The sequence below is a fragment of the Acidimicrobiia bacterium genome (genome assembly GCA_009694375.1).
Classification (GTDB): Bacteria; Actinomycetota; Acidimicrobiia; order Acidimicrobiales; family VFJN01; genus VFJN01.
The window spans coordinates 1-114921 of the sequence record SHVB01000008.1 but is presented as its reverse complement, the minus strand read 5'-3'; the positions used below and the strand labels follow the sequence as shown (position 1 = coordinate 114921).

General features: G+C 66.2%; 111 protein-coding genes, 3 rRNA genes, 1 pseudogene and 1 riboswitch. Of the genes and pseudogenes, 18 read left to right on the top strand and 97 right to left on the bottom strand.

Translation table 11 applies throughout. From position 1 onward, the window contains the following. Together EXQ71_07295 and EXQ71_07290 are read right to left on the bottom strand one after the other, a co-directional pair. Window positions 1-107, bottom strand: a pseudogene (locus EXQ71_07295) (transglycosylase). 392 nt (window positions 108-499) lie between these two features. Continuing rightward, window positions 500-1240, bottom strand: a complete 741-nt coding sequence (locus tag EXQ71_07290; GenBank protein ID MSO87310.1) for an HAD-IIA family hydrolase — start codon at window positions 1238-1240, stop codon at window positions 500-502. On the opposite strand from EXQ71_07290, the gene EXQ71_07285 reads away from it, so the two are divergent. Next, window positions 1228-2457, top strand: coding sequence for a DUF1015 domain-containing protein (locus EXQ71_07285; protein MSO87309.1), 1230 nt, complete (start codon window positions 1228-1230; stop codon window positions 2455-2457). The genes EXQ71_07290 and EXQ71_07285 overlap by 13 nt on opposite strands. A gap of 31 nt (window positions 2458-2488) precedes the next feature. Here EXQ71_07285 and EXQ71_07280 read toward each other — a convergent pair whose 3' ends face one another. The 8 genes from EXQ71_07280 to EXQ71_07245 all read right to left on the bottom strand — a co-directional run bounded on the left by EXQ71_07280 (window position 2489) and on the right by EXQ71_07245 (window position 14309). Beyond that, on the bottom strand, window positions 2489-3508 hold the full coding sequence (locus tag EXQ71_07280; protein ID MSO87308.1) for a 2-oxoacid:ferredoxin oxidoreductase subunit beta: 1020 nt from the start codon (window positions 3506-3508) through the stop codon (window positions 2489-2491). After that, window positions 3505-5418 carry a 2-oxoacid:acceptor oxidoreductase subunit alpha gene (locus EXQ71_07275; protein ID MSO87307.1) on the bottom strand — a complete coding sequence of 638 codons (1914 nt, stop codon included), beginning with the start codon at window positions 5416-5418 and terminating at the stop codon, window positions 3505-3507. Before EXQ71_07275 ends, EXQ71_07280 begins: the two co-directional genes overlap by 4 nt. A 108-nt stretch (window positions 5419-5526) precedes the next feature. Further along, window positions 5527-6414: a fructose bisphosphate aldolase gene (locus EXQ71_07270; protein MSO87306.1), complete on the bottom strand. Its 888-nt coding sequence runs from the start codon at window positions 6412-6414 to the stop codon at window positions 5527-5529. Between the two features lie 74 nt (window positions 6415-6488). Next, the gene (locus EXQ71_07265) at window positions 6489-7511 is read right to left on the bottom strand and encodes a tetratricopeptide repeat protein (GenBank protein MSO87305.1); all 1023 of its coding nucleotides are present in this window, start codon (window positions 7509-7511) and stop codon (window positions 6489-6491) included. A 71-nt stretch (window positions 7512-7582) separates the two neighbouring features. Continuing rightward, window positions 7583-7699 (bottom strand): 5S ribosomal RNA (gene rrf, locus EXQ71_07260). 78 nt (window positions 7700-7777) lie between these two features. Further along, window positions 7778-10853, bottom strand: a 23S ribosomal RNA gene (locus EXQ71_07255). Between the two features lie 240 nt (window positions 10854-11093). Next, a 16S ribosomal RNA gene (locus tag EXQ71_07250) occupies window positions 11094-12627 on the bottom strand. The 16S, 23S and 5S rRNA genes sit together here, the layout of an rRNA operon. Window positions 12628-13040: 413 nt before the next feature. Continuing rightward, window positions 13041-14309 carry a tyrosine--tRNA ligase gene (locus tag EXQ71_07245; protein ID MSO87304.1) on the bottom strand — a complete coding sequence of 423 codons (1269 nt, stop codon included), beginning with the start codon at window positions 14307-14309 and terminating at the stop codon, window positions 13041-13043. 367 nt (window positions 14310-14676) lie between these two features. Between EXQ71_07245 and EXQ71_07240 the strand changes: the two genes are divergently transcribed. Then, window positions 14677-15186 (top strand): hypothetical protein, encoded by a 510-nt coding sequence (locus tag EXQ71_07240; protein ID MSO87303.1) that lies wholly within the window; start codon window positions 14677-14679, stop codon window positions 15184-15186. On the opposite strand, the gene EXQ71_07235 is transcribed toward EXQ71_07240, so the two are convergent. The 10 genes from EXQ71_07235 to EXQ71_07190 all read right to left on the bottom strand — a co-directional run bounded on the left by EXQ71_07235 (window position 15164) and on the right by EXQ71_07190 (window position 24564). After that, complete coding sequence (locus tag EXQ71_07235; protein MSO87302.1) at window positions 15164-15814, bottom strand: NUDIX domain-containing protein; 651 nt, start codon at window positions 15812-15814, stop codon at window positions 15164-15166. The two genes, EXQ71_07240 and EXQ71_07235, sit on opposite strands and share 23 nt — an antisense overlap. Next, the gene (locus EXQ71_07230) at window positions 15815-16195 is read right to left on the bottom strand and encodes a hypothetical protein (GenBank protein ID MSO87301.1); all 381 of its coding nucleotides are present in this window, start codon (window positions 16193-16195) and stop codon (window positions 15815-15817) included. 43 nt (window positions 16196-16238) lie between these two features. Further along, on the bottom strand, window positions 16239-17621 hold the full coding sequence (gene argH / locus EXQ71_07225) for an argininosuccinate lyase (GenBank protein MSO87300.1): 1383 nt from the start codon (window positions 17619-17621) through the stop codon (window positions 16239-16241). Further along, window positions 17618-18817 (bottom strand): argininosuccinate synthase, encoded by a 1200-nt coding sequence (locus EXQ71_07220; protein MSO87299.1) that lies wholly within the window; start codon window positions 18815-18817, stop codon window positions 17618-17620. Before EXQ71_07220 ends, argH begins: the two co-directional genes overlap by 4 nt. Before the next feature lie 23 nt (window positions 18818-18840). Continuing rightward, window positions 18841-19305 (bottom strand): arginine repressor, encoded by a 465-nt coding sequence (gene argR / locus EXQ71_07215; GenBank protein ID MSO87298.1) that lies wholly within the window; start codon window positions 19303-19305, stop codon window positions 18841-18843. Beyond that, window positions 19305-20207 (bottom strand): ornithine carbamoyltransferase, encoded by a 903-nt coding sequence (locus EXQ71_07210; GenBank protein MSO87297.1) that lies wholly within the window; start codon window positions 20205-20207, stop codon window positions 19305-19307. The genes argR and EXQ71_07210 overlap by 1 nt, the downstream gene beginning before the upstream one ends. Next, window positions 20204-21361: an acetylornithine transaminase gene (locus EXQ71_07205; protein MSO87296.1), complete on the bottom strand. Its 1158-nt coding sequence runs from the start codon at window positions 21359-21361 to the stop codon at window positions 20204-20206. The genes EXQ71_07210 and EXQ71_07205 overlap by 4 nt, the downstream gene beginning before the upstream one ends. Before the next feature lie 50 nt (window positions 21362-21411). Further along, entirely contained in the window at window positions 21412-22296 is an 885-nt protein-coding gene (gene argB / locus EXQ71_07200; GenBank protein MSO87295.1) for an acetylglutamate kinase, read from the bottom strand. Next, window positions 22296-23468, bottom strand: coding sequence for a bifunctional glutamate N-acetyltransferase/amino-acid acetyltransferase ArgJ (gene argJ / locus EXQ71_07195; GenBank protein ID MSO87294.1), 1173 nt, complete (start codon window positions 23466-23468; stop codon window positions 22296-22298). Before argJ ends, argB begins: the two co-directional genes overlap by 1 nt. Window positions 23469-23532: 64 nt before the next feature. Beyond that, window positions 23533-24564 carry an N-acetyl-gamma-glutamyl-phosphate reductase gene (locus tag EXQ71_07190; protein ID MSO87293.1) on the bottom strand — a complete coding sequence of 344 codons (1032 nt, stop codon included), beginning with the start codon at window positions 24562-24564 and terminating at the stop codon, window positions 23533-23535. Here EXQ71_07190 and EXQ71_07185 point away from each other — a divergent pair. Continuing rightward, window positions 24512-24970 carry a DUF3039 domain-containing protein gene (locus tag EXQ71_07185; GenBank protein MSO87292.1) on the top strand — a complete coding sequence of 153 codons (459 nt, stop codon included), beginning with the start codon at window positions 24512-24514 and terminating at the stop codon, window positions 24968-24970. The two genes, EXQ71_07190 and EXQ71_07185, sit on opposite strands and share 53 nt — an antisense overlap. A gap of 14 nt (window positions 24971-24984) precedes the next feature. Here the strand turns inward: EXQ71_07185 and EXQ71_07180 are convergent, their stop codons facing one another. Genes EXQ71_07180 through EXQ71_07155 form a run of 6 tightly spaced genes read right to left on the bottom strand, consistent with a single transcriptional unit; the run spans window position 24985 to window position 30484 of the window. Continuing rightward, on the bottom strand, window positions 24985-27333 hold the full coding sequence (locus EXQ71_07180) for a phenylalanine--tRNA ligase subunit beta (protein ID MSO87291.1): 2349 nt from the start codon (window positions 27331-27333) through the stop codon (window positions 24985-24987). Between the two features lie 10 nt (window positions 27334-27343). Further along, entirely contained in the window at window positions 27344-28342 is a 999-nt protein-coding gene (locus EXQ71_07175) for a phenylalanine--tRNA ligase subunit alpha (GenBank protein MSO87290.1), read from the bottom strand. Between the two features lie 19 nt (window positions 28343-28361). Continuing rightward, entirely contained in the window at window positions 28362-29381 is a 1020-nt protein-coding gene (locus EXQ71_07170) for an RNA methyltransferase (GenBank protein MSO87289.1), read from the bottom strand. Continuing rightward, window positions 29192-29560: a 50S ribosomal protein L20 gene (locus EXQ71_07165; GenBank protein MSO87288.1), complete on the bottom strand. Its 369-nt coding sequence runs from the start codon at window positions 29558-29560 to the stop codon at window positions 29192-29194. Before EXQ71_07165 ends, EXQ71_07170 begins: the two co-directional genes overlap by 190 nt. 23 nt (window positions 29561-29583) lie before the next feature. Then, window positions 29584-29778: a 50S ribosomal protein L35 gene (locus EXQ71_07160; protein ID MSO87287.1), complete on the bottom strand. Its 195-nt coding sequence runs from the start codon at window positions 29776-29778 to the stop codon at window positions 29584-29586. Between the two features lie 34 nt (window positions 29779-29812). Further along, the gene (locus EXQ71_07155) at window positions 29813-30484 is read right to left on the bottom strand and encodes a translation initiation factor IF-3 (protein MSO87286.1); all 672 of its coding nucleotides are present in this window, start codon (window positions 30482-30484) and stop codon (window positions 29813-29815) included. A gap of 338 nt (window positions 30485-30822) precedes the next feature. Between EXQ71_07155 and EXQ71_07150 the strand changes: the two genes are divergently transcribed. After that, on the top strand, window positions 30823-31221 hold the full coding sequence (locus tag EXQ71_07150; GenBank protein MSO87285.1) for a hypothetical protein: 399 nt from the start codon (window positions 30823-30825) through the stop codon (window positions 31219-31221). Window positions 31222-31231: 10 nt separating this feature from the next. On the opposite strand, the gene EXQ71_07145 is transcribed toward EXQ71_07150, so the two are convergent. From EXQ71_07145 to def, 11 genes are all read right to left on the bottom strand, one after another. Then, window positions 31232-31426 (bottom strand): hypothetical protein, encoded by a 195-nt coding sequence (locus EXQ71_07145; GenBank protein ID MSO87284.1) that lies wholly within the window; start codon window positions 31424-31426, stop codon window positions 31232-31234. Beyond that, complete coding sequence (locus tag EXQ71_07140) at window positions 31426-32301, bottom strand: ATP phosphoribosyltransferase (protein ID MSO87283.1); 876 nt, start codon at window positions 32299-32301, stop codon at window positions 31426-31428. Before EXQ71_07140 ends, EXQ71_07145 begins: the two co-directional genes overlap by 1 nt. Window positions 32302-32359: 58 nt before the next feature. After that, the gene (locus EXQ71_07135; protein MSO87282.1) at window positions 32360-33169 is read right to left on the bottom strand and encodes a survival protein SurE; all 810 of its coding nucleotides are present in this window, start codon (window positions 33167-33169) and stop codon (window positions 32360-32362) included. 48 nt (window positions 33170-33217) lie between these two features. After that, the gene (locus EXQ71_07130; GenBank protein MSO87281.1) at window positions 33218-33712 is read right to left on the bottom strand and encodes a 6,7-dimethyl-8-ribityllumazine synthase; all 495 of its coding nucleotides are present in this window, start codon (window positions 33710-33712) and stop codon (window positions 33218-33220) included. Next, a complete protein-coding gene (locus EXQ71_07125; protein MSO87280.1) occupies window positions 33709-34929 on the bottom strand; it encodes a bifunctional 3,4-dihydroxy-2-butanone-4-phosphate synthase/GTP cyclohydrolase II in 1221 nt (406 codons plus the stop codon). The genes EXQ71_07130 and EXQ71_07125 overlap by 4 nt, the downstream gene beginning before the upstream one ends. Before the next feature lies 1 nt (window position 34930). Continuing rightward, window positions 34931-35506 (bottom strand): riboflavin synthase, encoded by a 576-nt coding sequence (locus EXQ71_07120; GenBank protein ID MSO87279.1) that lies wholly within the window; start codon window positions 35504-35506, stop codon window positions 34931-34933. After that, window positions 35506-36489, bottom strand: a complete 984-nt coding sequence (ribD, locus tag EXQ71_07115) for a bifunctional diaminohydroxyphosphoribosylaminopyrimidine deaminase/5-amino-6-(5-phosphoribosylamino)uracil reductase RibD (protein MSO87278.1) — start codon at window positions 36487-36489, stop codon at window positions 35506-35508. The genes EXQ71_07120 and ribD overlap by 1 nt, the downstream gene beginning before the upstream one ends. A 94-nt stretch (window positions 36490-36583) precedes the next feature. Further along, window positions 36584-36713: riboswitch (FMN riboswitch) on the bottom strand. Between the two features lie 68 nt (window positions 36714-36781). Next, window positions 36782-37249 carry a MogA/MoaB family molybdenum cofactor biosynthesis protein gene (locus EXQ71_07110; GenBank protein ID MSO87277.1) on the bottom strand — a complete coding sequence of 156 codons (468 nt, stop codon included), beginning with the start codon at window positions 37247-37249 and terminating at the stop codon, window positions 36782-36784. A gap of 27 nt (window positions 37250-37276) precedes the next feature. Continuing rightward, entirely contained in the window at window positions 37277-38383 is a 1107-nt protein-coding gene (locus tag EXQ71_07105) for a hypothetical protein (GenBank protein ID MSO87276.1), read from the bottom strand. After that, a complete protein-coding gene (locus EXQ71_07100) occupies window positions 38380-39252 on the bottom strand; it encodes a methionyl-tRNA formyltransferase (protein MSO87275.1) in 873 nt (290 codons plus the stop codon). The genes EXQ71_07105 and EXQ71_07100 overlap by 4 nt, the downstream gene beginning before the upstream one ends. A 10-nt stretch (window positions 39253-39262) precedes the next feature. After that, the gene (gene def / locus EXQ71_07095; protein MSO87274.1) at window positions 39263-39820 is read right to left on the bottom strand and encodes a peptide deformylase; all 558 of its coding nucleotides are present in this window, start codon (window positions 39818-39820) and stop codon (window positions 39263-39265) included. 28 nt (window positions 39821-39848) lie between these two features. Between def and EXQ71_07090 the strand changes: the two genes are divergently transcribed. From EXQ71_07090 to EXQ71_07070, 5 genes are all read left to right on the top strand, one after another. Further along, window positions 39849-40454, top strand: a complete 606-nt coding sequence (locus EXQ71_07090) for a methyltransferase domain-containing protein (GenBank protein MSO87273.1) — start codon at window positions 39849-39851, stop codon at window positions 40452-40454. Continuing rightward, on the top strand, window positions 40451-40981 hold the full coding sequence (locus EXQ71_07085) for a TrmH family RNA methyltransferase (protein ID MSO87272.1): 531 nt from the start codon (window positions 40451-40453) through the stop codon (window positions 40979-40981). Before EXQ71_07090 ends, EXQ71_07085 begins: the two co-directional genes overlap by 4 nt. A 61-nt stretch (window positions 40982-41042) precedes the next feature. Next, on the top strand, window positions 41043-41720 hold the full coding sequence (locus EXQ71_07080) for a TetR/AcrR family transcriptional regulator (GenBank protein MSO87271.1): 678 nt from the start codon (window positions 41043-41045) through the stop codon (window positions 41718-41720). Then, complete coding sequence (locus tag EXQ71_07075; GenBank protein MSO87270.1) at window positions 41713-42942, top strand: GNAT family N-acetyltransferase; 1230 nt, start codon at window positions 41713-41715, stop codon at window positions 42940-42942. Before EXQ71_07080 ends, EXQ71_07075 begins: the two co-directional genes overlap by 8 nt. Continuing rightward, on the top strand, window positions 42939-43268 hold the full coding sequence (locus EXQ71_07070) for a VOC family protein (GenBank protein ID MSO87269.1): 330 nt from the start codon (window positions 42939-42941) through the stop codon (window positions 43266-43268). The genes EXQ71_07075 and EXQ71_07070 overlap by 4 nt, the downstream gene beginning before the upstream one ends. A gap of 7 nt (window positions 43269-43275) precedes the next feature. Here EXQ71_07070 and EXQ71_07065 read toward each other — a convergent pair whose 3' ends face one another. The 20 genes from EXQ71_07065 to EXQ71_06970 form a co-directional block, all read right to left on the bottom strand. Beyond that, a complete protein-coding gene (locus EXQ71_07065) occupies window positions 43276-44973 on the bottom strand; it encodes a hypothetical protein (protein MSO87268.1) in 1698 nt (565 codons plus the stop codon). Between the two features lie 35 nt (window positions 44974-45008). Further along, on the bottom strand, window positions 45009-46205 hold the full coding sequence (locus tag EXQ71_07060) for a methionine adenosyltransferase (protein ID MSO87267.1): 1197 nt from the start codon (window positions 46203-46205) through the stop codon (window positions 45009-45011). Beyond that, window positions 46202-47401: a bifunctional phosphopantothenoylcysteine decarboxylase/phosphopantothenate--cysteine ligase CoaBC gene (gene coaBC / locus EXQ71_07055; protein MSO87266.1), complete on the bottom strand. Its 1200-nt coding sequence runs from the start codon at window positions 47399-47401 to the stop codon at window positions 46202-46204. The genes EXQ71_07060 and coaBC overlap by 4 nt, the downstream gene beginning before the upstream one ends. A gap of 19 nt (window positions 47402-47420) precedes the next feature. Further along, entirely contained in the window at window positions 47421-47702 is a 282-nt protein-coding gene (gene rpoZ, locus EXQ71_07050; GenBank protein MSO87265.1) for a DNA-directed RNA polymerase subunit omega, read from the bottom strand. A 102-nt stretch (window positions 47703-47804) separates the two neighbouring features. Then, window positions 47805-48416 (bottom strand): cytidylate kinase, encoded by a 612-nt coding sequence (locus EXQ71_07045; protein ID MSO87264.1) that lies wholly within the window; start codon window positions 48414-48416, stop codon window positions 47805-47807. After that, window positions 48352-48666, bottom strand: a complete 315-nt coding sequence (locus EXQ71_07040; protein MSO87263.1) for an integration host factor — start codon at window positions 48664-48666, stop codon at window positions 48352-48354. The genes EXQ71_07045 and EXQ71_07040 overlap by 65 nt, the downstream gene beginning before the upstream one ends. Window positions 48667-48687: 21 nt before the next feature. Next, on the bottom strand, window positions 48688-49401 hold the full coding sequence (gene pyrF, locus EXQ71_07035) for an orotidine-5'-phosphate decarboxylase (GenBank protein MSO87262.1): 714 nt from the start codon (window positions 49399-49401) through the stop codon (window positions 48688-48690). After that, the gene (locus EXQ71_07030) at window positions 49398-50351 is read right to left on the bottom strand and encodes a dihydroorotate dehydrogenase (protein MSO87261.1); all 954 of its coding nucleotides are present in this window, start codon (window positions 50349-50351) and stop codon (window positions 49398-49400) included. The genes pyrF and EXQ71_07030 overlap by 4 nt, the downstream gene beginning before the upstream one ends. Further along, the gene (carB, locus tag EXQ71_07025; protein ID MSO87260.1) at window positions 50348-53662 is read right to left on the bottom strand and encodes a carbamoyl-phosphate synthase large subunit; all 3315 of its coding nucleotides are present in this window, start codon (window positions 53660-53662) and stop codon (window positions 50348-50350) included. Before carB ends, EXQ71_07030 begins: the two co-directional genes overlap by 4 nt. Continuing rightward, complete coding sequence (carA, locus tag EXQ71_07020) at window positions 53662-54789, bottom strand: carbamoyl-phosphate synthase small subunit (protein MSO87259.1); 1128 nt, start codon at window positions 54787-54789, stop codon at window positions 53662-53664. The genes carB and carA overlap by 1 nt, the downstream gene beginning before the upstream one ends. Before the next feature lie 2 nt (window positions 54790-54791). Continuing rightward, window positions 54792-56075: a dihydroorotase gene (locus tag EXQ71_07015; GenBank protein MSO87258.1), complete on the bottom strand. Its 1284-nt coding sequence runs from the start codon at window positions 56073-56075 to the stop codon at window positions 54792-54794. Further along, the gene (locus tag EXQ71_07010) at window positions 56075-57091 is read right to left on the bottom strand and encodes an aspartate carbamoyltransferase catalytic subunit (protein MSO87257.1); all 1017 of its coding nucleotides are present in this window, start codon (window positions 57089-57091) and stop codon (window positions 56075-56077) included. The genes EXQ71_07015 and EXQ71_07010 overlap by 1 nt, the downstream gene beginning before the upstream one ends. Then, entirely contained in the window at window positions 57088-57657 is a 570-nt protein-coding gene (pyrR, locus tag EXQ71_07005) for a bifunctional pyr operon transcriptional regulator/uracil phosphoribosyltransferase PyrR (protein ID MSO87256.1), read from the bottom strand. The genes EXQ71_07010 and pyrR overlap by 4 nt, the downstream gene beginning before the upstream one ends. A gap of 132 nt (window positions 57658-57789) precedes the next feature. Then, window positions 57790-58191 carry a transcription antitermination factor NusB gene (gene nusB / locus EXQ71_07000; protein MSO87255.1) on the bottom strand — a complete coding sequence of 134 codons (402 nt, stop codon included), beginning with the start codon at window positions 58189-58191 and terminating at the stop codon, window positions 57790-57792. After that, a complete protein-coding gene (gene efp, locus EXQ71_06995; protein MSO87254.1) occupies window positions 58191-58754 on the bottom strand; it encodes an elongation factor P in 564 nt (187 codons plus the stop codon). The genes nusB and efp overlap by 1 nt, the downstream gene beginning before the upstream one ends. An 18-nt stretch (window positions 58755-58772) precedes the next feature. After that, window positions 58773-59858 carry an aminopeptidase P family protein gene (locus EXQ71_06990; protein ID MSO87253.1) on the bottom strand — a complete coding sequence of 362 codons (1086 nt, stop codon included), beginning with the start codon at window positions 59856-59858 and terminating at the stop codon, window positions 58773-58775. Between the two features lie 11 nt (window positions 59859-59869). Further along, window positions 59870-60307 (bottom strand): 3-dehydroquinate dehydratase, encoded by a 438-nt coding sequence (locus EXQ71_06985; GenBank protein MSO87252.1) that lies wholly within the window; start codon window positions 60305-60307, stop codon window positions 59870-59872. Beyond that, on the bottom strand, window positions 60307-61317 hold the full coding sequence (locus EXQ71_06980; protein ID MSO87251.1) for a 3-dehydroquinate synthase: 1011 nt from the start codon (window positions 61315-61317) through the stop codon (window positions 60307-60309). Before EXQ71_06980 ends, EXQ71_06985 begins: the two co-directional genes overlap by 1 nt. After that, window positions 61314-61901, bottom strand: a complete 588-nt coding sequence (locus EXQ71_06975; GenBank protein MSO87250.1) for a shikimate kinase — start codon at window positions 61899-61901, stop codon at window positions 61314-61316. Before EXQ71_06975 ends, EXQ71_06980 begins: the two co-directional genes overlap by 4 nt. Next, window positions 61876-63048, bottom strand: coding sequence for a chorismate synthase (locus EXQ71_06970; GenBank protein ID MSO87249.1), 1173 nt, complete (start codon window positions 63046-63048; stop codon window positions 61876-61878). The genes EXQ71_06975 and EXQ71_06970 overlap by 26 nt, the downstream gene beginning before the upstream one ends. Before the next feature lie 65 nt (window positions 63049-63113). On the opposite strand from EXQ71_06970, the gene EXQ71_06965 reads away from it, so the two are divergent. Further along, window positions 63114-64172, top strand: a complete 1059-nt coding sequence (locus tag EXQ71_06965; protein ID MSO87248.1) for a hypothetical protein — start codon at window positions 63114-63116, stop codon at window positions 64170-64172. A gap of 22 nt (window positions 64173-64194) precedes the next feature. Here EXQ71_06965 and EXQ71_06960 read toward each other — a convergent pair whose 3' ends face one another. Genes EXQ71_06960 through EXQ71_06905 form a run of 12 tightly spaced genes read right to left on the bottom strand, consistent with a single transcriptional unit; the run spans window position 64195 to window position 76861 of the window. Then, window positions 64195-65250, bottom strand: coding sequence for a hypothetical protein (locus EXQ71_06960; protein ID MSO87247.1), 1056 nt, complete (start codon window positions 65248-65250; stop codon window positions 64195-64197). Window positions 65251-65293: 43 nt separating this feature from the next. Then, the gene (locus EXQ71_06955) at window positions 65294-66343 is read right to left on the bottom strand and encodes a phosphotransferase family protein (GenBank protein MSO87246.1); all 1050 of its coding nucleotides are present in this window, start codon (window positions 66341-66343) and stop codon (window positions 65294-65296) included. A gap of 55 nt (window positions 66344-66398) precedes the next feature. After that, window positions 66399-67175, bottom strand: a complete 777-nt coding sequence (locus EXQ71_06950; GenBank protein ID MSO87245.1) for a prepilin peptidase — start codon at window positions 67173-67175, stop codon at window positions 66399-66401. Between the two features lie 24 nt (window positions 67176-67199). Next, window positions 67200-68789 carry a PilT/PilU family type 4a pilus ATPase gene (locus tag EXQ71_06945; GenBank protein ID MSO87244.1) on the bottom strand — a complete coding sequence of 530 codons (1590 nt, stop codon included), beginning with the start codon at window positions 68787-68789 and terminating at the stop codon, window positions 67200-67202. 26 nt (window positions 68790-68815) lie between these two features. Continuing rightward, window positions 68816-70042, bottom strand: a complete 1227-nt coding sequence (locus tag EXQ71_06940) for a DUF4388 domain-containing protein (protein MSO87243.1) — start codon at window positions 70040-70042, stop codon at window positions 68816-68818. Further along, the gene (gene aroE / locus EXQ71_06935; GenBank protein MSO87242.1) at window positions 69918-70799 is read right to left on the bottom strand and encodes a shikimate dehydrogenase; all 882 of its coding nucleotides are present in this window, start codon (window positions 70797-70799) and stop codon (window positions 69918-69920) included. The genes EXQ71_06940 and aroE overlap by 125 nt, the downstream gene beginning before the upstream one ends. Then, entirely contained in the window at window positions 70786-71916 is a 1131-nt protein-coding gene (mltG, locus tag EXQ71_06930) for an endolytic transglycosylase MltG (protein MSO87241.1), read from the bottom strand. The genes aroE and mltG overlap by 14 nt, the downstream gene beginning before the upstream one ends. Then, window positions 71913-72356 (bottom strand): Holliday junction resolvase RuvX, encoded by a 444-nt coding sequence (gene ruvX, locus EXQ71_06925; GenBank protein MSO87240.1) that lies wholly within the window; start codon window positions 72354-72356, stop codon window positions 71913-71915. The genes mltG and ruvX overlap by 4 nt, the downstream gene beginning before the upstream one ends. Continuing rightward, the gene (alaS, locus tag EXQ71_06920; GenBank protein ID MSO87239.1) at window positions 72353-74935 is read right to left on the bottom strand and encodes an alanine--tRNA ligase; all 2583 of its coding nucleotides are present in this window, start codon (window positions 74933-74935) and stop codon (window positions 72353-72355) included. Before alaS ends, ruvX begins: the two co-directional genes overlap by 4 nt. Before the next feature lie 23 nt (window positions 74936-74958). After that, window positions 74959-75204 (bottom strand): hypothetical protein, encoded by a 246-nt coding sequence (locus EXQ71_06915; protein ID MSO87238.1) that lies wholly within the window; start codon window positions 75202-75204, stop codon window positions 74959-74961. A 2-nt stretch (window positions 75205-75206) separates the two neighbouring features. Beyond that, on the bottom strand, window positions 75207-75569 hold the full coding sequence (locus EXQ71_06910) for a DUF948 domain-containing protein (protein ID MSO87237.1): 363 nt from the start codon (window positions 75567-75569) through the stop codon (window positions 75207-75209). Continuing rightward, window positions 75566-76861 carry a replication-associated recombination protein A gene (locus EXQ71_06905; protein ID MSO87236.1) on the bottom strand — a complete coding sequence of 432 codons (1296 nt, stop codon included), beginning with the start codon at window positions 76859-76861 and terminating at the stop codon, window positions 75566-75568. The genes EXQ71_06910 and EXQ71_06905 overlap by 4 nt, the downstream gene beginning before the upstream one ends. A 155-nt stretch (window positions 76862-77016) precedes the next feature. Between EXQ71_06905 and EXQ71_06900 the strand changes: the two genes are divergently transcribed. After that, entirely contained in the window at window positions 77017-77640 is a 624-nt protein-coding gene (locus tag EXQ71_06900; protein MSO87235.1) for a hypothetical protein, read from the top strand. Here the strand turns inward: EXQ71_06900 and aspS are convergent. From aspS to EXQ71_06885, 3 genes are read right to left on the bottom strand one after another with little or no spacing between them, the layout of a single operon-like run. After that, on the bottom strand, window positions 77576-79303 hold the full coding sequence (gene aspS / locus EXQ71_06895) for an aspartate--tRNA ligase (protein ID MSO87234.1): 1728 nt from the start codon (window positions 79301-79303) through the stop codon (window positions 77576-77578). The genes EXQ71_06900 and aspS overlap by 65 nt on opposite strands. 8 nt (window positions 79304-79311) lie before the next feature. Next, entirely contained in the window at window positions 79312-80574 is a 1263-nt protein-coding gene (locus EXQ71_06890) for a histidine--tRNA ligase (GenBank protein ID MSO87233.1), read from the bottom strand. A gap of 56 nt (window positions 80575-80630) precedes the next feature. Beyond that, on the bottom strand, window positions 80631-81008 hold the full coding sequence (locus tag EXQ71_06885) for an FKBP-type peptidyl-prolyl cis-trans isomerase (GenBank protein MSO87232.1): 378 nt from the start codon (window positions 81006-81008) through the stop codon (window positions 80631-80633). A 41-nt stretch (window positions 81009-81049) separates the two neighbouring features. On the opposite strand from EXQ71_06885, the gene EXQ71_06880 reads away from it, so the two are divergent. Continuing rightward, window positions 81050-83152, top strand: coding sequence for a S9 family peptidase (locus tag EXQ71_06880; GenBank protein ID MSO87231.1), 2103 nt, complete (start codon window positions 81050-81052; stop codon window positions 83150-83152). Between the two features lie 21 nt (window positions 83153-83173). Here EXQ71_06880 and EXQ71_06875 read toward each other — a convergent pair whose 3' ends face one another. From EXQ71_06875 to EXQ71_06865, 3 genes are all read right to left on the bottom strand, one after another. Beyond that, window positions 83174-84658, bottom strand: a complete 1485-nt coding sequence (locus EXQ71_06875) for an NAD(P)/FAD-dependent oxidoreductase (GenBank protein ID MSO87230.1) — start codon at window positions 84656-84658, stop codon at window positions 83174-83176. 3 nt (window positions 84659-84661) lie between these two features. After that, a complete protein-coding gene (locus tag EXQ71_06870; protein MSO87229.1) occupies window positions 84662-84937 on the bottom strand; it encodes an SHOCT domain-containing protein in 276 nt (91 codons plus the stop codon). Window positions 84938-85000: 63 nt separating this feature from the next. Then, the gene (locus tag EXQ71_06865; protein MSO87228.1) at window positions 85001-85411 is read right to left on the bottom strand and encodes a DUF1269 domain-containing protein; all 411 of its coding nucleotides are present in this window, start codon (window positions 85409-85411) and stop codon (window positions 85001-85003) included. Between the two features lie 107 nt (window positions 85412-85518). Between EXQ71_06865 and EXQ71_06860 the strand changes: the two genes are divergently transcribed. Then, complete coding sequence (locus tag EXQ71_06860) at window positions 85519-86241, top strand: class I SAM-dependent methyltransferase (protein MSO87227.1); 723 nt, start codon at window positions 85519-85521, stop codon at window positions 86239-86241. Between the two features lie 68 nt (window positions 86242-86309). Here EXQ71_06860 and EXQ71_06855 read toward each other — a convergent pair whose 3' ends face one another. After that, on the bottom strand, window positions 86310-88439 hold the full coding sequence (locus tag EXQ71_06855; GenBank protein MSO87226.1) for an acyltransferase: 2130 nt from the start codon (window positions 88437-88439) through the stop codon (window positions 86310-86312). 446 nt (window positions 88440-88885) lie between these two features. Between EXQ71_06855 and EXQ71_06850 the strand changes: the two genes are divergently transcribed. Further along, window positions 88886-90673, top strand: a complete 1788-nt coding sequence (locus tag EXQ71_06850) for a hypothetical protein (protein ID MSO87225.1) — start codon at window positions 88886-88888, stop codon at window positions 90671-90673. A 210-nt stretch (window positions 90674-90883) separates the two neighbouring features. Here the strand turns inward: EXQ71_06850 and EXQ71_06845 are convergent, their stop codons facing one another. Genes EXQ71_06845 through ruvC form a run of 9 tightly spaced genes read right to left on the bottom strand, consistent with a single transcriptional unit; the run spans window position 90884 to window position 100816 of the window. After that, window positions 90884-93124 carry a bifunctional (p)ppGpp synthetase/guanosine-3',5'-bis(diphosphate) 3'-pyrophosphohydrolase gene (locus tag EXQ71_06845; GenBank protein MSO87224.1) on the bottom strand — a complete coding sequence of 747 codons (2241 nt, stop codon included), beginning with the start codon at window positions 93122-93124 and terminating at the stop codon, window positions 90884-90886. Window positions 93125-93135: 11 nt separating this feature from the next. Continuing rightward, on the bottom strand, window positions 93136-93666 hold the full coding sequence (locus EXQ71_06840; GenBank protein ID MSO87223.1) for an adenine phosphoribosyltransferase: 531 nt from the start codon (window positions 93664-93666) through the stop codon (window positions 93136-93138). A gap of 23 nt (window positions 93667-93689) precedes the next feature. Then, entirely contained in the window at window positions 93690-94823 is a 1134-nt protein-coding gene (gene secF, locus EXQ71_06835) for a protein translocase subunit SecF (protein MSO87222.1), read from the bottom strand. After that, window positions 94820-96436: a protein translocase subunit SecD gene (secD, locus tag EXQ71_06830; protein ID MSO87221.1), complete on the bottom strand. Its 1617-nt coding sequence runs from the start codon at window positions 96434-96436 to the stop codon at window positions 94820-94822. Before secD ends, secF begins: the two co-directional genes overlap by 4 nt. A gap of 59 nt (window positions 96437-96495) precedes the next feature. Then, a complete protein-coding gene (locus tag EXQ71_06825; protein ID MSO87220.1) occupies window positions 96496-97611 on the bottom strand; it encodes a tRNA guanosine(34) transglycosylase Tgt in 1116 nt (371 codons plus the stop codon). Further along, a complete protein-coding gene (gene queA, locus EXQ71_06820; protein MSO87219.1) occupies window positions 97608-98624 on the bottom strand; it encodes a tRNA preQ1(34) S-adenosylmethionine ribosyltransferase-isomerase QueA in 1017 nt (338 codons plus the stop codon). The genes EXQ71_06825 and queA overlap by 4 nt, the downstream gene beginning before the upstream one ends. Window positions 98625-98663: 39 nt before the next feature. Beyond that, entirely contained in the window at window positions 98664-99707 is a 1044-nt protein-coding gene (ruvB, locus tag EXQ71_06815; protein ID MSO87218.1) for a Holliday junction branch migration DNA helicase RuvB, read from the bottom strand. Between the two features lie 9 nt (window positions 99708-99716). Continuing rightward, window positions 99717-100331 (bottom strand): Holliday junction branch migration protein RuvA, encoded by a 615-nt coding sequence (gene ruvA / locus EXQ71_06810; GenBank protein MSO87217.1) that lies wholly within the window; start codon window positions 100329-100331, stop codon window positions 99717-99719. After that, window positions 100328-100816: a crossover junction endodeoxyribonuclease RuvC gene (gene ruvC, locus EXQ71_06805; protein ID MSO87216.1), complete on the bottom strand. Its 489-nt coding sequence runs from the start codon at window positions 100814-100816 to the stop codon at window positions 100328-100330. The genes ruvA and ruvC overlap by 4 nt, the downstream gene beginning before the upstream one ends. 22 nt (window positions 100817-100838) lie before the next feature. Here ruvC and EXQ71_06800 point away from each other — a divergent pair, with 22 nt between their 5' ends. Continuing rightward, on the top strand, window positions 100839-101921 hold the full coding sequence (locus EXQ71_06800) for an ABC transporter ATP-binding protein (GenBank protein MSO87215.1): 1083 nt from the start codon (window positions 100839-100841) through the stop codon (window positions 101919-101921). Next, window positions 101921-102781 carry a hypothetical protein gene (locus EXQ71_06795; protein MSO87214.1) on the top strand — a complete coding sequence of 287 codons (861 nt, stop codon included), beginning with the start codon at window positions 101921-101923 and terminating at the stop codon, window positions 102779-102781. The genes EXQ71_06800 and EXQ71_06795 overlap by 1 nt, the downstream gene beginning before the upstream one ends. 4 nt (window positions 102782-102785) lie before the next feature. On the opposite strand, the gene EXQ71_06790 is transcribed toward EXQ71_06795, so the two are convergent. Next, on the bottom strand, window positions 102786-103202 hold the full coding sequence (locus tag EXQ71_06790) for an N-acetyltransferase (protein ID MSO87213.1): 417 nt from the start codon (window positions 103200-103202) through the stop codon (window positions 102786-102788). 59 nt (window positions 103203-103261) lie between these two features. Between EXQ71_06790 and EXQ71_06785 the strand changes: the two genes are divergently transcribed. Next, window positions 103262-104983, top strand: a complete 1722-nt coding sequence (locus tag EXQ71_06785) for a D-aminoacylase (GenBank protein MSO87212.1) — start codon at window positions 103262-103264, stop codon at window positions 104981-104983. On the opposite strand, the gene EXQ71_06780 is transcribed toward EXQ71_06785, so the two are convergent. From EXQ71_06780 to EXQ71_06730, 11 genes are all read right to left on the bottom strand, one after another. Further along, window positions 104980-105450: a peroxiredoxin gene (locus tag EXQ71_06780; GenBank protein ID MSO87211.1), complete on the bottom strand. Its 471-nt coding sequence runs from the start codon at window positions 105448-105450 to the stop codon at window positions 104980-104982. The two genes, EXQ71_06785 and EXQ71_06780, sit on opposite strands and share 4 nt — an antisense overlap. A 220-nt stretch (window positions 105451-105670) precedes the next feature. Next, window positions 105671-106426, bottom strand: a complete 756-nt coding sequence (locus EXQ71_06775; protein ID MSO87210.1) for a YebC/PmpR family DNA-binding transcriptional regulator — start codon at window positions 106424-106426, stop codon at window positions 105671-105673. Then, entirely contained in the window at window positions 106426-106959 is a 534-nt protein-coding gene (gene pdxT, locus EXQ71_06770) for a pyridoxal 5'-phosphate synthase glutaminase subunit PdxT (protein ID MSO87209.1), read from the bottom strand. The genes EXQ71_06775 and pdxT overlap by 1 nt, the downstream gene beginning before the upstream one ends. An 89-nt stretch (window positions 106960-107048) precedes the next feature. Further along, on the bottom strand, window positions 107049-107954 hold the full coding sequence (gene pdxS, locus EXQ71_06765) for a pyridoxal 5'-phosphate synthase lyase subunit PdxS (protein ID MSO87208.1): 906 nt from the start codon (window positions 107952-107954) through the stop codon (window positions 107049-107051). A gap of 53 nt (window positions 107955-108007) precedes the next feature. Beyond that, a complete protein-coding gene (locus tag EXQ71_06760) occupies window positions 108008-109090 on the bottom strand; it encodes a DUF3048 domain-containing protein (protein MSO87207.1) in 1083 nt (360 codons plus the stop codon). Between the two features lie 3 nt (window positions 109091-109093). Further along, window positions 109094-109999, bottom strand: coding sequence for a zinc metalloprotease HtpX (locus EXQ71_06755; GenBank protein ID MSO87206.1), 906 nt, complete (start codon window positions 109997-109999; stop codon window positions 109094-109096). Between the two features lie 18 nt (window positions 110000-110017). Continuing rightward, a complete protein-coding gene (locus tag EXQ71_06750) occupies window positions 110018-110623 on the bottom strand; it encodes a LemA family protein (GenBank protein ID MSO87205.1) in 606 nt (201 codons plus the stop codon). A 64-nt stretch (window positions 110624-110687) separates the two neighbouring features. Next, a complete protein-coding gene (locus tag EXQ71_06745; GenBank protein ID MSO87204.1) occupies window positions 110688-111761 on the bottom strand; it encodes a glycosyltransferase family 1 protein in 1074 nt (357 codons plus the stop codon). 9 nt (window positions 111762-111770) lie between these two features. Continuing rightward, the gene (locus EXQ71_06740) at window positions 111771-112652 is read right to left on the bottom strand and encodes a phosphatidylinositol mannoside acyltransferase (protein ID MSO87203.1); all 882 of its coding nucleotides are present in this window, start codon (window positions 112650-112652) and stop codon (window positions 111771-111773) included. An 18-nt stretch (window positions 112653-112670) separates the two neighbouring features. After that, entirely contained in the window at window positions 112671-113348 is a 678-nt protein-coding gene (locus tag EXQ71_06735; GenBank protein MSO87202.1) for a CDP-alcohol phosphatidyltransferase family protein, read from the bottom strand. A 56-nt stretch (window positions 113349-113404) separates the two neighbouring features. Continuing rightward, window positions 113405-114337, bottom strand: a complete 933-nt coding sequence (locus EXQ71_06730) for an alpha/beta hydrolase (protein MSO87201.1) — start codon at window positions 114335-114337, stop codon at window positions 113405-113407. A gap of 5 nt (window positions 114338-114342) precedes the next feature. On the opposite strand from EXQ71_06730, the gene EXQ71_06725 reads away from it, so the two are divergent. Then, the gene (locus tag EXQ71_06725; protein MSO87200.1) at window positions 114343-114912 is read left to right on the top strand and encodes a hypothetical protein; all 570 of its coding nucleotides are present in this window, start codon (window positions 114343-114345) and stop codon (window positions 114910-114912) included. The last annotated feature ends 9 nt before the right edge of the window (window positions 114913-114921 follow it).

Here is a 114921-nt window from a genome sequence, read left to right as displayed (position 1 = left end):
GCGGGCTTGTTGGCGGCGGGCTTGTTGGCGGCGGGCTTGTTGGCGGCGGGCTTGTTGGCGGCGGGCTTGTTGGCGGCGGGCTTGTTGGCGGCGGGCTTGTTGGCGGCGGTCGTCTGAGCGGGCGGCGCGTGGGGGGCAGGAGCCGCCGGACCACCGAAAAGAGACGACAGGCGTTGCTCCACGCGCTCGATATCGGACTGGCTGGCCAGGCCCATGGCCGTGATCTGGTGCTTCACCTCGGCTCGAACGGTCTCGATCAGCTTTTCGCCGTTCAGTCGACCTCGCTCGATGACAACCGCGACGATCTCGCGAGCCTGATCGCTCTGGACCTCTCCCGCCTTCACCAGTTCCTTCACGAGCGCCTCGGCGCGAGCTTGGGTAGGGGCGGCCAGGGCCATGCCGAGGTCGAGATACCGCTTGAGAAAGTCGTTCGAAGCCATGCCCCAATCTACGAATCCTGGCCCGCGCTTGCAAAAGTTCGCAGGCGAGCGCGGGGGAGTTAGCTCAGGAGTTGGTCCACCACGCCAGCGAGGTTGGCGGCGACGAACTCAGGGGGCGGATCCATGCCTGCCGAGGCATCCGATACGCCGGTGAGGACGAGGGCGAAGCGATACCCCAAGGCCTGCGCGAACCGGCCGTCGGTGTCAAAGCGGTCCCCCACCATCGTGCCGGTCACTCCTAACCGCTCCCGCACGAGGCCCACCATGGGTGCGTAGGGTTTGCCGGCCACGACGGCCGGAACCCGTGCCGCGGCTTCCACGGCGGCGAGGATGGCGCCCCCGCCGGGGACCAACCCATCCGGCGTGGGGTAGGTGAGGTCGTCGTTGGTGGCCAGCAAGCGAGCGCCGCGCTTCAAGGCGTGCACGGCTATGCGGAGGCGATCGGCATCGAAGTTGGTGTGGAACCCCACCATCACTGCGTCCGCCTCACCGTCGTATACCACGATCGCCCTGCGTTGCTCTAGGGCCTCTACCACCCCTTCGCCCGCACATACCAGCACCCGCTCGCCGGGCTCCACCAGGGTGACCGCCGCCATAGCCGAGGTGAGAACATCACCGCGAGCGGGGATGCCATGGCGCGCCAACTTCGCTTCCACCTCGCCCACCGGCAGGCTGGAGTTGTTCGTGCAAAACACGACCGACTCCCCCGCCGCTCGCAAACGAGCCACCGCATCAGCCGATCCAGGGATCGGGTTATCGGCCAACCAGATGACCCCGTCTAGGTCGAGTGCAAAGCCCACCGGCCCAGCCTGTCAGACTCCACGATGTGGCCCGATTCGAACCTTTCGCCGGTATCCGTTACAACCCGCAACACACTCGCCTCGGGGGGGTGATCGCTCCTCCCTACGATGTGATCGATGCCGCCCAACGAGACGCGTTGGCGGCCAAGGATCCTCACAACGCCGTACTCATCGATGTCCCCTCCGAAGCCGACGGCGACCAGCGCTACCTCTTGGCGGGCCAGCGCCTGGAGGCGTGGTTGGCGGAGGGAACCCTCGTGGTTGACCAGCACCCGAGTTTCACGGCCTACCGCATGACCGCCACCGACGAGGCCGGGGTGGAGCGCCACACCACCGGGGTGATCGGCGCTCTCGAACTGAGCCCCCCCGGCACCGACATTCTCCCGCACGAGCACACCACCCCGAAGGCCAAGAGCGACCGGCTCGAATTGCTGCGGTCCTGCCGGGCGAACCTCTCTGCTATCTGGGGGCTGTCCCTCGCCCGCGGCCTCACCGACCTACTTCCACTCGAGGATCCCCCCCTCGCCGAGATCGTCGACGACGACGGTGTGCGTCACACGATCTGGCGCATCGACGATCCCGAGGTCTGTGAGGCCATTTCCACGGCGGTGGCTAGCCACCCGGTGGTGGTGGCCGACGGGCATCACCGGTACGAAACCTCCCTCGCCTACAAGGGTGAGCGGGAGGCCCTCGACGGCCGTGCCGGGGCCGCCGGCGCCACCATGACCTACATCGTGGAGTTGGTGGAGGATGAACTCACCGTCCACGCCATTCACCGCCTTATCAGCGGCCTCCCCGACAACACCGACCTCGAGATGTGCCTCGCACCGTGGTTTGAGGCCGTGGGGCGCCCGGCGGCGGGCGAAGCGGTCACCGCCACCATGGCCGAAGCGGGCTGTCTCGTGCTCATCCTCCCCGATCGCGACGTACTGCTGCGCCCGCGCCCTGATGGCTTTTCGTCCATCCCCGACCTCGACTCGAGCCGGCTCGACGTAGCCCTCGCCGCCCTACCGGCCCACACCCTGTCCTACCAGCATGGGGTGGAGCAGGTGCGGGCGGCGGTGGCCTCCGGAGCGGCACAAGCGGGGGTGCTGTTGCGTCCCGCCACGGTGGCGCAGATCGAAGCCACCGCCCACGGGAGCGACCGGATGCCCCCCAAGACCACGTTCTTTCATCCCAAGCCCAAGACGGGGCTGGTGTTTCGCAGCCTGGCGTAGGGCACCCCGGCGGGCGCGGAAGAACCGGCGGCTAGTCGACCGTCCAGGTCGTGCCGCTGTGCAGGAGGTCCTCGAGCCGCCCGGGGCCAGCGGGCGCTTGGGCCTCGGCGATCTGTCGGGACACCTCGGCGCTGTACTCGAGTCGGTCGACGGCCCGAAATACGCCGATGGGTGTGGGCTCGTAGGGGCCCCGCGCCAGGCGGGAGAGCATGAACGACACGCTGGGATCGGTGCGGGCTTCGTCGTGGACCAGCAGGGCATCGAGACCAACGGCATCCACATCCACGATGTGGGCACCGCGTTGAGCGTCGATCATCACCCCCTTGCCTCCATCGGTCCCGAAGCGCACCGGCTCACCGTGTCGCAACGGAATCAACATCTCCTCTCGCACGGCCTTGGCGGTCACTCCTTCGAAGGCATGGTCGTTGAAGACGTTGCAGTTCTGAAAGACCTCGACGAAGGACGCGCCTTGGTGCTCGTAGGCCCGTCGGAACGTCTCGAGCATGTGGGCACGATCCATGTCGTGGGTGCGGGCGACGAAACTGGCCTCGGCCCCGATGGCGAGGGAAAGCGGATTGAACGGATGGTCCAGGCTCCCGAAGGGGGTGGACTTCGTCACCTTGCCGAGTTCTGAGGTGGGTGAGTACTGCCCTTTGGTGAGTCCATAGATCTGGTTGTTGAACATCAGGATCGTGATGTTGATGTTCCGGCGCAGGGCATGGATCAGGTGGTTGCCGCCGATGGACAGGGCGTCGCCGTCGCCGGTCACCACGAACACATGAAGATCCGGGCGGCTCATGGCCAGACCGGTGGCGATGGCCGGCGCGCGGCCATGGATGGAATGAAGGCCGTAGGTGTTGATGTAATAGGGGAAGCGGGCGGCGCAGCCGATCCCGGACACGAACACCGTGTCCTCCCGGGCTATGCCGAGGTCCGGCATGAGGAGCTGTACGGCCGCCAGGATCGAATAATCCCCGCAGCCCGGGCACCATCGCACCTCCTGATCGCTCATCCAGTCCTTGCGAGAGGTCACCGGAATCAACTCAGTCATCGGATTCCTTCGCTTCCGTGGCTGTGGCTCGACAGGTAGTCGAGAATGGCCCGCTCGAGTTCACCAGCGGTGAAGGGCACTCCCCGCATGTTGGTGACCGAGGCGGCATCCACCAGGAACTCCGCCCGCAGCAGCCTCGACAGTTGGCCGAGGTTCATCTCGGGCACCAGAACCTTCGGGTACCGGCGCAACACCTCGCCCAGGTTGCGGGGGAACGGATTGAGATGGGTCAGGTGGGCACTGGCCACTCGTCGCCCCTGATTGCGTACCCGGTTCACCGCGCCATCGATCGCTCCCCAGGTGGAGCCCCATCCCACGATGAGCACCTCGGCATCCTCCGCATCTCCACTCACCATGACCTCGGGGATGTCGGCGGCGATCCCGGCGATCTTGGCGGCTCGTAGGTGCACCATCCGGGCGTGATTGTCGGCGTCGTAACTGATGTTGCCCGAGCCGTCTTCCTTCTCGAGGCCTCCGATTCGATGCATCAGGCCGGGTGTCCCGGGCAGCGCCCAGGCGCGGGCCAGGGTGTCGGGATCACGCAGGTACGGCCAGAACACCTCCTCCCCCGACTCGGTGGTGTGGTTGGGGGCCGTGGCAAAAGTGGTGGAGAGGTCGGGTAGGTCCTTCACGGCGGGCAGGAGCCAGGGTTCGGACCCGTTGGCGAGATAGCCATCGGACAGAAGGATCACCGGCGTTCGATATTTGATGGCGATGCGGGCCGCTTCCAGCGCCGCCCAGAAGCAATCGCTCGGGCTGTAGGCCGCCACGATCGGGAGGGGCGATTCGCCGTGACGCCCGTAATAGGCGGTCAACAGATCGGCCGCCTCGGTCTTGGTGGGTAGCCCGGTGGAGGGGCCGCCCCGCTGGATGTCCACGATCAACAGGGGTAGTTCCAGGCTGACCGCCAGACCCATGGCTTCGGCCTTGAGGGCCATCCCGGGGCCACTGGTGGTGGTGACACCGAGACTCCCGCCGTAGGCCGCCCCGATGGCGGCGCCGATGCCGGCGATTTCATCTTCGGCCTGGAGGGTGCGCACCCCAAACCGCTTGTGTTTGGACAACTCGTGCAGGATGTCCGAGGCGGGCGTAATGGGGTAGGAGCCGAGAAACAACGGGAGATGGGAACGCTGACTGGCGGCCAGTAGACCCCAGGTCAGGGCCGTGTTGCCGGTGATGTTCGTGTAGGTGCCCGGCGGTCGTGGGGCCGGGTCTACGGCGTAGGGATGATCGAACAACTCGGCTGTCTCACCGAAGGCATGGCCCGCTTTGAAAGCCGCCAGGTTGGCGTCGCGCACCTGCGGCTTTTGGCTGAACTTGGCTTCGATCCAGCGCAAGGTCTCCTCGACCGGACGCGTGTACATCCAGGAGACCAGGCCCAACGCAAACAGGTTTTTAGAACGCTCGGCATCGCGCGGTTTCACTCCGAGTTCCTCAACGGCGCGCAGCGTCAGGCTCGACATCGGCACCCGGTAGAGGGTGTACCCGTCGAGGCTGCCGTCATCGAGGGGGTTGGCGGTGTAGCCCGCCTTGGTGAGGTTGCGCTCGCCGAAGGCGTCCTCGTTGACGATGAGGGTGCCCCCACCCTCCAGGCGGGACACTTCGTTGCGCAGCGCGGCCGGGTTCATGGCTACGAGGACATTGGGCGCATCACCCGGAGTGGTGATGTCGTGGTCTGAGATATGCACCTGGAAGGCAGAAACGCCCGCCAGTGTGCCAGCGGGTGCCCGAATCTCCGCGGGAAAGTCCGGCAGTGTGGCGAGGTCGTTCCCAAACAGGGCGCTGGCGTCGGTGAATCGGTCGCCGGTGAGCTGCATCCCATCGCCAGAGTCCCCGGCGAAGCGAATGACCACCCGATCGAGTCGTTCGGTGGCCGCTTTCGGCGCCGTGTGTTCTGCGATGTCAGACATCGGCCCACCCCCGGGTCACCTGAGACGCGCCATTGCGCCTAAGGCCGTGGAAGGAGCCTACCGCTCTCGATCGGGTCAGTCCGACCATGGACACCCGGCCCGGATGGATCAGGTGATGGAGGCGTCGTAGATGCTCTGAATCGACGCCCCCAGGGCGGCGTTGAACTCGGCGTCGGTCTGGTGGGCCGTCAAACCCTCGGTGAGGGCCCGGGAGAAACTCGCGATCACCCCCGGGTTACGGCTGAGGCGGCCGTTGGCCTCGTCGCGGCTGTAGCCACCGGAGAGCGCCACCACCCGCAGCACATTGGGGTGGTTGGTCAGTTCGCCATAGAACCCGTCGGTCTCGGGCAAGGTGAGTTTCAACATCACCAGTTCATCCGCCGCCAGCGCATCGAGGTGGGCGAGCAGCGCCGTCTTGAGGAGCGCTTCGGTCTCGGCTTTTTGGGGGCTGTGAATGTCCACCTCGGGCTCGATGATGGGCACGAGACCATAGCCCAGAATCTGCGCGCTGATGGCGAACTGCTGGTCCACCACGGCCTGCACCCCGGCGGGGTTGGCCCGGTTGATGACCGACCGCATCTTCGTACCGAACACACCCTTGCTAACGGCGCGAGCAAGGAGGTCGTCGAGGCCGGGAATGGGCTTCATGAGTTGAGCATCCTCAGCCGCATCGGCGAGGCCCTTGTCCACCTTCAGGAAGGGCACCACGCCCTTGATCGACCAGAGATACTCGGCGGTGTCGGTGGCATTGATCTCACGGTCCATGGTGTCCTCGAAGAGGATGGCCCCGAGCACGCGGTCTCCGGTGAAACTGGGGCTCGACACGATGCGGGTGCGCATTTCGTGAACGCGGGTGAACATCTCGTCGTCGTTGGCGAAGGCGTCCGCCCCCACCCCGTAGAGCGCCAGTGCCTTCGGCGTGCTGCCCCCACTCTGATCCAGGGCGGCGATAAAACCATTCCCCGTCCGCACCTTCGCTACCTGTTCATGGTTCATGACGTCCCGGTTCCCCTTCTCGGCTCTCGTGCGCCCATCATGGCGGACCGGCGGGGAGGCGGCACAACGCCGGGCTAGCGCAGGGCCCGCAGGCGGGCCGTGACGTCTCCTAGGTCAGGGTCGACAGCCGCCACGATGCCGAAGAGATGGCGGGCTTTGGGCACGTCGCCGGCCCGCTCGTAGAGATCGGCGAGGGCATAGGTGACGCGTAGGTGGTGCTCTTGGGGTTTCTTCGCCGGCGGTTTTGACTGCTCGAGGACGGCGATGGCTTCGGTCAGTCGGCCCTGGTCGGCGAGCGACCCGGCGTAGACGATGCGACCTTCGGCCACCAGTGAGGCGCTCGGCGAAACCGCTCTCAACTCCTCCCACAACTCCACCACCTTGCGATGACGCCCCACCGCCCGGTAGCAGTCGGCCAACACGGGGTTCTGCTCGGTGCTCCCGCTCATGCCCCGAAAGGCTTCGAGCTCGGTGACCGCCAACTTCCAGCGCCCCAAGCGGTAGTAGCACAGGCCCAGCAACTCCCGCACCGATTGCACCGTGGGGGCTTGTTCCGCCAACGGCCGCAGGATCGCCCGGGCCTCCTCGAACCGTTCGCGCCGGAACGCCTTACTGGCCTCTTTCACCTTCGTCTCGAGGCGTTCGGCCGCCTTGGTGGCTACGGCCCTGCGCAGCGAAGGATCCGAGGCCAGTTCGCCGTCGCCGTCGTCGACGGTGGCGTTGCGTCGGACGGAGCGCCCTCGGCTCACCGCCTGGGTGGCCTCTCCCTGCACCTCACCTTCATCGATCCATATCTCCGGCTCCCACTGGCCTCGTCCTTCCGGAGAGGCCTCCCGGAATGCTTTGGAGGCATCGCCGGGGCCGGTGTCGCGCACGCGCCCGGCCCCTTTGCGGGCCACTGACCCCCAGCCCGCCTTCTTGAGCTTGGCGGCATCATCGGCCCTCCGCTGCCAGGGCGTGCCCTCGCTCTCGCGCGGCGCCGATGATCGGCTCGGGCGCGGCTTCGAGGATGTTCTCGGGGAACCGGGCTTGCCGGTGGAGCGCGGTGGACGGCCGCGGTCGGAGGAGGACGAGGAGGACGGGGGAGGTTTTGGCATGAAGGTCACAGCCTATCGGGGCCCGGAAACGACGAAGGACCCCCATCGCTGGGGGTCCTTCGCATTGCAAAAATCGGCGGCGTCCTACTCTCCCAGGGCCTCTCGACCCAAGTACCATCGGCGCTGGAGGGCTTAACTTCCGTGTTCGGAATGGGAACGGGTGTGACCCCTCCGCTATGGCCACCGAAACCTGTTGTCAAGGCAGCGCAGCCGAAAGACGGCGCGGCTCCTTGAGGAACTCCATAGCGAGCACGAACATTATTGTCGATCCAAGCCCTCGGCCGATTAGTACCGGTCGGCTGAACACATTGCTGTGCTTACACCTCCGGCCTATCAACGTGATGGTCTGTCACGGGCCTTACCTGGTTGACCCAGTGGGAAACCTCATCTTGGAACAGGCTTCGTACTTAGATGCCTTCAGCACTTATCCCTTCCGCAGGTCGCTAACCAGCGGTGCCCTTGGCAGGACAACTGGCACACGAGAGCTGCGTCCGTCCCGGTCCTCTCGTACTAGGGACAGCCTTCCTCAAGTTTCCTCCGGCTGCAGCGGATAGGGACCGAACTGTCTCACGACGTTCTAAACCCAGCTCGCGTACCGCTTTAATGGGCGAACAGCCCAACCCTTGGGACCTGCTTCAGCCCCAGGATGCGATGAGCCGACATCGAGGTGCCAAACCTTCCCGTCGATATGGACTCTTGGGGAAGATGAGCCTGTTATCCCCGGCGTACCTTTTATCCGTTGAGCGACGGCCCTTCCACAAGGAGCCGCCGGATCACTATCGCCTACTTTCGTACCTGCTCGACTTGTAGGTCTCGCAGTCAAGCTCCCTTGTGCGATTGCACTCAGCGCCTGATTGCCAACCAGGCTGAGGGAACCTTTGCGCGCCTCCGTTACAATTTAGGAGGCGACCGCCCCAGTCAAACTACCCGCCTGGCACTGTCCCCCATCCGGATCACGGACGAAGGTTAGAGTCCCGGCATACGCAGGGTGGTATTTCAAGGGTGACTCCACACTGGCTGGCGCCAATGCTTCCAAGTCTCCCACCTATCCTACACAGCGCATGCCAAAACCCAATACCAAGTTGTAGTAAAGGTGCACGGGGTCTTTCCGTCCTGCTGCAGCTAACGAGCATCTTTACTCGTACTTCAATTTCGCCGGGTCTGTGGTTGAGACAGTAGGAAAGTCGTTACGCCATTCGTGCAGGTCGGAACTTACCCGACAAGGAATTTCGCTACCTTAGGACGGTTATAGTTACCGCCGCCGTTTACTGGGGCTTAGGTTCAGAGCTTCGCCTTACGGCTAACCCTTCCCCGTAACCTTCCAGCACCGGGCAGGCGTCACAGCGTATACATCGCCTTACGGCTTGGCACGCTGCTGTGTTTTTAGTAAACAGTCGCTTTCCCCTGGTCTCTGCGGCCCCCTCAAGCTCAGGACGCGAAGTCCTTCACCCTAGTGGGGCCCTCCTTCTCCCGAAGTTACGGAGGTATTTTGCCGAGTTCCTTAACCACAGTTCTCCCGATCGCCTTGGTATTCTCTACCTGCCCACCTGTGTCGGTTTGGGGTACGGGCGCTGTGCCAACTAACTAGCGGCTTTTCTAGGCAGCATAGGATCAATCACTTCACCTGTAACGGCTCGGTATCACGTCTCAGACTTTATGGGGCCCGGATTTACCTAGTCCCCGTCCTACACGCTTACCCCAGGACTACCATCGCCTGGGATGATCTACCTTCCTGCGTCCCCGCGTTGCTTGCGTCCTTCAAGTGGGTCGGTTCGTCCGAAGACAGCCCCTTAGCAACTCAAGATCAGCATTGGCGCGGGCACAGCGGTACCGGAATATCAACCGGTTGTGCATCGACTACGCCTCTCGGCCTCGTCTTAGCTCCCGACTCACCCTGGGCGGATTAGCCTTCCCCAGGAACCCTTGGGCTTTCGGCGGAGGGGTTTCTCACCCCTCTTTCGCTACTCATGCCTGCATTCTCACTCGACCACGCTCCACGACGGTTCACACCACCGCTTCGCTGCGAGGTCGACGCTCCCCTACCACTCCTGTCTTGCGACAGAAATCCGCGGCTTCGGCTCTGGACTTGAGCCCCGTTACATTGTCCGCGCAGGATCACTCGACCAGTGAGCTGTTACGCACTCTTTCAAGGGTGGCTGCTTCTAAGCCAACCTCCTGGCTGTCTGTGCAATCCCACATCGTTTACCACTTAGTCCAGAATTTGGGGCCTTAGCCGGCGGTCTGGGCTGTTTCCCTTTCGACCAACGAAGCTCATCCCCCGTGGTCTCACTGCAGAGCTCTGGAGTCATGGCATTCGGAGTTTGGCTGGGGTTGGTAAGCTTGTTGGCCCCCGTACCCATCCAGTGCTCTACCTCCATGACTGAACACTCCACGCTGCACCTAAATGCATTTCGGGGAGAACCAGCTATCACCGAGTTTGATTGGCCTTTCACCCCTACCCACAGGTCATCCCCCATGTTTTCAACCATGGTGGGTTCGGTCCTCCACGGGGTCTTACCCCCGCTTCAACCTGCCCATGGGTAGATCACTCGGCTTCGGGTCTACAACATGCGACTGAACGCCCTATTCAGACTCGCTTTCGCTCCGGCTCCCCATCACTGGTTAACCTTGCCACACATCGTAACTCGCAGGCTCATTCTTCAAAAGGCACGCCATCGCGGCTTCGGACAAGTCCGAAACGACGCTTTGACTGATTGTAAACCAACGGTTTCAGGTACTATTTCACTCCCCTCCCGGGGTACTTTTCACCATTCCCTCACGGTACTATTCGCTATCGGTCGCCTAGACATACTTAGCCTTACGAGGTGGTCCTCGCTGATTCACGCCGACTTTCACGGTTCCGGCGTTACTCGGGAGACTTGACCTGAGGCTGAGTGCGTTTCGTGTACAGGACTCTTACCTTCTGCGGTGGGCCGTTCCTGAACCCTTCCACTACGCATCAACTTGGTAACTCAGTGCCGGTTCTGGTGCACCGACTGTCAGTTCCCACAACACCGAAATGGCAACGCCACCAGGCTTGACACCATTTCGGTTTAGGCTGTTCCCTCTTCGCTCGCCGCTACTAAGGGAGTCGCGGTTGCTTTCTTTTCCTCAGGGTACTGAGATGTTTCAATTCCCCTGGTTCCCTCTACCCGCCCTATGTGTTCAGGCGGGAGTGACACCCCATGACGGGTGCCGGGTTTCCCCATTCGGATATCCACGGATCAAAGCTTGGTAGGCAGCTCCCCGTGGCCTTTCGTGGCCACCCACGTCCTTCATCGGTGCTAGGCGCCAAGGCATCCACCGTTGGCTTTTTGTAACTTGGAAGAACAAAGATGCTCGTGCTCGCTATGCAATTCTCAAGGAGCTTCCGGACCAACGGGTCGTAGACGCCAGGACACCGACCCGAAGGGCCGGCGGTGCCTGGCAGAGCTCGAGGGAGAAACTCCCTCAAAACAGAAGAGAAGACGTAGGGACCTGCCACCGGTGTGCGAAAGAGCCGAAACTCAATTTCGTCGCCTGACATGGAGGACCGAATAGCGAGTGATCAACTCGGGAGTACCCCTCGTGATGAGGGGATGTCTCCTTAGAAAGGAGGTGATCCAGCCGCACCTTCCGGTACGGCTACCTTGTTACGACTTCACCCCAATCGCCGATCCCACCTTCGACAGCTCCTTCCCCGAGGGGTTAGGCCACTGGCTTCGGGTGTTACCGACTTTCGTGGTGTGACGGGCGGTGTGTACAAGGCCCGGGAACGTATTCACCCCGGCGTTGCTGATCCGGGATTACTAGCAACTCCAGCTTCACGGAGTCGAGTTGCAGACTCCGATCCGAACTGAGACTGGCTTTGTGGGATTCGCTCAACCTCGCGGTTTCGCAGCCCTTTGTACCAGCCATTGTAGCATGTTTGCAGCCCTGGACATAAGGGGCATGATGACTTGACGTCGTCCCCACCTTCCTCCGAGTTGACCCCGGCAGTCTCCTACGAGTCCCCACCATTACGTGCTGGCAACATAGGACAAGGGTTGCGCTCGTTGCGGGACTTAACCCAACATCTCACGACACGAGCTGACGACAGCCATGCACCACCTGTGATAGGCCCAAAAGGACACCATATCTCTATGGCTTTTCCTACCATGTCAAACCCAGGTAAGGTTCTTCGCGTTGCCTCGAATTAAGCAACATGCTCCGCTGCTTGTGCGGGCCCCCGTCAATTCCTTTGAGTTTTAGCCTTGCGGCCGTACTCCCCAGGCGGGGTACTTAATGCGTTAGCTTCGGCACGGAATCCGTTGATAAGACCCCACACCTAGTACCCAACGTTTACGGCGTGGACTACCAGGGTATCTAATCCTGTTCGCTCCCCACGCTTTCGCTCCTCAGCGTCAGTGCCAGCCCAGAGCGCCGCCTTCGCTGCTGGTGTTCCTCCTGATATCTGCGCATTTCACCGCTACACCAGGAATTCCACGCTCCTCTACTGGACTCTAGTCACAACAGTATCGGGTGGCGTCTCCAGGTTGAGCCTGGAGGTTTCACACCCGACTTATCGAACCGCCTACGAGCTCTTTACGCCCAATGAATCCGGACAACGCTTGCCCCCTACGTGTTACCGCGGCTGCTGGCACGTAGTTGGCCGGGGCTTCTTCTGTGGGTACCGTCTTGTTTCGTCCCCACTGAAAGCGGTTTACAACCCGAAGGCCTTCATCCCGCACGCGGCGTTGCTGCGTCAGGCTTTCGCCCATTGCGCAAGATTCCCCACTGCTGCCTCCCGTAGGAGTCTGGGCCGTGTCTCAGTCCCAGTGTGGCTGATCGTCCTCTCAGACCAGCTACCCGTCGATGCCTTGGTGGGCCGTTACCCCACCAACTAGCTGATAGGCCGCGAGGCTCTCCCGGAGCGGAATCCATTTCCTCACCAAGCCATGCGACTCGGTGAGGACATCCGGTATTAGCTTTCCTTTCGAAAAGTTATCCCGGTCTCCGGGGCAAGTTCCTCACGTGTTACTCACCCGTTCGCCACTAGGCCTTCCACAGTGTTGCCACTGTATGGACCTCGTTCGACTTGCATGTGTTAGGCACGCCGCCAGCGTTCGTCCTGAGCCAGGATCAAACTCTCCATCGAGATCTCGAACCCTCCACCAAGGCGGGGGGCCCTTCGATCGGTTTTGAAGAGCCGGCGATCCCGGGATCGGTTGAATGATCCCGTTCTTTGCCGACTGGCACCAGAACAGCCAGCATTTACTGCTGTCCGTATCAAGTGCATTTCATTCTTTGAACGGCTGCGCGACCCTCCGAGGAGAGTCGGGCAGACGCCCGCACTCGCTTTTTCGTCCTCTCTTCTGTTTTCAAGGAGCCTCGTCCGCTCCGAAGAGCAGCGCTCAACCGGCAGTCGTCACCCAGTGGGCAACGGTGGTGCCGAGACACCCTTCCGGTGGCTACCCGACAGTGTCAGGGCCTCCGTGGGGCGAAGGGACAACCTAGCGGGCCGCCGTGAAGAGTGTCAACTCGGGGCAAGCGGGGAGGGAGAAGCGGTGATCAGGCCCCTGCGTCGAGGACCGCCCAGCCCTTCTTCCCTTTCCGAATGAGCACCCAGCGGTCCTGGACGAGATCAGCGGTGGTGAGAGGGCGGCCGACGTCCACCTTCTGGCCGTTCACCGAAATCCCGTGCTGGTCGATCTGGCGGCGGGCATCGCCCCCCGAGCTGGCCAAGCCGGTGCGCACGAGCACCAGAGCAAGGTCGACCCCGACGGCCAGCGACTCTCCCGGAGCCAGGGTGGCACCCGGCACCTCGCGGGCCACGGCGGCAAGGGCCTCGGCGGAGGCCTCTCGCGGATCAGCGCCAAAGAGCACGGCGGCGGCCTGCTCGGCCGCCGCCAGTGCCTCGGGTCCATGCACCACCTCGGTGACCTCCGCCGCCAGGGTCTTCTGACCCAACCGTTGGTCGGGAGCGGCCTGATGGGCGGCCACGAGGGCATCGACGTCGTCCATCGACAGGAGGGTGAACTGGGCCAGCAGTCGAGGCACGTCTACGTCCTCGGTCTGTAAAAAGTGCTGGTAGAAGGCATAAGGCGAGGTCATCTCCGGGTCGAGCCACACCTGTGCCCCGGTGGACTTTCCCAGTTTCGCCCCGGCCGCGTTGGTGAGCAACGGCCAACACAGGCCGTGGGCCACCGCACCCTGACGGCGGCGGATCAAATCCACCCCGGAGAGGATGTTGCCCCACTGATCGGACCCGCCGATCTGCAGGACACACCCCTCGCGCTCGTGCAACCACGCGTAGTCGTTGGCCTGGAGAAGCATGTAGGAGAACTCTGTGAAGGAGATGCCGTTCTCCCCCGCCATGCGCGCCTTCACGCTCTCGCGAGCCACCATCTGGTTCACCGTCACGTGCTTGCCCACGTCGCGCAGGAAGTCCAACAAGCGCAGTTCCCCTGTCCAGGAAAGGTTGTCTACCAGCGTCCAGGGACCTTCCGGGCCGAGGAGGCGCGCGATCTGGCTTTTGATGGCGGCCACATTTACCGCCAGGGTGTCCCGATCGAGCAGATTGCGCTCCGAGGAGCGACCCCCCGGATCGCCCACCATTCCCGTGGCGCCCCCCGCCAAGGCCAACGGTCGGTGACCGGCGTCTTGGAAACGGCGCAGGGTCAACAGGCCGATCAGGTTGCCGTGATGCAAGCTCGCGGCGGTGGGGTCACAGCCGTAGTAGAGGGTGATCGGGCCCTGCTCCATGAGCGCGTGGAGCGCCGAGCGGTCGGTGGTGTCCTGCACCAAACCACGACGATCCAGGTCAGCGAGTATGTCCATCACTCCCCATCGTCCCCGCCGGAGGGCCTCCCGGTCCAGCCGAATCGCTCGGCGTCCGTAAGGGGGCGGGGTCAATGCGTCAAGATGATCCCAGCCCAGCCGCGGATTCGCTCTTCCTTCCGCAGCTTTGCAGTCCTGGCCCTTCCTGCTGATGCTTGCCGTTACCAAGGTCGCGAGACGTTGACCAAGACACCGCAGAAGATCGAGTCCTCTACGATCTACCGCCCCGCGCAAGCGCTTCGGTATACCTTCCATGCCATCCGGAGACGACCGTGCATCGGCGTTCCGGCCGGGAGCCACCGTGATCCTTGACGTGGATGACTAGCCGAGTGGACACGGCCCCACCCCGATGGGGAGGCTGCGCACTGTGGCTACCCCCTCCGCTGGTCGGATCACCGTGATCGTGCTCGTGGCGGCCATGGTGGCCATGTGGGTCTATGTCGTGTACCTCGCCGTCGGCCCCGGCCGACAACCGCCACCGGATCGCTTGGCAGACCCGTCCTTCGCGGTGGCCGCCCAGCGACGCTGCGCTTCTGCCCAGGCCGTCGTGGGTCAGTTGCCCACCGCTAATCAGTCGGAGAACGCCAGCGAGCAGGCCGCCGTAGTGGAGCGCGCCAACGACGAGTTTGCCGCCATGCTTGAGGACCTCGACGCTCTGGTGCCCCCCACCGGCGAGGGCCGTTTGGTGGAGGCTTGGCTCGCCGACTGGCGGATCTACCTGGGCGACCGAGAGCGCTACGCCGACGCCTTGCGTTCCGATCCCGATGTCCGCCTGCTCGTGTCCGCCAAAGATCGGGAACAGATCACGGAGTTCATTGATGCCTTTGCCGCTGACAACCGCATGCCGGCCTGCGCTACCCCTCTTGACGTGGGCTGAGACCGTTCAGCACGGCAAAACCCGCCCGCGCCATCCGCCGCGTCCCTAGATCGGCCCCCAGCGCCACCAGATCGTCGAGGCCCACCCACCGGTTCCCCTCCGATTCATGGTTAGTGACCGCCACCGAACCGGCGGGCGCCAAGACCAGATGCCGAACGTCGAGGTGGAGGTGATCTCCTTCGGCGCCCCCGGCGTGATGGAACCAGTGGATATCGAGGTCAATGGCGGGGGTGACCACCGACATTCCTTCGATGCCCGTCTCCTCCTCCGCTTCGCGCAGAGCAACCGCCGCCAGGTTGGCATCGCCGTCGGCATGACCCCCGGGCTGTAGCCATCGCCGCATCTTGGTATGGAACAGCAGCAAGGTGCGACGAGTCGCCACATCGATCACCAACGCAGAGCCGGTGAGGTGGCCGGGGGTGCAGGAGCGGTGCAGAGCATCGGGGTGGTTGGCGAGGAAGGCCAGGATGCGGCACCGGTTCTCCTCGACGGCACGATCCCCCGGGGGAACGGCTCGCACGGCGTCCTGGGCCACGGCAAGGTCCGCGCTCGGCGCCAGGCTTGAGGCCCCGCGTTGGTGCCGCGCCAACGCCACCGACCCCGTGGCCTCGGTGGGGGTCGCCCCCATTCAGGTGGCGGCCTGGCGGAAGTCCTCGGGCACGCGCACCGTGGTGGTGGTTCCGATCTGCACGGCCACGTAGGTGAGTTCGGCGTTGAACACGGGTGCGCCCTCCACGGTGCCAACAAACCCAACATCGAAACTGCTGTGGCCCCAGCGAACCACCGCTACGGCGATGGCCAGGTCGTCGCCCACCCGGGCGCCGCCGTCCCAGGTGATGGTGGCCTTCTTCACCATCACGTCCCAAGGGCTCGCCGGGCCCAGGGCGCCCAGCGAGCGAAACCAACAATCGGCGGCATCATCGCAATAGGCCAGGTAATGGGCGTTGAAGACGACCTGTTGCATGTCGACCTCGCCGTAGCGGATCTGCACGTGATGGAGATAGCTCATCAACTACCGAGCCTTGCGCATTGGGCCGGCCTGGCGACGCCGCTCAGAGAGCGACGCGCTCCCCATCGGCGCGCAGTTGCTCCTCGAAGCGGCGCAGTTGCACCGCTACCGCGGCCGGGCCCGCCCCGCCGGGAGTGGTGCGCCGCGTGACCGACACCCCCGGCGCGAGCAGCGCCACACCGTTGTCACCCAAGGCGGGGTGGGCGGCTACGAGCGCGGCCAGCGACGGGCCCGCTTCCATCGACTGGCGCACGAGGGTCCCCACGAGCGCGTGGGCCTCTCGGAACGGCATACCCCCCACCACCAGGTATTCCGCCAGGTCGGTGGCGGCGGCGGCCGGTACGTCGGCGGCCGCCTGCATGCGCTCCACATCGAAACGCAGCGTCGCCATCAGGCCCCCCATCGCCGTGAGGGCAAGGGATACCTGATCAACCGCATCGAACAACGGCTCCTTGTCCTCTTGGAGATCGCGGTTGTAGGCCAGCGGTAGGCCCTTGAGGGTGGCCAGCAGACCGGTGAGATCTCCGATGAGACGGCCAGCCTTGCCCCGAGCCAGTTCCGCGATGTCGGGGTTTTTTTTCTGCGGGAGCATCGAGCTGCCGGTGCTGTAGGCGTCGTCGAGATGGGCAAAGCCAAACTCCTCGCTGCACCAGAGCACCACCTCTTCCCCCATTCGGGACAGATGAATACCCACCATGGTGAGGTCGAATACCGCCTCGGCCACGAAGTCCCGATCCGACACCGCATCAAGGCTGTTCTCGAACCGGTGGGCGAAGCCCAACTCCGCCGCCACGCCATCGGGATCGAGGGGAATCGACGATCCCGCCAACGCCCCCGCGCCCAGGGGTGACACGTCGGCCCGGCGGTGACAGTCGAGGAGGCGATCCACATCGCGCGCCAGAGCCCATCCGTGGGCTAAGAGGTGATGGGCCAGCAACACCGGTTGCGCCCGTTGGAGATGGGTGTACCCCGGCAGGTATGCCTCCCCCACCGCGATGGCCTGATCCACCAGCACTTGTTGAAGACCAAGGATGCGTCCGGCCACCTCTCGCAGGGCCCGCTTGGTGTAGAGCCGCAGATCCGTGGCCACCTGATCGTTGCGACTACGCCCGGTATGAAGTTTGGCCCCCGCCGCCCCGGCCAGTTCGGTAACCCGTCGTTCAACGGCGGTATGGATGTCCTCATCGGCGGGGCCGAAAACAAAAGAGCCCGCGCTCAGTTCGCTCTCCACCTGATCAAGCGCCCCCAACACCGCGTCACACTCGGCGCGGGTGAGAACGCCGGCGCCCGTGAGACCCCGCACATGGGCGCGCGAGCCCTTCAGGTCATCGGGCCAGAGACGTTGGTCGAAAGACAGGCTCGCCGTGTAGGCGAGCAGTTCCTCCGCCGGTCCCCCGGCAAAGCGGCCGTGCCAGAGCGTGCTCATCGTTGGTGCAGGCGGCCCTGCGTCCCCGCCCAGGTCTCCACCGACAGCCCCCACAGCCGCACGAACCCCGCCGAATCTTCATGACGGAATGAGTCGTCGGCCTCGTAGGTGGCCAGCCCGTAGTCGTAGAGGCTGTGGGGGCTGCGGCGGCCCGTGACCTCACATGACCCCGGGGCCAAGGCCAGACGAACCTCCCCGGTGACGTAGCGCTGGGTCTCGGCGATGAAGGCATCGAAGGCCTCCTTGAGGGGACTGAACCAGAGCCCGTCATAGATGAGTTCGGCGTAGCGGGGTTCGATCCGGGCCTTCTCGCGCTGCACATCACGTTCGAGGCAGACGCCTTCCAGATCCCGATGGGCGAGGATGAGCGCGAGGCTGGCCGGGCACTCATAGGTCTCCCGGCTCTTGATGCCAACCCGACGGTTCTCCACCATGTCCACGCGGCCCCAGCCGTAGCTCCCTACCAACGCGTTGAGGCGCTCGACGACCCCTAAGACGCTGAGGGATTCGCCGTCGATGCTCACCGGCACCCCTGCCTCAAAGCCCAGGACGACCTCGACCGGTTCGGTGGCCGTGGGGCGGGTGAGGAGCCAGACGCCCGCCGGGGGGGTGTTCCAAGGATCCTCCATCTCGCCGCACTCGATAGCCCGTCCCCAGATGTTGTCGTCGATTGAATACACCTTCTCCTTAGTGGCCACGATCGGGATGTTGTGGTCATAGGCGTAGAGAATGCTGTCCTCGCGGGTCATGCCCCAGGAACGAACCGGCGCAATGACCTCGAGGTCCGGATTGAGGGCCCGAGTGGAAACTTCGAAGCGGACCTGATCGTTGCCCTTCCCCGTGCAGCCATGGGCCACCGCGTCGGCCCCGTGCTCGGCGGCGGCGGCCACGAGATGTTTCACAATGACCGGTCGAGAGAGAGCCGAAACCAGGGGGTAGCGGTTCTCGTAGAGCGCGTTGGCCGCCAGGGCCGGGGCGCAGTACTCGGCGGCGTATTCCTCCTTGGCATCGACCACGATGGCGTCGATCGCCCCGGCCGCCCGGGCGCGCTCTTTGACCACCTCGTAGTCTTCGGCGGCCTGGCCTACATCTACGGCCAGGGCGATGACCTCCACCCCGAGATTGTCGATCATCCAGCGGACCGCGACCGACGTGTCGAGGCCGCCGCTGTAGGCGAGAACGACGCGCTTAGTCATGGGTATGCCTGCTTCCTGGGTGGTTAGAGACCAGCGAGATCAGAGAGTTGATGGGCTACTGCGGAACCTTGTGCGTCTTGGGCGACTACGACGATGAGGGTGTCATCTCCCGCCACGGTACCCAGCACGCCGGGGAGCCCGGAGCGATCCAGAGCGGAGCCCACCACGTGGGCCGAGCCGGGGGGCGTGCGAAGGACCACCAGATTGCCGGACTGATTGACCTCCACCACCCAATCGCCAAAGACGCGTCGGAGATGGTCCTCCGGCGCCCTTTGTTCGGCGGGGAGTTCGGGGATGGCGTACACCGTGTCCCCGCCCGCCACCCGAACCCGAATGGCCCCGAGGTCCTGCAGATCTCGCGAGACCGTGGCTTGGGTGGCGCTCACCCCCTCGGCGCTGAGCAGTTCCACGAGGTGGGTTTGGCTCGTCACCGCCTGCTCGGCGAGGAGCTTGGTGATGCGGTGTTGTCGTTGTGGCTTGGCGACCATCAGGCCGTCCCCTCGAGGAGAAAGCGCAGGAGGCCTCGAAAGGCATGGAGACGGTTGTGCGCTTGGACAATGACCCGGCTCTGTGGACCGTCGACCACCACGGTGGCCACTTCCTCGCCCCGATGGGCGGGCAGGCAGTGCATGAACACGGCTTTCGCGGTGGCGGCGGCCATCACGGCGGCGTCCACCTGAAATCCCTCGAAAGCGGCCCGACGAGCGGCGATTTCGTCTTCCTGGCCCATCGAGGACCACACATCGGTATGAACGGCGTCGGCTCCGGCGGCGGCTTCCACCGGCCGATCACTCATAAACGGCGGGCCGGCGGCACCGGCGAGGATGAGGCGATCGATGTCGGCCGGGCTGGGCCCAAAGCCGACGGGGCTGGCGATCCGGAAGTGCATGCCGGCCATGGCGGCGCCCAGGGCCAGGCTTCGGGCCACATTGTTGAAGTCGCCGATCCAGGCCACCGTGGCACCGGCCAGACTCCCCCACTCTTGGCGCATCGTGAGGAGATCAGCGAGCACCTGGCAGGGGTGGGCTCGGTCCGAAAGGAGGTTGACGATCGGAATCTGCGAGCAGGCGGTCATCTCCTCGAGGACCCGGTGATCGAACACCCGAGCGCCCAGGATGGCGTGATACCCCGACAGCACCCGGGTGATGTCGGTCATCGACTCCCGCCCGCTCCCGCCGATCTCATCGGAGCGGAAGGTCACCGGGTGCCCGCCCAAGTGGACCACCGCCGTCTCGCAGGAGTGGCGAGTGCGTAGGGACGGCTTTTCGAAATAGAGCCCCACCGTCTGGCCGGCCAAGAGCGGTGGACGAGACGGGTCATCGGCCAGATCGAGGATCCGGGTTAGTTCGGACGGCGAGAGGTCGTCGAGATCGAGCAGGTGCCGGGTCATGTGAGAACCTCCGTGAGGGCGACGAGGGCGACGTCGAGTTCCTCATCGTTGATCAACAGGGACGGCGCCAACCTCAGCGCCGTGGGCGTGATGGCATTCACGATCACGCCGTCAGCCAACAGGCGAGCCGCCACGCCAGGGGCATCATGGCCGTCGAGTTCCACGGCCAACAACAGCCCGAGTCCCCGCACCTCCTTCACGCCCGCCAGGGCCGTCACCCCGCGGGTCAATCGCTGGCCGGCCCGCTGTGCTCGGGCCGGGACGTCTTCGGCCTCCATCACCGCCAGTACGGCGCGGGCGGCGGCCGCCGCCAGCGGCTGGCCCCCGTAGGTGGTGGCGTGGTCGCCGGGAGCGAAGACCGCCGCCACCTCGGTCTTGGCCCAACAGGCTCCGATGGGCACGCCGTTTCCGAGGGCCTTGGCCATGGTGACCACATCGGGCACGACGCCGAGGTGTTGGTGAGCGAACCACGAGCCGCACCGGCCGAGGCCCGTCTGCACCTCATCGACCATGAAGAGAATGCCGCGCTCGTCGCACAGCCGCCGCACGCCCTGGAAGTAGGCCGCACTCGCCGGGTTCACTCCACCCTCGCCCTGCACCGGCTCGAGGAGCACGGCGGCGACCGATGGGTCGAGCGCCGCTTCGAGCGCGTCGAGGTCCTGCCAGGCGACGTGGCGGAACCCCTCCGGAAGGGGCTGGAACGCCTCGTGCTTGGCGGGCTGGCCGGTGGCGTGGAGCGTGGCCAGGGTGCGCCCGTGGAAGGAGTTGAAGGCGCTCACCACAACATGCCGACCGCGTCCTCCGAAGCGGCGGGCCAACTTCAGGGCACATTCGTTGGCCTCGGCCCCGGAGTTGGCGAAGAACACCTGCCCCCGCATACCGCCGGCGGCGGGCCAGCCGGGCTGGCCCACCCCGAGGAGACGATCGAGGGTCTGGGCCACCTGCCAACCCGGTTCCGTGCCGAAGAGGTTGGAGACATGCAGCAGCGTCTGGGCCTGGGCGTAGAGGGCGTCCGCCACGGCGGGATGACTGTGGCCGAGGCTGGTGACGGCCAGACCCGAGAGCAGATCCAGATAGCGACGCCCGTCCCTATCCCAGAGCCAAACCCCTTCACCCCGCACCAGTTGTAGCGATGGGGGCCCGTAGGTGGGCATGAGCGGGCAGTGGTCGAGCGACGGTGCGCCCATGGCCTGGGCGTGGGTGTTCATGCGGGCTCCTCGGGCACGATCATGGTGCCGATACCGGCGTCGCTGAAGAGTTCCAGCAGGACGACATGGGGGAGCCGACCATCGAGGAGATGGGCCGAGGCCACCCCATGCCCCACCGCGTGCAAGCAGGCGTCGATCTTGGGGATCATCCCGCCTCTCAGGGCTCCGGCGGCCACCAGTTCAGCCAAGCCGGAAGCATCGATCCGGCTGATGAGGCTGCCCGGATCGTCGCAATCGGCGAGGAGGCCCTCGACGTCGGTGAGATAGATGACCTTCTCGGCACCAAGAGCCTCGGCCAGCGCTCCTGCCACCGTGTCGGCGTTGATGTTGTAGGTCTGCCCTTGGGCATCGGCCCCCATCGTGCTCACGACCGGAATGAGATCTTCGGCCAGGAGGCGTTGGAGGATGGCCGGGTTCACGGACTGAACATCACCCACGAAGCCGAGGTCGGGGTGGCGGGCACCGGCCACGATGAGACCGGCGTCCTCCCCGCTCACGCCCACGGCGAGGGATCCGTGGAGATTGATGGAGGCCACGATCTCGCGATTGACCTTGCCCACCAAGACCATGCGGGCGATGTCCACGGTCTCGGCATCGGTCACGCGTTGGCCGTCGCGAAACTCAGGAACCTTGCCGAGCCTCGTCATCAGGTCACTGATCTGAGGACCTCCGCCGTGGACCACCACGGGCCGCAGGCCCACCGAGCGCATCAGCACCACATCGGCGGCGAAGGTGGCCGCCAGCGCGGGGTCCACCATGGCGTTACCGCCGTACTTGACCACCATGGTGCGGCCATGGAAGCGCTGAATGTAGGGCAGAGCCTCGATAAGCACGGCGGCCCGGGCCTCGGCCGTCTCCCGGGCGGTGGGGACAGTCGGCATCATGAGGTACCCATGTTCTCGTCGATGTAGGCGTGGGTGAGATCGTTGGTGAGGATCTGGGCTCGGCCATCGCCGAGGCCGAGGTGGGCCGTGACCTCGATCCACTCCTGGTCCATGTAGGCGGCGATGGCGATGGGGTCCACCGGCGCGGTGACGCCTCCTTCGGCCACGATCAACTCGCCGTAGCGAACCGTCAGGCGTTCGGGTTCGAAGACGATCCCCGCCGCGCCCAACTCACTGGCAATCCGACCCCAGTAGGGGTCCTTGCCGTACCAGGAGCACTTCACGAGTTGGCTCTCCGCCACCCGACGAGCGCCGGCGCGCGCATCGTCATCGGAGGCGGCTCCCGTGACCTTCACGCGCACCACTTTGGTGTGGCCCTCGGCGTCGCCCACCATCTGGGTGGCCAGGTCGAGACACACCTCGGCCACCGCGCCAGCGAACGCCGCCGAGTCGGTGGGCGGACCGGCTAGCCCCGAGGCGAGGAGGATCACGGTGTCGTTGGTGGAGGTGCATCCATCCGAGGACATGGAGTTGAAGCTCGCCGCCACCGCCGCCCGCAGCACCTCGGTAAGGGCGGGCGCGGCGAGAGCGACATCGGTGGTGATCACCGCCAACATCGTGGCCATGTTGGGGGCGAGCATGGCGGCCCCTTTAGCCATGCCCCCCACCACGAACCCCGGCCCCCGCACCACCGCTTCCTTCCGGTGGGTGTCGGTGGTGCAGATGGCTTGGGAGGCGGCGATGGCACCGGCGGGGCTGGAGTTGAGTCCCGCTACCAGGTCCACCACGCCGCTCGCAATGGCATCCATGGGCAGCGAGTAACCAATGAGCCCGGTGGAGCAGACGAGCACCTCGTGAGCCGCGCAACCGATCTCCGCCGCCACCAACTCGGTCATGCGCTCGGCATCGGCCACACCGGAGGGGCCGGTGGCGGCGTTGGCACATCCGCTGTTGAGGACCACCGCGGCGGCCTGCCCCTCGGACAAGAGCAGGTGGGCACTCGTGGTGATCACCGGCGCGGCGGTCATCTTGTTCTGCGTGAACACCGCCGTGGCGCTGACCGGCTCACCGTCGTGGGTGGCCACGATACTGAGATCGAGATCACCCGATTCCTTGATGCCACAGGCCACCCCGTGGGCCCGGAATCCTGCGGCCGCGGTCACACTCATAGCCAACTCACGATCTCTCCCGACGGGGGGATGGGACATTCCGTCGTCCACCGCAGCCCGGGGTTCATGGGTAGACCCCGGCGATGGGAAGGCCGGTGGTTTCGGGGAGGCCGAGGAGCAGGTTGGCGCACTGCACCGCGGCCCCCGCGGCGCCCTTGGTGATGTTGTCGAGGGCGGCGATGGCCAACACGTACCCGCTACGCGGGTCATAGCGCGCCGTGACATGGGCACAGTTCGAACCCAGGGTGGCCTTGGTAGACGGCGAGGTTTCGGTGACCACCACGAAGGGCTCGCCGGCGTAGGCCTGACGGAGGAGATCCAGGAGCGCCGTCGTGCTGGTGGTGCCGGTGGGGCGGGCGTAACAGGTAGCCAAGATACCGCGGTTCATCGGGGCCAAATGGGGGGTGAAGAGGACCGTGGCTCCGAGTATCTGCTCCATCTCGGGGGTGTGCCGATGGTCGAGCAGGCCGTAGGCCGTGAAATCTTCGTCCACCGCGCAAAAGGTGGTGGACGCTTGCGGCGAGCGGCCGGCACCGGACACTCCCGAGGCGGCGTCCACGATGATCCCCTGCGGGTCGATGACCCCGGCCCGCGTGAGCGGGGCGAGGGCGAGGGCCGCTGCGGTGGGATAGCACCCCGGGGTGGCCACGTGGGTGGCGGCAAGGATGGCGGGGCGGAACAGTTCGGGGAGGCCGTAGGCGAAGTGCGGCAGCAACTCGGGGGCGGTGTGGGCCTCGCCGTACCACTGGGGGTACAAGCGGGCGTCCTGGAGACGGAAGTCGGCGGCGAGGTCGACGAGGTGACCCACCTTGCCGATGAGCTCGGGCACGATGGCCTGACTGGCACCGTGGGGCAGGCCGAGGAACACCACATCCAGACCGGCCACCTCGGCCGGGTCGTACGCCCGGTAGACGAGCGACGGATAGGCGGCGGCCAAACTGGGGTAGAGATCGGCGGCCCGGGACCCGGCTTGGCTGTCGCCGGTGGCCATACGGACGTCCAGGTCGGGGTGGGCCGCGCTCAAGCGCAGCAACTCGGCGCCGATGAAGCCCGACGCCCCGATGATGCCTACGGAAACCATCCGAGAATCATGCATCATCTTGCATGATCATGCAAGGACCCTTCAGCCTCCCGGCCCTCTCCGCCTCCTCCCCGTGGTTTCGCTCGGCGGCCGGGAGGCGTTATGTTCTCGCCTCATGGTTGTCCCGTCTCACCCCTCGGTCACCACGATCGACCCCGACCTCGACCGCCGCACCGACGAGAACCTGTCCACCGCCTCACCCGAATCGGCCCACATCGTGAGGACCGAACCGGGCGAATCAGCGGCGGCCAAAGTGACCGAAGCCCGAATCTTCGGCTATCCGCTGGAGGCCCTGTGCGGGGAACGCTTCGTGCCTCAAAAAGATCCCGGCAAACTCCCCCTCTGTGGCATCTGTCAGGAGATCTACAGCCTCTACCGCCAGATGGGCGACGGTGGCCTCAACGAGACCCCCGGTAGTTGAGGGCGCCGATGGGCCTAGGTGCGCAACGTGGCGGGCAGCGCCGATTGCACGGCATCAATCACCCCTGAGCGCGCGGCAGCAACATCGCCCTCGGTGAGGGTGCGCTCGGCCGCTTGGAAGCGGAGGCGGTAGGCGAGGCTCCGGCGACCCTCGGCCACCCCTGGCCCGCGATACACGTCGAAGAGTTCCACGCTCCACAACAGCGGACCACCAGCGGCGTCGATGGCGTCGTGCACGGCCGCGGCGGGGACCTCGTCGTCTACCTCGAAGGCGAGGTCGATATCGCTACTCGGGAAGAGGCTGAAGGACCGGTAGACGGCGTCACCGTGGGGTCGGTCAAGAAGGGCATCGAGATCGAGTTCGAGGTAGCCAACCCGCTCAGCGATGTCGTGGACCGCCAGTACCTCCGGATCGATTTCCCCTACTGCCCCCACCGCGAGATCGCCGAACCGCAACGACGCCGAACGGGTGGGATGCAGGCCGGGCCGAGGGTCGTTGTGCAGGCCCACATCCCTTAGCCCGAGGGCCTCCGCCAACGCGTGCCACACCAGGACGGCGTCGGGAGCCGCCGATCCCGCCAACACCACCCCAAGCACCTCTCGTTCATCGGGCAACTCCGCGTGGGGATCACGGGGACGGTTGAAGGTGTGGCCGATCTCGAAGAGCCGCACGCCGTGGTTGCGGTGCGACCAGTTGTAGGCCACTGCCCCCACCAAACCCGGCAGCAATGAAGTGCGCAACACGGACTGTTCGGCCGCCAGGGGATTGGCAATGGTGATGCCGTCGTCGGGCAGTCCACAACGGGCCAACTCCCCCGGGGCCAGGAAGGGCATCGGCATGGCCTCGGAGATTCCCCGACCCACCAACGTGGCCCGCAGGCGGCGCCGATCCAATTGGCGCGCCGATAGCGCGCCGGTGGTGGCGGCGCGAGGAAGGGTGCGGCCCAGCGCCGTGTAGCCGTGGTGACGGGCTACTTCCTCAATCACATCGATCTCGGTGGCGGAGTCGTAGCGCCACGACGGAATCTGCACCTCGAGATCCTGCCCCACGGCGGTAACCCGGAAGCCGATGGGATCGAGCACCTCCGCGATGCGAGCTGAACCCAAATCCGAACCCAACAACTTGGCCACGCGAGCAGTGCGCACGAGCACTGGAGGCCGATCGGGCAAGGTGCCGGTGGCCCGTACCGAGCCGTCTTCCAACCCTGCCCCGAGCAGATCGGCGAACCGGCGCATGGCGAGATCCACGATTTCGGGATCGGTCCCCTTCTCAAAGCGAGCCGACGCTTCGGATCGAAGTTTGTGCCGGCGCGAGGATTTCACGATGCCTATCGGGTGGAACCAGGCCATCTCCACGAGGACGTCCTGAGTGCTCGCATCGATCTCGCTGGCCGATCCACCCATGATGCCCGCCAGCCCCACGGGTACATCATGGCCATCGCAGATCAGAAGGTCCTCGGGGCTCAGAGAACGCTCGATGGCGTCGAGGGTGACGAGCGCTTCCCCGTCGTGCGCCAGACGCACCCGAAAGCCGGGGCCCGCCACCTTGGCGAGGTCATAGGGATGATTGGGCTGCCCTAGTTCGAGCATGACGTAGTTCGACACGTCCACCACGTTGTTGATCGAGCGCATTCCGAGCAGCGCCAAGCGGGTGGCCACCTTCGGATCGCCCGGGCCCACGGCGACACCTCGCAGCACCCGGGCTTCGAACAGGCCACACCGTTCGGGGGCCAAAATCTCCACCCCGACCGAGCCAATCGCCGCCGCCGGGAGAAGGACCGGGGTGGGGTCGGGAAGACTGAAGGGCAGCCGTAGCCGCGCCGCTAGGTCGCGCGCCACGCCGGCGATCGACATCGCATCGGGCCGGTTCGGATTGATCTCGAGGTCGTAGAGGACATCGGCCGAAATGCCCAACGCCTCGGTGAAGGGCGTCCCGGGAGTCAGGTGGTTCGGGAGGAGGAAGATCCCGCCGGTATCACCACCCAGGCCCAGTTCGGAGGCTGAGCACAGCATCCCATTCGACCATACGCCGGCCATCTTGCGACGGCCGATCTCCATCCCGCTGGGCATCGTGGTGCCAATGGTGGCCAACGGGACGAGATCGCCCACCTGCATGTTGAAGGCCCCGCACCCCACCTCGAGTGGCTCGCCGTCTCCGGCATCGACGGTGACCAGGTGAATCTTGTTGGCCCCTTCTACTGGTCGCGTGTCGATCACCCGCGCCACCACGACCCCCCCGAGACCCTCGCCGAGACGTTCGAGTTCCTCCACCGCCATGCCCAGGTCGCTCATCTCCTCACCGAGCGCGACGGGGTCCCCTTCGAAGGGAGCGAAGTCGCGCAACCACGAGAGCAAGACCTTCATGCTGCTGTCCTTAGAACTGACTCAGAAAGCGGATGTCGTTGGTGAAGAGGTCGCGCAGGTCGGCCACTCCATGGGCACTGGCCCCGAGGCGATCGAGCCCAAACCCGAACGCGAAGCCCTGCCACTCTTCGGGATCGATGCCGCAGTTGCTCAACACATTGGGGTGCACCATCCCGCAGCCCCCGAGTTCCAACCACGAGCCGTCGGGACGCTGGATGTCGAACTCCGCCGAAGGCTCCGTGAAGGGGAAGTAGGACGGCCGCAGGCGAGAGGTGAAATCGCCGCCGAAGAACGCCTTCGTGAAGGCATCGAGCGTGCCGGCGAGGTCGGCGAAGGTGATGTTGCGGTCGATCACCAACCCCTCGATCTGATGAAAGACAGGCATGTGGGTGGCGTCGGGGGTGTCCTGGCGAAACACCCGGCCGGGCATCACCATGTAGAAGGGCGGCTCCTCGCCGCTCATCACCCGCACCTGCACCGGTGAAGTGTGGGTGCGAAGCACGGTGGAGCCCGGCGCCCCCATCTCCACGTAGAGCGTGTCGTACATGTCCCGGGCTGGGTGATCGAGCGGGAAATTGAGGGCGCCGAAGTTGTGCCAATCCGTCTCTACCTCGGGACCCTCGGCAATGGTGAACCCCATCCCGACGAACACATCCTCGAGGGTCTCCATGGCCTGGGTGACGAGGTGGAGGTGACCGGCGCCGGTTCCGGGGGCCGCTTCGGTGAGGTCGAGCCGCTCGGCGTTCAGTTGGAGGCGGCGCTGTTCCCCCTCCAGTTCCAACCGACGGGCCGTTACCGCACTCTCCACGGTGGCCCGCGCCCGGTTGAGGGCCCCGCCTACCGCTCGCCGCCCATCGGGGTCGAGCCCACCCAACTGGGACTTGTAGGAGGCCAGCACCGATTTCTTACCCAGCAGTTCCGACTCGATCGCCGCCAGTTCCTCGAGGCTGCCGGCGGCCGCCAGACGCGGCGGCGCGGTGGTCTCAAGGGCGGCGATGTTCTCGAGCATGACAGAGAATGGTCCCCGGTCAGCCCGGGGTGCCGCCAATCGGTTTCGGCGCGCTCGTCCGTTGGCGGAGGGCCTCGAACGCCAGCACGGATCCGGTCATGGCCACGTTGAGGGACTCGGCCCGTCCGGTGAGCGGGATCGTGAGGCACTGATCGACGGCGGCGGCTACGTCGTCGGGCAGGCCGTGGGCCTCGCTCCCGAGCAGGATCGCCGTCGGTCCGGTGAGATCGACGGTGTGGTACGGCGTACCGCCACGCACCACGGTGGCGAACGTGCGCACCCCCGCTTCTCGTAGCGCCTCGGTTACCGCCATCGTGTCTCCTCCGCTGGCCACCGGGAGGTGGAACAGCGCCCCCGCTGATGCCCGCACGCACTTCGGATTGCTGGGATCCACGGAGGTCCCGCAGAACAATACCGCGGCCGCTCCGGACGCTTCGGCGGCCCGCAGCAAGGTGCCCGCGTTGCCGGGGTCGGCTACGTCTACCAGGACGAACGCCATGGCCCCGGCGGCGGCGGCGGTCACCGCCTCGGACACCGATACCTCCACCCGGGCGGCGATAGCGGCGATTCCCTGCGGGCTGACCGTGTCCACCGCTCGGGCCAACACCTCTTCCCGGATCTCGTGCACCCTGACGCCGGCGACCTCGAGGGTGTCGATGAGGGCGGGGTCCACGCGGTCGGTGGCGAAGGCCTCACGGATGGCCACTCCCGCGGTGAGGGCTTCCGCGATGAGCACGGGCCCATCCACGACAAAAGCTCCGGCCTCTAGACGCGCCGCGCGGCGCCCCGAGAGGCGCCGCAGCAGTTGCACGCTGGGATGTCGGGGGCCGATCGGCCCTCGATCATGGTTCAGGTGGTCTCCTTGGCCGAGGCCTCGGTGGCGGTCTGCACCAGGGACGCGAAGGCCAGCGGCTCCCGAACGGCCAGATCGGCCAGCACCTTGCGGTCGACGGTGATCTCGGCCACCCGCAACCCGGAAATGAAACGGCTGTAGCTCGTCCCATTCTCCCGACAGGCGGCGTTGATTCGTTGGATCCACAGCGAGCGGAAGTCGCCCTTACGAGCCCGACGGTCACGGAAGGCATAGCGACCGGCGTGCATCACCGCCTCGTTGGCGGACTTGAAGGACCGGCTCTTGTTGCCGTAGTAGCCCTGGGCGCGCTCGAGGGTTGCCCGGCGCTTCTTCTTCGAATGGACGGCGCGCTTTACTCGTGCCATAAGTCGTTCCTCCTTAACCCGGCCTAGAGGCCGAGCATCCGTTTGATTCGAGCCGCGTCACCGGGAGCGACACTGGTTTCACCCTTGAGCCGGCGCATCCGCTTGGGCGCCTTCTTCTCAAGGATGTGGTTGTTGTTGACCTGCAGTCGCCGGAGCTTGCCGGTACCAGTGACTTTGAAGCGCTTCTTGGCGCCGCGGTGGGTCTTCATCTTGGGCATGAGTGGATCTCTCTTTTCGGGCGAACCGAGAACCTCAGGTGGCGTTGGTCTCGCTGTCCGTCTCGGTGGTGTCGGTGGTGTCGGTGGTGTCGGTGGTGTCGGTGGTGTCGATGGCTTCGATGGCTGCAGTGGCTTGGATGACCGGCGTTTCGTCGGCCAACATTTTGGCCTCGGCAAGGGCTGCCGCTGCTGCTTTCGCCGCCGCTGCCTGTGCCTTCTTGTCGGGGGCTAGCACCATGGTCATGTTGCGTCCGTCCATGCGAGGGAAGATCTCCACTCGACCCACGTCCTTCACCGCAACCTCTACCTGCTCAAGGATCTTTCGGCCGAGTTCCGGATGAGCCACCTCACGACCACGGAAGGTCAAGGTGACTTTCACCTTGTGACCCTCGGTGAGGAAGTGCTCCACCTTGCGAGTTTTGGTGTCGAAGTCCCCGACGCCGATCTTGGGTCGGTATTTCATCTCCTTGATCACGACGTTGGTGGTCTTCCGGCGAGATTCCTTCGCCTTCTGGGCCGCCTCGTACTTGTATTTGCCGTAGTCCATGATTCGGCAGACCGGGGGATTCGCCTGGGCCGCAACTTCGACGAGGTCGAGATCGAGTTCCCGGGCAAGGGAGAGCGCATCGGGCAGCGGCTTGATACCGATCTGCTGCCCGTCATGGCCCACCAGTCGTACCTCACGGGCCCGGATCCGATCATTGATCCGTGGCTCGCCGGTGGCCGGGGGCGTGGCTATTGGGAAATCCTGTTCATGTAGGCGCTGCTACCTCCTGGGCGCGGAATGGGTTGGCTCACCGACCGATGCCGCCCAAAAACAACAAGGCGGATGTCGGAGAAGCCGACATCCGCCGCGCACCACAACGGACTACCCGCAGGAGTGATTGACCTTGGTCGACCCAACGCACCCTAAATGGTGGCTGGGCGGGGGCGATGCCCCGCTTCTGTTTTCAGTTACGGGGCATAGGGTACGACGATGTTCCGACGCACCACAACCCGAGGAGTGCACCGATGAGCCTATGGACACCCGGTGGAGACCATCCCGTGCCCCCCCGCCCCACGCCCGCGCCCACGGAGACCGCCCCGCCGAGCTCTGATCCAGCCCAGCCCTCTGGGGATCTCCCCCCCGAAGAGCAGGCCCGCCTGGCGGCGATGCAGGCCGAGATGGAGGAAGTCCGCCGGGAATTGCTGGCGGCACCCGCCGCCGTGGTGGTGGCCAACCACGCCATGGGGATGTACGAACTCGCCGCCATCCACCTCATGAGCGAGCCACCCCAGTTGGTGGAGGCCAGCCTGGCGGTGGATGCCCTCGCCGCCCTGGTCGAGGGGCTCGAGGGCCGCCTCGGCGAGGCCGAACCCACCCTCCGCGATGCCCTCGGGCAGCTCCGGGCCGCCTATCTCGACGTACATAACCGAGTCGGAACCCAGGGCTCCACCCAGTAGCAACCTCGCCTCAGAGTTTGGCAATCTGGGTGGCTTCCCAGCGACCCTGCCCGCCGGGACGCACCGCAAAGGCCACCGCCGCGCCCACCGCCACCTCCCGACTGCCGTCGAGCAGGGCGGTGCAATGGAACGGAAAGTCCCTCTGCTCACCTCGGATGGAGCCCAACCCGCGATGGTCGTCGAAGGTGGTCACGAGCCCTTCCATCAATGCACGATCTTGGCCAATGCCAGTTCAATGATGTCGGTGGCCCCCGCGTCTTTCAGGGCGGGAATCAGCGTGTTGATCGTGGCTTTCGGCACCACGGTCTCAATGGCGTAACCGCCGTCACCGAACAATTGCGACACAGTGGGGGCCTTCATCGCCGGCAGGATGGCGATCACGGCGTCGCGGTCGGTGCTCGACACGTTGAGTTTCACGAGGACCTTCTCTCGCGCTTCCATCACTCCATCCAGCAGGGTTTTGATCTGCTCCATGGCGTGACGTTTCTCGGAATCGGCGGCGGCGGCGGGGTTCGCCACGAGCGCCGTATAACTAACGAGCACCTCGTTCACGATCTTCAGGCCGCCGGCGCGCAGGGCCCGACCGGTCTCGGTACCGTCCACGATGCAGTCCACGATGTCGGGGACCTTGGCCTCGGTGGCGCCGTAACTGAGGCGAATGTCGGCCTCGATGCCGTGGGTCTCGAAGAACTGCCGCGTGAGCTCGGGGTATTCCGTGGACACCCGCACCCCGGGGGGAAGGTCGGTGACGTCGTTGACGGGCGAGTCTTGCGGCACCGCCAGCACGATCGTGAAGGGGCGGCTGGTGGCCTTGGAATACTTGAGCTCGCCGAGGATGACCACGTCACTGGATGTTTCCTCCACCCAATCACGGCCCGCGATCCCCAGGTCGAACAGTCCCTCGGCCACATACCCGGGAATCTCCTGGGGGCGCAGGATTCGCACCTCGTTGATCCGGGGATCGTTGATCGATGCCTTGTAATCGACGACCGATGACCGTTCCACTCGCAGGTCGGCGGCCTCGAAAAGCTCGAGCGTGGACTTTTCTAAGGAACCCTTGGGAAGCACGAGACGAAGCACGACTGTGGAGGGTAGAGCCTGCGAGCGGTCAGCAAGAAACGCGTTGGTCCTGAAGCCGCTACAACTCGGCAGGTACGGGAGTCATGACCAGGTAGCCGCCCATCAGGGCTTCCGCATCGTTGGTGGGGGCCGTGGCGGGCACGAGGTCGCAGTTGGCGGTCACGAATACATTCACATTCGCCGGTACGGCCGGGGCAAGGGGTGCCTCGATCACGGCCTTGGCGGTGCCGACGGTACATCCGGGCACGTTGAAACTGGTGACCGTGGCCGTCTGGGCGGTTCCCTTCGCCAGTTCGTCGCGATGCGCGGTGATCCAATCCGCCACCAGCGTGGCACCGGCGTTGAAGTTGGCCAGCGGACCCAGCCCGGCGCTCGATGCCACCGCGGGGATACCCCGGCGCAGTGCGGTGCGAGCCGCCCCCACCGTGCCCGACACCTGAGCGAAATTGGCCACGTTCTGCCCCTCGTTCACCCCCGACACCACCAGATCGGGCACCAGCGCCAGTTCGTCGAGGGCCACCTTCACCGCATCGGCCGGATAGCCCTCCACTGCGGTGCCCGCCACGCCGCTGGCGGTGGCACCGGGGCGGTGGACGACGGCTCCCGCGGTGGTCGTGTCGGAGGTGCCGCTCTGATTCTCCGCCGGGGCCACCACGACCACCTCGACGCCTTCCATCTCCCCCAGCACGGACACGAGCGTATCGAGGCCAGGGGCACCGATTCCGTCGTCGTTGGTCACCAACACGGTGAGGGGCGCTAACGGGGCCGAGGTGGGCTCGGTGGGGGTCGACGCGGAGTCGTCCTTTCCCCCACAACCCGTGGCCAGTAGCACGATTGTGAAACAACAAAAGATGGTGCGGGCGAACACGGATCCCCCTCGGTGCGATCGTGGGCCCCGACCGTAGTGCCCTTTCGGTCAGGACGAGCAGGGATACTGCTGCGCGAGGCGCGCCATCTCTACGGCCACCACGGCGGTGTCGTAGCCCACGTTGTGGCCCTCGGCGTCCTCGGACCGGGCGAGGGCCTGGGCTTCATCCTCGGTAGTAAGGATGCCAAAGGCCACCGGTACCCCCGTGGCGAGTTGCACCTCCTGAATCCCCGCCGCGGCTTGGCCGGCTACGAGTTCGTAATGCGACGTCTCCCCCCGGATCACCGAGCCGAGGCAGATCACCGCGTCGACCTTCCCGGATGCGGCCAGGAGGCGAGCCCCCATCGGAAGCTCGAAACTGCCCGGCACTTCCACATCCACTACGTCTTCGGGCCGCACCCCGAGGCCCGCCAAGCCGCGCCCCACCCCGGCCGCGAGACGGTCCACGACGGGCGAGTTCCACCGGGCCCGGACTACGCCGATCCGCAATCCGGTGCCGTCAAGACCCGGTGGGGCGGCGGCGCCGTGATCCCCCGTGGTCACAACACGTCGTCCAGACCCTCGAGGAGATGACCCATCCGCTCGCGTTTGGTGCGCAGGTAGGCCAAGTTCTCCGGGTTCACCGACACGATCGAGGGCACCCGCTCGGTGATCTCCAGACCGAAGCCTTCGAGGCCGCCGTATTTGCTCGGGTTGTTGGTGATGATCCGCATGGTGGTTACGCCCAAGTCCACAAGAATCTGTGCTCCGATGCCGTACTCACGGCTGTCCTCGGGAAGCCCCAGATCCAGATTGGCGTCCACCGTGTCCCGGCCTTTCTCTTGGAGCCCGTACGCCCGGATCTTGTGACCAATGCCGATGCCGCGCCCTTCATGGCCACGCAGATAGACCACCACGCCATGGCCTTCCTCGGCCATGATTGCCATGGCCGAGTCGAGTTGGACGCCGCAGTCGCAGCGCAGCGAACCGAACACGTCGCCGGTGAGACATTCACTGTGCACCCGAACCAGCACGTTGGCTTCCCCCGCCACCGTTCCCTTCACCATGGCCACGTGCTGTTCGCCGTCGAGGAGCGACTCGTAGGCGTAGCAGGTGAAATCGCCCCACTGCGTGGGAATACGGGCCTCGCCGATGCGGCGCACCAGTTTCTCGTTCTGGCGTCGGTAACGCACGAGATCGGCGATGGAGATCATGAGCAGACCGTGCTGCTCGGCAAAGCGTTCGAGTTCGGGAACGCGCGCCATGTCTTGTTTGTCCGAGTCCACGATCTCGCAGAGCAAGCCGGCTGGGTACAACCCCGCCATTCGGCACAGGTCCACGGTGGCCTCGGTGTGGCCAGCGCGTTTGAGCACCCCGCCCTCGCGGGCCATGAGCGGGTTGATGTGGCCCGGTCGGGCCAGATCGCCCGGACGGATGGTCGGGTCGCATAGGGCCCGTACGGTGGCGCAGCGATCGTGGGCGGAAATGCCGGTGGAAGTGCCGTGGCGGTAGTCCACCGTCACGAGGAACGCGGTGCGCTGACTCTCGGTATTTTCCGCCACCATCGGCGGGAGGTCGAGTTCGGCGGCCCGTTCGGCGGTGATGGGAGCACAGAGGTAGCCCGAGGTGTGATGGAGGAAAAAGGCGATGCTCTCGGCGGTGGCGAACTCCGCCGCTTGGATCAGGTCGCCTTCGTTCTCGCGATCCTCGTCGTCCACCACCACGAGGATCTCTCCCCGGGCATAGGCCTCCACCGCATCTTCGATCCGAGCAAAGGCCATGTCAGTCATCCTTCCAGGAGAGAAGCCGTTCCACGTACTTGGCCGTGATGTCGACTTCAAGATTCACGGGATCGCCGGGGCCTTTCAGACCGAGGGTGGTGACGGCGGCGGTGTGCGGAATGACCGCCACGGTAAAGCCTTCGGGGGTGGGAACCACCACGGTGAGGCTGATGCCGTCGATGGTGATGGAACCCTTCTCCACGATGTAGCGCAGAAGGCCCGTGGCACACCGAATCCGTAGATCCGGCGCACCCACCACGATGGTGCCCACCCCGTCTACGTGCCCCTGGACCAGGTGTCCTCCGAGACGGTCGCTCATGCGCACCGGTCGCTCCAGATTCACCCGGTGGCCCGCGTCAAGCGCTCCGAGGGCGGTGCGGGCGTAGGACTCTTCCACCACATCGGCCTCCCACCACCCCTCCTCCACCGACCACCCCACCACGGTGAGGCAGGTGCCGTTCACGGCGATGGAGGCACCCATGGTCACGTCCTCGAGCACGGTGTGGGCTCCGATGCGAAGCCGCGGGCCTTGGCGGGACAGCACCGTACCGAGTTCCTCGATGATTCCGGTGAACATCAGGGGGCCTCCGAGGGGTGGGGTACCAGATCGATACGAAGATCTTCGCCGAGCCGTCGCACCGACTGAATCCGACCCCGGGTGATGGTGTCCAGGCGCGGGGCACCGGGGCCGCTGAAAACGCCGGGCGCATCGTCGCCCCCCAAGAGGCAGGGGGCGACATAGACGACGTAGCGGTTCACGAGCCCGGCGGCATGAAAGGCGTGAGCCACGGTGGGACCACCCTCGACGAGGAGTTGGAGATGGCCCAGGGCGCCGAGTTCGTCGAGCACCGCTCCGAGATCACCGCCGCGTTCAAGACACGGGTGCACCCGGGCGGTGGCGGGTGCCTCGCCGAGCACCACCCGCACCGGGTCGCCGCGCGGGGCGGGGGCGTCGCGCACGGTCAGGCTGGGGTCGTCGATCCGCACGGTACCGGCGCCCACCAGAATGCTGTCGCTCTCGGCGCGCAGGCCGTGGCCATCCGCCCGGGCCGCGGGCCCAGTGATCCACTGGCTGGACCCGTCGGGGGCGGCGGTACGGCCGTCGAGGGACGTTGCGGTCTTGAGGACCACGTAGGGACGACCGGTCCGGCGGTGATGGAGGTAAGGCGCCAGCAGGCGGGCGCCCTCGTCGGCGAGCACCCCCACGATCACATCGATGCCCGCCGCCATCAGCCGCTCAATCCCCCGACCCTGCACTCGGGTATCGGGATCTTCCAGGCCGATCACCACCCGGGCCACGCCGGCGGCGATGAGGGCATCCACACACGGCGGCGTCCGTCCGGCATGAGAGCAGGGCTCGAGGGTGACCCAGGCCGTGGCGCCGGCGAGATCGTGGCCGGTCGCCGTCGCCAGGGCTACCGCCTCGGCGTGCGGACCCCCGACGGCGTGGGTCGCCCCCTCGAACACGTCGCCGGTGGGCGTTTCGATCACGCAACCCACCCAGGGATTCGGGGGGGCGGCGGCCCGCACGGCGGCCGCCAACACGAGGGCTCGGGTCATGCGCTCGGTATCGGATGCGGTGGTCATGTCATCTCCGGGCTGGCTCGGCCACGCGCGGGGTGACGACGGCCGCCGACCGAAGGTCGACCACCGGGCGTCCTCGCTCCCATCCGGACTTTCACCGTCGGCTCCGGATTCACACCGGATCGGCCGCCCCACTGGTGGTGGGGAGGTTCGCGGGCTACACCGCCGGTCGGGAGTTTCACCCAACCCCGCGAGGGTTTGCTCAATTGTGCCTTCACCCTACAACTAGAACACGTTCTAGTTCCACCGAGGATTGGCCTCGTCCGCCCTAATGGGGTCGGCCTCCCTGCAACAGGTCCAACGCATGGGGTACGACATCCACCACGGCCGCCAGCGTCTCGATGCACCCCGTGGATGATCCCGGCGTGTTCACCACGAGGCAGGCACCCACTGTGCCCGCCACCGCTCGCGAGAGGCGCCCCAACGGACTGACGAGGCGCATGGCCTCGGCCAACCCCGGCGCCTCACGGTCCATCACCGCCCGCGTGCCCTCCGGCGTGAGATCCCGGGGTCCAAAGCCGGTACCCCCCGTGGTCACCACGAGGCCGGCAAATCCCGCACAGGCCGCACCCAGTGTCTCCGCCACGGCCTCGACACCATCGGCGGTCACGATGCGGGCCACCACCGTAAACCCGGCCTCGCTCAGATAGGCCTCGAGGGCCGCCCCGGAGCGGTCTTCCCGCGACCCTTCCGCCACCCCATCGGACACCGTGATTACCTTCGCCAGCAGCACCATCGCGCCAGTCTGCCCCGCGCGGTTCCCTCAGGCCCGGCGACGAAGCCGCAGGAGGTACATCCCATCGGTGCCGGCGGCTTGAGGCAGCAGACGGAGGCCACGCCCGCACCGCTCCCACGGAGCCGAAAGCGGCTCGAGCGGTTCCAGTTCCGGAGACGTGGCGGCGAGATGATCGTCGATCCCACGACCTTCGGCGTCGGTCAAGGTGCACACGGCGTAAACGAGGGTTCCACCCGGACGAAGCAGACCGACGGCCGCGCTCACCAATTGTTTCTGAACCGCCGCTAGGCGCGCCGGGGCAGCCGCGTCGATTCGCCAGCGAGCATCCGGGCGCCTCCGGAGCGTGCCGAGGCCCGAACAGGGGGCATCGATGAGCACCCGATCAAAGCAGCCCGGTGCAAAGGGCGGGCGGGCCGCGTCAGCGGCCAGCACGGCCAAGCCCGGAGCGTTGCTCCTGATGAGGCCGACGCGTCCGGGTCGGATGTCAGCCGCCACCACCCGGGCGCCGGTGGCGGCCAGCATGGTGGCCTTACCCCCCGGGGCGGCGCAGAGATCGGCCACCCGATCACCGTCCTGGGCCCCCACCGCCGTTGCCACCCACTGCGAGGCGAGGTCCTGCACGTAGCCATCGGAGCGCTCGGTCACCGAGGGCGCTTCGTTCATGACCGCCAGCGCGGCGTGGGCGGCCTCCTTCCCCAAGTCGGCTTCGAGAGCCGCCACAATCCAGTCTGGATAACTCAACCGGGTGGCGTCATCGGGCCAGATCACCGGATGCTCAGCCACGCGACGCAACACGGCGTTCACGAGGCCGCGGGCCGCCTTGGGCGTCACCTCCACCGTTTCCCCCACGGCGGCGTGGGGCTTCATGGCGAGAAAGTGCAGTTGGTAGGCCCCCAGGCGCAACGCGTTGCGCACCCGGGGCTCGATGTCACGGGTCAAGAAGCGGTCCACGAGGAAGTCGCAGGCCCGACGCATGCGGGTGCCGCCGTAGACGAGTTCGGTAGCGAAGTTACGGTCGCGCGGCGCCAAGCCGGTGCGGCTGAGCATCTCGGGTAACAACAGGTTGGCGTAGGCACCGTCGCGCTCGATGCGCTCGAGGGCATCGAGCGCCAGGGCGCGCGCCGTAACACTCACGATCCGAGACCATCGCCGGGCCGCCAGCGGGCCCCGTTTGCCCAGGCGCTCGCCGCCATGGGCGCCTTCCCCTCGGGTTGCACCTCGACGAGTTCGACCGGACCGTCACCGGCGGCCACCACGGGGCCATCCCCTTGGGGGGGCACATGCGTGCGCCACACCTTGAGTCGTTTACCGTGATGGGTGGTCCACGCCCCGCCGAGCCGCACCACTCGATGCACGGACACCGCCGCTTCACTCCAGCGCAACTCCCGCTCCTCGGGGGTGATCTTGGCGGCGTAGGTGGGCTCGCCGTGTTGGGCGTTGGCCACCCCGAGGCCCCGCTGCAATTCCTCCACCAGCATGGCCGTACCCGCCTCCACCAGCGTCGCCCGCAGGTGCTCCAGGGTGTCGTCGGGACCGATAGGCACCTCGCGTCGCTGATAGATGCCACCGGTGTCGAGGGCTTCCTCCACCGCCATGAGATCTACTCCGGTGCGGGAGTCGCCCGCCAGGATCGCCCGTTCCACCGGGGCGGCCCCTCGCCATCGCGGCAGGAGGGAGAAGTGCAGATTTACCATCGGCACCACCTCGAGCACCGGGCGGCCAATCAGCCGACCGAAGGCCACCACCACCGCGAGGTTCACCCCCGCCGCGGCCACCGCGGCCACGTCGTCGCTCACCGGCAGGCCCAGATCCAGCGCCGCTTGTTTCACCGGCGAGGCCGTCACGGCGCGGCCGCGCCCTCGGCGACGATCGGGCTGGGACACCACCAGGGCCACCTCGATACCCGCCGCCCGCAGGGCGCGCAGCGGTGTCACCGCCAGCTGGGGGGTGCCGAGGTAGGCCACCCGGGTCACTGGGCCCGCGGGGGCCAGCGCGATGGTCATCGCAACGAAATCAGCGGAGGGTGAAGCGACCGCGCGCGGCGTTGGGGGTGGCGATGTCGGCGTCTAGGTGATCATCGGCCTGCAGCTTCTGCTCGCGGATGATCTTCATCGCCGCCTTGCGGTCGTCCTCGTTGAGACGGTCGATGAACAAGACGCCGTCGAGATGGTCCAACTCGTGCTGGAAACAACGCGCCGAGTACTCATTGGCTTCGATCGAGAGCTCCTGACCGTCGAGGTCGAACCCGACGAGGTGGATTTCCTTCGCTCGGATCACGGTGAAGTACAGCCCGGGAATGGAAAGACACCCCTCTTCGTAGGTCCATTCGCCCCTCGCCTCGCGAACCTCGGGGTTGACGATCGCCTGGGGTCCCTCACCCGTGTCGTACACAAAGAGGCGCTTCTGGACCCCCACCTGCGGGGCGGCGAGGCCCACCCCCGAGGCGTCGTACATCGTGGTGACCATGTCATCGGCGAGGCGGGCGAGGCGGCCATCGATCTCGGTGAGCTCGCTGGATCGCTCTCGGAGCACGGGATCGCCGATCAGTCGGATCTCATAGGGCGAGGACATGGCCCCAGGCTACCGGTAGGTTCCCCGTATGCCAGAACCGGTGGGGCACTATTTCGATGCCGAGCCACACGGGCCCTCCCGCGCTACCACTATTCGCCTCGACCTCCCCGACCGTTCCCTCACCCTCACCACCGATCGGGGGGTGTTTTCCGCCTCGCGGGTGGACGCCGGTACGAAATACCTGCTACTGGAAGCCCCCACGCCACCGACCACCGGCACCTTTGTCGATCTCGGCTGTGGCTACGGCCCGATTGCCTGCACCCTGGCTCTGCGCTCCCCAGCGGCCAAGGTGTGGGCGGTGGATGTGAACGCCCGCGCTCTCGACCTCTGTCGGGCCAACGCCGCGACCAATAAAGCCACCAACGTGCACATCGCACTGGCGGGGGAGGTTCCCCCCGAGATCACGGTGGACCTGTTGTGGTCCAACCCGCCGATCCGTATCGGCAAGCCCGCCCTCCATGTCATGCTGCGGACCTGGTTGGCTCGCCTCACCCCCACCGGGAGTGCCGTGGTGGTCGTCCAGAAGCACTTGGGGGCTGATTCGCTCCAACGCTGGTTCGAAGCCGAGGGCTTCGGGGCTACCCGGTTGGGTTCCCGCACCGGTTACCGCCTGTTGCTGGTGAAGCGAGGGTGAAACAATTAGACGGCACCGGTATGAAGCGCCTCCACCGGGAGTGGCGCCGCCGCAGCGAGGGACGACTGGCGCTCGTGCTCGACGACGTCCAGGGTCCGTTCAACGTGGGGGCCATCATTCGCACCGCCGCCGCGCTGCGGGTGGACGACGTCTGGCTGAGCGGGCGCACGCCCGATCCAGAGGACAGCAAGGTCGGCAAGACCGCCCTGGGCACGCAGCGCTACCTCACCTTCCACCGAGTCGACGACGGCGTTCATGCGATCGCTGCCGCCCGCGCTGCGGGCTATCAGGTGGTGGCCGTGGAGCTCGCCGACGAAGCGGTGCCCCTCCACGAGGTCCGCCTCACCGAGGCCACCTGTCTGCTCGTGGGCCACGAGGACCGGGGGTGCACCTCCGGGGTCCTCGCCGCCGTTGACGCCGTCGCTTTCCTCCCTCTGCTGGGCAGGGTCGGCTCGCTCAACGTGGCCACGGCCGCGTCGATCGCCTGCTACGAGGTGCGGCGAGCCGGCTGGACTACTCCGCGCTAGACGGGTCGATCATGGCTCACACCCGGGTCACGCGGTTGGCCGGAAAGTCACCCCACCAAGCGTGCTCGAGGATCATGTCCTCATCGGGCGCCCCGTAGACGCAGGAGATCTTGTCGTCGGTGACGTAACTCTGCAGCCACCGGATCTCCGGCCCCAGGTCGGACAGGATCTGGCTGGAGTTCCGCGAGATCCCCTGGAGCTCGGCGGCGCTCATTCCCCCGCGCCGCGCCCGCTCGTCAAGCCGTCGAAGGCCGCGCCAGCCGAGGCGACGCGCCGGGACCTCATCGTGTCCACCCGCGCCCTGTTCGGTGAGCGGGGGTACGCCTCCACCCCGGTGGAGGCGATCACCCGTCACGCCGGCGTCACCGAAGGCGCCCTCTCCCACCGCTTCCGCGACAAGGACGACCTCTTTCGGGCCGTCGTCGAGGACGTCAAGCGGCCGGTCACCGACGTCGTGGGAGCCGCGCTCTTCTCCGCTTGGGCTGAGTCGGAGACCTTCGAAAGCCTGGTGCGGGGATGCCGAGCCTTCGTCGAGGCACACCTGGATTCGGCCGTCCCGCGCATCAGCATCCTCGACGCTCACTCCGAGGTGGCGGTGGTGTGGGGGGCCTTCCGACGGGCCATGCGACTCGAAGCGATCACGCCCCCACCGTCTACTCCACGGGCTCCGACCGGACCCTCCGGCGTAAATCCGCGGCGCTGGCTCACCCTCGGTCCCCTAGCGTGCCGCCATGCCTGAACCCACTGTCCGCACGCTCACGGCCGAGGAGGTACCTGCCGGTGTTCGTCTCATCGGCCGCGCCATGCTCACCGACGCGCGTGACGAAGTGCAGGATGCCTGGGGCGCCGAGTTCGAGCCGGAGCGCACCCACGGCGCCTTCGACGAGCACGGGACGCTCGGGGGCGTCGTCCGATGGTTCCACGGCGACCTCTCGGTCCCTGGTGGAGTGCTCCCGGCCGGGCTCGTCGGCCCGGTCGCGGTGGCCGCCACCCACCGGCGACGCGGGTACCTGCGGAAGCTGGTGGAGGCCCAGCTCACAGCCATCGCGGCCGAGGAGCGACCGATCGCCACGCTCATCTCGGCCGAGTGGCCCATCTACGGTCGTTACGGGTACGGGCCGTCGGTGGAGGCCTGCACCTGGCGAGTGGATGCCCTCAGCGCCGAGTTCATCGCCCCCCCGACCGGGGCGATCGAGCTGGTCACGCCGGACCAGCTGCGCCCCCATCTCGAAGCGGCGCACGACCTACGCGGGGCCCGCACGCCCGGTGCGGTCACCCGCCTTCCCGCCGTGTGGGACCGCCTCGCTGGCACGGTGCCGGATCCGGGCTCCACCGATCCCCCCGGGCTCCGCCGCGGAGTCGTCTGGCGAGACCACCATGGCACCGTGCTCGGGGCAGCGGCCTACAAGGTCAGGGATGCCTGGATCGACAACCGCCCTCGCGGCACCATCGAGGTCACCCTTCTCGTCGGCGCCACCCCGGAGGCAGAGCGGGAGCTGTGGCGTCACCTGTGCGAGACCGACTGGATCAGCACGGTGGTGGCCGTAGATCGAGGCGTCGACGATCCCCTCCCCTACTTCCTGGTCGACGGGCGCGCCGCGGTGGCACGCGATCGGTTCGACGTCATCTGGTCACGGATCCTCGACGTTCCCTCCACCTTTGGCGCCTACCGCACGGCCGACGAGCGCCGGGCGGTCGTCGAGGTGGTCGACGGGCTCGGATTCACCACCGGACGCTGGCGCATCGAGCTCGGGCCTGACGGGAGCCAAGCCGTCCCCACCACCGACTCGGCCGACGTCCGCCTTCCGATCAGCGCCCTAGGGGCCCTGCACCTCGGCGGCCCGTCCGTCGGCCGGCTCCACGAGGCCGGATGGATCGACGAGGACTCCCCCGGGGGCGTCGGTCGGCTCAGCTCGCTGCTGGCCACGCCGATCGCCCCCTGGTCACCCACCACCTACTGACGGCGTGTCGGCCTGGCCGCAGGGCCGGCGACGAGAACCCGCGCCCGGGACACGTCACGGGGATCGGTGGCGTGTTCATCGGCGCCACGCATCGTGACCGACTCGCCCGCTGGTACCAGACGGTGTTGGGCCTTCCGGTCACCAACGCCGCCACCGCCAAGCTCGGACCCACCCGGTGGGCGGCGTTCGACCGTGAGACCGCCGGCTTCGGCCCCACTCAGCCCGACTACATGGTCAACTACGGCGTCGATGACGGCCGCTTCGCCCGGGCCATGGACCGCGAAGGCAACCGCTTCGAGCGCTGGCAGCCCGCCCCCGGCCGGTAGGCCAGCCCTAGACCCGGAGCGGGTCGACCTCGATGCGGAGCCGACCCGGGGGCCGACGGACGGAGGTAAGGGCGTTGCTGAGCGACGCCTGATCCGGGGCGCGCACCAACCAATGGCCGTCCGCGCTCTCGACGACTTCGACGCCCTCAGGTGTGCCCAACGCCTCCACATAAGCCGCTGCCGCCGCTCCGGATACCTCAGCCAGGGCCGTGAAGGGGGGAAAGCGGAGAAGCTCCCGCCGTCCGCGCTCGGCGTTGCTCACGCCACTGACGTCGGCGCGCACGACGGCCTGGACCACTTCGTGGTCGGGGCTGCGGGTTTGGAGGAGAAGCCGCCCCGCCGCCCGATCACCCGCCGGTCCCGACGCCGCCACCACCCGGGCCGCCCGGGCGAGCAGCGCCAGGGCCTGCTCGCTGGCCCGGTAGCGCGGCGCCAACAGTTCCTGGTCTAGGTCAAGGAAGGCCACGACGTCAGCGCGATCGATGCGCTGGAGCACCGCCTCGGTACCCACCACCACCCTCGTGGCCGAAGCCCCGGGCTCGGAGCGAGCGGTCAATTCGGTGACTGGCTCCCCCACTAGTGCCTCAAGTTCCTCCCGCACCCGGGTTACCCCCACCCGGGCGTTCCGGAAGCGGGCCGCCCCACAGGACAAGCAGATCGGTGGTCGGGCGGCGCCACATCGTCGGCAGTGCAGTTCACTCTCCGGTTGCTCCACCGCCGCCGCACAGGCATCACAGCGGGCCAGTTCCCCACAGGCCGTGCAGGCCAGCAGGCGAGCCCGACCGGTGCGATTCAGTACGCACAGCACCCGCTGGTCCGAGCGCAGTAGTCGCACCAAGGCTTCGGAATAGAGGCCCTCGCGACGCGGATCGCCTCGGCGTCGATCCACCACCTCCACCACTGGCCATCCGGCCCGCTCTCGTCGGCGATCAGCGGGCAGCAGGGTGCCCCACGCCAATGCCTCCAGGCTGGGGCAGGCACTGGTGAGGACACAGGGCACTCCCGCCCGAGCGGCTCGTTCCACCGCCACATCCCGGGCGTGCCAGGTGGGGGCCTGCTCCTGCTGATGTCCCTCATCGTGCTCGTCGAGCACCACCACCGCCGCCAGATCCCCCACCGGGGCCCACGCCGCTCCTCGCGTGCCCACCACGGTGGCGCCCGCCGCCCCCCGGGCCCAGTCCTGTGGGTACACCGCCACCGCCACCCCGGCGCGGGTGAGGCCATGGGCCACCCGCCGCACCAACGCCTGGCTGGGGCAGAGCACCAGCGCGTTGCCGCATCCCGCCGCCGCCAGGGCTACGTGCACGAGATTCGTGGCCGGAGGCAGACGTAACACCGACCGGGGGCCCGCTACTGCCCGCGCCAGGAGTTCATGGCTCGGGGCAGGCCGGGCCGAGGGAGGCGGGTCCGGTAGTACGGCCACCATTCGCTCCGGACTGGCCGTTTTCAGAAAGGATGCCGGACGTCCGGCCCACCGCCACGCCCCCCACTCCGCCAGTTCCAACAGATCAGCGGTGGGACCCAGACCACTGCGTTTCACCAACGGGTGTAGCGCCACTCCGGCCGGTGGCTCCACGTCCACCGCCATGACCCAGCCCCCCACTCGGCGACCATGCAACGCGATGCGCACCATGTCGCCCACGCGCACCTGGTCCCGAACGGCGTCCGGGACCAGGTAGTCGAAGGTCTTGTCGATCGCCGGCACGTCCGGAAGGACGCGAACGACGAGCGGCGACGGCACTACAAGCCGAGGGCGGATTTCAGGTCGTCGACCCGGGTGGTCTGCTCCCAGGTGAAATCCTTGTCCGGTCGCCCGAAGTGCCCGTAGGCGGCGGTCTTTTGGTAGATCGGCCGGCGCAGATCGAGATCGCGGATGATGGCGGCCGGTCGCAGGTCGAACACATCGCGTACGGCCTGGCTGATCTTGGCCTCCTCCACCGTCTCGGTCCCGAAGGTCTCCACCAGGATCGATACGGGCTGGGCGACACCAATGGCGTAGGCCACCTGCACCTCGCAGCGATCAGCCGCCCCGGCGGCCACCACGTTCTTCGCCACCCAGCGGGCCGCGTAGGCGGCGGAGCGGTCCACCTTGGACGGGTCCTTGCCGGAGAAGGCTCCACCGCCGTGGCGAGCGGCTCCGCCGTAGGTGTCCACGATGATCTTGCGACCAGTGAGGCCACAGTCGGCGTAGGGGCCACCCAACTCGAAGTTGCCGGTGGGGTTCACCAGCACCCGGAAGTCGGAGGTGTCGATGTTGGTAGGCAGCAGCGGGGTGATCACGTGTTCGATGAGATCGGGCTTGATGAGCGTCTCGGCATCGATACCGGGCTGGTGCTGGGTGGAGATGAGCACGGTGGTGAGGCGTGTGGGCGTGTTGCCCTCGTAGTCCACCGTGACCTGCGTCTTGCCGTCGGGGCGCAGGTACGGGAGCACACCCGACTTCCGCACGTCGGCGAGCCGTTCGGCGAGGCGATGGGCCAGCCAAATCGGCAGCGGCATGAGGTCTTCGGTCTCTTTCACCGCATACCCGAACATCATGCCCTGATCGCCAGCGCCCTGACTGTTGAGAAGATCCTCGCCCGATACGCCGGTACGGGTCTCCATGGCGGTGTCTACGCCCTGGGCGATGTCGGGCGACTGCGGGTCGATCGAAGTGATCACGCCACAGGTGTTGCCGTCGTAACCCACCGACTCACGGTCGTAGCCGATGCTCTTGATCGTGTTGCGCACGATGGAGGGGATCTCGACGTAGGCCGTGGTGGTGATCTCACCAGCCACGATCGCCAATCCGGTGGTGACCATCGTCTCGCAGGCCACGCGGGCCATCGGGTCCTCCGCCAGGATGGCGTCCAGAATCGAGTCGGAGATCTGGTCGGCCATCTTGTCGGGGTGGCCCTCGGTCACAGACTCCGAGGTGAAGGTCCACTGGCGGGTCACGGCTTGCTCCTTAGTGTTGATACAACATTGAGAATGGCACGGGCGATGACCCGTTTATCGGCGAGGGGGACATCTTGGACCGATCCATCGGCTCCCAGGATGACCACCTCGTTCGTGTCGTGCTCGAAACCCACGCCAGGGGCCGAGACATCGTTGGCCACGATGAGATCGATGCCCTTGCGGCGAAGTTTTTCGGCGGCGTTGCCGCGCAGATCGCTCGTCTCCGCGGCAAACCCCACGATGATCTGACCGGCCCGCCGGCGGGCGGCGAGATCGGCGAGAATATCGGGGGTGGCCTCCAAGGTGATCTCCGGCACGCCCCCAGATTTCTTGATCTTGTCGGTAGCCACCGTCACCGGGCGAAAGTCTGCCACCGCCGCGGCCATCACGATTACGTCGGCTTGCTCCGCGCGAGCTTCCAATGCGTGGGCCATTTCGGCCGCCGTATCCACTCGCACGAGATCGATCTCGGCGGCCGCGGGGGAAGCCGACGTGGTGACGAGGGTGACCTTCGCCCCCCGGGCGGCTGCCTCGGCGGCGATGGCGTGGCCCTGCTTGCCGGAGGAGCGGTTGCCAATGAAGCGCACTGGATCGATCGGTTCCCGGGTGCCCCCGGCGGTGACCACGAGACGAACACCGGTGAGGTCGAGGTGCTCCTCGCTGGCTAGGAGGTGCTCCACGGCCGCCACGATGACGGCCGGGTCCGCTAGGCGTCCAGTGCCCACATCACCGCCGGCTAGGCGACCACTCTCAGGTTCCACCACGTGCACCCCACGGGAGCGCAGGAGGCGAAGGTTGTCGCGCACGGCAGGGTGTTCCCACATCTCGGTGTGCATGGCCGGGCACACCAGCACCGGGGCACGAGTGGCCAGCAACACGTTGGTGAGGAGATCCTCGCTGATCCCCCCGGCGTACAGACCAAGCACGCGGGCGGTGGCCGGTGCCACCAGCACCAAATCGGCGGTCTGACCCAGGTGGGTATGGGGAATCGGATGTCGCTCGTCCCACAATCCGGTCCACGCCGGTTCGGATCCCAACGCATCGAAGGTGGTGCGCCCGATGAAATGCTGCGAGCCCTCGGTGAGAACCGGGATCACATAGGCGCCCGCGTCGACAAGACGCCGACAGACGTCCACCGCCTTGTAAGCGGCGATACCCCCCGACACGCCGAGGACGATGCGCTTGCCCTCGAGCATCAGCTGCGGTGGGAGCGGCCTACTCAGCCGACTCGGAACCCTCGGGCTCGGCGTCAGGGTCGATCTCTTCTTCCGGCTTGGGCCAGACCCCGAGGATTTTATCGGCCTCGATCTCCTCGAAGGCGATCGAGAGGGACTTGCGGGCCGAAGAGGTGACCTGCGGCGGCACCACCGTGCCGAGGGTCTCGGACAATTTGTTGTAATACGAATTGATCTCCCGCGCCCGCTTGGCCCCCAGCGTTACCAGGGTGAACTTGGAGCCCGCTCGATCAAGGAGATGTTCGATCGGCGGGTTCATCATCGTGTCGTGGCGGGATGCCATGGCAGATCCTCTTGGTTGAGGGCGGGTGGAGCAAAGATGCTACCAGCGGAGACCGACGGCACCGCCATTGTCCAGCGGCCCTCAAGGAAAGGTGGCCCGGGCCTGGGCGATGATCGCCTCGGCCACTACCTCTGGGGCCTCCCGGCTGGAGTCGAGTACGAGGTCATAAATCGACTGATCCAGGAGGTTGATGCCGTAGACCGACTGGTAGCGGCGTCGTTCGACGACGGCTCGCTCGGCATTGTCGACCAGCGCCTCATCGACGGTGGTGCCATCCCGCTCGGCCACCCGGCGGGCCCGTTCGGTGTCGTCGCAGTGCACCCACACCCGTACCGAAGCCAAACCCGCCTGCTGAGCCAACCATCCAGCCAGGCGGGCTTCAATTACGCAGTCGCCCTGGCGGGCCCGACTCTCGAGACGATGGTCGAGTTCCCGATCGATCTCGGGATGGTCGTGGGCGTAGGCCCCGAAGCCGGCTAGCGACATACCTGCTTCCGCCGCCAACTGACGAAAGACCTCCCCCCCGGGAACGCGCTCAAGCCCGAGAGCCTCCGATACCAAACGGGAAGCCGTGGTGGTGCCGGAGCCGGGCAGCCCCGAAATCGTGATCAGCACCGGCGCCGACGAATCAGCGAAACGCTTCCAGGAGCGCCTTGCGTTGCTGTTGGCCGAGGCCCTTGACGCGGCGGGTATCGGAGATTCCGATCTCCTCCATCGTGCGACGAGCTTTTACCTTGCCCACGCCCGGCAACGATTGGATCACCGCCAGCACCTTCATCTTGTCGATGTTGATGTCGCTGCCAGATCGCTCGAGAAGTTCGGCGAGGGTCAACGACCCCATTTTGAGCATTTCCTTGAGTTCGGCACGAGCCCGACGGGCCTCGGCTGCTTTCACGAGCGCCTGGCTTCGTTGCTCGGCGGTCAGAACGGGAGGTTGCGGCATGGGGCGACCCTACTCACAAACTCAGAGCACACACGCGCCCACGGCAGCTGCGATGACGGTAGCGGCGGCGGCGGGATCGTCGGCGTGGGTCACGGCGCGCCCGATCACCAGCAGGTCGGCGCCAGCAGTGATGGCCTCCTCGGGGGTAGCGGCCCGGGCCTGATCGTGGCGCGGAGCACCCGCCGGACGGATGCCGGGGACCACGGTCAACAGACGCGGTCCGTACTGCTTTGCCTCCGCCACATCGGAAGCCGCACACACAATGCCGCCACACCCCGACTCCAATGCCGCCTGCACGCGTTTGGGGAGGATGTGGGCCGGGGCATCTCCATCGCTGGTGAGCACCGTCACCGCCAACGCCGTTGGGATGGGGAGACCGGCGTTGACGGCCCCGGAGATAAAGCCTTCCACTCCGGCCTTGAGCATGGTGGTGCCGCCTTGGGCATGAAAGTTGAGGTAGTGGGCGCCGAGCGAGCCGACAACCCGGGCGGCCCGCTCCACGGTGGTAGGGATGTCGTGGAACTTCAGGTCGCAGAACACGTCGTAGCCCATCTCCTGCAGTGCTCCCATCACGTTGGGACCCGACGCGCTGTACAACTCGAGGCCCACCTTGGCGGTACCGAACCATGGCTGGAGATCCCGCGCGAGAGACAGCGCGGCCACGGCGTCGTCGAGGTCAAGTACGAGGGCGAGTCGGGAACGCACTGCTTCGGGGGCGGCGGGCTGAGCGGTCATGGGGTGGTCCTTTCATGAGCCGTCCCCACGATGTCACGCATTCGGGTTCGATGTGTGCGATTCGCCCATGCCAGTAACTCGTGCAGCACCCGGGCGGGGGCGCGTGGGTCAGCGAAGGTGGCCGTTCCCACTTGGATTGCGCTGGCTCCGGCCAGCAACAACTCGGCCGCCTCCGTGCCGTTACTCACGCCCCCCACGCCAACGATGGCCAGCTCAGGGAGGGCGGTGTGGACGTCGTGCACTGCTCGCACGGCTACGGGATGAATCGCCGGGCCCGAGAGTCCGCCGCCTCGTGCCCCCGACCCCAGGCGGTAGGCCCCGGTCTCGGGATCGATCGCCATTCCCAACACGGTATTCACCAGCGTCACGGCTTCCGCGCCCCCGGCCTGGGCGGCCGCCGCGATCGGCACGAGATCGGTCACGTTGGGGCTGAGTTTTGCCCAGCGCGGTCGTCTGCAGCCGGCGGTGGCGGCAAGGGCCTCACCCGTCGCCGTCACCGAATGGGCGAAGAGATCCCGACCCGATTCGGTGTTGGGACACGACAGGTTCACCTCCACGGCGATGACCCCGGCGGGAGCATCGGCCAGCGCGCGCGCCGCCGCTTCGTACTCGGCCACACTGCGACCCCAAATGGAAGCCACCACGCGGGCGCCCGTAGCCAACAGTGGGGGCAAGTCATGAAGCAGCCAGGCCTCCACCCCCGGACCCTGCAGACCCACGCTGTTGATCATCCCCCCGGTTGTCTCATGGACTCGAAGCGGCGGATTGCCGGCCCACGCCTGTGGCGAGAGCGACTTCACCACCACGGCCCCAAGCGCGGCCAAATCGAGGTAGGGGGCCAACTCGGCGCCATGTCCCGCCGTGCCCGACGCGGTAAGGACCGGATTGGGCAAGGCCACCGAGCCCACCATCGTGGACAGGTCCACCTCCGGGAAGCGGGACGGCTTCATTCTTGGAGGGGCAGCAGGGGTCGGTCGTGGTCGATGCCTTGGTGATACTCCTGCAGGGTACGCACGGTGAGTTGATGCGCCGCCCGGTCCAGGATGCCGCTAGCCGCGGCCAAGCCAGCGGCCGCGGTGGTGAGGCACGGCACGCCGTGGGCGGCGGCGGCGGCGCGAATGTGGGCGCCATCGGCCCGGGCGCCGCGCCCGCGCGGACTGTTCACCACCAACTGCACTCGATCCGACGCGATGAGTTCGACGGCGTCCATCCCGGTGCCCTCCCCCACCTTGGCCACACGGGTGGACACGGCGATCCCGGCGCTATCAAGGGCATCGGCCGTGCCCCCGGTGGCGGCGATAGTGAAGCCGGCCTGCACAAATTTACGAGCCGCTTCGATCCCCACGGTCTTGTCCCGATTGGCCAGCGACATGAACACGCAACCGGTGGAGGGGAGGCGGTCGCCGGCGGCGAGCTGACTCTTGGCGAAGGCCAGCCCGAAGGTGCTGTCGATGCCCATCACCTCTCCGGTGCTGCGCATTTCCGGTCCCAGTACCGAATCGGCATCGGGGAAGCGATTGAAGGGCAGCACCGCCTCTTTGACGGCCACGTAGCCACCCGGCGAAGGGGCGCACAACAGACCCTCCTTGCGGAGTTCCTCCAGGGTGGCGCCCACCATCACCCGCGCCGCCACCTTCACGAGGGGTACCCCGGTGGCCTTGGCCACGAAGGGTACGGTACGGCTCGCCCGCGGATTGGCCTCGATCACGAATACCTGATTGGCCTTCACGGCGTACTGCACGTTGATGAGGCCAAGCACGGCGAGTTCGCTAGCGATGGCGCGCGTATGGGCCTCAATGACCGCCAGGGTCTCAGGGGAGAGCGAATAGGGCGGAATGGCGCAAGCCGAGTCGCCCGAGTGCACCCCCGCTTCCTCCACGTGTTCCATGACCCCGCCGATGATCACTTCACCGGTGTGGTCCCGGATGGCGTCTACGTCCACCTCGGTAGCATCTTCTAAGAAGCGGTCCACCAAGACCGGCCGCTCGGCCGACAGACCGCCCTCCCTTCCCAGGCTCCCGAAGCGGGCCAGTTGTTCCATCGCCCCACTGAGGGACTGGTCGTCGTAGACGATTTCCATGGCCCGGCCGCCGAGCACGTAGGACGGCCGCATGAGCACGGGGTAGCCGATCTTTTCCACGATGGCCTGAGCCTGCTCGAGGGTGGTGGCGGTACCCCCGGCCGGTTGAGGAATCTCCAGTCGGGCACAAAGGGCGTTCCAACGCTCCCGGTCTTCGGCCAGATCAATCGACTCGGGTGAGGTGCCCAGGATGAGTTCCTCGGGGAGTAGCCCAGCCAGTTTCAGCGGCGTCTGTCCTCCCAAACTCACGATCACGCCTTTGAGGGTCCCCGAGGCCTGTTCGGCCTCGATCACGTTGAGGGCATCTTCCAGGGTGAGGGGCTCAAAGTAGAGGCGATCGGAGGTGTCGTAGTCGGTGGACACGGTTTCGGGGTTGCAGTTGAGCATCACCGTCTCGTAGCCCGCCTCGGCCAGCGCGAAACTGGCATGCACGCAGCAGTAGTCGAACTCGATGCCTTGTCCGATGCGGTTGGGGCCCGAACCCAGGATGAGCACCTTCTCGCGTCCCGAGTAGGTAACTTCGTCTTCATCTTCATAGCTGGAGTAGTGGTAGGGCGTCTGCGCGTCGAACTCGGCGGCGCAGGTGTCCACCGTTTTGAAGGTGGCCCGCACGCCGGCGTGGTGTCGAGCGGCTCGCACATCGGCCTCGGGTACGTCCCAGAGCCAGCCGAGTTGGGCATCGGAGTAGCCCAGGCGTTTAGCCCGGCGCCACGCTCGGCGGTCCATCCCGCTGAATCCGGCGGCCGCCAGCACTTCGCGTTCCTCCACGATGCTGAGGATCTGATCGAGGAACCAGGGGTCTACCTTCGTCCGCTCGGCCAGCACCTCCACGGAGATCCCCCGGCGCAGGGCCGCCTCGAGTTGGAAGGGACGGTCGGGGGTCCCGATGGCGGCGCGGCGCAGGAGTTCTTCATCGTCGAGGTCCTCCAGAACCCGCTCGGCCGGATCGCAGCCCAGGCCGTAGCGTCCGAGTTCCAGCGACCGCATCGCCTTTTGGATCGACTCCGGGAAGGTGCGGCCAATGGCCATGGCCTCGCCGACCGACTGCATCGAGGTGCCCAACACCCCGGGACTGTCGGGAAACTTTTCGAAGGCCCAGCGCGGCACCTTGGTCACCACGTAGTCGATGGTGGGCTCGAAACTGGCGGGGGTGGCTCGGGTGATGTCGTTGGGGATCTCGTCGAGGGTGTAGCCCACCGCCAACTTGGCGGCGATCTTGGCGATCGGGAACCCGGTGGCCTTGGAGGCCAACGCTGAGGAGCGCGACACCCGCGGATTCATCTCGATGATCACCATGTCGCCGTTGGCCGGGTTGAGAGCGAACTGCACATTCGACCCACCGGTCTCCACCCCTACGCGACGGATACAAGCAAAGGCCGCGTCGCGCATCAACTGGTATTCCACATCGCTCAGCGTCTGCGCAGGAGCCACGGTGATGGAGTCGCCGGTGTGCACGCCCATCGGATCGAGATTCTCGATCGAACAGATGATCACGCAGTTGTCGGCGGTATCCCGCATCACTTCGAGTTCATATTCCTTCCACCCGGCGATGGAACGCTCAATGAGGATTTCCTTCACCGGACTGGCGGCGATGCCGTTGGCCGCCAGCCGCGTGAACTCCTCAGGGGTGCTGGCGATCCCAGTGCCCTTCCCGCCGAGGATGTAGGCCGGGCGGATCACCAGTGGTAGCCCGATCCGGGCGGCCACCACCTCGGCCTCGGCCATCGAGTGAGCCACGCCGGATTCCGGCACGCTCAGACCGATCCCCTGCATGGCGATCTTGAACAACTCGCGATCCTCGGCGGTGCGAATGGCCTCGGCGTTGGCCCCGATCAACTCGGGCGTACCGGGGACACCCACCGCCCCGCGTTCCACCAACTCCATCGCGAGGTTCAACGCCGTTTGTCCGCCGAGGGTAGGCAGCACCGCATCGGGCCGCTCCCGCTCGATGATCCGGCAGAGGATGTCCACATCGAGCGGCTCGATGTAGGTGGCGTCGGCGAACTCGGGATCGGTCATGATCGTGGCCGGGTTCGAGTTGGCCAGGATCACCCGGTACCCCTCTTCGCCGAGCACCTTGCAGGCTTGGGTCCCGGAGTAGTCGAACTCGCAGGCTTGGCCGATCACGATGGGGCCGGCCCCGATCAGCAGGATCGATTTGATATCGGTGCGCTTGGGCATCAGGCCACGCCCCGTTCGGCCACCGGGAGCCCGGCGGGGGCGGCGCGGGGTTGGGTGACACCCAACATGGTGGCGAACTCTTCGAACAAATAGACGCTGTCATGGGGTCCGGGGGCGGCCTCAGGGTGATGTTGCACGCTGAAGGCGGGGGCGTCGAGGACCCGCAGTCCCTCACACACGCCGTCGTTGAGGTTCACGTGAGTCATCTCCGCCCGCCCCGCCAGGCTGTCGGCGTCCACCGCAAAGTTGTGGTTCTGACTCGTGATCTCGATGCGCCCGGTGGCGAGATTCCGCACCGGGTGATTGCCGCCGTGATGCCCGAAGGGCAGTTTCACCGTGTCGGCCCCGAGAGCCCGGCCCAGGAGTTGATGACCGAGACAGATGCCGAAGATCGGTACCTCCCCCAGCAGCGCGGCGATGGCGTCGCGGGCGTAGGGCACCGCCGCGGGGTCTCCCGGACCATTGGAAAGAAACACACCTGCCGGTCCCCGAGCGAGGGTGTCGGCGGCCGAGGTATCCGCTGGCACCACTTCTACATCGAACCACGACGCCAGGTGGCGCAGGATCGTGCGCTTGATGCCGAAGTCGTAGGCGACCACCAGGGGTCGCTGGCCGTCGGCCAGGCGATAGGCCAGCGGCGTGGTCACTTGTGCCACCAGATCCACGCCGTCGGTGCCGGGTTCGGCCCGGGCGGCGGCGAGCAGGGATGCTTCGCCGTGTCTGTCGAGGGCGCCGAAGGCGCCGGGAACGGCACCCAATTCACGGATGCGACGGGTCAACTTGCGGGTGTCGATACCGGCGATACCCGGGATCCCATACGCCCGCAACTGGGCGCCAAGATCGGCCTCGCTGCGCCAACTCGAACGACGGCGAGCCAAGTCCCGCACCACCACCCCCCGACAGAACGGTCGGCGACTTTCGAAGTCGGCCAGGTTCACGCCGTAGTTACCAATGTGCGGGTAGGTGAAGGTGATGATCTGACCGGCGTACGACGGATCGGTGACCACCTCCTGGTAGCCGGAGAGCACCGTGTTGAAGACCACCTCGCCCACCGCCAGGTCATCGGCGCCGATGACCTCACCCTCAAAGGTGGTGCCATCGGCCAAGACCAGTAACGCATCGCGCACGCTCATCGTTGGGCCTCTCCGTTGATCACTACGGGCTCCCCGCAGAGCAGGGTGTGGCGCACCTTGCCGGTAAGGGTGCGGCCCGCGTAGGGGGTGTTGCGACTCCGGCTGGCGAACGCGTCAGGATCCACGATCCAGGTGGCCGCCGGATCGATCACGGTGAGGTGACCCGGGTTACCGGAGGACACCGGGAGCCCGTGGATGTGATCTACACCGAGGATTCGGGCGGGTTGCCACGACAGCAAGGCGAGCACCGCGGCGATGGGCAGGTCGAGTTCGGTGAGGGCGAGGGCCAGGGCCGTCTCGAGGCCGAGCATGCCGGGCGGGGCCTCGTCGAAGGCTGCTTCTTTCGCCTCCTGCGTGTGGGGGGCGTGGTCGGTGGCGATGCAGTCGATCGCCCCGTCCGCCAGACCGGCTCGTACCGCCACCACATCGGCGGCGGTGCGCAGCGGTGGGTTCACTTTGAACACTGGGTCGTAGGACGCACACTCAGCATGGGTAAGGGTGAAGTGATGGGTGGTGGCCTCACAGGTCACCGGCAGACCGGCGGCCTTGGCGGCCTGCACCATGGCGATCGAACCGGCAGTGGACAAGTGCTGGAAGTGCACGCGGGTACCGGTGAGGCGGGCCAGGGCTAGATCCCGCATCACCATCAACTCTTCCGCTTCGGCGGGTTGGCCGGGGATACCAAGGCGGGCGGACCATTCGCCTTCGTGCATGTGTCCGCCGGCCGCCAGAATAGGGTCCTCACAGTGCTGGGCGAGGATCACGCCGGTGGGTAGGCCGCTGGCGTATTCCATGGCCCTCCGCATGAGGCGGCCATCAGCCACCCCCGCCCCGTCGTCGGTGAAGAAGCGCACGCCGAGGGCGGCCATCTCCCCCAACGGGGCCAGTTGCTCGCCACCGCGTCCCACGGTGATCGCCCCGGAGGTGCGCACGTCGCAAGGGGCGGCCCGTCCCAGTTCGAGCACTTCCCGCACCATCCCGGCATTGTCGATCGCCGGGATGGTGTTGGGCATAGCCAGGATGCACGTGTAGCCGCCGAGGGCGGCGGCGCGGGCCCCGGTTTCGATGGTCTCGGCCTCTTCCTGACCGGGCTGGCGCAGATGGCTGTGCAGGTCCACCAGGCCGGGACTCACCACGCAGCCCGCCGCGTCGAGCACGGTGTCGCCCGGTAGATCGGAACCCACCGCCGCGATCAGGCCGTCTTCCCCAATCACCACATCGGCCACGCGTTCCCCGGTGGCATCGACGACCCGGCCTCCTTTGATCACGATCGTCCCCATCAGCCCGTCACCCCCACCGATGATTCCGAGTCTGTCGCCGACTCGTGGGAGTGCTCCTGATCGGGGGCCTCCTCGGGAACGCCGGGGTCGAGGACCTTGTCGACGCCTTGGCCGAGCAGGAGATACAGCACCGCCATGCGGGTGGCGACACCGTTGCGTACCTGATCCACGATCTTCGAGCGGGGGAGGTCGGCCACTTCCGCGCTGATTTCCACTCCACGGTTCACCGGCCCGGGGTGCATGATGATGGCATCGTCGCGCATGGTGTCCACTCTGCGCAGGGTGAGGCCGTAGAGGCTGGTGTATTCCCGCAGGGAGGGAACCAGGTTCTCAGTCATTCGCTCCTGCTGCATGCGCAGAATCCCCACCACATCGAGACTGGGGAGTACGGCGTCGAGGTCATGGCTCACCGTGACGGGCCATCCGGCCAGGGACGGCGGCAGCAAGGTGGGGGGTGCGACCAGGGTTACCTGCGCACCCAGGGCGGTGTAGGCCAGCACATCGGACCGGGCCACACGGCTGTGCTTCACGTCGCCGACGATGCCGATGTGCATCCCCTCCAGCGAGCCCCGTTCCGATCGGATGGTGTAACTGTCCAGCAGAGCCTGCGTGGGGTGTTCGTGCCATCCGTCGCCCGCATTGATGATGTGCACCCGATTCTCGACCCACCGGGCGATCTGCCAGGGCACCCCGGCGGATCCATGCCGCACCACGATGGCATCCACCCCCATCGCCTCGATGGTGAGCACCGTGTCGCGAAGCGACTCCCCCTTCTTGACCGACGAGGACGACACGCTGAAGGTCATCGTGTCCGCCGAGAGACGTTTGGCGGCCTGCTCGAAACTCAGCCGGGTACGGGTGGAGTCTTCGTAGAACAGCCACACGACGTTCTTGCCCCGCAAGGCCGGCACTTTCGGGATGGACCGCCGCGAGACCTCCACAAAGGTGTCGGTGAGTTGGTGGAGCTGTTCGATGTCGGCACGATTCAAATCGGCGATGGACAACAGGTGCGTCACGGCTTCACCACCTCTCCGAGATCAACACCCGTGGGGCTCACGTTCACAACCTCGTCGCGCCGGGTGGGGAGATTCTTGCCGACGTAGTCCGGTCGGATCGGCAACTCGCGATGACCTCGATCCACCATCACGGCCAACTGCACCGATCGCGGCCGCCCGTAGGCATTGAGAGCATCAAGGGCCGCTCGAATGGTGCGGCCGGTGTAGAGCACGTCGTCCACCAGGACAACGATGGCGCCGTTGAGGTCCATGGGAATGTCGGTGACGGCCTCGGGAAGTACCGGGCGAATCCCGATGTCGTCGCGAAACAGGGCCACATCAAGGGTGCCAACCGGGGGGGTGTGCCCGCCGATCTCCGCCAGGGCCTCGGCAAAGGCTTCCGCCATCCCCACCCCGCCGGTCTGGAGGCCCACCAGAACCACGCTGTCGAGGCCGTGATTGTGCTCGATGATCTCATGGGCCATGCGCCAGACGGCTCGCCGCACGTCGTCGGCGTCCATCACCTGGCTTCGGGCAATAAAAACGCCCCCGAAGGGGGGCGTTGACCGTCGTTCACGTTCGGCCATCAGCCGGTTTCCTTTCTGCCGTCCGGGCCTCACGGGACCCGCTTAACGTCAGAACGGAAGGATAGCACCGAAGGCACCCCGCTCACCATGGCAAGCGGATCCCGACGCGTCCACGGCCGCCCGGGCCGCCGCTTAGCCCGGGCGCACCTGCGTGGCGATCTTGGCGAGCAGCCCATTCACAAAGCGACCGCTGTCGTCGGTAGAAAACCGGGTGGCCAACTCCACCACTTCGTTGAGCACCACCGCAGTGGGCACATCGGAGCGGGTGAGGAGTTCGGCCGTGCCCATGCGCAGGGCGGCGCGATCGAGGGCCGGCATGCGCGACAGCGTCCACCCTTTAGAGAAGGCGCTCATGAGGCCGTCGATCTGCTCTTGGTGTTCGTCCACCGCCCGCACGAGACTGTCGGCAAACTCGTCGGCGGGGACCGGTAGGCGATCAAGTAGTTCGGTGCCGGTGCAGCCTTTGGTTTCGGCCTCATAGAGCAGAGCCAGGGCCCGTTCACGCGCGCGGCGCCGCTCGTCGGCCAGCGACATCAGGCTCGGGTGAGGTACTCGCCGGAGCGAGTATCCACTTTGATGCGGTCGCCCGGGTTCACGAACAACGGCACCTGGAGCACGAGGCCGGTTTCGAGAGTGGCGGGCTTGCGGGCCCCCGAGACGCGGTCGCCCTGAACCCCTGGCTCCGTGTTGGCCACGTTCAGTTCCACCGACGCCGGCAGATCCGACCCCACGATCTCATCGCCGTACATCTGAAGCACCACGGTGGAGCCATCCACGATGTAGTTGGCGGCATGGACAAGCGAGGTAGGCAGCACGTTGAGTTGCTCGTAATTTTCGTTGTCCATGAACACGTAGTCTTCGCCGTCGCGGTAGAGGTACTGCATTTCCCGCTTGTCGATCATGGCTTGCTCAAGTTTCTCATCGGCCCGGAAGGTGCGGTCCATCTGGGCACCGTTGCGCATGTTGCGCAACGTGGTGCGCACAAAGGCGCCACCCTTGCCGGGCTTCACGTGTTGAAAGTCCACGACCTGAAACAGACCGTCGGACAAGTTGAGGGACATCCCACGCTTCAGATCGTTGGTGGAGACAGCAGACATTTCGTTGGGACCTCGGCTCTAGGACTTAGGGGCACGCGTGAGGGTACGACACCCGGATTCGGTGACCACAACGGTGTCCTCGATGCGCACCCCACCATGACCGGGGAGGTACACGCCCGGTTCGACGGTGACGACGTGGCCGGAGAGCAGCGTAGCAGCGTCAGTTGCGGCCACCCTCGGCGCCTCATGGATGTCGAGACCCACCCCGTGGCCGGTTCCGTGGACGAAGGCCTCGGCCCAGCCCGCCGCCGCGATCACCTCACGGCAGGCCGTATCCACCGCCGTGGTGCTCACGCCTGCCGCTACCGCAGCCACCCCGGCGGCCTGCGCCTCACCCACCACCGTCATCATCCGGCGCTGGGTGGCATCGAGAGCGGCGGATCCGCCCACGGCAATGGTGCGGGTCATATCCGAGTGGTAGCCGTCGATCATCGCCCCGAAGTCGATAACCACCAGATCGCCGCGTTCGATCACCCGGCCCGAGGGCATGTGGTGGGGCCGCGACCCGAGAGGGCCAGACGCCACGATCGTGTCGAAACTCACGGCGTCGGCCCCGCCCGTCCGCATGGCGGCGTCGAGTTCGAGGGCGAACGCTGCCTCGGTGGGCCGATGCTCCAAGCCGGGGGCCACGGCCCCGAGCGCCGCATCCGCAATGGCACAGGCGGCTTCGATGCGCGCCACCTCGCCGCGGTCCTTCACGGCCCGAAGGGCCTCCACCAGCCCGGAGGAGGGAACCAGCGTGGTGGAGGGGAACACGTCGTCCACATAGCGCCCTTGTTCGGCCCAACTCACGTGCTCCGCTTCGATGCCGAGATTCCGCACCCCCTCGGCGTGGTCGCTCAGGGCCTGCCGTATCGCCGAGGAGGTGTGACCGATGATCACCTCGGCCATCACCCCTGTGGCGTGCAACTCTCCTCTCGCCTGTTCGTCATAACGGCCGTCGGTAATCAGACTCACCGATGTGGGCCCCACCCAGAGGTAGCCGGAGGAACCAGTGAAGCCGGTGAGGTAACGGACGTTGGTGAGGTGACTTACGAGCAGGGCGTCACAACCCGCCGAGTCCAAACAGGCCTGTAGGCCCCGAACTCGGTTCGGCACTTCCATCGGGGGGACGATCACGCCAGCAGCCGGGCCACCGCCGCCAGCGCCATGGGGTAACCGTGACCACCCAGGCCCGCAATCACCGCCGTTGCCACCGGGGCGATCACCGAAGTGGTGCGCCAGTCTTCGCGAGCGGCCGGATTCGAGAGGTGGAGTTCCACGATCGGGCCTTCGAAGGTGGCCAGGGCGTCTTGCAGCGATCGGCCGTAATGGGTGAGGGCCCCTGCGTTCACCACAATCGCCGCGCAACGACCACGAGCGGCGTGCACGGCGTCCACTAGGTCGCCTTCGTGGTTGGATTGTTGATGCTCCAGGGTGAGGCCGTGGGCCTCAGCCACCGCCTGAGCGGCCGCCACATGATCCGCCAGGGTGGCGGTTCCGTAGATCTCCGGTTCGCGCTCCCCCAACAGGTTCAGGTTGGGGCCACTCAAGAGCAACACGATCGTGGACATCAGATTTCCTCCAGGGCAGCGCGGGCATCGGATTCAGCGACGTCGGAAACCACCTCGACGCCTTCGGGTCCATCGAGCACGAAGGTCAGTCCGTGCAGAGCCTTCTTGTCATGGCGCATCAACTCGATGAGCCGGTCCGGCGCCACTCCAGGGGGTAACGCCGAGTCCAGTTCGTAGGCCGCCAACACCCGGTGGTGCTCCGCCACACGAGCATCGTCGATCCGCCCGAGACGACGAGCCAGCTCGGCGGCGTAGGCCAGCCCCACCGCCACCGCCTCGCCGTGGCGAAGGGCGTGGCCCGTTTCGATCTCGAGGGCGTGAGCCAGGGTGTGCCCGTAGTTGAGAATGACCCGGCCCCGGCGGGCGTGGGGATCCTCGTGTTCGTCGCCGGCCACCACGGTGGCTTTGATTTGTACCGCCGCGGCGATGCGTTCGGGCAGATCAAGGCCCAGCAGATCGACGTCGGCCAGGAAGTGGTATTTCGCCAACTCCCCGCGACCCGACCGCAACTCGCGGTCGGGCAAGGTGGCGAGGGCATCGGTGTCGCAGAGCACCGCGTACGGCTGCCAGAACGCTCCGACGAGGTTCTTGCCCTCCGGAAGATTCACCCCGGTCTTGCCGCCGATCGCCGCGTCCACCATGCCTAGCAGGGTGGTGGGCACATGCACCACGGCCACTCCTCGGTGGTAACTAGCGGCAGCAAACCCGGCCACGTCGGTCACCAGGCCGCCTCCCACGGCCACCACCGCATCGGCACGGGTGAGACCCCAGGCGGCCCATTGACGACAGAGCATCTCCACGGTCGTCAAGGTCTTATGGGCCTCACCATCAGGGATGTCGGTCTGGCGTTGCTCGCAGCCAGAGTGCACGGTGATGCCGATGCCGGCTTGGGTGACCACCGCCACCCGCCCCACTCCCTTGGGCAGTACGGCGGCGAGGTCGTGACGGGCACCCGGCCCGATCCGTACGGGGTAGGTGCGCTCGGCTGCCGCCACCGGCACGATGATCACACCCTCACCGCCTGCTCGTGCGCCAACACCAACGCTGCGATGCTCTCCGCCATGGCCTGCTTAGGCTTGAGGCTTGAGCTATGAAACGGTTCGATGGACACGGTGATGTCGGCCACCTCGGCGTAGAGCGGCGCTCGCGTGGAGTGCAACCGCCTGAGTACCTCTGCCGGCGGCTCAGCCCCGTGGAGCAGCGGTCGGTGGTCCTTGCGCTCCACTCGGCTGGCGAGAAAAGCCGGGGTGGCATCCAGGAAGACCACGGTGATCTCACGGCGCCGCATTCGGGCTCGGTTGTCCGATCGCAACACGAGACCGCCGCCGCTGGCGATCACACAGGGCTCGTGATGTTCGAGCAGTTCTTCGAACGTGTCGGCCTCGAGATCCCGAAAGGCATCCTCGCCGTCACGCTCGAAGATCTCGGCGATGGTTCGGTCGGAGATCTCCTGGAGGGCGGCGTCGGCATCCAGGAAGTGGCGGTCGAGGGTGCCGGCCACCCGGCGCCCGATAGTCGTCTTACCGGAGCCCATCAGACCCACCAGCACCACGTGACGGATCATCGGATCAGCCGAGCGACGCGACGAACGCATCGCGGTTGCGGCGCAACTCGGCCATCGAGTCGCCGCCGAACTTCCGGGTGGCTTCGTCGGCGAGCACGAGGGCCATCATGGTCTCAGCCACCACCCCCATGGCGGGTACCGCCGTCACATCGGTGCGCTCCTTGAACGACACCGTCTCGGCTTTGGTGGCGGTATCCACACTCTTGAGGGTGGGCCGGTTGAGCGTGGCCAGGGGCTTCATGGCGGCGCGGGCCACGATCACCTCACCGGTAGAGATACCGCCCTCGATGCCCCCGGCCAACGACGACTCTCGCTGGTAGGAGGCCGTCTCGGCGTTCCAGTTGATGGGATCATGGGCGTCGCTCCCGCGCCGACCAGCCACCTCGAAGCCGTCGCCGATCTCCACCCCTTTCACGGCCTGAATCGACATGAGGGCCTGGGCGAGCAGGGCATCGAGTTTGCGGTCCCAGTGCACATGACTTCCGAGGCCCACGGGTACGCCGTAGGCCAGTACCTCCACGATGCCCCCGAGGCTGTCGCCGTCCTTGGCCGCCTGTTTGATCTGCGCCACCATCTCCTCTGCCGCTGTTGGGTCGAAACAACGGACGGGCGACGCATCCACCCGGGCCAGATCGCCGGGCCCGGGCCGGCCGGCTACCGGCGAACGGGCACCGCCCATTTGGATGACGTGGCTCAGAATCTCCACATCAAGATCGGCCAAGAGCGCCTTGGCGATGGTGCCCGCCGCCACCCGGGCGGCTGTTTCGCGAGCTGAGGCCCGCTCGAGGACATCGCGCGCATCAGCCAGGCCGTACTTTTGCATCCCGGCGAGGTCGGCATGGCCGGGACGGACCTGGGTAAGGGGCGCCCGCGTGGGGCCGTCCTCAGCGCGCACCGACATCTCCCGCTGCCACTTCTCAGGATCGCGGTTCCACTCGCTGTTGGCCACCTCGATGGCCACCGGCGATCCCAGCGTGATGCCGTGCCGCACCCCACCGACAATGGTCACCTCGTCTTGTTCGAACTTCATTCGGGGGCCGCGCCCATACCCCAAGCGTCGACGGCCCAATTCGGTTTGTACCTGCTCGGTGGCCAGCGCCAAGCCCGCGGGCAGGCCCTCCACGATCACCACCAAGGCTCGCCCGTGGGATTCACCGGCGGTCAGATACCGAAGCATGGCTGGAGGTTACCGGTCGGCCGCGCTGGTACTGGCACCTATTCTGGACGGTAGGTTTCTTCTCCATGGAACCGCATCGCCGCCCATACCCAGGACGGGGAGCGTTGCTGCTGGTGGTAGCCGCCTTGACGGCGGCGTCATGCACCCAGAGCGACCCGCCGACAGCCAAGAAGGCCCCGCCCACCACCGCGGGGCTTCAGGCTATCGCCTGTGAGGCAACCACCGAAGAACCGGTGCTTCTGCCCGATACGCCAGATCAAGGCACCCTCACCGATGCCCTGGCTCGTCCCGATGGGCAACTGGTGGCCATCGGAGATGTGCTGTGGGTTCGCCCCGTCGGGGAAACCACCTGGAGTAGCCAGGCGCGCCCGGGCGGGCCGAAGGATGAACCGCAGGCCATGACCGAGGCCAATGGTGAGGTGTGGGTCGCCACCAGAGACAACTCCACGACCGATGCCCCGGCCCGGATGTGGCGATCGAGCGACCTCGTCACCTGGACCGAAACTCCCTGGCGGTTGGATGGTCATACCGGCGACACCACCCTGAGCGCGCTCGCCCATGACGGCGGCCGTTGGTATGCCCTGAGCGGAGCGGCCAACGGCAGGACCGCTGAGCTAGTCACCTCGTCGGATGGCCAGAACTGGACGACGGCCAAGGTGCCTCTTTCCCCACCGTCGGCACCCGACGACAATAAGTTGATGGATTTGGAGGCCACCGCTGCCGGGGCGAGCGCAGTGGGGTTTGTGGTTGGTAACCCCATCCGCCCGTTCCTGGCCGACTGGCCAACCGACGATGAACCAGTCACCGAGATCATCAACAACACCGACCTCGCCGATGTCCGCCTGTGGGGATTGGCCACCCGCCCCGATGGGCGTGTACTCCTGGCGGTGGATCGCATCCGGCGGAATGACGACGGCGCCGACGTTGGCTTCACCGCCGGCGTGTTAGAGCTCACCGCCGACGGCCAGTTCCGCGTCGTCAAGATTCTCCCCAGCACCGATGCGTATTACACCGCAACCAATCTGGTGGTGCGCGGCGATGAGGTGGTGGTCTTTGGCTCGATGGGAGCAGAACGGTCATCACTGGTGCCGGTCACCTGGACCGTGTGCCTGGCCCCCGCTTGACCATCGCCTCCAACGGGGGCCGCTACACGTAGAGGTGCTCGAACAGGCCCCAGCCGGTCTGGTTGCCGATGGTGAACTTGGACACCGAATCCACGATGCCGAACATGGCGGCGCGACCCGTCTCCGACGCGAGGTCGTAGACCTTGCCCTGAACCTCCAGGTCCCCCTGATACGCGCCGTGTTTCCAACCGTCACCGTCGAAGCCGTAGCCCGTCCCCACTCCAATGTGCACGGGGAGCACCGGCTCCACCTGCACCACGAGGTCCCCCAGGCGAAGGGTGCCTCCCTCGACCAGCCCGAACAGGCCCGGACCGTTGGCATTCCAGCGCAGATCGTGCTCCGCCCGACCCAGGAAATCGACGCGACCGTCGGGCCAGAGCCGTACGGCTTCCTCCAGCACCCGGCTGCCGTTTTCGCGCTCCTGGCAAATGAACACCAAGGCATGGTCGGGCATCCGGAAGGGGGCGTAGAGCCAGCGAAAGGCCCCGGCGGGATGGCTCGTCAGATTGCCGGGGGCCTCGGGTTCACCCACCGGCCGGATACCCCAGGAGCGGTCGCGACTACCCCACCAATGGTCCGGGGTCACCTCCAAGCGATCGCCGGCCACGTCGATCCACCCACTCCATGAACCAAGTTGGGCGAAGCGGCAGGCATCCAGGAACGCGCGGCCATTGGCGTTTCGATCTACGTGCGGGGGTTCCTGAAAGGCCGGGACATAGCCCTCCCAGGTGAGGTCGTAGGACAGGCCATGTTCTGGGGCATCCAGGGTGCAACGCAGCGTCTTGAGCCCCTCCACCACTTCGACTGCGAACGGGCCGACCGACGTATCACCGCGGTGGCGACCTAGTTCACGCGAGGCTCGCACCACCCGATGCTCATCGCCGCGCCGCACCACCGCGAAGGCATCCTGCACCCCGAGATTGGGATACTGGCCCATGCCCATGACGAGGAACATTTCGTCGGAACATGGGTGGCAGTTGAAGTAATAGCGGTCGTAGAAGTTGCGGTCGCTGGTGCCCGGTTGGCGAACCGGGTGAGCGACTTGGTGGATCGGCAGGTCGTCGAGGGGCGAAAGCATCAGATCTCCTTGGGGTGGTGTGGCACGAAAGCTGGGCCGTGGGTTAGGAACGCTCGGCGAGCATCTCGGCCAGCAATCGGGTGCCGGTCTGGTCGAAGGCGGCATCGGCGGCACCGGGGAACACCCCACTCGCATCGAGGAGCATCATGACCCGCACCATCACCGAGGCGTAGCGGGCCGCCCCCAGGAGTTCGTACCAGCCCAGATGGGTAGCGGAGTAGCCGCTGGCCTGCTCCCAACGGGCGATGGATTCAGCTCGACTGGGTAGCCCGGCGAGGCGCGGTACTTCGAAGGCCATGGTGTGATGACGATCCAACAGGAGAAACCACGCCAGGTCCTGCACGGGGTCGCCATAGGTGACCATCTCCCAGTCCAAGACTGCGGCCACCTGTTGGTGCTCGTCGAAGATCATGTTGCCAATGCGCGAGTCGCCCCAGCACAGAGCGGGCCGCTCGATCGCGGGGGGAAGGGAAGCTTCGAGGATCGCAAAGGCTTCATCCACCACCGGATAGGGAACATCCCCGCCGGCGAACCGGCGGTACTCCCGATCGAGTTCCAACTGCCGAGCCGGCGACACCAGGGCGAGCCACTCGAGCCCCAACGCCTCAACCTCAAGCCGGTGGATGGCGGCCATCGCATCCAAGCCGCTCTCCCATACCCGGCGCTGGCCGGGGCCGTCGAGGGCGTGCATCCATCCTTCGCCGTGATAGCCGGGGTTGTCGGCCGGCACCTCGCCCGCCACGCGATCCATGCACACGAAGCGTGCTCCGAGCACTGTCGTGTCCTGCTCGAACCACCGCACCGTGGGCACCGCCACGCTGCCTTCTGCCCCCAGCGCCTGCATCACCGAAACCTGCGCATCGAACGCGGTGGCGGGGAACACGGTGTGGCCGGTGGGTTCCACCCGAATGGCGAGGCGATGCACCTCACCCTGCCACTGCGCGTCAAACAGCAAGGTCTCGTTGGAGAACCCCGACAAGCCCGGAATCGACACCTCCCCCACCGTTACGGCGGTGGCCCCGGTGCGCGCTTCGAGCCATGCCGCCAGGTGGGCCCGAGTGAGGCTTGGGTCGCGTTCGGTAGACACTGCCATTTCGGGGCTCCTCCCTGGCGGTCGGCGTGAAGGGATGTACCAGGTTCGTTCTAGTTCAACCCTGGAGACCCACCGCGCCAAGCAGCACGAGGTAGCACCCCACGGCCAGGGCCGGTCCAAACGGAAAGGCACCCCAAGCTCGGGTGACGATTTGTGCCACCAGGCCGAACACCACACCGAAGGCGCAACCCAACATCAAGGCGTAGAGCACCAGTCGCATCGGGCCCACGATGGGATAGGACAAACTCCAGCCCATCCACCCGAGGTAGAGCCCCATGAGGAGAGCCAATTTCACATCTCCGAATCCCATGCCGCGCGGATACACGACGTGTGGCAGGAACAGCAGGAGGAAGTAACCAGCGCCGCCGGCCAGGCCCGCCTTGAACGGGCCCAAATCGTCGCGGTACCAGGAGATGGCCAACAGGAGTGGAAGGGCCAGCGCCAGAGTGGGGAAGATGATCCGATCCGGGATGCGCAACAACTGAATATCGATCACCGACACGGTGATCAGCGAGGCCGTGAGGAGCAGCAAGGGGATCAGTTCCAGTGAGGGGTACTGCACCGCCATGGTCGCAAAGGTCGCCACGGTCACCAGTTCCACGGCGAGCCACCGCCGGGGCAACGGACCCTGGGCCGCTCGGCCGGCACGAAGTAGCCACGGTTGGGCCGGTATCCCCAGCCAGGACAACGGTACCGCCGCTTCACCTTCTCGCTCCCCGTGGAGCGGCGCCCGCGAGGGCACCCGGTCGATGAGCACGTTCAGAACCGGGGCCACGAGCAACCCGACCAGGCCCGCCGCCAGCACCACGGTTGTAGTTACATCCATTGGCATGCCCAAGAACCTAACGAATCGGCCTCAGGCATCGAGACCGGAGGTGAGGTAGCGCAGTTCGTTGGGGTCCACGGCCCGGTCGGCGGCGTCGCTCACCGTTACCTGGCGCTCGATCACCAACTGGGCCAACGACTGATCCATCGTCCCCATTCCCATTGCTGGCCCACCGAGCATGGCCTTCACCAGGCTGCCATGGTCGCCCTCACGGATACAACGGACCACCTCTGCGGTGGGCTTCATGACTTCAGTGGCCAGGGCGAACCCTCCGTCAATCGCCGGCACCAACTGCTGCACCACGATACCGCGCAGGGTCGTAGCCAACTGGTGCCGTACCTGGACCTGCTGATCGGTCGGAAAGATGTCAACCAAGCGCTCCAGCGTCTTGACCGTGTCGAGGGTGCGGAGCGTGGCCATCACGAGATGGCCCGTCTCGGCGGCGGCGAGCACATGGCGCACGGTGGCGACATCGGGGATCTCCCCCACCACCAGAACATCGGGATCCTGCCGCAGCGAATAGCGCAGACCCGATTCGAACGTAGCGGTGTCTTCCCCCACCTCGCGCTGATTCACGATGGCGGCCCGGTGTTTGTGAAGAAACTCGATCGGCTGTTCCACCGTGAGGATGTGGCAGGCGCGGGCCCGGTTGATGCGGTCGACCAAGGAGGCCATGGTGGTGCTTGTTCCGGAGCCGTGCGGCCCGCATACCAGCACCAGCCCTTTGGTGTGGTCGGCCCATCGGATCACGTCGGCGGGCAGACCGAGGTCCTCGGCGGAAGGAATCTCCGCTGGCACCAAACGCAGGACCGCCCCCACCGAGTCGCGTTGAACGAACGCCGATACGCGGAACCGGCCGCGTCCGGGGATGGCATGGGAGGTGGCCAGCTCGCCCTCGGCCAGGAAGCGTTCGCGTTGCTTTTCCGTGAACATGCCGAGCACCAAACGCCGCACCTCGGAGCCATTGAGCGGCGCCATGTTCGCCATCCGGCAGAGTTCGCCTTGCACCCGCACCGCCGGTGGCGCACCCACCGTCAGGTGGAGATCAGAGCCACCGGTGGCCAGCACTTGATCCAATAAATCGTTGAGTTGCAAACCGGATGACCCCGGCGCGGCGGTGGCAAACGTGGGCGCGCCCGCCTCCTCGGATCCTGATCCATCAGACTGACCCACGCCATAGATCTGCTCGACGAGCGCCAGTAGGTCGGCCCGCACCGCCACCGCCGGGAGAATGGGCACCCCCAACAACTCGGCGAGCGCGGCCACGGTCGGCTCGTCGCCGGGGTCTTCCATCGCCACGAGGAGGCCGGCAGTGCGCCGTTCCAGCACCACGGCAAGATGGCGTCGGGCAAATGCTTCGGGCACGAGCCCCCATACATCGGGCAGGATCGACCTCTCAACGAGGTCGACGTAAGGCACCCCAAGTTCACTAGCCACCGCTGCCATGAGATCCTGCTCACTCACGAGCTGATCGATCATCAAAAGATTGCTCAGGTGGACGCCGTCGCGGGCTTCACGGGCCAGAAGTTCGTCGAGGGCATCGCGAGAGAGCACGCGCCGAGCCACCAGGAACTCACCCAGTCGTCGAGAAGAAATACGCATCGTCAAACCATGCCCCATGCCACTTGCGGGCGTCAGTGATGCCCTTAGCTCTTCACCGACGAGAGGAACTTCACCAACATGCCGCGGCCAGGCGACACCTCGCTGGCTTCGGACTCCACGTCGTCGGCTTCCGCCTCGTCCGAGGTCGCCAGGCGAACCGCTTCGGCTGCCTGGGGGGAGAGTTGGGCGAGTTGACGCGTGATGTCGTCGGGGTCGGCGCTATCCCCCTGACTGTCACGCAACCCGGGAAAGGTCGCGGCCGGATCTAGTAACTCATCTTCCACGGGGTCATAGGACTGAGCGGGGGCGAGGCTGGGGAACTCCAGGGGCACGAAGCGCTCCGATTCGGGCAGGACCGGGGCCACCGTCCGGGCGGGACGAGCGACGGCTTTGGGAGCCTGCACCGCCACCGGCACCGTCGGCGCCGGGACCGGATCGGCAGTCAGCGTCGGTGCCGGGACCGGATCGGTAACCAACGTCAGTGCCGGAACCATCTCGGGGGCGTCCGGGGTGACCAGAACGGGGGCGACTGGATCCACCGCCAGGATCCCCAACTCCACGAGTTCCTTGATGTTTCGAGAAGCCGCCACTTCACTGAGCTCGAGTGTGTCGGCCACCGCGTGCATCGTGGCGCCACTGGCCACCGCCACGATGGCATCCCACCGGGGTTGAGTGATCATGATCTCCTCGCCCGGGAGCACCTTGGCGAGCCGAACCCAAACATCCATCGAGGGCACCACAGTCTGGATCTCCCGCCATTCGCCCAGGAGTGCCTCCGCGGCTTGCAGGAGCGTCATCACGTCCTGACCGAGGCTGGGGCCGCCGTGCGCAACCTCCGGTTCGAAACTGAACTCGCCGTGGTCAAAACGAAGCAATTCGAACAGCGCAGCCACCGGTTCGCTGGACTGGGGGGCGTGGGGTACCTCCAGGGCCGACACGGTGCCGTCGCTCACCCACACACTTCCGCTACCGCGCTCCCCACTGAGGCGGAGGCAGCCGGTCTTCTTCGCCGTAGCGAGAAGAGCCAGTACGTCGGGAAGAGCGAATGTGTCCAGCGTCCCCTGAAGAGCCACAATGTCTCCTGTGTCGATGAATGTTTTCCTAGTTATCGGCAGGATTCCCCGGGAACTCAAGCCCAACTTTCCTCTAGGCAGGCCGGCGCTCGCCCAGCGCCGTTCCCGCCGCCAGCCGCATGGCCGCCAACGGCGGTTCCTCCCCGGTCCAAGCCCGGAAGGCGTGCGCCGCCTGGTACACCAGCATGCCAAGGCCATGCACACTGCGCAGGCCCTGGGCGGTGGCCGCCACCATGAGGGGAGTCGGGGCCGGGTGGTACACGAGATCGAACACCACCTGACCGGGGGCGAGCAGGGTGACATCGAACGGGAGCGGCTCCGGCCGACCCCCCGGGGTGGCCGCGAGCCCCATTCCAAGCGGGGTGGCGTTCACCACCAGGCTCGCCTCGGCCAGATCGGTCATGCCCCCCACGCGAGCAGAGTCACCGGCGATGACGGCGGCGCGCTCGGCGGCGGGGGCCGATCGGTTCACGATGGTCACCCGAGCCCCCGCCTGGGCCAGGGCGCGGGCCACGGCGCGCCCGGCTCCCCCGGCTCCCACCACCACACAAGCTTGCCCCTCGATCTCGATGCCTTCGTCGATCCGCAGAGCATCAAGAAATCCAGCACCGTCAGTGTTGTCGCCGTGGAGTGCGCCAGCGCGCTGGGTCACACAGTTGACCGCCCCCAGCAACGCCGCGTCCTCCGACATGCTGTCGAGGGCGGGAAGAATGGCCGCCTTATGGGGCATCGTCACCGACACCCCCTCGATCCCCAGCGCCCGCAGTGCCTCCATGGCGCTGGTCGCCCTTCCCTCGGGTACCTCGAAAGCAAGGTAGGCCCAGTCCATGCCGGAGGCCACAAAGGCTGCGTTGAACATCACCGGCGATAGGGAATGGCGGATCGGAGACCCGATCACCCCGGTGGTACGGGTTCGGCCGGTGAGCGTCACACCACTGCTCCTATCCACATCCAAGACCTAAGGCCGCACAGCGCTGCTTCGCCTTGATGAACTCGGAGTTGCTGTCGGTGAAGACATGGTTACCGGACGCATCGGCAAGTACGTAGTACGTCCAGGGCCCCTCGGCGGGGTTGAGGGCTGCCACGATGCTTTCCCGCCCGGGCGAGGCAATCGGTGTTGGCGGCAGGCCCGTCACCAGGCGGGTGTTGTAGGGCGAGTCGCTGGTGAAATCGATATCGTCGCGACTGCGACCGTTCAAGACGGCCTCATAGCGAGAGGTGGCGTCGATGCCCAACGGGATGCCCTGGCGGAGTCGGTTGTAGATCACCTGGGCCACTTTCGCCCGCTCCGCGGGCACCTTGGTCTCCTCCTCAATGAGTGAGGCGACGATGAGGATTTCGTAGGGCGAGAGGTTGAATCGGGACTGCGCCGTATCAACCTCCAACTCGATGAGGGTTTGATCCAATAGATCCACCATCTGCTGCAGCACCATCTGGGCATCGGCGTCATCGGCCACCCGATACGTCTCCGGGAACAGGATGCCCTCGGAGGAGGGCAAGCCCGGACCCAGTACCGACGAGACGATCTGCCCGTCGGTGAGCAACCCTGCCATGACCACCGGGTCTAAGCCCAGGCCCTCTTCGGTGGAGGCAAGCCGGGCCAGCGTTTCGGGTACTGTGAGTCCCTCGGGCACCGTGAAAGACCGCTCCTCGGCCGGACGGGGACCCGCGGCGAGCACGTCGATCACATCGGCCATGGCGGAGTTCTGGCGGAGTGCGTAGATCCCCGCCTCGAATGGGCCACCGCCGTTGATCCGGAGGTACCAATCCCATACCAAGGCGCTGCCGATGATGCCCTCGCGCGCCAACTGCGCCCCGATGGAGCGAGAACTAGCGCCCACCGGCACAGTGATCTCCTCCTCAGCGCCCGGGCCTCCCGGCGGCGTCACTTGACGGCTCACCCACAGCGCGGATCCTCCGAGGACCACCACGGTGACGAGGGCCAGGCTGGCCAGCACCACGAGCACGCGCCGACGCCGCGATGGCCGGGGTTGGTCTTGGATTCCATTGTCGTCTACGGCGACTTCGGGCGGGCGGCGTGTCGCGGAGAAGTGGGCCGGCGGATTGCTCACGGTGGCCCATCCTCACTCGCCGAACTCAGGCGGCGGTGATCAAGCCACCCCTGCAGCATGATGGCGGCGGCCACCTTGTCCACCACCCGGCGCCGAGCGTCTGCCTTCAGGTCCTGGGTCATCAGGTACTGGTCGGCGGTAACGGTGGTGAAGCGCTCGTCCCAGGTCACCACCGGCAGTCCGGTGGCCTCACCGATCTCGGTCGCTTCGTCCAACGCAGCGGCCGCCGCGGGTCCTACGGTTCCGTCGAGCGACAGCGGTAGCCCCACCACCAGGCATACCGCCCCGGCTTCCTCCGCCAGGGTGGCGAGCCGAGCGTGGTCGAGCGTCCGACTCCCTGAGCGAGGTACCACCTCATAGGGGGTGGCGACGGTGCCCTCCGAGTTCGCCAGGGCCACGCCGATGCGTTTGGTGCCGAGGTCGATGCCCAGTGCCCTCACTGGTTGCTCAGGCCGATCGCTTGGCGCACCGTCTCCAAGGCGGCGTCGATGCCTTCGGCGTCTTTCCCGCCCGCCACGGCCAGGATCGGGTCTTGGCCGCCGCCGCCCCGAATGAGTTGTTTGGCCGCTTCCAGCAGGGCTGATGCGTTGAAGCCGCTATCGGGGGCCACCGCGGAGACCATCGCCGCTCCCCCGGCTTCGGGCGCCGTGGCGAGTACCACCACCGCCAGGCCCTGGTCCCGCAGGGCCAGCGCCAGATCACGCAGCGTGTCGCGCTCCATCGGGGCGACACGAGCCACCAGGACGCCGTCCACCGCCTGGCTCACGAGAGCCCCGGCCTGGCCGCCGGCGGCGTCGCGCTTGAGGGCCTTGACCTCCTCGCGCAGGGCCTTGATGTCCTCGAGTCGCTTACGAGCGCCCTCCACCACCTCGCCCACCGGCACGTTGAGCACCTCGGCCAATTCCGCCAGCACCCGTTCCTCGGCGCGGATGCGATCAATGGGCCCCAGGCCCGTGATGGCCTCGATGCGTCGCAGATTCGACCCGATCGATGATTCCGAAACGATTTTTACCGGGCCGATGTCGCCCAGTGCCGCCACGTGGGTGCCGCCGCACAACTCGGTGGAATGGGGCCCGGCCTCCAACACCCGCACGATGTCGCCGTACTTGTCCCCAAAAAATGCGATGGCCCCGGCGGCGGTGGCCTCCGCTTTCGTGGTCTCGTAGTGACGTACCGGGCCGTTGGCGAGGATGTCGTGATTGGCCAGGTCTTCGATCTCCTGTATCTGGGCCACGGTGAGAGCATCAGAGGGGCCAAAGTCGAAGCGAAGACGTTGCGGATCCACCAATGACCCTTGCTGCTTCACGGTGTCGCCCAGCACCTGCCGGAGGGCCCAATGGAGAATGTGGGTGCCGGTGTGGTTACGCCGAATGGCGCTCCGGCGTTCGTTATCGATCCCGGCGGTAGCCACCTGCCCCACCTCAATGGTTCCAGCGGTGGGGCGCACTACATGGCGGTGCAGGCCGGGGAGGCCGTAGGTGGTGTCCACCACCTCACCGGTTCCGGTGGCGGTGGTGAGGTGACCGGTGTCGCCCACCTGGCCACCGGACTCGGCGTAAAACGGGCTGCGATCCAGAAACACCGACACGGTGCCGTCGTCGGCGGGCACCACCGCCAGCACTGTCACTTCGACCTCGATCTCCTCGCGCCCCACAAAGGTGGTCACGCCATGGTCGTCGAGGATCTGTTGGAAACTGGTGCGGTTGGCGTACAGGTCGCCCTTCTTGCCCGCGTCTTTGGCGCGCCGTCGCTGCTCCCCCATCAATGCTCCGAAGGTATCCAGATCGATGCCCACTCCGCGCTCGGCGGCCATCTCCTGGGTGACCTCCACCGGGAAGCCGAAGGTGTCGTGGAGTTTGAAGGCCACCGCGCCGGGCACCTCGGTCGCACCGGTGGCGAAGGTCTCCTCGAGCAGGGTTACCCCCCGACTGAGGGTGGTACGGAAACCGCCCTCTTCCCGTTCGATGATGCCCAGCACCGCGTCGCGGTTGGCGGCGAGGTCGGGGTAGGCGTCGCCCATCGTGTCGATACAACTCACGACGAGCTCTGGGAGCACCAGATCGTTCACGCCGAGGAGGTAGGCGAATCGCACCGCGCGGCGAATCAGGCGACGCAGCACGTAGCCGCGATCCTCATTCGACGGAATCACGCCATCGTTCACGAGGAAGGTCATCGTGCGGGTGTGGTCAGCCAACACCCGCAGCGCCCAGTCGGTGTCGGCTTCGGTGCCGTAGGTGCGCCCGGTCACCGACTGCGCGGTGTGCAGGAGCGGAGCCATGATGTCCACGTCCATGACGGTGGGGACACCCTGCAGGAGCATGAGCCAACGTTCGAAGCCGGCGCCGGTATCCACGTTCTGAGCAGGCAGGGGGGTAAGGGTGCCGTCGGCGTGGCGGAAGTTCTGCATGAACACGAGGTTCCAGAACTCCACGTAGCGGTCGGCTCCGCCGTGGGCCGGGCCGCCGGCCTCGCCCCATTCCGGACCGCAGTCGTAGTGGATCTCCGAACACGGACCGCATGGTCCGGTCTCGCCCATCTCCCAGAAGTTGTCCGGGCCGAGGCGCTGGATCCGGTCCATCGGGATCCCGATCTCCTCGTGCCAGATCGCCGCGGCGGTGTCGTCGCTGAGATGCACGGTGGGCCAGATGCGATCCCCGTCGAAACCGGCCGCCAGCACTAGTTCCCAGGCCCACTTGATGGCGTCGAGTTGGTAGTAGTCGCCGAAACTCCAGTTGCCCAGCATCTCGAAGAAGGTGAGGTGACGGCGGGTGCGGCCGATCTCGTCGATGTCGTTGTGCTTCCCCGCGAGGCGCACGCACTTCTGAATGGTGGCCGCCCGCGGCGGCGTGAAGGGCACCGGTTCTTCCCCCAAGAAATAGGGAACGAACTGCATCATCCCGGAGTTCGTGAACATCGGGGCGGTCGGGTGGGTGGGCAACAGGCTCGACGAGGGCGCCAGCGTGTGGCCGTGGGCTCCGAAAAACTCGCTCCAGATCGATCGCAGCCCGGATGCATCCATGAGCGATCGATCCTACCGGTGGGTCAGGGGTCGACCCGCAGCGACGCACTGGCACGCAGTTCTTGCTCCCGCTCGCGCATTGCCTCACGACCTTCCGCCATGGCTGTCCGAAGATCCGTTCCCAGACCCTTGAGGGCGGCGGTCAGATCGTTAGACACCCGCTCGGGGGCGTACCGGGCGGCGGTCTGTTTCACAAAACGCATCGTCCAGAAGGACATGCCGAATCCGAATCCCACGCCCATCACGAGCCACAGCAGTCGTCGAAACATGTTCAACGCACCCGCGTTCGATGAAAACTCCGCGCCGCCCGACCGGTGCCTGACATCAGAGCCAGCACTTTGATGACCGGGTTGGAGAACACGAGGTAGGCCAACCGAGAGGCTGAGTCGACCGTGCCCGAGATGGACTCGGCGGTAACTAGGAGGGTGTCGACCCGCTCGAGTTCGTCGTTGGCGGTGCGCACAGTTTCACCCAGTTCCAACACCACCGGCACGGTTTCGGTGCGCAGTAACTTCACCGCCAGACGCACTTCTTTCAGCGTGTTGGTGATCGCCACCAGTCCGAAGGCCAGCAGCACCACCGCCGACACGCTGGCGATCGCCACAATCAGCGAGGCCAAATCTGTAGCGGTCATTGATCGAGCCTACCTTCCATGCGAAAACGAATCTCCTGCTCAAAGCCGTGCTCGGACGGCTCGTAATACCTGCGATCCGCCACCTCTGCGGGGAGGTACTGCTGCGGAACCCAACCCTGGGGATGGTCATGAGGGTACTCGTACCCCGCCCCGTGGCCGAGATTCTGGGCCCCTTGGTAATGGGCATCGCGTAAATGGGTGGGGACTTCCACCGACGGACCGTGGGCTACGTCTTCCCGGGCCTTCCAGATACCAACGGCGGTGCGGTTGGACTTCGGGGCCGTGGCGAGATGGACCACCGCCTGCGCCAGGTTCAGTTGCGCTTCCGGCAGGCCCACGTGTTCCACGGCCTGGGCGGCCGCTACCGCCACCAACAGGGATTGGGGATCGGCCTCGCCGATGTCCTCACTGGCGAGGATGATGAGCCGGCGCACAATGAAGCGCGCGTCCTCGCCCGCCTCGAGCATTCGGGCCAGCCAGTAGAGCGCGGCGTTGGGGTCCGAACCCCGGATGCTCTTGATGAAGGCGGAGATCACGTCGTAGTGCTCATCACGCCCGTAACGCAGGGCCTTGGTGCCCAGCGCGGCTTCGGCGTCGGCCAGGGTCACCACTGGTGGCGTGGCCCGGGCTCGAGCGATCGCTACGGCTACCTCCAGGCTCGTGAGTACGTGTCGTCCATCACCATTGGCATGACTGGCGAGATGATCAAGGGCATCCTCGTTCATCTCGGCCCCTTCGGCGGCGAGACCACGCTGGATGAGGGCGGCGGCGGCGTCCAGGTCGAGGGAATGAAGACGAAACAAGGTGGAGCGGCTGAGTAGCGGCGGGTTCACCTCGAAGAAGGGATTTTCGGTGGTGGCGCCGATCAGCGTGAGGAGGCCGCTCTCCACCCCCGGGAGCAGCGCGTCTTGTTGCGACTTGGAAAAGCGGTGCACCTCGTCGAGAAAGAGGATGGTGCCCTGGCCGCGCTCACCCAGTCGCTGCTTGGCTCGCTCCAGCACCTCGCGCACGTCTTTCACCCCGGCACTCACGGCACTGAGTTGTTCGAAGGACTTGCTGGTGTGCGCCGCGATGGCCTGCGCGAGGGTGGTTTTTCCGGTACCGGGTGGACCCCACAAGATCACTGACGACAGCCGATCAGCCTCCACCAGGGTGCGTAATGGTTGACCGGCGCCGAGCAGGTGATCCTGGCCCACGATGTCGCTCAGGGTGCGCGGCCGGAGGCGGGCGGCCAGGGGAGCGTGGGCGGCCAGCGCATCCTCCGCGGCGGCGGAGAAGAGGTCGGAGGGCATCGGGGGCACCGTAGCCCACCGCCGTAGACAAACGCTTTCCCGACCCATTACAGTGTCTTTCAGACTTCCCCCAGGGGTCCGGGTAGGCGGCCACAGGGCGCGCTCGTGCCACGAGCGACGCCATTCCCGGCGTCGAAGAACTGGAGGGAGCTCGGATGGCCATTGAGCGGGTAGTGGCGCTGGAAGCGCTGGCGGCGGCCCAGCACGGCCTCATTACGACCCCGCAGGCCATCGCCTGCCTGGGGGTGAGCCGGAAGGGCCGCTGGGTGGGCGAAGGTCGCTTGGTGTCGGCTCAGCCGGGGGTGTTTCGGGTAGCCGGTGCGCCCCAAAGTTGGCATCAGGCGCTGCACGCTGCCGCGTTGGCTAGCGCGGGGGTGGTGTCGCATCGATCGGCCGCCGCCCTCTGGGGATTCGCGGCGCCCTCGCGTTACGTGGAGGTGAGCGTTTGTCCCGGCGGTGGTCCACGCCTGCGTCCACCGGCCATCGGTCATCCCCTCGGCGATGCTGCCCGGGAGCGGGCCGTGGTTCACCAGGGCATCCCCATCACCGACCCGGTTCGTACGATCCTCGATCTCGGATGGGTGATTCCCCCTCGGTCGGTGCGAGTCGCGCTGGAAGCAGCCTTGTCGATGGGGCTGGTGACCGTCCGCCAAGCCACGGACCTGGGGGCGGCCCTCGACCGGCGGCACCACCACGACCGGCGACTGACCGCTCTCAGGTGCGAGGAGGCAGCCGACGCAGACCGAGATCTCGCAACTGCGCTTCCTCCACGGGGGTAGGCGCCTGGGTCATCGGGTCTACCCCAGACTGCGGCTTGGGGAAGGCAATGACCTCCCGAATGTTCTCCTCGCCCGCCAGGATGGCCACGAGCCGGTCGATCCCGAAGGCGAAACCGCCGTGGGGCGGCGCCCCGTACGTGAAGGGGGTGAGGAAGAACCCGAAGCGCCGCTGGGCTTCCTCGGGGCTAATGCCGAGCAGGTCGAAGATCCGCTGCTGCAGCTCCGGTTCGTGAATCCGCAGCGACCCCGACCCCAATTCCCATCCGTTGAGCACGAGGTCATAGGCCTTGGAGCGGACCGACATCGGGTCTGACTCCAGCCGATCCACGTCCTCGGGATGTGGCCGAGTGAAGGGATGGTGGCCCGGCTTGGGACGCCCGTCTTCGCTGCGGCCCACGAACATCGGAAAGTCCACGATCCATACGTAGCGGTAGGGCCCTTCGTGCACCGGCGGCCGAGCGATGTCGTTACGCAGCGTGCCGAGCACCTCGCAGGTGGTCATCCACTCGTCGGCCACCAGCAGGAGAAGATCGCCCGCTTCCGCCGCCGTGGCGCTCACCAGGTCCGCCTGCTCGGTGGCGGAAAGGAACTTCGCCACTGGGCTTTCGAGGGCGCCGGCCTCGCCTACCCGCATCCACACCAATCCCTTGGCGCCGGCTTGCTTGGCCCGATCGGTGAGGGCGTCGAGTTTGTTGCGACCGAACTCAGCCGACCCACCGGGCACGCGGATGCCCTTGATGGTCTCGGCTGACGCGAACGCCTTGAACTCCGTAGCCGCAAACACCGGCGTAAGTTCCACCAATTCCATCCCAAAGCGCAGGTCGGGTTTGTCGCTACCGAACCGGTCGATGGCGTCATGCCATGTCATCTGTTCGATTTCACCGGGGCGTTCCCCCACCGCCGCCTCCGCCGCCGCCAGGACGGCCTCGGAGATGAACTCAAGCACCTCATCCTCGGTGACAAAACTGGCCTCGGCATCAAGCTGCATGAACTCGTACTGCCGATCCGCCCGCAGGTCTTCGTCGCGCAGGCAACGGGCCATCTGGTAATAGCGATCGGTGCCACCCACCATGAGAAGTTGCTTGAAGAGCTGGGGCGACTGCGGAAGCGCGTAGAAACTGCCCGGCACCTGACGGGAGGGAACGAGGAACTCACGGGCCCCCTCAGGCGTGGAGGGCATGAGCATCGGGGTCTCCACCTCGATAAACCCCTGCCGCTCCATCGCGCCCCGGATGGCTGAGTTCACCGCCGCTCGCACTCGTAAATTCCGTTGCATGCGCTCCCGGCGCAGGTCCAGGTAGCGGTACTTCAGCCGAATCATCTCGTCGACCTGATCCGCCCGCTCGTCGATCGGAAACGGCGGGGGGGCGGCGATCGAGAGGATGTCCACCGTGCAGTCGCCCACCTCCACCCCCCCGGTAGCCAGGGCGTCATTCACCGTGCCTTCGGGCCGGGGGCGGACCGTGCCGGTGATCCGCACGACGTACTCGCTACGAAGATCGGCGGCGCCATCCACCACGCATTGGATGATCCCGGAATGATCACGCAGATCGATGAAGGCCAGATGTTCGCCGTGCTCGCGCCGTCGGCCTACCCATCCGCACACCGACACCGTGGTCCCCGCGTGGTCTTGTCGCAGTTCCCCGCAGAGGTGCGTGCGCATGGGATCACTCATCGGTGGAGAACCTGCCTGACGTGGTGGACGACATCAGCGATGTCGATGGTGGCCTGTTCGGTGTGGTCGAGATCGCGCACGGCGACTGTCCCGGTGGCCGCTTCCTGCTCGCCCACGATGAGGGCCAGGCGAGCGGACGCCTTCACGGCCGCCTTCATCTGGGCCTTCATCGACCGGTCGTCGAAGGAGCGATCGGCCGAGAGGCCCGCCTGGCGCAGTACCTGGGTAAGGGTGACCGCCGCCGTGCCGCCGGTGGTGTCGATCACGAAACAGTCGAGACGCGCGGAGGCCCGATCAAACACCCCTTCGGCATCGCAGGTGAGCAGGACCCGTTCGATCCCGGACCCAAACCCGATTCCGGGGGTGGCGGGCCCGCCCAGTTGCTCGATGAGGCCGTCGTAGCGGCCGCCCCCGAGGATGGTGGATTGGGCATTACCCAGCGCCGAACTCTGAAACTCGAAGAGCGTATGGGTGTAGTAATCGAGGCCACGCACCAGCGACGGATCGATCTCGAAAGTGATACCGAGGGCTCGCAGTCCGTCCTGCACCGCGTCGCCGTGGGCCCGGGAGGCGCCATCGAGATGGTCGGCCATGGGCGGTGCCTCGACCAGCAAGGCGGCCGTCACGGGGTCCTTCGAGTCGAGGACGCGCAGGGGGTGCGCGTCGATCTTGGCGGCATCGGCCGGGGGGATCTCGCTGGCCCGCGCCCGCAGCCAGGCCTGGAGGATCACTCCGTAGGCCGCCCGATCAGCCGGAGTGCCCATGAAGTTGAGCACGAGACGCCACTGCCGCAGGCCTAACGCCCACAAGTAGGCATGGCCCAGCGCGATGATTTCCACATCGACGTGCGGATCGGCCGAGCCGATGCACTCCACCCCCACCTGGTGGTGCTGCCGCAGCCGCCCGGCTTGGGGTTGTTCGTAGCGGAACGCCGGCGTGGCGTACCAGACCTTCCACGGCACCGCCGGGCGGTGTTGCACCCACGCCCGGGCCACCGGCGCGGTGCCCTCGGGACGAAGGGCGAGGTGACGCCCGCCTTTGTCCTCGAAGTCGTACATCTCCTTGGCCACCACGTCGGTGCCCTCACCGATGCGTTGAAACACCCCGATGTCCTCAAACATCGGCGACTGCACGAGGCCATAGCCAAACCGCCGGGCCACGTCGGAGAAGATGGCGAGCAGGGCCTCCCAGCGGGCGGACTCCGGCGGGAGCACGTCCTGGGTGCCCTTAGGGGCGCGGAAGTTGGGACGTTCAACCATCAGGCGTGAGGGTACCGGAGCCTCCCGGCCATCCCGAACTTCGTTGGTGAATCGGCCTAACTCACGCCGAGGAGATCCACCACGAACACGAGGGTCTCGTCGGGACCAATCACCCCACCGGCCCCCTGGCGGCCGTAGGCCTTCCCCGGCGGGATCACGATGCGCCGACGACCGCCCACCTTCATCCCCGCCACGCCCTCATCCCATCCGGCTATGACCTGCCCGGCGCCCAGGCCGAAGGAAAAGCTGTCGTTGCGATCCCAGCTGGCATCGAACTGCTTCCGAGTGCGCCACGACACCCCCACGTAGTGGACCTCCACCTGGGAGCCCACGGTGGCTTCGGCACCATCGCCCACCTCGAGGTCTTCGGTGACCAACTCGGCCGGGGGGGCCTCACCGGCAGGAACATACACATGGGGCTTGTCGTCAGGCATCTGTTCAACCTAGCGGTGCCCGTCCCCTACGCTCGGTCGCCATGTCGATTCCCCCGCCGTCTGCCCCCCCTCGTCCGCACACGATCAGCTTCCACGGCGACGATCGCCGCGATGCCTGGTACTGGCTTCGCAGCGACGGCCGCGACGATCCCGAGGTGTTGAGCCACCTCGCCGCCGAGAACAACTTCGTGGAACAGGGCCTCGCCCACACGCAGTCGCTCCAGGCCGACCTGTTCGCCGAGATGAAGGCCCGTATCAAAGAGACCGACCTCTCGGTACCGTTCCGCAAGGGAGGCCAGTGGTTCTACAGCCGAACCGAGGAAGGTCAGCAGTACCCGATTCTCTGCCGCACCGACATCGAGCCATCGCCGGAACGCCCCGAGAACGATCCGGTGGAGGGCGAGGAGGTGCTCTTGGACATGAACGCCCTGGCGGGTGAGAGCGACTATTTCGCGCTCGGTGCCTACGACCTGGCCCCGTCGCAGCATCTTCTGCTTTACGCCACCGACCACGATGGGTCCGAGTTGTACACCATGCGCATTCGAGATCTGCGTACCGGGACCGACCTTCCCGACATCATCGAGGACACCACCTACGGAACGGCATGGGCCGGCGACGACACCATCTTCTTCGTCCGCCCCGACCACACGATGCGCCCCTTTCAGGTGTGGCGGCACACCCTCGGGACCCCTCCCGAAGACGACGTGTTGGTGTACGAGGACAACGACGAGCGCTTCTTTGTCACCGTGGGGCTGAGCCTTACCGAAGCCTGGGTGCACATTTCCACCAGTTCCAAGATCACCAGCGAGGAACTGGTAATCCCCGCCGCTGACCCCACGGCAGCGCCTCGTTCCTTGCATCCCCGGGAGCACGGACTGGAATACGACGCCACCCACGCGCCCAGCGCCACCGAGGGCGACCGCTTTGTGGTGCTTACCAACGCCGATGGCGCAGTGAACTTCAAACTCATGACCACCTCGGTCGAAGCATCGGGTCGTGAGCACTGGACGGAGTTGGTGGGCCATCGTCCCGATGTGAAGTTGGAGGGGGTCAACGCCTTCGACGCTCACCTCGTCCGCTATGAGCGGCGCGAAGGTGTTCGACGGATCGTGGTGACGGTCTACGGGGGCGACGAACGCGAACTGGCGATGCCCGAAGAGGTCTACGACACCGGCCCCGCCACCAACGCCGAGTTCCACAGTCGCACCCTGCGTTTTGTCTACACCTCCCTGGTGACGCCCAACACCGTGTTCGACGAAGACCTCGACACGGGTGAACGTCGCCTTCTCAAGACCACTGAGGTGCTCGGCGGCCACGATCCCCACGCCTACGAAACCGGCCGCCTGTGGGCTACCGCCGGAGACGGCACCCGAATTCCCGTCTCCTATGTGCACCGCGCCGGCCTGGCTCACGATGGCTCTGCTCCCTGTTTGCTCTACGGCTACGGCTCCTACGAGGCCTGCATCGACCCGGGGTTCTCCAGCCTCAGACTGTCGTTGCTGGATCGAGGCTTTGTGTTCGCCATCGCTCATGTGCGCGGCGGCGGAGAGATGGGTCGACCCTGGTATGAGCAAGGGAAACTCCTCCACAAGCGCCACACCTTCAGCGACTTCATCGCCTGTGCCGAGCACCTCGTGGCCGAGGGCTTCACCTCCCCCGCCGGCATGGTGGCCCGCGGGGCGTCTGCCGGTGGCCTACTCATGGGCGCCATCACCAACGAGCGTCCCGACCTGTTTGCCGCGGTGGTGGCCGAGGTTCCCTTCGTGGACGCCCTCACCACCATCCTGGATGAGACCCTCCCGCTTACCGTGACCGAATGGGAAGAGTGGGGCAACCCGGTGACCGACGCCGACGTGTATGCCTACATGAAGTCCTACAGCCCCTACGACAACGTGACCCCGCAGGCCTATCCCACCATCTTGGCCACCGCGGGCCTCAACGACCCGCGGGTGGCGTACTGGGAACCGGCTAAATGGGTTCAGGCGCTGCGGTCCAACACCACCAGCGGGAAGGCGGTCTACCTAAAAACCGAAATGCAGGCCGGCCATCAGGGTCCCTCAGGACGTTATGACGCCTGGAAGGACGAGGCCTTCGTGTTCGCCTTCATCCTGGATGCCCTGGGGCTGGGGTCGCCCGCCTCCTGACCACCCTCCGGAGCGGTGCCCTCAGCGATACCCCAACGCCCCGTCGTCGAGATCAGCGGCGGGGAGATCGGTCTTGTCGCTCCAGTAGTCCTGGGTGTGGCGCCACGGGTCGTGGTCGCCCTGGTGGGGCAGGAGGTGCAGGCCCCGGGTGAGATAGCCCGGGTTGAAGTTCTCCGGCTCCACCCACGGCAGTAGTGGCATGCCGTGGTCTTCGGGGCGTAGCGCGGGGGTGACCGTGGCGGCGCCCCGGGCATCCATGTGCGCCAGCAAGCGAGCGACGAAGTCGCCGATCAGGTCCACCCGCAGTGTCCAACTGGCTCGGAAGTAGCCGAAGACCCACACCAGGTTGGGAACACCGGTGAACATCATGCCGCGGTAGGTCACCGTGTCGGCGAAGTCCAGCGGGGTGCCATCGATCTCGAATGCGATATCGCCGAGCACGTTCAGATGGAACCCGGTGGCGGTAATGATGATGTCGGCGTCGAGGTGCGCCCCCGACTCCAACTCGATGCCGGTCTCCGTGAACGATTTGATCTCATCGGTAACCACCGAGGCCGCCCCCCGCTTGATCCCCTCAAAGAGATCCCCATCGGGCACAAAGGCAATACGCTGCTGCCAGGGTCGGTAGCCAGGGTTGAAGTGTCGGTCGATGTCGAAGTCGGGGCCCAAGATCTCCCGGATTCCCGCCAGCAACCCCTCCCGCACGAGATCGGGAAACTCCAGGGCCATGGCGGCGATCTGCCCTTGGTCGAGGAGGATCTTGCGCCGCACAATCTCGTGGATCCACTCGGCGGGGATGTCGAGTTCGCGCAACGTGTCGGCCAGCTCGTTCACGTTGGCACCGGTGAAGAAGAACGTCGGCGATCGCTGCAGCATCGTGATGTGCTCGCAGGCGGGGGCCATGGCGGGAATCAGCGTGGCGGCGGTTGCCCCTGAGCCGATCACCACCACCCGCTTGTCGGCGTAGTCCAGTTCCGCCGGCCAGTTTTGAGGGTGGACGATCGCCCCGCCGAAGCGCTCCATCCCGTCCCAGGTAGGGGTGTAACCCTCGGCGTGGCGGTAATAGCCCTGGCACATCCACAGAAACCCTGCGGTGAACACCAGGGATTCGCCCGTATCTCTTCGGATCACTTCGAGGGTCCAGCGCTGCTGCTCACTCGACCAGCGGGCCGTGCGAATCTCGTGCTGGTAGCGAAGACGCGACTCGAGTTTGTGCTCCTCGATCACCTCAGCGAGGTAGGTCAGGATCTGCTCAGCCGTGGCGATGGGGGCGCCGGTCCAGGGTTTGAAACGGTATCCGAAGGTAAAGAGGTCGCTATCGGAGCGGGCGCCCGGGTAGCGATGGGTCTGCCAGGTTCCCCCGAAGTCGTCCATCGCCTCCAGGATCAGAAACTGCGCATCCGGACGCTGTTGGATGAGATGGCAACCGGCACCGATCCCGGAGATTCCGGCGCCGACCACCAGCACATCCACGTGCTCGACACCCACTTCGCTGTGCTCTGACATCGCTCAGATGCCGAGAATTTTGGCCTTCTTGGCGGCAAACTCCTCGTCGGTCAGGATGCCTTGCGAATGCAGTTGCGCCAGTTGGGTCAACTCGGCGATGCTGTCGTGCTCCTCGTCGGCCGCCGCCTCTGGTGCGGCCACGGGAGCGGCGGCGGGGGCGGCTTGGGCCTCCTGCGCCGCGTACTTCTTCTGCTGGCGGTGGGACACGCTGCCGGACACGGCGGTAGCGGTGCCTACGATCATGGCCGTCCGCATAATGGGGCGTCCTCGTCTCATCATGTTCTTTCCTCAGGTCTCTCGTCGGGTTCGTAAGTGGGATGGAATCAGGTGGGAGGGATGGAATCAACTAGCGGCGAGAACCTCCTCGATGACCTCGAGGGGGATCGGGATGGAGGAGACGATCTCGCCGCCCGAGTTCACCACCGCATCTCGGAATCGGGTGGCCCACACATGCTCAAACAGCAGAATCACGGCCGAGGATTCCAACTCGAGGTCTTCCGCGAGGTCATCGATGTCTTCCTCAGCGATCAATCCGCTCGGCTGGTCGATGTGCGCTCCGAAGGCTGCCCCTACGGCATCGTCAATATCGGACATTTCCAACGCCACGACGTTGCCCTCCCTGTCCTTAGTGAGGAACACGAGGTCGATCAACCGGATCAGGCCTGATTCGAGGAGTTCGGCGACGGACGGGACAACGTCGCCGTTGAACTCGTTGCCGGGAAAACTAACTACCAAGATCTGTACTGGTCCCATGTGCTGTGCCACTCTTTCTCGTCACGTTGTTAACGGGGAGCAATCGATCTTCCACCGTGTCATAACTAAGGTCCGTCCCGCAATAGGGAGTCGAGAGGCCTCATCCGGTGAAGAACGAAACACAATGGGAACGGCACGCGGCGTGGTGGCAGCGGCACTATTCCCAGGGGGCCGACCCCGAATACGAGGACCACATCCTCCCCCTGGTGGCCTACCACGCGGCCGGTGCCCGACGGGTGCTCGACATCGGCTGCGGGGAGGGGCAGGTGGCGCGGCAACTGGCGGCTTCGGGTGCTCAGGTCGTGGGCCTGGATCCCACTGCGGCGCAAATCACCGCCGCCTCTGGGCGCGCCGGGGGGCCGCGGTACCTCCGGGGGCGCGCCGAAGCCCTCCCCTGTGGCGACGCGGCCTTCGACACCGTGGTGCTCTGCGCCGCCCTCGAGCATGTGGAGGACTTCGAGGTAGCCCTCCAGGAGGTGGCCCGCGTCCTGGAGCCGGGGGGGCGCTTCGTGTTGGTTCTCGCCCATCCTTTCCTGCAAACACCGGGGGCGGGCTGGGTCGACGATCGCGTCCTCAACCAGCGCTATTGGCGAATCGGGGCCTACCTGGAGGAGGAGCGGGCCTTCCACGAAGCCGCCCCGGGGGTCGAACTGCTCTTCGTCCATCGTCCTCTCAGCCGTTACGTGCGGGCCATGGGGCGGGCCGGACTCCTCATCGACGACATGGACGAGACACCACCACCACCGCGCCTTACCGCAGCGCATTGGGACTTTCCCGAAGCGGCCACCATCCCCCGCGTGCTGCTCGTGCGGGCCATCCGGGCGTCGTAGGGCGACACGCCTCCGCCGCCGGCCGCGATGCCGGCGGGACCATCAGCGCGAGGAGTTCCCTCCCACCCTCAGTTGGCGGCGAGGACCCCATTGTTGACCAGGAACTCATCAACCGCATCGGACAACACCGCCGTCGCGAATGTCGTGGTGAGATGGTTGTCGTCGGACCGAACCACCCTGCCGAGCACCACCGGATCACAAATCGGCTTGTAGGGGCACACCAGAGAGTCCAGATCCAGGCTCCAGACGCCGGCGTCCTCCTTCGCCACCTCCCGCATGATCTGCTCCTCCGGAGTGGGTTCGGTCTGGGTGACGAAGCGGCACGATTCGACGAACTCAGCACCGGACAAGCACGTGACCGGGTTCTGATCGCGAGGAGCCACCGGCACCGGCTCGATCATCACCACCAGCCGCCCATCAGCCCGGAGGCCGTCGACCACGTCGGTGATCCGTTTGCGCATGGCGGCGGTGGCCTCATCGGAGCCCAATTCGAGTCGGCCGGCATCCACATCGGCGACGTCCAACCGGTTGGCGGGGTCGTCATAACTGCGATGGACCAGCACGACGATGTCCGGGTCGAGCTCGGGGATCGTTTCCTCGAACATGGTCTGCTGCTCAGCAAAGCACGTTCGGCCAATTCCGGCGTACCGGATCCCCTTAGTCCACGGACAATAGGAGAGGAAGCCGACGGAGAGCTCGGCGCCGTGGCGCTCAGCGATCCCAGACAACATCGGTGTGAGCATCCCCGCGTGACTGTCGCCCACGATCAGGACCTTCGGACCCTCACCCTCCACGAGTACGCAGGACACGCCCCTCCCCGGTGAGCAACGGTTGAAGTTGAAGTAATCGGCGTATGCGGCCTCCACCCCGTCGGGAACGGGCGTCCCCCCCCGCACCTCGGCCACCACCGTCCCCTCGGATGACGGAACCGCGGTCTCGAGAATCCGGGGAACGACCAAAAGGCCCGAGACGGCACTGATAGCAAGGCCGGAGGCGATAACCGGGATGCGGTACCGGTCGAGGAGGGTGGAGACGCGGACGGGATATTCCAGGATCTGGTAGCTGAGGGAGGCGAGGCCAGTGGCGATGAGCACAGTGAGGGCGACGGTGCTGAGGGGGCTGAGGTTGGACGTGCGGGCCATGACCAGGATGACGGGCCAATGCCACAGGTACGTGCCGTAGGAGATCTTCCCGAGATATACGACCGGTGCCAGGGACAGCGTGCGCTGGGCTAGTCCGCCCTGGGCGATCTCGAGGGTGATGAGGAGGGCGACGGTGATGATGGTGGCGGCGACACCTCGCTCGATGGCGTTGAGCTGGACCCAGCTCGACGCGACGACAACGAGAGCTGCGATGGACGTAGCGGCAACGACCCTGGCGGTGCGGGTGAAGCCGGCGAGGCTGGTGATGAGGCCGGGAGTGAGGGCGAGGAGAGCACCGGCCAGCAGCTGGTAGGCACGGGCGTCGGTGCCGTAGTACGCGCGATTCGGGTTCGCTGTCCTGAGGGACAACGCCCACAGCAACGAAGCGACCGCCCCGCCCAGGACCACCACTCGGATCATCAGCCACTGACGGGAGCGAAACCGGACCGAGATCGCGAACAAGCCGCCGAGGAGCAGAGGCCACAGGAGGTAGAACTGCTCCTCGACAGCCAGTGACCAGAACTGCAGTACGGGGTTGGCGTTGATGTCGGCCCCGAAGTAGTCCGACGACTGGGCGATGAACTCCCAGTTTGCGTAGTAGAGAAACGATGCCCGGAAGCCGTCGACGGATTGGGTGACCTCGATGGGTGACGCCAGCGCGGAGTACACCAACGCGGTGACGACGAGGACCACGAAGGCGGCGGGCAACAGGCGACGGAACCGTCGTGAGTAGAACCGGGCTAGCGAGATCGACCCGCCCCCTTCGAGGTCTCGTAGTAACAGTTGAGTGACCAGAAACCCCGAGAGCACAAAGAAAACGTCCACACCCACGTAGCCGCCGGTGAATGACTCGCTCCCCGAGTGGAACACGACCACGAGGTACACCGCCACCGCTCGCAACCCATCCAAGAATGGCCGATACCCCGCCACGCGCGACCCCTCCACGCGCGACCCCTCCACGTCACTAGCGATAGCGGTCACGTCGAGTCCGATCGGGGTGTCGGCACCGACGCGGCGCCACCCAGGTTGGACGTTACCGCATTCGACGCGAGAAATCGCGTCCTATTGCGCTCAAACAGCGAGCGGACGCCGTCGGCCAATAACCCGCTCTACGCCCCCATTTACTGATGAGTATCGACGCCCGTTGTACCCGGATGCCCTCGGGCCCCTGCCGCAAATACGCCCAGGTCAGGACCCGCTGCTGCGCTAGCCGCCCTGGCCGGGCACCAACCGATCGGCCTCGTCTACCTGGCAACGTGAGGTGTGCTCACCTACCAATAACCGTGTCGGCCCGTGAGCGCAAGACTGGCATCTATCGGGTCGATCGAGACGTCCCCAAGCTTGACCCGCCTGGTGACCTCGATAGGACTGTGTCCCGAACTCACTGTGGTCAGCACATCTAGCGACGAACTCGCCGGCCATATCGGCTTCTCACGTGGCGGAGCGCGTCCCGACGTGAAGCGCCCCGGAGTTTCGTGACGGGTCGGAGTAGGATCGCACACGTGGACGCCGCTATTGCTGTTGCGTTCAGCAACCGGCGTGGTACGCCCGCGCCGAGTTGGCGGGGGTGTTCGCCGAGCGCCGCGGAGCTCGGCTTCACGCCTCGGCATCGCCTCGACTGGTCGGACGGCACCGGTGCAGTGCAGCTCGCCTGCTGGCACAACGAGGATGACTGGGGCTCGGGCGCCTGGCACGAGCAGGACGGCGCCGTCGGGTTCGTGGCCGGTAGTCTTCGCTGGCGCGGCGAGGACTGGGAATCGCCAACCCGGTGGGCCCGGCACCTCGTCGGAGCCGCGCCCTCACGCTCGTTGGACGACCTGCACGACCAACTCCGCGGCCTGTTCATCGCCAGCTATCTGAGTGCCGCCGGAGATGGCTGGCTGATTACCGATGTGATGGGCATGCGCCTCCTCTACTGGGGCGAAGATGAAGACGTCACGGTTGTCTCGTCGCGAGCAGCGCTGGTGGCCGAGGGGCTGGCCCGCTTTCGCGGCGAGCCGCCCCGAGACGACATCAGCGCATGTTGGCTCGCCTTCACCGGGTTCCGGGTGGGTGATGACACCGGTTATCAGGGGGTACACGTGGCACCGCCGGGAGCGCCCCTCCTGGTGCACAAGGCGACACCGACATGGGCACAGACCAACCCAATGGTCGTCGACCCCCACGACGAGCTGCGGTCATGCACCGTTGGCGAGCTCGGCGAGATCCTGTACGAGGATGTCGCCGAGTCGCTCCGGGCCGCGCTGTCATACCCGGCCGAACGGCACATCATCCGACTCACCGGCGGCAAGGACTCACGGCTCGTGCTCGCGGTCGCGCTGCGGGCTGGGTTGGCGAGGGAGTTCACGTACGAGACCATCGGCCCACCCGATCTTGCTGACGTGCAGATCGCCTCGGAGCTCTGTCATCACTTCTCGCTCGAGCACGAGGTCAGGTTCCTCGGGCTGGGTACCTCCGAACCCTTCGCCAGTCGCTTCAGACGCTTCGTGGAGCGCACCGGATGCATGGTCAACGGCAGGGAGTTCGGCCGACACCCGCAGTCCCCGGATCTGCGGCTCACCGGCCTGTGCGGCGAACTGCTCCGCAGGTATAAAGAGGTGCCGGAGGCGAATTGGACGAACGACCGACTCGCCGATCAGTTTCCTCGATCGCAATTCGGTCGGCTCGGCCTGTTGCGTGGGGACTTGGCCGACGACCTGCACGCGCGCTTCCTCGACAAGTTGGCGAACGAACCGAGCCCCGCGGCAGATCCGCTCGACCGATTGCACATGCTGTATGCGGGCTCGCGGATGCGGTTCGTTCGGGGTGGGGCGCGGGAGGAGCTCAGTGGCGATCCCGATGTGCTGCCCCTCTACTCTCGCACGGCCATGCGCGCCGCCATGGCTCTGGACGGTCGAGACCGCCATTCGGAGCTTCTCTTCGCGGAGGTGATGCGGATGGCATCAGAACGGCTCGTGCGGCACCGATTCACCGACGCCGGATGGGATACACGCGCCAGCGCCCATCTCGAGGCGGCGGCTGCGTCCGACCCGAGCACGGGCTCTCCTGCAGGAAACGGAGCGCCAGTCCCCACTCTCAAGCCGACGAACTTGATCGCAACCCTCTACTCGCACGGTGCGAAGGACCGGATCGAGTTCTTGGCAGACGTGCTGGCGGACGCGCCGAACCGTGCGTGGGAATTGCTCGATCGCAAGGCCGCGCTGCTGGCGCTCGACAGGTACGCATCGCTGACCAACCCTCAACGACACGAACTGTTCGGGGCCGCATCTATTGCGGTCTGGCTCGGCTGACGTCTACGGATCTGCCGCTTGTGCACTACGCGGCGGCCGCAGGGAACGTGTAGGCCTTGCCGCCGGTCAAGTACGGCCCTGTCTCAGTTGCCGGTCCTTGACCGGACGGTCTCGACACCTCCCCCGAAACCCCAGGGCATCACTACCATGACAAGGTCACCACGATTTGGTGCCTACGCATCCGAGGAGCACCTACCCGGCCCCCAACTATCAGCCGCCCTGGCCGGGCACCACCCGGTAGGCCTCGTAGACGCTGTCGATGCCCTTGAGAGCACCCAGCAACGAATCGAGGTGGCCAGGGTCGGCTAGTTCGAACTCAAATCGCATCTTGGACACCCGATCGGGTCCGGTGTGGGTGGTGGCGCTCAGGATATTCACATGGTGGTCACTCATCGACGCCGCCACGTCTCGCAACAGTCGACCTCGATCGAAAGCCTTGATCTCAATAGTCGCCACGAACGTGCCGTCGTGAGACTCGTCCCAGTCCACGTCGATGAGGCGGTCCTTTTGCCCGGCGGCGAGGGACGCCGCGTTGGCACAGTCGGCCCGGTGCACCGACACACCCCGCCCGCGGGTCACAAAGCCCAAAATCTCGTCGCCGGGCACCGGAGTGCAACAGCGCGACAGTCGCACCATGAGGTCGTCGAGACCCTCCACATGCACCCCGGCGGGTGGCCGCTTGGCCGCACCGGGGCGCCGGGGTTGACGGGCCGTGCTGGGGAGGACCTGATCCTCCTCATTACTTGGATCAACCTCACGAAGTTTCCGGGCTATCCGGGCGGCGATGGCCATACTGGAAACGTGGCTCTCCCCTACCGCGGCGTAGAGGGCATCCAGATCGAGGTAGTTCAACTCGGTAGCGGTCTCGTGGAGGAAGGTTCCCTGCTGGAGTTTCTGAACCGGGAGACCTTCTCGACGTAAAGCCCTCACCAACTCTTCGCGACCGTTCTCCACGGCATCCTCGCGACGCTCGCGGGAGAACCACTGGCGAATCTTCGAGGCGGCCCGCGGCGTGGCCACGATCCGGAGCCAGTCCAGTGATGGACCAGCGCCCTCCACTTTCGACGTGAAGATCTCCATGGCATCCCCAGAGGACAACTTCGAGTCCAGCGCCACCAACCGTCCATTGACGCGGGCCCCGATACAGGCGTGCCCAACCTGGGTATGAATGGCATAGGCGAAGTCGATCGGCGTGGACCCCGCCGGCAGGGTCACCACCTCGCCCTTCGGTGTGAACACGAACACCTCGTCCTGGTCGAGGTCGATCTTCAGATTGGACATGAACTCGGCCGGGTCCTCGGTCTCGGACTGCCAGTCCACGATCCGGTTCAACCAGGCCACGTCAGCCACCGCGTTGGCCGATCCGCCGGCGTCCTTGTACTGCCAATGCGCCGCTACCCCCTGCTCAGCTCTGGCGTGCATCTCATAGGTACGAATCTGCACTTCGAGAGGCTTGCCCTGCGGCCCCACCACCGTGGTGTGGAGCGACTGGTAGAGGTTGAACTTGGGCATCGCCACATAGTCCTTGAAGCGTCCCTGCACCGGTTTCCAGGTGGCGTGAATCGAACCGAGGGCGGCGTAGCAGTCCTTTACGGAGTCCACGATTACGCGGATGCCCACCAGATCAAAGATGTCGTCGAACTCCTTGCCCTTGACCACCATCTTCTCGTAGATCGAATACAGATGTTTCGGTCGGCCGGTCACCTCTGCATTGATCCGCAACTCGGCCAAGCGCTCCCGCACCTGCTCCAGTACCTGCGCGAGGTACACATCGCGCTCGGGGCTACGGGTAGACACCATGTGGTCGATCTCGGCGTACCGTTTTGGGTGCATGGCGGCGAACGACAGGTCTTCGAGTTCCTGACGCACTTCCTGCATACCGAGCCGGTGCGCCAAGGGCGCATAGATATCGAGGGTCTCCCGGGCGGTGCGCTCCTGCTTCCACTCCGGCATGGCGGCGATCGTGCGCATGTTGTGGAGACGGTCGGCCAGTTTGATGATCAGCACCCGAAGGTCCTTGGCCATCGCCACCAGCATCTTGCGCATGGAGGCGGCCTGCTGGGCCTCCTTCGTATCGAACTTGATCCGATCCAACTTCGTCACACCATCCACGATCTCGGCAACGTCCGCCCCGAAGTTGGCCTCAACATCTTCCAGCGTGGTGCCCGTGTCTTCCACCGCATCGTGGAGCAGCGCCGCCGCCACCGTCACGTCATCCAGCCCAAGATCCGCCACGATGCGCGCCACCGCCAGGGGATGATGAATATACGACTCGCCCGAGCGGCGGTACTGCCCCCGATGCGCATCGGTCGCCGTCAGGTAGGCCCGGGCAATCAGGCCCGTCGGCGCCTTCGGATGCCGCGCCTGGTAGACGGCCAGCAACGGGGCGACCTCATCGGTCGGCGGGCGCTCGTTTCTCCTCCAGGGCAACACTCGGTCGGCCGTAGGCATAGGTTGCTCCTCTACCCCTCGATGAGTAGTGATCGCACGTCGCGCTCATCCAGTGTCGCCCGACCGTTGAGAAATCCCAACTCGACGACCACCCCCACCCCGACCACCGTGGCCCCCAAATCCTCCAACAGGGCGCACGCCGCCGCTGCCGTTCCCCCGCTGGCGAGCACGTCGTCGACCAGCAGCACTCGCTCGCCCACGCCCGCCGCATCCTGATGGACCGCCAGGCGGTCTGCTCCGTACTCGAGGTTGTACATGCGCTCCAGCGTCTCCCGGGGCAACTTCCCCGCTTTGCGCACTGGGATGAGCCCCCGGCCGACTCGATACGCCAGCGGGGCCGCGAAGAGAAACCCTCGGGCCTCTACCCCGGCCACTAAATCGAACTCCACATCGTCCCACTGCTCAGCCAGGGCATTCACGGCGTAGCGGAACGCCTCCACGTGGCTCAGCAGCGGTGTGATGTCCTTGAACAACACCCCCGGCCGCGGAAAGTCCGGCACGTCTCGCAAATGCTGGCGAAGCCAGGACGAATCGGCGGCCATCATCTCAGGCTACCGACCTGGGCCTAGCTCTTCTTGGTCTTCTTGGTCTTCTTGCGCGGTCGCGGCAGCGAGCCACCACCCAACACCGTGGTCGCAGGGGTTGCCGCCACGTCGATCGCCTCGCCCGCCTCACCCTCCACCACCGCGGCAGGCGGGGCGGACAGGGCCGGCGCCGGCGCCTGCGCCCGACTGGCGATTCGTTCGCGGACGTCGCGGTAGCGACCCTCACGCTCCTTCAGCACCGCTAAGAGCGGCGAGGCGATAAAGATCGAGGAGTACGCCCCCGCAAAGAGCCCGACGAGCAGGGCCAAGGCGAACTCCTCCAGGGTGCTAGCGCCAAGGATGAACCCCCCCAGGACCAGTAGGGAGGCCACCGGCAGCAGCGCCGTGATCGACGTATTCAGTGACCGCATCAGCACTTGATTCAGCGACAGATTCACCATGCCGCTGTAGGTGAGGCCGTGACTCACCCCCACCAGGGGAGTGTTCTCATCCACCTTGTCGAACACCACAATGCCGTCGTAGATCGAGAAACCCAGGATGGTGAGCAGCGCCACAACGGTGGCTGGGGTCACCTCGAAGCCGGTCAGGGAATACACGCTGATGGTGATCAAGATGTCGTGAAGCAAGGCCGCAATCGTGGGGATAGCCATCTTCAACTCGAAGCGGAACGTGATGTACAGCGTGAGCGCGATCAGGAAGAACACCAGGGCCCGCAGGGCTTTGCTGCTGATCTCACGGCCCCACGACGGCCCGACCGAGGTGAAGCTCACGTCGTCGGGAGAACTCCCGGTGAGTTCGGCCAACGTGGCGGTGACCTCATTGGCGTCCTCGAGCGGCAGCGCCTCCGACTCCACGCGCAGCTTCGTCGCACCCTCGGAGGTGAGGGTCTGCACAGAAACGCCCTCCACCCCTAGGTCGGTTACTGCCGCCTCGGCATCGGCCACGGACAGATCGCCCTGGGGCACCTCCCACACCACACCGCCCTCGAAGTCGATGCCCAGGTTGAGACCGCGCACCGACAGCGATACGAAACCGATCACAATGATGACGCCCGAAATGAGCAACCAGCGGTTGAGCTTCCCCACGAAGTCGTAGTCGGTCTCACCGTGGTAGAGACGCCCCCAGAGGGATCGACGCACGTTGGGTTCGGTCATGCCATACCTCTCCGGGCCGGAACAGGGGTGGCGCCCCGGGCGGCCGAGATCCCCAGACCACTGGGCAGGCCCCACCACGAGTCGCCGCAGAAGAAGGCGGTGCGCCCCATCCAGGCCACCATTGGGCGAATGAAGAAGTAGGCCACCACCAGATCAAGAAACGTCGCCATAGCGAGGAAGAAGGCGAAACCCCGCACCGGGCCGACCGTCAACAGATACAGGAGCACCGCACCAATGAGGCTGGCCACGTTGGCGGCGATGATGGTGCGGAACGCTCGCTTCCAACTGCGTTCCGTGGAGGTGCGCAAGGACCGACCCATCCGAACGTCGTCTTTCAATCGTTCGAAGAACACCACATAACTATCCACCGTCACTCCCACCGAGACCACGAGGCCCGTTACCCCCGCCAGGCTCAGCGCCAGGCCCCGAGTGGCCCCCAGCCAAGAGATGATGGCGTAGTTGAGGGCCGCCCAGATCATGAGCCCGAGCAGCACAACCACCCCGAGGGCCCGGTAATAGAAGATCATGTAGATCACCACGAGCGACAGACCCAGCAGACCCGCCAACAACCCCGATTTCAGCGACTCGCTGCCGAGGGTGGGCGACACCGTCTGGACCGTTTGGGTCTCCAGGACGACAGGCAGGGACCCGTAGCGCAGCACGAGGGCGAGATCCTTGGCTTCGCGCTCGTTGAAGGACCCGCTGATCTGAATCTGGTCGCGCTCGAACGAGGGCTGCTCGATGTTGGGGGCCGAAACCACCTGGGAGTCCAACACGATGGCTAGGCGACCGCTGGGGCAGATCTCGGACTTACTGTTGCACTCCGCTGCGATGGCATTGAACTGCTCGATCCCCGAGCCGCCCTTGATGACCAGGTTCACCGACCACTCGCCAGTCGGGCCCAGTTCGGCCTTGGCCGTCTCCACGATGGTGCCATTGGCGGCGGTGGGACCGAGTTTGGAGGTCTCGGTGACCTTGCCGTCCTCGATGGTTTCGAGCACCACGGGCTGATCGGCGAGGTCATCTTCCGGGGCGGTCACCTCGAACCCGCTGAGGAGTTCCTCGCCGAGACCCGCAGGGATCGGATCGCCCGCGGGCACCGGCGCAGGGCTGGTACCCCCCGGCGCCCCGGTGGTGGTCACCGGCTCCTGGAACGGCGCGGCCGGTTGCCCGGTGGACTGACCCGTAATGGGTGCCACCGTCGTCGCGGTGTTGGTGGTGGTGGTGGTGGTGCTGGCGGCCCGCTGCAGGTCCTCCACGCTGCCGGGAATCGAGGCGATCACCGGTCGGAACCGAAGTTCGGCGGTCGTGCCCACCAGTTCGATGGCCCGTTGCTGGTTCTTCACCCCGGGTAGTTGCACCACCACCGAGTTGCCCTGGCGCACGATGTCGGGCTCCGCCACCCCGAGGGCATCCACCCGGGAGCGGATGACCTCAATGGTCTGATTCAGCGCTTCGTCGCTGGTGGCCTTGGTGGGTTGGAGCACCACCGAAACCCCGCCTTGGAGGTCGAGACCCAACTGGGGGGAGGTTCCGGTGGCGAACACGGCCCCGATGGCCAGCACCGCAACCAACACGATGAAGATGAGCGGGGTGAGTTTGTTACGACGCATGATGGTGGGGATCTCAGTCCAAGAAAGAAGAACGGCTGGCCAGGAGACGAGGGTTGAGATTACCCATAAGCCGCCGAGATACGCGAACGGACCGCCCCGAGGGTGCCCGTGGCGATGGCCGCCCGAAGCTCCTGCACCAACTGCATCGTCCACCACAGGTTGTGGATCGTGAGAAGTCGAGGGGCCGTGGGCTCATCCACCACCAGCAGATGACGCAGATAACTGCGGGACCACCGGGCGCACACCGGACAACCGCAGGTGGCATCGAGGGGAGCGTCGGCGGACGCATTCTCGGCTCGCTTCAGGTTGTAACGCCCCGCCCCCGAAAGAATCGTGCCGTGGCGGGCGAAGCGGGTGGGCAGGACACAATCGAACAGGTCGATGCCCAGGGCGACGGCCTCGACGATACCGATCGGATCGCCCAGGCCCATGAGATAACGCGGTTGGTCCTCCGGGAGGGTGGGGAGCACCGCGGTCAGGGTGCGCAACATCTCCGAGCGTGACTCCCCCACCGAGAGCCCGCCCACCGCGTACCCATCGAAGCTGATGGCCACGGTGCGCTCGGCACTCTCCACCCGCAGGTTGATGTCCGTGCCCCCCTGGACGATGCCGAACTGGCTGAGTTCCGGCCGCCCCTGGGCCAGAAAGGCGCCCCGCGCCCGGGTCGCCCAGTGGGTTGTGCGCTCCAATGCCTGACGCAGCACCGCCTCGGACGACGGGAGCGGCGCACACACGTCGAGCACCATCTGGATGTCGCTGCCGAACGACGTTTGTATCGTCACCGCCGACTCCGGGGTAAGCCGATGAGAACTGCCGTCGTAGGTGGACCGGAACGTCACGCCATCGTCGTCCACCTTCACGTTGCCGCCCGACTCCAGTGAGAAGATCTGGAAGCCCCCTGAGTCGGTGAGGAGATGTCCCGGCCAATCCTGGAACCGGTGCAATCCCCCTTGGTGGGCGATCACTTCGACCCCCGGTTTGAGCATGAGGTGGTAGGTGTTGGCCAGCACCACCTGGGCTCCGAGGTCCTCTAGATCGGCCGAGGACAGGTGCCGCACCGCCCCCCGGGTGCCCACGGGCATGAAGCACGGCGTCTGCACGTCGCCCCGGGCAGTACGCATCACCCCGGTGCGCGCCGCACCATCGCGAGCGGTGACCGCAAAAGAAAGGGTCATCCCCGCCCTCCCTGCAGAAACATGGCGTCACCGAAACTCAAGAAGCGGTAGCCCTCCCGCAGAGCCTCCTCGTACAACCCCCGCCACCGCGACCCCACGAAGGCATCCACCAGCACCAGTAACGACGAACGGGGCTGGTGGAAGTTCGTCAGCATGGCATCCACGATGGCAAACGGCCGGGGGCCGTGGATGAACAACTCGGTGCGGCCCACCAGTGGCCCCTGTGCCGCCGACTCCAGGGCGCGCACGGTGGTGGTGCCGATGGCCACCACCCGCTCGGCGGCACGACAGGCATCCATGGTGGCTTGGGGCACTCGATAACGCTCGCCATGCATCTGATGATCCTCCACCACTTCGGTAGCGATGGGTCGAAACGTGCCAAGGCCCACCACCAACTCCACCTCGGCCACCTGCGCCCCGGTTGCTCGCACCGCCTCCAGCACGGCGGGGGTGAGGTGCAGGCCGGCGGTGGGCGCCGCCACCGACGCGGGCCGCTGGGCGTAGGTCGTCTGGTATCGCTCCGGATCCGCCAACGGCGTAGTGATGTAGGGGGGCAGCGGCACCGCACCGTGGCGGTCCAGAGCGGCAAGCACGTCATGCCCCGGGGCGAGATACAACTCCACGAGGCGTCGACCCTCCCCGAGATCCTCCCCCACCACCACCGTGAGATCCGGCCCCGCCACTAGTGCAGTGCCCGCCGGCACCTTCCGGCTCGGGCGCACCAGCGCCTCCCACACCTCGGTGACGCTCCCCTGGCGTGGCTCCAGCAGCAGTACTTCCACTCGGCCACCGCTCGTTTTGGTCAGTCCCAGCCGGGCCGGCAGCACGCGAGTGGTGTTGAGGACCACCACATCTCCCGGGCCCACCAGGGTGGGGAGGTCGCTGATGTGTTGATGCCCTGGGCGACGCCGGGGACCGCGGTCGACCAACAACCGGGCCGCATCACGCGGCTCAAGAGGCACCTGAGCGATCGCCGCCTCCGGCAGGTGGTAGTGAACCGCAGTGGTATCCATCGAACCCCAGTGTCCCGAGTGCGCCCCCGTCGCGCGAAATCAGCCCAAGAGCCCGGGAATGGGTTCCTCCGCCGGGCTCTGGCGCGGGGGCGTCAACCCGAGGTGGGTGAAGGCCGCCGCCGTGGCCACCCGGCCCCGGGGGGTGCGCATGAGGAGACCGCCTTGAATGAGGAACGGTTCGTACACATCCTCCACCGTCTCGGTCTGTTCACCCACGCTGATGGCCAGCGTCGACAGCCCCACCGGGCCCCCACCGAAGCGTTCACAAATGGCCGACAGGATCGAGCGATCCACCTTGTCCAGGCCCCGCTCATCCACCCCAAACAACGCCAGGCCCGCCGACGCCGTGGCGAGATCCACAGTGCCATCGCCCTTGACCTCGGCGAAATCGCGCACGCGCCGCAACAGGCGGTTGGCGATGCGCGGCGTGCCCCGCGCCCGCCGAGCGATCTCTCGGGCACCGTCGGTGTCGGCCCGCACACCGAGGATTCCCGCCGCTCGAGTCACGATCAACTCGAGCTCGCTCGGCTCGTAATAGTCCAGCCGCGCCACCAGTCCGAAACGGTCCCGCAGGGGTCCGGTAATGGACCCGGTGCGGGTGGTGGCCCCCACCAACGTGAAGCGGGGGAGATCGAGGCGGATCGATCGCGCCGCCGGACCCTTGCCCAGGACAATGTCGATTTGGAAGTCCTCCATGGCGGGATAGAGCACCTCCTCCACCACGCGCGGCAGACGGTGAATCTCGTCGATAAAGAGCACATCACCCTCCCCTAACTGCGAGAGCATGGCGGCGAGATCTCCGGCCCGCTCGATCGCCGGCCCCGAGGTGATGTGGATGGTCACCCCCATTTCGGAGGCCACGATGCTGGCCAGGCTCGTCTTGCCGAGCCCGGGCGGGCCGGCCAGCAGGATGTGATCTACCGCCTGGGCGCGGCGGCGGGCCGCTTCGAGAATGATTTCGAGGTGGGCCTTGAGTTCGCGTTGGCCCACGAACTCATCGAGGGTGTGGGGACGCAGGCTCACGTCCGCAGTCACTTCCGCTTCGTCGCCCACTTCCTCTGCCCGCAACAGTTCCTCGCGCATCGTGCCGGTCTACTTCCGGGCCGCAGCCAGCCGCTGAAGGGCATCACGCAGCAAGGCCCCCGAGTCGGTGTCGTCCTGATGGTCCAGATCGGCCATAACGTCGCGAATCTCTGCCTCGGAGTAGCCAAGCCCGGCGAGGGCATCGCGCACATCGGCCCGTGCCCCGCCGCCGGCGCGGTGGAGGCCAGCCCCCGTGGTGGCCTCGAGCCCATCGATCACAGGGACCGACAGCCGTGACGACAGATCGATCAAGAGCCGCTGGGCTGTCTTTTTACCTACCCCCGGCACCAGGCACAGGGCACCAAGATCGTCCTCGGCCACCACTCGGGCCAGAGCGAGGGGTGCATGTACCGACAGGATCGCCAGGGCCAGCGCCGGCCCCACCCCATGGGCCCCAATGAGCGCCTCGAAGCACGTTCGTTCGTCTTTGGTGGCGAAGCCATAGAGCGTCACGGCGTCTTCACGCTGGTGGTGGTGCACCCAGCAGAACACCTCGCTGCCCACGTCGCCCACCGCCACCGCGGTGGTGGGGCTGACCGTGACCCGATAGCCGACCCCGGCCGCTTCGACGGTGATCTCCGCCGCGCCTCGATCCAGCAAGGTCCCCCGCAGGGTGCCAATCATCGGGCCACCGCCCGGGCCACCGCAGTGCGCATCGGGGCGTGAGCAAGATGACACAGGGCCAAGGCCACCGCATCGGCGGCATCCACGGGCCGCAGCGGTTGATTGATGCCGAGCAGCACCTGCACCATGCGCTCCATCTGATCCTTGGAAGCCCCGCCCACTCCGGCGATGGCCTGCTTCACCTGGTTGGGGGAGTACTCCACCACCTGCGCGCCACCCGCCACGGCTTCGGCCATGGCGATCCCCGCCGCCTGGGCGGTAGCAATCGCGGTGCGCACGTTCACCTGAAACAGCACCCGCTCGATGGCCACCACCGCGGGCCGATGCTCCTGGATCAGGGCCCGCAGATCCACCTGGAGTTCGGCGAGACGGTCGGGCGTGGGCAAGGCCGGCGATGTGCGCAGCACGCCCACGGCTAGGGCGCGCGTGGCCCTGGGCCCTTGATGGATAAGCCCGTAGCCGCACCGGGAGAGCCCAGGATCGATACCGAGGACGTACACGCGTTCGATGTTAGCGGCCAGCCGGGTAGAGCGGGCGGACCCTCAAGACCCCGCCCCTGGCTTCCGATACCCCTGCGTGAACGCGATCACGAGCACCCATGCCGATACCATCGATGGGGTGTCGACGCCCGAACCAGTGGTTCTTCTCGAAAAAGTAACCAAGACCTTCGGACCCGCCATGGCGCTCGCTGATCTCAACCTGCGGGTACCGAGCGGCCAGATCACGGTGCTTCTCGGCCCGAACGGGGCCGGCAAGACCACCGCGATCCGCACCATCACCGGCGCCTTCAGCCCGGACTCCGGCGTGATCAAGGTCTTCGGTCTCGACCCGGCGGTGCAGGGCCGTGAGGTGCGCTCTCGGTGCGGCGTAGTCTCGGCCAAGCCATCGCTCTACGACCGCCTCTCCGGTCGGGACAACCTGCGGTACTCCGCCGAACTCCACGGCCTCGGCCGGGGCCCCGGGGTGGATGCCCGCATCGCTCACTGCGCCGGGCGATTTGGCATCGGCGACGCGCTCGATAACCAGGTAGGGGGCTACTCCACCGGCATGAAAACTCGGCTGGCCCTGGCCCGCTCGGTTCTCCATCATCCCGAACTGCTGCTGTACGACGAACCCACCTCCGGGTTAGACCCCGAGTCGTCCCATGCCGTACTGGAGCTGATCCGAGAGATGACCAACGATGGTTCAACCGTGGTGATGTGCACCCACCTACTGTTGGAAGCGGAGGGCCTGGCGGATCAGGTGGTGATCCTCCAGGATGGAAGCGACATCATTGATGGCTCCCCCGGCGCACTCACCAAGCGCTTCTGGCCCGAAGCGATGGTGCGCCTCAGCACCGATGATCCCGTGGCGCTCGACGCCCTCGCCCACCATGAGGGCGTGGTGGCCTACGAGCGTGCCGATCACGTCGCCACCCTTCACCTCGACCGCCCTGAGCGCATCCCGGACCTCGTGTTCGCCCTCACCGCCGCCGGCTCCCGGGTGACACGCGTGGAGCCCCATGAACCCACGCTGGAAGACCTCTATTTTGCGGTCCGCCGGGCATCGGGCGACACCCGCCTCGGCGCCGTGGATGGGAGCACCGTGTAATGACGAGCACCACCGTCGCCCCGGGGCGCGAGGCGCTGCAGTGGGTCCACATTCGCACCGTGGCCCGGACCGACCTCAAACAACTGGCCCAGGCTCGGGACTACTGGATTCCCATGCTGATCCTCGGCGCGATCTTCTTCGTCTTCGTGCCCACGGTGTTGCTCCTCACCATCACCCAGATCGGCAGCGTCGATGCCGTCTCCCAAATTTCCCAGATTCTTGAAATCCTGCCGGAATCGGCCAGCCGCCAGATCCCCGGTGATACCGGAGCGGGCCGGGCCGGGTACGCGCTCGCCGTGTACCTCTTCGCCCCGGTGGCGGTGGTGGTGCCCATCACCATTTCGACCGCGGTGGGGTCGGCCACCATCGTGGGCGAACGCGAGCGGGGCACCGGTGAGTTCCTGGCTCACTCCCCCGCCGGCATCCGTGAAATCTTCCTCGGGAAACTCCTCGCCAGCCTCATCCCCGGGTACCTCACCACCGTGATCGGCTTCGGTGTGTACGCCCTCATCGTGAACACCATCGTGGGGCCGGACGTGGGGGGATGGTTCTTCCCCACCAGGCAGTGGTGGATCCTCATGCTCTGGGTGGTCCCGCCCTTCCTGGCGCTTACCCTGTCGCTCGTGTTGCGCCTTTCGGCCAAGGTGAAGTCCACCGCGGCGGCTCAGCAGGCCTCGGCGTTGGTGAGTCTCCCCTTGATCATCGTCGCCTATTCCCAGGCCACTGGCAGCCTCTACGGCGGCGACGCGGTGGCGTGGTACATCGGCGGCGTGGCCTGGCTCCTCGCCAGCGTGGCCCTCTGGCGTGGTGTCCGCTCGGTCACCCGGGCCCGGCTCCTCGGCGTGGCGGACGAGCACTGACAGCTCACCGGTTGGCGTCGTTGTCGAGCCAGGTACCCACGACGAGGGACAGGAACTCCGGCTGCGGGCGGAAGCCGAGCGAGGTGTAGAGGGGCTGGGCGTCATCGGTCTGCAGGCCGATGTGCTGGCCCGGTACGGCGGTGGCGAGCTGCCGCACCATCGCCGTGGCGATCCCCTGACGCCGATGGTGCGAGTGGGTCCACACGTCGAGGAGGTAGGCGTTGCAGACGCCGTCCGACAAGAGCCGCGCCATCCCGACGAGGTCACCGTCGGACCAAGCCAGCGCGACGTGCTGCGACTGCTCGAAGGACCGACGGAGGGCGTCGGGGGTACGTCCGTTGTCGAACTCGTCGGCGGCGAGGCTCGCTTTGGCCGCTTCCCAATCGACCCGGTGCAGCTCGTCATCGATGGGCCCGGTCATTGCGCCATGATGGCCGACGGGAGCGCAAACCTGCCACAGATCTGGTGAAATGATGTCCTATGGCTGATCTCGTCGTTCGCAATGCCCACCTCGTCGATGGCTCCGGGGCGCCGGGCCGGGCAGCTGATGTGGTGGTCACCGATGGGCTCATCGTGGCCGTGGAGGACGCCGGGGGGGCATCCACCGCCAGCGCCACGCGGGTGATCGACGCCGATGGGCAGCTCGTCACTCCCGGCTTCGTCGACGTCCACACCCACTACGACGCCCAGGTGACATGGGACCCCTACGTCACCCCCAGTTCGTGGCACGGGGTCACCACCGTGGTCATGGGGAACTGCGGCGTGGGCTTTGCGCCCGCTCGAGCCGATCGCCATGAGTGGCTCATCAACCTCATGGAAGGCGTGGAGGACATCCCTGGCTCCGCCATGACGGAAGGGATCACCTGGGAATGGACGAGTTTCCCGGAGTACCTCGATGCGGTGGAACGGATGCCCCGCGTGCTCGACGTGGGGGCCCAGATCGCCCACGGCCCCCTGCGCGGCTATGTGATGGGCGAGCGCGGCGCCGCCAACGAGGTCGCCACCGAGGCCGACCGAGTGGCCATGGCCGGGCTGGTCACCGAAGCGCTCGCCGCCGGTGCCCTCGGGTTCTCCACCAGCCGCACCCCCCTGCACCGCTCGAAGGCCGGCGAACTCGTGCCCGGCACCGGTGCCGCTCCCGCAGAGTTGTTCGCCATTGCCGATGGCATGGCGGCGGCGGGCCACGGCGTGTTTCAGTTCTCCCCCGACCACGCCCGTGTGCCGGTCGATGAATGGCCATGGATGAAAGAACTGGCGCGCCGCAGTGGCCGCACGGTGAGCATCAACCTCAACCAACCAGACCACGACCCGGAGGTGTGGCGCGAAGTGCTGCATCTGCTCGATGAGGCCGCCGACGAGGGCTTGCCGCTGGTGGCCCAGATCGCCGGTCGATCGATCGGGATTCTCTATTGCCTCCACGGCAGCCTGCACCCGTTGCTCTTTCACCCCGCCTACGCCGAGGTGGCCGATCTAGCAATGCCCGAGCGTCTGGCCGCCTTGCGGAACCCCGAACGCCGCCGGCGCATCATCGAAGACGTGCCCGACGACGGCGGCTTCTTTGCTCGTCAGGTGCTGGACAAACTCGACCGGGTGTGGCTCGTTGATGGTGCCAACATCGACTACGAACCCGCCCCCGCCACCGCAGTGGCCGCCCAAGCCGCCCAGCGCGGCGTGGCGCCGATGCAAGTGGTGCTGGACCAACTGACCGCCGATGACGGCAACGGCATGCTCTACGCACCGTTGTTCAACTACACCTACGGCGACTTGTCCATGACCCACGAGGCCACCCTGCATCCCCACACCCGCGTCGGCCTCTCCGATGCCGGAGCGCACTGCGGCGCTATCTGTGACGGCGGCACACCGACCTTCATGCTCACCCACTGGGCCCGAGACCGACACCGTGGCCCCACCATCCCCCTCGAATACCTCGTCCATCGCCAAACTGCGCAGACGGCCGCTCTCTACGGTCTCGGGGATCGCGGACGCATCGTGCCCGGGATGCGGGCTGATCTCAACATCATCAACTTCGCCGATCTTTCCTTTGGCCTGCCGCGCATGGCCTTCGATCTCCCGGCCCAGGGCCGCCGCTTAGTGCAGCGAGCCCGCGGCTACACGGCCACCTTCGTGGCGGGCACACAGACCGTGGCCGACGACGAATTCACCGGGGCCCTACCGGGGTGTTTGGTGCGAGGTCCTCGTTAGACCGAGCATGCCTGTACCGCCGCCACCAGCTCTTCGCTGCTGCGAAAATCAAAACCCGCCACCGCTTTGTGGGCGTAACGAATGATCCCGACGGCGTCGATCACGAACGCGGAGCGCCGGTACAGCCCCAGCGGCCCAAGGATCCGGTAGGCCTTACCCACCGCCTTGCCCGTGTCGGCGAGGAGGGGGAACCCGAACCCGCCTTGGCGTTCGGAGAAGGCCTCATGACTGGTCACCGACTGCGGGCTGATGGCGACCACCTGTGCACCGGCGGCGGCGAAGGACGCGATGTCGGCGGTGTAGGTGTTGAGTTGCCGTGTGCAAATGGGGGACTGGTCGCCGGGGTAAAAGACCAGCACCAGGGGTCGACCGCGGTACTCGGCGAGAGAATAGGTGCGGCGGCCCGCCGGGGTGTTGTCGCTGCCTAGGAGGGCAAAATCAGGGGCGACATCACCTACGGAGCTCATCGGGTGGCCGCGCTGGCGGAAGCGGAGGTGGTCAAGGGATTCGACAGGGGCCACCGGAGATAAACCATCGTCCATAACTTAGAACCAACGGCCCCGTCGTGGCATCACCACCTGCCGCGAGACCGACGGTCTCCTCGCCAAGCGAGTCGACGCCCCCTCGAAACCCCGATCCGAGGTCGCCGAGATCGTGGTGCTGCTGCCTGGCGCCATGCCGGCGCGACTATGGCGTATCTACCCACTCGGCAATGATCCCATCGGGGATATCGAAGTTGGCAAAGACGTCCTGCACATCGTCGTTGTCGTCGAGGATATCGATCAGGCGCAGTACCTTCTTGGCCGTCTCAGTCGTGCTGAGCGAGATCGACGCGGTGGGGACCATGGTGAGTTCCGACGAAGAGACCGCTACGCCACCGTCCTCCAGCGCGGTGCGCACGGCATGGAGATCAGATGCCCCCGTCGTGATACGCCACGCGTCGCCGTCATCGGCGATGTCTTCCGCCCCGGCCTCGAGCGCCAAGAGCATCAGGTCATCTTCCTCGGCGGACCGATCAACCACCACGACACCTTTGCGCTCAAACTGCCAGGCGACGGCACCGGGCTCGGCCATCGATCCCCCGTTCTTGGTGAAAAGATTCCGGATCTCAGCGCCGGTCCGATTTCGATTATCGGTCAGCACATCCACCAGCACAGCCACCCCGCCGGGGGCGTAACCCTCGTAGGTGATGGACTCATAGATCACGCCTTCGAGGTCGCCTATCCCCCGTTTGACCGCTCGCTCGATCGTGTCGATCGGCACCGACGCGTCACGGGCCTTCTGGAACATCGTGCGCAGGGTCGGGTTCATGTCGGTATCGCCCCCGCCTTCACGGGCCGCCACCTCGACCTGGCGGATCAGCTTGGCAAAAAGTTTGCCCCGGGCGGCATCCGCGGCACCCTTCTTGTGCTTGATGGTGGCCCACTTGGAATGACCGGACATCAGATCCCCTTCAAAAAATGGTCGTGAAAACGGAGGTCATCAGACAGCTCCGGATGAAACGCCGCCACCGTCACGCGGCCCTGTCGGCACAGCACCGGATGGCCATCGACAGTAGCGAGAACCTCCACCCCGGCCCCCACCCGCTCCACAAAAGGGGCCCGAATGAAAATGGCTCGAAAGGGACCACCAGGCAGGTCGCGCAGCAACAGATCGGCCTCGAAGGAGTCCACCTGGCGACCAAAGGCATTGCGGCGCACCGAGATGTCTACCGCCGCCAAACCGCGCTGGTCGGGTCGACCATCGAGGATCTCGCGGCCGAGCAAGATCATCCCGGCACAGGTCCCGAGCGTGGGCATCCCCCCCGCCACTCGCTCGGCGATGGGGGCGAAGAGCGCGGCGGACTCCAGCAGCATCGACATGGTGGTGGACTCACCCCCCGGGAGCACCAGCGCGTCAACACCGTCGAGTTCGCCGGGGGTACGTACCTCGACCGGATCAGCGCCGAGGGAGCGCAGGCAGGTCGCGTGCGCCATGAACGCGCCCTGCAGGGCGAGCACGCCTACCTTCACCTGGGGGCCTCGCGATGGTCATTGGACACCAGCGTAGAAGGCGATGAGAAGCCCTACCAGCCCCGATCGGCGAAGGTCGTCTCCAGCCCGTCGATTTCCAGGCCCGGCATGGCCGCCCCCAACCCGCGAGACACCTTGGCGATGATGTAGGCATCGGAGAAGTGCGTGGTGGCTTCCACGATGGCCTTGGCCCGTCGAGCGGGATCATCAGACTTGAAGATGCCCGACCCAACGAACACCGACTGTGCCCCGAGTTGCATGGCCAATGCCGCATCGGCGGGCGTGGCCAGACCGCCAGCGCAAAACAGGGGCACCGGCAACTGCCCGGTTTCGGCCAGTTCTTGCACCAAACCGATCGGTGCTCCAAGCCGCTTCGCCCAGTCGTAGAGTTCGGCCGAATCGGCCTGGGTGATCTTGCGAACATCGCCCAAGATCGAACGCAGGTGCCGGACAGCTTCCACCACGTTCCCGGTGCCCGCCTCGCCCTTGGAGCGCAACAAGCAGGCCCCTTCGCTGATACGGCGGAGGGCTTCGCCAAGGTTGGTAGCACCGCACACGAACGGCACGGTGAAGGCCCACTTGTCGATGTGGTGGGCTTCGTCGGCGGGGGTGAGCACCTCCGACTCATCCACGTAGTCCACTCCGAGCGCTTCGAGCACCTGGGCTTCAACGAAATGCCCGATCCGGGCCTTGGCCATCACCGGAATCGTGACCACCGCTTTGATGCCTTCGATCATCTCCGGATCGGACATGCGGGCCACACCCCCGTCGCGCCGGATGTCCGAGGGCACCCGCTCCAGGGCCATCACCGCTACCGCACCGGCGTCCTCCGCCACCTTGGCCTGCTCAGGATTCACGACATCCATAATCACGCCGCCCTTCAGCATCTCCGCCAAACCACGTTTCACGCGGCTGGTGCCAGTTTCGTGGGTGGCCGGTCGGGAGACAGCGTCAGACATACCCCCGATGGTATCGCTGCTGAATGGAAATGCCGAAGCCATTACCACGCCGATCAGAGGCGAACAGCGCCACCGGGGGACGGCAGGGCCAGCCAGGTGCGGCCCGGGGTGAGCAAAATTGGATTCCCGTCGATGTCGGTAAAAGTGGTGACCGCTTCGATGGATGGCTTCTTCCAGCGACCCTGCACCAGACCGGGCTTGCTGAGCCCCCCGCCAGTGAGCACCCAGGCCTCGCCTTCTCCCACCGTCTGCGCCTCGGGGATGGCGTTGCCAAACTGGTCGTTCACATCGCTGCCGATGTAATCAACGAACTGGATGATCACATTGGCAGGTGCTACCTGCACCCCGGCCGCATCAACATGGGGGGTGCCCGACTGCGTCCGGGCCCACCCGGATCCGTTCCAGCGGTATTCCACCGGGGCGCTGCCACCGCGGGATCCGAAGGTGATGCGTACGCCCACCGCGTCTTCGAGAAAGGCGGTAGCCATGCCCGGCTTCCGAAAGGAGAACAAGGCCGGCGGAGGGCTCGAACCCTCCGCCCCCAACGCCGCGATGGCGTCGGTGGACTTGAGCATGAGGTTGCTGGGCGCGGACCGGCTTCGCTCCCGATAGTACTCCCCCGGCAGGGCGTCGTAACCAACATCCACCAGATTGGCGTTGCGGATCCGTCGAGCAAACGTGGGGTTCGCCCCACTCCACGCGAAGTAGGGACGGTTGAGGTCAGAGACGATGGCGATGTCGGAGGTGCGAGCCGAACGCACCGGACCTACCGGCGCCGCAGGGGTGGACTGAAACACCGCCAGCAGTCGAGTTACGGAGCCTTCCACACGCTCCTCGTAAACAACATCGGCTTCGTTGATCCCGCTTTGGGGACGCGCCTTGGGTTCCCCGTTATCGATCTTCACAACCAGCGCGGGACGTGAAAGCCGATCGCCGTAATCCCCCGCCAGGCCCGTCAGCGCCGCCACCGGCTGGGGAATGGTGGTCGGCACCGTGGTGGTAGCCGCCGCGGTGGGCGGGGGAGTGGCCTCGGAATCGCCCCGGGACACGAGGGCAAACACGACACCTCCGAGAACGATGGCGCCAGCGCCTACTGCTGCTGCGATGCGTTGATTTCGGGTTTCGAGCACCCCAATTGTCTACAGCTCCCGCAGCAACGCTATGCGCTCTTCGATCGGTGGGTGGGTATCGAACATCCGGTTGACCTTGCCCTTGCGACCCAGGCTGGTCTCAATGGCCTGAGGCTGTTCGATCCAGAGGTGTGCGGTGGCGTGAGAGATGGAGCGCACTTCGGTGTTGTCGTCCCGCAGTTTCTCCAACGCCGAGATCAGCCCCGGTGGGAACCGGGTCAACTCCACGCCCGAGATGTCGGCGAGGCTCTCGCGCTGTCGGCTCACCGACGCCTGCAGCGCCCGGGCGATCAAGGGCGAAAAGATCAGGAACACGAAGCCGATGACGGCGAGCAACGATGCGACCCCGGCGCTGTCATTGGACCTCCGATTACTACGACTGGACCAGAACATCATGTTCACGCCCACATCGGTGATGATGGCGATGATCCCCACCATCGTGACCACCAGAGTGGACACGAGGATGTCGTAGTTCTTGATGTGGCTCAGTTCGTGGGCGATCACCCCTTCGAGTTCAACTCGGTTCATCCGCTCGAGCAGTCCGGTGGTTACCGCGATGGCAGCATGCTTCGGGTCGCGTCCGGTGGCGAAGGCATTGGGGGCGGAGTCCTCCACCACATAGACGCGCGGCTTCGGCAGGCCACCGGCGATGCAGAGACCTTCCACGATGTTATGGAGGCGCTGGTACTCCTCTGGTGATGCCGGCTTGGCCTTGCTCACGCGCAGGGCGATGGCATCGGACTTCCAATAGGACAAGGCCGCTGAGCCCCCCGCCAAGAGCAGCGCAATGATGCCGAAGTAGATCCCTCCGCCCAAGAGGAGGTTGATGACCTGCAGCACCAACGCCACCAGGAGGACGAACACCACCACAATACCGATGGAGCGGCGCTTGTTCTGAGCGATCTGGTCGTACACGACGAAGGAACTTTCGGATCAGGGGGTGGTGGGGGTAACCGGCGGCGTCGTGGTTCCGGCGGCAGGGGTAGTTCCGAAGTCAACGACCACCGCAGCGCTGGCCAACTCCTCTACCTCGAAGTACTCCCGGGCGACAAAGCTGAACTTCCCGGCGATGGCGTTGGCCGGGAAGGTCTGGATACGGGTGTTGTACTTCAGCACGCTGTCGTTATAGAACTGGCGCGAGTAGGCGATCCGGCTCTCGGTGCCGGTGAGTTCCTCTTGCAGGTTCAAGAAGCCGGTATTGGCCTTGAGATCGGGGTACGCCTCGGAGAGAGCAAAGATGGACTTGAGCGCCCCGGTGACCATGTTCTCGGCGGCGGCTTGGCCCGTCGGACCCGACGCCGCCATGGCGGCGTTGCGAGCCTGGACAACACCCTCCAGCGTTTCTTTTTCGTGGGACGCGTAGCCCTTGACGGTCTCCACGAGGTTGGGGATGAGGTCGTAGCGACGCTTCAGTTGCACATCGATCTGCGCCCAGGCGTTCTCAATCCGGTTCCGCATCGACACCAAACCGTTGTAGGTGATGATCACATAGAGGGCGAGGAGAACCACCAGCGCTAGGAGTATCCAAAAGCCCGCCATACCAAAACGCCTTTCGTCGAAGGATGCTCACTGTATACCGGCCCCAACCATCTCCCTCCGTGGGTCAGTCGGCCAGCACGCTCCGGTAGATCTCCACATAGCGGCTCGCCAACGATGCCATCGAAAGCGTCTCGGCCCGCCGCTTTCCTCCCGCCACGAGGTTCGACCGGACCAGATCGTCGTCGACGACCCGCTGAAGGGCCTTGGCCAGCCCGACGGCGTCGCCCACGGGAGCGAGCAGCGCATCAACCCCATCGGTGGCGACGTTGCGATGGCCGGTCAAGTCCGAGGCCACCAAGGCACAGCCTGAGGCCATCGCCTCCAGCAGCACCATCCCGAAGGACTCCCCTCGCACCGACGGTGAGCAGTAGACGGTGCAGCCCCGCAGGCGCGCATTGCGCTCCTCATCACTGATGCGTCCGAGCCATTCAATGCGGGAGTCGCCCCCGAATCGCTGCCGTAACGCCGCGCTCTGCGGACCCTCACCCCCGACCCACAACCGAACGTCTTGCGGCAGGTACGCCATCGCGTCGAGGAGCACACGGAGGCCCTTACGCGGTTCGTGCCGACCCAAGAAGAAGATGGTGGGTGCCTCGATCGGGTGGGCCTCGCCTCCGGCAAAGCGATCCAGTTCCACGCCGTTGAAGACCAACTCGAACTCCCCGCCCAGGGCGTCTTGCGCCAGGGTGAGCGCGTCGGGAGACACCGCGCAGCGGCGGTTGAGTTTGCGCGCCATCCGCCGCAGAGCCCATCCCATCACCCGATAACCGGCACTCTCGCCGGCGGCGTGGAAGGTGCCGACACTCGGCGCGTCGGCAAAGAGCAACGTGGTCATGCAGGGTCCGGGGGCGAAGGGCTCATGCAGATGGACGAGTTCGAACCCTTCGTCGCGCAGCGCCCGGATCGTGCGCAACTGGGCGGAGGGATCGGGGGCTAACGGTGCCACTGAACCGTTGGCCACCGCCGGCACACTGCGCCCCAATGGGGTGACCCCAGCATCCGGCGGCGGACCATCGCATGGACCCAATACCCGAACCTCGTGGCCCAAGGTTCGCAGCGACCGGGCTAATCCCAGCACCTGGCCTTGCACACCACCGGGGATGGTCAATGAGTAAGGGCAGACCAATCCGACGCGCACGGGTTCAGATTACCTCGCTTGGTCGCTGGGCCAATTTGGCTGCAGCAGGTGCCACTGCTCCGGGGCGCGACGAATGAGATCTTCAAGCCCGTGGGCTAGGTCTTGGGTGACGCGCTGCACATCTTGGCGAAATTTGCCCTGGCGGGTCGTGTCGAGCGGCGGTAGCACCACGCTGCGCCGGGAGTGCGGTCCATCGAAGTAGATCGCCGTGGGCAATAGGGCCGCACCCGTGCGCAGCGCCAGCGTGGCGGGGCCGCCGGGGAGGGTGGTTCTCTCACCGAAAAACTCCACCTCGGGGCCAGTGCCGGCGAGATCGCGGTCGCACAACAGGGCCAGGGTGTGATTGGCCTTCAGCGCCCGGGCGGTGGCCGCCCCGGCCTCAGGACCGAGCGCCACGACCTCGAACCCGAGCGCCTGGCGTAGTTCCACGAACCAGTCGAACAGGGCGGGGGGTTCCAGTCGCTCCACCACTGCGGTGACACGACGTTGTCGTACCTGGGTTATCCAAAAGCCACCCCACTCCCACCCACCGAGGTGGGGCATCGCCATGATGGCGCCGTTCCCCTGCTCCAGGGCCCTATCGAGTCGTTCCCATCCATCGGGGACGAAGCCGGCGTTGATGGCGGCAGGAGCCATCCCGGGGAGACGAAACGATTCTTCGAAGTAGCGGGCATAGCTCTCGAAGGTATGGTTGGTGAGGTGCCGAAGCCGGGCCTCGGAGAGCGACGGGTCAATACGGAGCAGGTTCCGACGCACCTGAGCCCGCCGTTGCCGAGCGAGGTGCCCCGCCGCTCGGCCAAGGACGCGCGCTCCGGCGGCGGCGGCGGGCGGCGGGAGCCAACGCGCCACCCGGGCGGCGAGTTGGTACGCGGGGGTGACGGCGTCGGCCACGACGACGGCAGTGGGGCGCTAGCGGCGCGTGATGCGCGGCTGCCGGCGCCAGGCCCGCTCGGTAGGACGAGCGGCGCGGCGGGCCTTCCACCGGCTCGGCGGCCCGATCGGACCCACTTGGCTGGCTTGACGCCATACCTTCACGAAGCGTTGGGCAGCCGTGAACAAGGTGAGCACCAACATGATCCAGAGGATCGGGATTAGGAGCGAATCGAACAGCAGGCCGATGCCCAGGGCCATGAGTCGTTCGGCTCGCTCCATGAGGCCACCGCGAGCGTCGAACCCGAGGGCCTCGGCTTTGGCTCGCTCGTAGGAAACGAGCATCGCACCCGCCAGCACCGCAAGAGGAAGCACGGCGATGCGACCAGGATGGGTGGAAGCCAAGTACCAGGCCACGCCACCGAGCAACATGGCATCGGCGACGCGATCAGCAACGGAGTCGAAGAAGGCACCCCGCGGGCCAGCGGTTCCCGATGCCTTCGCCACCGCACCATCGAGCACATCGGGCAGCGCGCAGAGGAACAAAAGCACGAAGCCCCCCCGAAGGGCACCATTGGCGATCGCCAGCGACGCGGCCGCCGCCATCACAACACCGGCGATGGTGAGGTGGTCGGCGGTGATCCCGGTGCGGCGAATGTTCGCCCCCACCGGCTTGAGCCGCACTTCGAAGTTCGATCGCCAGCGTCCGTCGAACATCTGGTCCCCTCAGGGTTGGAAGATGGATTGCGTATTCACGTTACCCGGCGGTGGGATCAGAGCCCTGCATCGCGGCGCAGGGAGCGCAGAATCCCGGCCCAGCGCGGATACATCAGATGATGGGAACCGCCGCTGAAGAGGTCGAGAACCGCCATGGGGAGACGCGAGACAAGCCAGGATCCCACCAAGGGAGGCGACAGGCCGTCGGCCCCGCCGTGGAAGGTGCGCACGGGGGCGTTGATCCGGCTCAGGTCGAGCCCCGGTTCGAACTGCAGGACAATGTCGTGCTCGACACCGCCCCGGCCCCCCTCCACGCTCGCCGCCAGGGCCTGGGCTAGTTGCTCAGCAGCACCCGGAACCTCCGCCAACTCGGCTCGGCCCCGCTCCCCGGCCCCCTCGAGGACATGGGCCAGGGCTAGTGCGGGGGTGAGCGGATCGGGCACCAGGAACGGCGCTATCTCCGCCGCCACGGCGGTAGCGGATTCGGTGAGGGCAAACTCCACGAACTGGCGCCGCCCCGGCGCCAGCGCGGCCAGCAGGTCGGGGTCCCGGTACGCCTCGATGGGAGGGACCGGCGCCACCAAACCGAGTCCGATCACGCGATCTCCCAGTACGGTGGCCGCCGCCAGGGCATACAGACCACCGCTGGACCAGCCGAGCATCAGGGTCTGGCGCAGGCCGAGGTGATCGAGCAGGGCGGCGATGTCGTGGCCGAGGCTCACCAGCGTGGCGCCGGGGTGGGGGTCGCTGGTTCCCGCCCCCGGACGATCCACCGCCAGGAAGCGAATCCCCGCCGAGGCGGCGAGCTGGTCGTCGGGGTGACGCGCCAGGCGTGAGTCGGGGGTGCCGTGGAGGTAGACGAGGGGCACTCCGTGGGGGTCACCCACGTCGTCGAAGGTCAATCGACGTCCGTCGGCCAGCACGATCTGAGACGATTCGGGCATCGCTTGAGCGTAGGGCCCCGGCGCCTTTCGGGCAGACTGGACCATGGACTGTGTTGGCCACCGACCTCGCTCGCCCTGGCACCCCCATCCTCGCGATACCACCGGGGCCCGCTGACATGGCCGCCCGCCCGCCGGCCGATGCCATCGTTGCCCTGCGGTCGATGGAGCGCCGCTGGCGTCACCTCTTGGCTCCCGACGGCCCCGATGACCAGGGGCGCCACGATGCCGCCCACACCATCACCAGCGACGGCCACTCCCCACTTGATCACCTCGCCGCCGCCACTCGCACCTTCATTTTCCACGGTCGAGCCCTCGAGCAAACCCTCATCGACGACGAGCCGCTCCTGCACCCCGGCGTGGCGGACCCCGCCGAGCGGGAGTGGCCCCCGGCGGAGGGGACCGTGGCGGAGAAGTTAGCGGAGTTGGCCTGGGCGTCCGACCACTTGGCTACCCGTGCGACCCACGTCGAGGCGGACGCATGGCGGCGGATCGGACGCGTGGCCGGGCACCCCAGCGTCACCCCCACCGCGCTGGCTTTGTTGTGGCAGGCCGTGGACGCGGGGGTCGATCACCTCCGCGCCGCCGAACGAGGCCTAGCCGAGGCGCTACCCCCCCGGTAGGGACGCTCC

Excerpts from the sequence above, each read along its gene's own strand:
- EXQ71_06960 (MSO87247.1), bottom strand. The coding sequence starts at position 65,250 with ATGCTTTCGCCCCTCGACGACCTGCCGATCCACCAAGTCGCTCACCCG.
- EXQ71_07270 (MSO87306.1), bottom strand. The coding sequence starts at position 6,414 with ATGAACCATGAACAGGTAGCGAAGGTGCGGACGGGGAATGGTTTTATC.
- EXQ71_06865 (MSO87228.1), bottom strand. The coding sequence starts at position 85,411 with ATGGGACCAGTACAGATCTTGGTAGTTAGTTTTCCCGGCAACGAGTTC.
- EXQ71_07015 (MSO87258.1), bottom strand. The coding sequence starts at position 56,075 with ATGGGGACGATCGTGATCAAAGGAGGCCGGGTCGTCGATGCCACCGGG.
- EXQ71_06910 (MSO87237.1), bottom strand. The coding sequence starts at position 75,569 with ATGACCGCTACAGATTTGGCCTCGCTGATTGTGGCGATCGCCAGCGTG.
- argB (MSO87295.1), bottom strand. The coding sequence starts at position 22,296 with ATGCCGACTGTCCCCACCGCCCGGGAGACGGCCGAGGCCCGGGCCGCC.
- EXQ71_07165 (MSO87288.1), bottom strand. The coding sequence starts at position 29,560 with ATGGCACGAGTAAAGCGCGCCGTCCATTCGAAGAAGAAGCGCCGGGCA.
- EXQ71_06990 (MSO87253.1), bottom strand. The coding sequence starts at position 59,858 with ATGGAAGTGCCGAACCGAGTTCGGGGCCTACAGGCCTGTTTGGACTCG.
- EXQ71_06750 (MSO87205.1), bottom strand. The coding sequence starts at position 110,623 with ATGGCGGGCTTTTGGATACTCCTAGCGCTGGTGGTTCTCCTCGCCCTC.
- EXQ71_07275 (MSO87307.1), bottom strand. The coding sequence starts at position 5,418 with ATGTCTGACATCGCAGAACACACGGCGCCGAAAGCGGCCACCGAACGA.
- EXQ71_07245 (MSO87304.1), bottom strand. The coding sequence starts at position 14,309 with ATGGACATACTCGCTGACCTGGATCGTCGTGGTTTGGTGCAGGACACC.
- argJ (MSO87294.1), bottom strand. The coding sequence starts at position 23,468 with ATGAGTGTGACCGCGGCCGCAGGATTCCGGGCCCACGGGGTGGCCTGT.
- EXQ71_07280 (MSO87308.1), bottom strand. The coding sequence starts at position 3,508 with ATGACTGAGTTGATTCCGGTGACCTCTCGCAAGGACTGGATGAGCGAT.
- EXQ71_06825 (MSO87220.1), bottom strand. The coding sequence starts at position 97,611 with ATGACCCTTTCTTTTGCGGTCACCGCTCGCGATGGTGCGGCGCGCACC.
- secF (MSO87222.1), bottom strand. The coding sequence starts at position 94,823 with ATGACCGAACCCAACGTGCGTCGATCCCTCTGGGGGCGTCTCTACCAC.
- carB (MSO87260.1), bottom strand. The coding sequence starts at position 53,662 with ATGCCCAAGCGCACCGATATCAAATCGATCCTGCTGATCGGGGCCGGC.
- EXQ71_07040 (MSO87263.1), bottom strand. The coding sequence starts at position 48,666 with ATGCCGCAACCTCCCGTTCTGACCGCCGAGCAACGAAGCCAGGCGCTC.
- EXQ71_06890 (MSO87233.1), bottom strand. The coding sequence starts at position 80,574 with ATGGTTGAACGTCCCAACTTCCGCGCCCCTAAGGGCACCCAGGACGTG.
- nusB (MSO87255.1), bottom strand. The coding sequence starts at position 58,191 with ATGTCGCTGGCCGACGAGCGGCGCCGCGCGCGTGAACGGGCCCTGGCT.
- def (MSO87274.1), bottom strand. The coding sequence starts at position 39,820 with ATGTCCTCGCCCTATGAGATCCGACTGATCGGCGATCCCGTGCTCCGA.
- EXQ71_06840 (MSO87223.1), bottom strand. The coding sequence starts at position 93,666 with ATGGCCGCCGATTCGTCCTGGCTTCGCCAGCATTTGCGAGACGTGCCG.
- EXQ71_07160 (MSO87287.1), bottom strand. The coding sequence starts at position 29,778 with ATGCCCAAGATGAAGACCCACCGCGGCGCCAAGAAGCGCTTCAAAGTC.
- EXQ71_07220 (MSO87299.1), bottom strand. The coding sequence starts at position 18,817 with ATGACTAAGCGCGTCGTTCTCGCCTACAGCGGCGGCCTCGACACGTCG.
- EXQ71_06915 (MSO87238.1), bottom strand. The coding sequence starts at position 75,204 with ATGTTTCGACGACTGCTGTGGCTCGTGATGGGCGTGGGATTCGGATTC.
- EXQ71_06940 (MSO87243.1), bottom strand. The coding sequence starts at position 70,042 with ATGGCCTTGGCATGCTGGTGTACCAGGCGGCGCACGCCTTCCGGGCTT.
- EXQ71_07110 (MSO87277.1), bottom strand. The coding sequence starts at position 37,249 with ATGGTGCTGCTGGCGAAGGTAATCACGGTGTCCGATGGGGTGGCGGAA.
- argH (MSO87300.1), bottom strand. The coding sequence starts at position 17,621 with ATGAGCACGCTCTGGCACGGCCGCTTTGCCGGGGGACCGGCGGAGGAA.
- alaS (MSO87239.1), bottom strand. The coding sequence starts at position 74,935 with ATGGATGCATCCGGGCTGCGATCGATCTGGAGCGAGTTTTTCGGAGCC.
- EXQ71_06800 (MSO87215.1), top strand. The coding sequence starts at position 100,839 with ATGTTAGCGGCCAGCCGGGTAGAGCGGGCGGACCCTCAAGACCCCGCC.
- EXQ71_07120 (MSO87279.1), bottom strand. The coding sequence starts at position 35,506 with ATGTTCACCGGAATCATCGAGGAACTCGGTACGGTGCTGTCCCGCCAA.
- EXQ71_06735 (MSO87202.1), bottom strand. The coding sequence starts at position 113,348 with ATGTTCGACGGACGCTGGCGATCGAACTTCGAAGTGCGGCTCAAGCCG.
- pyrR (MSO87256.1), bottom strand. The coding sequence starts at position 57,657 with ATGGCCGAACGTGAACGACGGTCAACGCCCCCCTTCGGGGGCGTTTTT.
- EXQ71_06730 (MSO87201.1), bottom strand. The coding sequence starts at position 114,337 with ATGGTCCAGTCTGCCCGAAAGGCGCCGGGGCCCTACGCTCAAGCGATG.
- EXQ71_06965 (MSO87248.1), top strand. The coding sequence starts at position 63,114 with ATGGAACCGCATCGCCGCCCATACCCAGGACGGGGAGCGTTGCTGCTG.
- EXQ71_07185 (MSO87292.1), top strand. The coding sequence starts at position 24,512 with ATGAAGCCCGACGCCCCGATGATGCCTACGGAAACCATCCGAGAATCA.
- EXQ71_06955 (MSO87246.1), bottom strand. The coding sequence starts at position 66,343 with ATGGCAGTGTCTACCGAACGCGACCCAAGCCTCACTCGGGCCCACCTG.
- EXQ71_06775 (MSO87210.1), bottom strand. The coding sequence starts at position 106,426 with ATGTCCGGTCATTCCAAGTGGGCCACCATCAAGCACAAGAAGGGTGCC.
- EXQ71_07175 (MSO87290.1), bottom strand. The coding sequence starts at position 28,342 with ATGCTCGAGAACATCGCCGCCCTTGAGACCACCGCGCCGCCGCGTCTG.
- pdxS (MSO87208.1), bottom strand. The coding sequence starts at position 107,954 with ATGTCTGACGCTGTCTCCCGACCGGCCACCCACGAAACTGGCACCAGC.
- ruvA (MSO87217.1), bottom strand. The coding sequence starts at position 100,331 with ATGATTGGCACCCTGCGGGGGACCTTGCTGGATCGAGGCGCGGCGGAG.
- pdxT (MSO87209.1), bottom strand. The coding sequence starts at position 106,959 with ATGGCGCACGCGACCTGCCTGCGCTCCCTCGGCGCTGATCCGGTCGAG.
- EXQ71_07230 (MSO87301.1), bottom strand. The coding sequence starts at position 16,195 with ATGAGCTATCTCCATCACGTGCAGATCCGCTACGGCGAGGTCGACATG.
- EXQ71_07265 (MSO87305.1), bottom strand. The coding sequence starts at position 7,511 with ATGCCAAAACCTCCCCCGTCCTCCTCGTCCTCCTCCGACCGCGGCCGT.
- EXQ71_07145 (MSO87284.1), bottom strand. The coding sequence starts at position 31,426 with ATGGAAGGGCTCGTGACCACCTTCGACGACCATCGCGGGTTGGGCTCC.
- aspS (MSO87234.1), bottom strand. The coding sequence starts at position 79,303 with ATGCGCACGCACCTCTGCGGGGAACTGCGACAAGACCACGCGGGGACC.
- EXQ71_07090 (MSO87273.1), top strand. The coding sequence starts at position 39,849 with ATGCCAGAACCGGTGGGGCACTATTTCGATGCCGAGCCACACGGGCCC.
- EXQ71_07030 (MSO87261.1), bottom strand. The coding sequence starts at position 50,351 with ATGAAGCCGTCCCGCTTCCCGGAGGTGGACCTGTCCACGATGGTGGGC.
- EXQ71_07205 (MSO87296.1), bottom strand. The coding sequence starts at position 21,361 with ATGCCCACCTACGGGCCCCCATCGCTACAACTGGTGCGGGGTGAAGGG.
- EXQ71_07190 (MSO87293.1), bottom strand. The coding sequence starts at position 24,564 with ATGCATGATTCTCGGATGGTTTCCGTAGGCATCATCGGGGCGTCGGGC.
- EXQ71_07075 (MSO87270.1), top strand. The coding sequence starts at position 41,713 with ATGCCTGAACCCACTGTCCGCACGCTCACGGCCGAGGAGGTACCTGCC.
- EXQ71_07235 (MSO87302.1), bottom strand. The coding sequence starts at position 15,814 with ATGGGGGCGACCCCCACCGAGGCCACGGGGTCGGTGGCGTTGGCGCGG.
- EXQ71_07100 (MSO87275.1), bottom strand. The coding sequence starts at position 39,252 with ATGACCATCGCGCTGGCCCCCGCGGGCCCAGTGACCCGGGTGGCCTAC.
- secD (MSO87221.1), bottom strand. The coding sequence starts at position 96,436 with ATGCGTCGTAACAAACTCACCCCGCTCATCTTCATCGTGTTGGTTGCG.
- EXQ71_06845 (MSO87224.1), bottom strand. The coding sequence starts at position 93,124 with ATGCCTACGGCCGACCGAGTGTTGCCCTGGAGGAGAAACGAGCGCCCG.
- EXQ71_06875 (MSO87230.1), bottom strand. The coding sequence starts at position 84,658 with ATGTCAGAGCACAGCGAAGTGGGTGTCGAGCACGTGGATGTGCTGGTG.
- EXQ71_06900 (MSO87235.1), top strand. The coding sequence starts at position 77,017 with ATGGCCATTGAGCGGGTAGTGGCGCTGGAAGCGCTGGCGGCGGCCCAG.
- queA (MSO87219.1), bottom strand. The coding sequence starts at position 98,624 with ATGGATACCACTGCGGTTCACTACCACCTGCCGGAGGCGGCGATCGCT.
- EXQ71_06795 (MSO87214.1), top strand. The coding sequence starts at position 101,921 with ATGACGAGCACCACCGTCGCCCCGGGGCGCGAGGCGCTGCAGTGGGTC.
- EXQ71_06780 (MSO87211.1), bottom strand. The coding sequence starts at position 105,450 with ATGAGCTCCGTAGGTGATGTCGCCCCTGATTTTGCCCTCCTAGGCAGC.
- rpoZ (MSO87265.1), bottom strand. The coding sequence starts at position 47,702 with ATGATGAACCCGCCGATCGAACATCTCCTTGATCGAGCGGGCTCCAAG.
- EXQ71_06950 (MSO87245.1), bottom strand. The coding sequence starts at position 67,175 with ATGCCAATGGATGTAACTACAACCGTGGTGCTGGCGGCGGGCCTGGTC.
- ribD (MSO87278.1), bottom strand. The coding sequence starts at position 36,489 with ATGACCCGAGCCCTCGTGTTGGCGGCCGCCGTGCGGGCCGCCGCCCCC.
- coaBC (MSO87266.1), bottom strand. The coding sequence starts at position 47,401 with ATGCTCGAGGGCAAGCGCATCGTCCTCGGCGTGTCGGGGGGTATCGCC.
- EXQ71_06945 (MSO87244.1), bottom strand. The coding sequence starts at position 68,789 with ATGGGGCATGGTTTGACGATGCGTATTTCTTCTCGACGACTGGGTGAG.
- EXQ71_07125 (MSO87280.1), bottom strand. The coding sequence starts at position 34,929 with ATGGCCTTTGCTCGGATCGAAGATGCGGTGGAGGCCTATGCCCGGGGA.
- EXQ71_06790 (MSO87213.1), bottom strand. The coding sequence starts at position 103,202 with ATGACCGGGCCCATCGATGACGAGCTGCACCGGGTCGATTGGGAAGCG.
- EXQ71_07210 (MSO87297.1), bottom strand. The coding sequence starts at position 20,207 with ATGACCCGGCACCTGCTCGATCTCGACGACCTCTCGCCGTCCGAACTA.
- EXQ71_06970 (MSO87249.1), bottom strand. The coding sequence starts at position 63,048 with ATGCTTCGGTATCTGACCGCCGGTGAATCCCACGGGCGAGCCTTGGTG.
- efp (MSO87254.1), bottom strand. The coding sequence starts at position 58,754 with ATGTCTGCTGTCTCCACCAACGATCTGAAGCGTGGGATGTCCCTCAAC.
- EXQ71_06975 (MSO87250.1), bottom strand. The coding sequence starts at position 61,901 with ATGCGTTCGTCGCGTCGCTCGGCTGATCCGATGATCCGTCACGTGGTG.
- EXQ71_06870 (MSO87229.1), bottom strand. The coding sequence starts at position 84,937 with ATGATGAGACGAGGACGCCCCATTATGCGGACGGCCATGATCGTAGGC.
- ruvB (MSO87218.1), bottom strand. The coding sequence starts at position 99,707 with ATGCGCGAGGAACTGTTGCGGGCAGAGGAAGTGGGCGACGAAGCGGAA.
- EXQ71_07180 (MSO87291.1), bottom strand. The coding sequence starts at position 27,333 with ATGAAGGTCTTGCTCTCGTGGTTGCGCGACTTCGCTCCCTTCGAAGGG.
- EXQ71_06885 (MSO87232.1), bottom strand. The coding sequence starts at position 81,008 with ATGCCTGACGACAAGCCCCATGTGTATGTTCCTGCCGGTGAGGCCCCC.
- pyrF (MSO87262.1), bottom strand. The coding sequence starts at position 49,401 with ATGACCGCTCAGCCCGCCGCCCCCGAAGCAGTGCGTTCCCGACTCGCC.
- argR (MSO87298.1), bottom strand. The coding sequence starts at position 19,305 with ATGGTCGCCAAGCCACAACGACAACACCGCATCACCAAGCTCCTCGCC.
- EXQ71_06905 (MSO87236.1), bottom strand. The coding sequence starts at position 76,861 with ATGCCCTCCGACCTCTTCTCCGCCGCCGCGGAGGATGCGCTGGCCGCC.
- EXQ71_06785 (MSO87212.1), top strand. The coding sequence starts at position 103,262 with ATGGCTGATCTCGTCGTTCGCAATGCCCACCTCGTCGATGGCTCCGGG.
- EXQ71_06880 (MSO87231.1), top strand. The coding sequence starts at position 81,050 with ATGTCGATTCCCCCGCCGTCTGCCCCCCCTCGTCCGCACACGATCAGC.
- EXQ71_06985 (MSO87252.1), bottom strand. The coding sequence starts at position 60,307 with ATGTCCACGATCGTGTTGCTCTTGAGTGGCCCCAACCTGAACCTGTTG.